The following is a 112,326-nucleotide window of genomic DNA, read 5'->3' as shown; positions in this document are numbered from 1 at the left end:
CGCAGCACCGGGTTGACGGCCGAGCCCAGGCACTTGTTGTAGCGGGCGCGGATCGACTTCTCCTCGTCGGTCTTGGGCTGCTCCGGGAAATCGGGCACGGCATAGCCCTTGGACTGCAGTTCCTTGATCGCCGTCACCAGCTGGGCCACCGAGGCGCTGATGTTGGGCAGCTTGATGATGTTGACATCGGGCTGCAGCGTCTTCTTGCCGAGATCGGCCAGGGTGTTGGGGACGCGCTGCTCCTCGCGCAGGAAGTCCGGGAACTCGCCCAGGATGCGGCTGGCCACGGAGATGTCTGCCTCAGCGACTTCGACGCCGGCAGGTTCTGCGAAGGTGCGGATGATGGGCAGGAACGCCGCCGTCGCCAGGCGCGGTGCCTCGTCGGTCAGGGTGTAGATGATCTTGGATTTGTCAGACATGTCGTCCTCTTTCAGATGCGAGCTCAGGGTTCAGAGCAGATGAAGGCAGGCCGGACCGGTAGGCCAGGCCAAGCCATGGGCTTCGAGGGGAAGTCAATTTCAAATTCTAGCGACAAATTCCACCTTGTGAATGTCTTGCATCTTATATAAGAGTGGCGGAGACCGATTTTCCCGGCCAGCCAGGCCCGTGCCGCCGGTCGGCAAGCAGGCGGCACGACGGTAAGATCGACCCACCATGAGCCAGTGCAACGACCTCCAGCCCTCCCCTGCCCGGCCCGCCGGGACCCGTCCCACCCAGCCGGCGCGCGTGCGCCTGGCACGCCGCTGCCTGCTCGGCATGACGCTGGCCTGGGGCGCAGCCGCGCTGCTGCCGGCGCAGGCCGAATCCCCGCAAGGCGGATTGCCTCAGACCGGCCTGCAACGCACCCGCCTGCAGGCCGGCATGCACCTGATCGACGCGCAGCTCGCGCTGACCAACCCGCAGCGCAGCCTGGGCCTGATGTGGCGCCAGCAGATGCCGGCCAACGAAGGCATGCTGTTCGTCTTCGAGCAGCCGGCGGTGCAATGCTTCTGGATGAAGAACACCCTGCTGCCGCTGACGGCTGCCTTCGTCGCCGATGACGGCACCATCATCAACCTGGCCGACATGCAGCCCAGGAGCGAGGCCAACCACTGCTCGACCCAGCCGGTGCGCTTCGTGCTCGAGATGCAGCAGGGCTGGTTCGCCAAGCGCGGCATCCAGGCCGGCTTCAAGCTCGGCGGTGCGCCGTTCAGGCCCGGCCAACCCTGATCGCGGCCCGGGGGCTGGGCATTCAGGTCACGCCCCGGCAGCAGGGCCGAAAAACAGGAAACCCGCAGGCCAGGCGGGCTGCGGGTTTCCTGTCGGCTGGACGTGCCCGAGGCGGGCACGCTGGCGCTCGGGCGCAATCAGGCGAAGTTGGCTTCGGCGAACGACCAGTTGACCAGCTTGTCGAGGAAGGTCTCGACGAACTTCGGACGCAGGTTGCGGTAGTCGATGTAGTAGGCGTGCTCCCAGACGTCGACCGTCAGCAGGGCCTTGTCTTCGGTGGTCAGCGGGGTGCCGGCGGCACCAGTGTTGACGATGTCGACCGAGCCGTCGGCCTTCTTGACCAGCCAGGTCCAGCCGGAACCGAAGTTGCCGACGGCCGACTTGACGAAGGCTTCCTTGAAGGCGGCATAGCTGCCCCACTTGGCGTTGATGGCATCGGCCAGCGCGCCGGTCGGCTCGCCGCCGCCGTTGGGCTTCATGCAGTTCCAGAAGAAGGTGTGGTTCCAGATCTGGGCCGCGTTGTTGTAGATGCCGCCGCTGGAGGCCTTGACGATGGACTCGAGGTCCATGTTCTCGAACTCGGTGCCCTTTTGCAGGTTGTTCAGGTTGACCACGTAGGCATTGTGGTGCTTGCCATGGTGGAACTCCAGGGTTTCCTGGCTGTAATGGGGGGCCAGGGCGTCGATCGCGTAGGGCAGTGCGGGCAGGGTGTGTTCCATAGAGGCGTCCTAGGTTGAAGGTTGCAAGAGATGATGATTGTAGGAAACAAACAAGGCCTTGCGCGTGCCGCGGGCAATCGGGAGCAGAACCGGTCACATCATCGCGACGGACCCGGCAGGTATGGCGTGCGCCTGTCACGATCGGCATCAAATTGCGGTTTATCATGCACAGCGCCTGGCGCCGGGTCTCGCCGCTGCGGGTTCGGTCCCGTCAGCGGACACCCAGCCGGCAAGACTTCGTTTCACCAGCCCATCCACGCCATGCAAGATCCTGACCGGCTGAACCCGTGACGGGATGGCGAATGCTTCAATCGGGCTTCAAAAGCCAGCCTTCATGACCTCGGTTCACATCGTCAATCACAGCCATCTGTCTCCAGACTGGCGCTGGCTGCAGCATCGATTCAACGCGCCGGACCTGAACTGGTCCCACCACAGCAACCAGCAATACCCTCGCCTCAGGCAGCTCCCCCTTGTCGGGGAATATGCCAGCCGGCTGCTGACCGCGCAACGGGCCATCGCCGACGCCGCCGGTCAGGCCCATCCGCTGCTGATCTCGCATGGTCCGCGTCCGGCCTACTATGCCGCCAGGCTGGCACAGCTGCGCAGGCGCAGCGACATCCCGCATCTGGTCTACTCGTTCAATTTCACCATCCTGCCCGGCAATGCCATGCGCAGGGAAATGCAGCGCGCCTACCGGTCCGTCGACCGTTTCACGGTGTTTTCCTCGATGGAAAAGACCCTCTACGCCGGGTATTTCGACATCGACCCGGACCGGATCGACATGCGGCACTGGGCGATCAAGCCGCAAGACCGGGCCAGCCTGCCCCCCCCTCCGATAGCGGGACCCTATGTCTGCGCCGTCGGCAGCCAGGGCCGGGACTACGCCACCTTGCTCGAAGCCGCCAAGCGCTTGCCGCTGATACCGCTGCACCTGGTCGTCCACCCGGAGAACATCCGCGGACTGGAACTGCCGCCCAACGTGACCGTGCACACCAGCATTCCGCACGCGATGGCCACCGGCATCATCGCCCATGCCGACATCATGGTGCTGCCGCTGCTGCACTCCCAGGTTCCCTGCGGCCATGTCACCGCGGTACTGGCCATGCATCTGGAGCGCGCGATCGTGGCGACCGACTCGGCGGGGTTGCATGACTACCTGAGGCAGGGCGAGACGGCCGAACTGGTGCCAGCGGCCAACCCGATAGCCATGGCCGAGACCATCGAGCGACTCTGGCAGGACCCGGCAGCCAGACAGGCGCTGGGGCAGCGTGCGCAGGGTTTTGCCCGACAGCATTGCCTCGAAACGCATGTCGTGGACTACTTCAGGGACTACCTGCACCAGCGCATGGGCCTGCCAGCCCCAGCCCCAGCCCCAGCCCCAGCCCCAGCCCCAGCCCCCAGAGCGTCGGTCTGAACCGGTCCATCCCACCCAGCCTTGCCCGTGTCACTTGCCTCCATCGCCTGGGATCCGCTGCATCCCCTGATCCCGGTCGCAGCTCTGCTGATGGCTTTTGCCACGCTGTCGCTGTTGCCGCGGCCCACCAAGCTGCCCACCCAGCCAGGACGCCACGACTCGATCGACGGATTACGCGGCTATCTGGCTTTCTTCGTCTACATCCATCACGCGGCCAGCTGGTTCTTCTACCTCAGAGAGGATCGGTGGATGCTGCCCGACTCCCGCCTCTACACCCACCTGGGACAGAGCAGCGTCGCGCTGTTCTTCATGATCACGGGCTTCCTGTTCTGCTCCAAGCTCATCGACAGTCGACGAACCCGTATCGACTGGCTCAAGCTGTTTGTCTCCAGGGTACTGCGGATCCTGCCGCTCTACCTGTTGCTGATCTTGCTGCTGCTCGGCTGCGTCGCCATTGTGTCGCGCGCCGAGCTCCGCGAGCCCCTGCCCGACCTGGTCAGGAACATCGCGGGCTGGATCTTCTTCACCATACCGGGAATGCTGGACATCAACGGCGTCAAGGGAACCTTCATCATCGTCTCGGGCGTCACCTGGTCGCTGGTCTACGAATGGTTTTTCTATTGCTCGCTGCCCTTGCTGGGACTGGCATTCGGTGTGATGCCATCCATGGCCGCCATCCTGGCAGGGGGCATCGGCATGGCGGCAATTGCCTGGGGCGCCGAAGCGATTCCGGTCTCGCTGACCTTCCTGGGAGGCATTGCCGCAGCGATCCTGGCTCGCAGCGAAGCGTTCCGTCAATTGGCGAAGTCAAGGCTTTCCACGCTGATGGCCATCGCCTGCCTGTGCGCACTCGTCCAGCTCTTTCCCACTTCACAGGGAAAGCCCCAGTTGCTGCTGCTCTCGCTCTTGTTTGCCATCATCGCCGGAGGCAACAGCCTGTTCGGGTTGATGACCCACAGGCTGGCTCGGGCGCTGGGGGAGTCGGCCTACAGCCTCTATCTGCTGCATGGCGTCCTGCTGTTCTGTGTCTTTACCTTCATCGTCGGAATGCCGACGGCCAGGACCTTGTCGCCCGCAGCACATTGGCTGATCGTGCTGGCCATGACGCCGGCGCTGGTGCTGTTCTGCCTGTTGACCTTCAAGTGGATCGAGCAACCCGCCATGCGACAAAGTTCCCGCACGACCCGCTGGATACGCTCGCTCTGGAGCGCCCGCGTCGATGCGGGCTTGAGCGATTCGACCGCGCCCAAGGCATGATCCGGTGACCCATGTCTGAACCAGAACCGCCAGCATCAACGCGAAGGCCTGCGCGCGCCTCGCGCTCCATCGTCTGGCTGATCGGCTGCATTGCCTTCATCAACGTCTATGCCATGCAGTCGGTGCTGCCGCTGCTGATGGCCGATTTCGACGCGACCCCGGTGCAGGCTGGCCTGACGGTCGGTGCCACGATCCTGGCGGTGGCGCTGCTGTCGCCTTTCATGGGCCTGCTGTCGGACGCCTGGGGCCGCAAGGGCCTGATCTGCGCCTCGCTGTTCGCGCTGGTGTTGCCGACGGCGCTGATACCGCTAGCCGGCAGCCTGAACCAGCTGATCGCGCTGAGGTTCCTGCAGGGGCTGGCCGTACCGGGCATCGTGGTGGTGCTGATGGCGTATCTGGCCGAGGAATTCCAGGCGACGGGCGGCGTGGCGCGCATGATCAGCACCTATGTCGCCGGCAGCGTCATGGGCGGCTTTTCCGGGCGCTTCATTGCCGGCCACGCCGCGCACTGGTGGGGCTGGCAGGGCGCCTTCCTGACCTTGGCGCTGCTGACCCTGGGCGGGGCCTTGCTGGTGCTGTGGCGGCTGCCGCGTTCGCGCCACTTCGTGCCGAGCCGCGACTGGCGCAGTGCGCGGATGAGCTTGCGCAGCCATCTGGTCAACCCGCGCCTGCTGGCGGCCTGCGCGGTGGGCTGTTGCGTGCTGTTCTCGCTCGTGGGTACCTTCACCTATGTCAACCTGCACCTGGCGGGCGCGCCGTTCAGGCTCTCGGCCGCCGGGCTGGCCAATGTGTTCACGGTCTATCTGCTCGGCGTACTGGTGACTCCGGTCGCGGGCCGGCTGATCCAGCGCTGGGGCTTCCTGCGTACCCTGCTCGGCGCGCTGCTGGTCTCGAGTGGCGGGCTGCTGCTGACACTGCTGCCGGCGCTGACGCCGGTCATCCTGGGATTGGCGGTCTGTTCCTCGGGCATCTTCGTCTGCCAGGCAGCCACCATCAGCTTCATTGCCGGCCATGTGAGCCAGGGTCGATCGCTGGCCACCGGGCTCTACAACATGAGCTACTACTCGGGCGGCGCGCTCGCCGCCTGGATCGCGGGCCTGGGCTACGAAAGCCAGGGCTGGGGCGGCGTGGTGGCGCTCATGATCCTGGCCCAGCTGCTGGCGGGATCGGTGGCGGCGTTGAGCTGGCAGCACGGCACTGGCCGCAGCGCATAGACTCGCGCCATGAAACCTTCTGCCCTGCCGGCGCGCGTTGCGGCTGGCGCGCCACGCGCCCTTGGCGGCCTGCTACCCTTCCTGCGGCCCTATCGCGGCCAGATGCTGCTGGCGGCGCTGTTCCTGTTGCTGGCGGCAGCGGCGACGCTGCTGTTTCCGGTCGCGCTGCGCGGCCTGATCGACGCGGTCCTGTCCTCGAGCGGCAGCGCGCGTAGCCAGCAGCTGGGCGAACGCTTCGGCCTGCTGTTCCTGGTCGCGGTCGGTCTCGGACTGTTCTCGGCCGCGCGCTTCTATCTGGTCAGCTGGCTGGGCGAGCGCGTCACGGCCGACCTGCGCCAGGCGGTCTACGCCCATGTGCTGGAGCAAAGCCCCGAGTTCTTCGAGACCACGCCGAGCGGCGAGGTGCTGTCGCGCCTGACGACCGACACCACCCTGGTGCAGACCGTGGTCGGCTCCTCGCTGTCGATGGGACTGCGCAACGCGGTCATGGGCATCGGGGCGCTGGTGATGCTGGTCTGGACCCATCCCCAGGTGATGCTCCAGGTCGGCCTGCTGATCCTGCTGGTGGTGCTGCCCGCGACGGGCTTTGGCCGGCGCGTGCGCCAGCTCTCGCGCGCCAGCCAGGACCGGATCGCCGACACCAGCGCGCTGGCGGCCGAGCGGCTCGACGCCATCGTCGTGGTGCAGAGCTTCACCGCACAGGCGCGCGAGGCGGCCCGCTTCGGGGAAGCGACCGAGCAGGCCTTCTTGGTCGCCGTGCGGCGTTCGCGCTGGCGTGCGCTGCTGGTGGCCTTCGTGATCATTGCCAGCTCGGCGCTGCTGCTGTGGGCGCTCTACCAGGGCAGCCAGGCGGTGCTGGCGGGCCGCATGAGCGCCGGCGAGCTCGGCCAGACGGTGTTCTACGCGCTGATCCTGGCTGGTGCGGTGGCCGTGCTGGGCGAGGTCTATGGCGACCTGTTGCGCGCGGCCGGCGCCACCGAGCGGCTGATGGAGCTGCTGTCGGCCCGCTCCCCGATCAGCTCGCCGACCGACCCGCTACCCGCGCAGTCGCCCGCCGGTGGCAGCCGGGTCGCGCTGCAGGCGCTGACCTTCCACTACCCGTCGCGCCCCGGCCAGGCGGCGCTGCAGCAGGTCACGCTCGAGGTCGAGCCCGGCGAGACCATCGCCCTGGTCGGCGCCAGCGGAGCGGGAAAAAGCACGCTGTTCCAGCTGCTGCTGCGCGGCTACGACCCCGACCAGGGCCGGATCCTGCTCGACGGCCAGCCTATCGACCGGCTGGCGCTCGACGAGTTGCGCCAGCGCATCGGCATCGTGCCGCAGGACGCGGTGCTGTTCTCGGGCACGGCGCTGGACAATATTCGCTACGGCAGGCCCGAGGCCAGCGATGCCGAGGTCAAGGCCGCCGCGCGGGCAGCGTTCGCGCATGACTTCATCGAGGCCCTGCCCCAGGGCTACGACAGCTTCCTGGGCGAACGCGGCGTACGGCTGTCGGGCGGACAGCGGCAGCGCATCGCGATCGCGCGCGCCCTGCTGAAAAACCCGCCGCTGCTGCTGCTCGACGAGGCGACCAGCGCGCTAGATGCCGAGAGCGAGCACATGGTGCAAGCCGCACTGGATGCGGCCAGGCGCAAGCGCACGACGCTGGTGATCGCGCACCGGCTCTCGACCGTGCAGCAGGCCGACCGCATCGTCGTGCTCGACCAGGGGCGCATCGTCGAACAGGGCCGCCATGCGGACCTGATGGCCGCCGGCGGGGTCTATGCCCGCATGGCCAGCCTGCAGCTCCTGCCCTGACTCCAGCAAGACACCGTTCCGCCTTCCAGCCTTGGCTTTTTGCCCTTTCTCATGAAGCTTCAATTGCTCCGCCACGCACCCGCAGCATGGGCCCATGCCCGATCGACCCAGACCGCCGGTCGCGCTGCAGGGAGGCAACAACCATGACGCTGTCGTCCCGACTGCTACAGGCCTGGCAACGCCGCGGGCCGCTGGCTGCCCTGCTCTGGCCGGTCTCGCAGCTCTATGGCGCGCTGCTCGGGCTGCGCCGGCTGGCCTACCAAACCGGACTCAAGCGCAGCGAAAGGCTGGCGGTGCCGGTGCTGGTGGTCGGCAACGTGGTGGTCGGCGGCGCCGGCAAGACGCCGACCGTGATCGCGCTGCTGCGCCACCTGCGCGAACAGGGCTGGAACCCGGGCGTGATCTCGCGCGGCTATGGCCGCGAGGGCGAGGGCTGCCTCGAGGTCAGTCCCGACAGCAGCAGCCGCGAGGTCGGCGACGAGCCGCTGCTGATCGCGCGCGCGAGCGGCGTGCCGCTGGCGGTCGGGCGGCAGCGCGCCGAAGCCGGCCGGCTGCTGCTGGCGCGCCATCCCGGGCTCGACATCCTGGTCTGCGACGACGGCATGCAGCACTGGGCGCTGGCGCGCGACCTGACCGTGGTGGTGTTCGACGAGCGCGGCTGCGGCAACGGCTGGCTGCTGCCGGCCGGCCTGCTGCGCGAGCCCTGGCCGGCGCGCGCCTGGGGCCAGGAACCCGCGGGGGAAATGCTGGTGCTGCGCACCGCACGGCCCGGCATCGAACTGTCGCCGCTGCCAGCGGCCCAGGCCGGCGGCCAGGTCCATCTGGCGCAGCGCGAGCTGGCGGCCGAGGCCGTCGATGCCCGGGGACGACGGCGCCCGCTGTCCGACTTCGCGCTGCCGAATGGTGGCCCGGTCGCGGCGCTGGCCGGCATCGCCCAGCCGCAGCGCTTCTTCGAGATGCTGGGCGCGCGTGGCCTGGAGCTGGCGCAGACGCTGGAGCTGCCCGACCATGCCGACGGCGCGCTCATGCTGGCGGCGCTGCAGGACTGCCAAGCCAGGATCGGCGCCAACGCCAGCCAATCAGAAGCCCGGTCGGCAACGCCGTCCAGTCTGTGCTGGCTCTGCACCGAAAAGGACGCCGTCAAGCTGTTTCCGCTGCTGGCGGGGCAGCCCGGGCTAGAGGTCTGGGCGGTGCCGCTCGAGCAGGAACCGTCGCCCGGGTTCTGGCATCAGCTCGACGGCGCGCTGAACCGGCTGCGGGAACGACTATCATTCCCGCATGGACGCCAAACTGCTTGAATTGCTGGTCTGCCCGGTCACCAAGGGCCCCCTGATCTACCTGCGCGAGTCGCAGGAACTCGCCTCGCGCAGCGCGCGCCTGGCCTATCCGGTGCGCGACGGGATCCCGATCCTGCTCGAGAACGAAGCGCGCGAAATCGGCGACGAGGAAGCCGAGCGCCTGGCCCGCAGCGTCAGCCCCGCCGCATGAGCACCCCGGCTGATGCTGGCGCACAGTTCCATGTGCTGATCCCGGCCCGGCTGGCCTCGAGCCGGCTGCGCAACAAGCCGCTGGCCGACATCTGCGGCCAGCCGATGATCGTGCGCGTGGCCGAGCGGGTGCGGCTGAGCCGCGCCGTCTCCTGCGTGGTCGCAACCGACGACGCGCAGATCCTGCAAGCCTGCCGCGCCGCTGGCGTCGATGCCCTGCTGACGCGCGCCGACCACCCGAGCGGCAGCGACCGCCTGGCCGAGGCCTGCACCCTGCTCGGCCTGCCGGACGACGCGATCGTGGTCAACGTGCAGGGCGACGAGCCGCTGATGGACCCGGCGCTGATCGAGGCGGTCGCGGCCGAACTGCAGCGCCGCCCCGACTGCGTGATGAGCACGGCCGCGCACGCGATCGAGCATGCGGCCGAATTCGCCAATCCGAACGCGGTCAAGGTGGTGCTCGACCGCGCCGGCCGGGCGCAGTATTTCAGCCGCGCGCCGATTCCCTGGTGGCGCGACGGCATGGCCGAGGCCTGGAGCGAGGGCATCGTGGAGCTGCCGCAGCAGCCGCGGCCGCTGCGCCATGTCGGCATCTACGGCTACCGGGTCGGCTTCCTCAAGGCCTTCCCCGGGCTGGAGCCGGCACCGACCGAGCAATGCGAATCACTTGAGCAGCTGCGCGTGCTCTGGCATGGCGAGCGCATCGCGGTCCATGTCTGCGCGCAGGCGCCGGGCCCGGGCGTCGACACCCAGGCCGACCTCGAGCGGGTGCGCGAGATCTTCGCGCGCCAGGCCTGACCGGCCGCAGCACGGCGGGCCGCCGGGCCCGCCGGCAGTAAGCTGGACGACAAGTCCCGCATGCTATCCTTGGTCGTTTGCCCGCTAGGGGCAGGCGGCGAGGAACCGCGAGACAACCGTTTGACACATTAAGACAAGGAAATCCATGCGACTGATCCTGTTGGGCGCCCCCGGCGCTGGCAAAGGCACCCAGGCCAACTTCATCTGCCAGAAGTACGGCATTCCCCAGATCTCGACCGGCGACATGCTGCGCGCCGCGGTCAAGGCCGGCACCCCGCTGGGCCTGGAAGCCAAGAAGGTCATGGACGCCGGCGGCCTGGTCAGCGACGAGCTGATCATCAACCTGGTCAAGGACCGCATCGCCCAGGCCGACTGTGCCCAGGGTTTCCTGTTCGACGGCTTCCCGCGCACGATTCCGCAGGCCGACGCGATGAAGGCCGCCGGCGTCAAGCTCGACTACGTGCTCGAGATCGACGTGCCCTTCGATGCCATCATCGAGCGCATGAGCGGCCGCCGCTCGCACCCGGCCTCGGGCCGTACCTACCATGTCAAGTTCAACCCGCCGAAGGTCGAGGGCGTGGACGACGTGACCGGCGAGCCGCTGGTGCAGCGTGCCGACGACCAGGAAGAAACGGTCAAGAAGCGCCTGGACGTCTACAGCGCCCAGACCCGCCCGCTGGTCGACTACTACGGCGACTGGGCCAAGGCCGAGCCGGCCGCGGCGCCCAAGTACCGCGCCATCAGCGGCACCGGCAGCGTCGAGGAAATCACCGCGCGCGCCTTCGCGGCACTCGAGAGCTGATCCGCTTGACTTGACAGGCCCTGATGCCTGTCGCGGACAGATCGACCCCCGCGCTAGCGGGGGTTTTTCATTGGTAGCTCACGCCCAGGCCGGCACGCGCATCCTGCTGGATGCCGTACTGCGGGACAGGATAGCGCAGGCCGTTGCGTGCCAGCGCCTGCATGCCGGCAATCGCCTGGGCGATCAGGGCCGGTGGCAACGCCATCAGCATCTCGTCGTCGAGCACGCCGCCATAGCGCCGCTCGGCGAAACAGGGAATCGACAGGCTGGGCTCGCCGGTCGCGAGCGCCCGGCCCCAGGAATCGGCGCAGGCCGACTCGCCGACCACGCTCCAGTCGAAGCGCTTGTAGCCCGACCACTGCAGGCCGTTGATGAAGTGCATCATGGCACCGGGCGTGGCATAGAACAGCGCGATGTCAGGCTCGACCAGCCGGCCCGAGGCCAGCGGCGAGACCGCCAGCGCCTGGTAGCGCCCGGCCGGCACGACTGACATCGCGGCCTGGTGCGCGGCGGCGTCCTCGACGCTCGCATACCAGACGCCCGCCATCGCGCGGCCCGAGCGCCATTCGGCATCCTGCGGCCCCAGTCCGACCACGGCACGGCATTGCTCGCCGACCAGGTCTGCGGCGGTGACGCCCACCGTCCAGCCCAGGCGCGCCGCCTGGGCCACGACCTGGTCCAGGGTATGGACGGCTTGCGGGCGCCGGATCTTCGGTACCTGCTCCATCGCCTCGGCCTGCTCGAACAGCTTCATGGCGATCGGAATGCTGCGCAGCTTGAGCCAGCCCTCGAGCTCCCGCGCCAAGGTGGCCAGATCGGTCGGATTGGGCTCCATGGTGAGACTCCCGGTTCAATGCCGCTGGCGGCTCAGCCGCGCCTGGCCAGCAAGGCGCGCGCCACGCGCGAACCGGTCGGCCGGCCCAGCGCATCGCTGATGAAGGTGCCCGCATCGACCAGCGCGTCGAGGTCGATGCCAGTGGCTATGCCCATGCCGTGCAGCAGGTAGACCAGGTCCTCGGTCGCGACGTTGCCGGTGGCCCCCTTGGCATAGGGACAGCCGCCCAGGCCCGCCACCGATGACTGGAAGTTCCAGACCCCCATTTGCAGAGCGGCCAGCGTGTTGCTCAGCGCCTGGCCGTAGGTGTCGTGGAAATGGCCGCTGACCCGGTCGATCTCGTAGTGCTTGCAAGTGGCCTCGATGGCGCGCTGCACCTTGAGTGGCGTGCCGACGCCGATGGTGTCGGCGACGTCGACCCGCTGCACGCCGATGGCCTTCATCAGGCCGGCCAGCATCTCGACCCGCTCAGGGGGAATTTCGCCCTCGTAGGGACAGCCAACGGTGCAGCTCATGGCGCCGCGCACCGCGATGCCGGCAGCCAGCGCGGCCTGCACCACGGGCGCGAAGCGCTCCATGCTCTCGGCGATACTGCAGTTGATGTTCTTCTGGCTGAAGGCCTCGCTGGCGGCGCCGAAGACGACGATCTCGTCGGGCCGGTCGGCCAGCGCAGCCTCGAAGCCCTTCAGGTTGGGCGTCAGCACCGAGTAGCGCACGCCGGTGCGGCGCTCGATGCCGGCCATGACCTGGTGGTTGTCGGCCATCTGCGGCACCCATTTCGGGCTCACGTAGCTCGTGACCTCGATCTCGCGCAGGCCGGCCGCCTGCAGCCGCTGCACCAGCTCGATCTTGACCGCGGCCGGCAGCGGCTGCTTCTCGTTCTGCAGGCCGTCGCGCGGGCCGACCTCGACCAGCCGGACCTGGGCAGGATAGTTCATGCTCATCGGGATTCCTCTGCGGTTTCAGGCCAGCTCGAGCTCGAGCTTGAGCAGTTCGGCCCCATCGCCGACCTGGTCGCCGACCGCGTACAGCAGCTCGGACACCACGCCGTCGGCGGGCGCGGCGATGGTGTGCTCCATCTTCATCGCCTCCATCACCGCCAGCGGCTGGCCCTGGGCGACGCGCTCGCCGGCCGCGACCAGGAAGGCGACCACCTTGCCCGGCATCGGCGCGGTCAGGCGGCCGCCTTCCGCGCCGCTGTCGCCAGCATGCGCCAGCAGGTCGACCTCGACCAGCTGCGCGGCGCCCTGCGGCGTGAAGACCTCGACCCGCTCGCCGTCCAGATAGACGGTGGCGCGGCTGCGCTGCGTGCCAAACGCGATGTCGAGCGCCCAGTCGCCTGGCTGGCGCGGCGTGAATTGCAGCGGGCCCGATACAGCTGTCGCGCCCTCGCCCACGGTCAGCTGGAGCGCGGCATCGCGGTGATAGGACAGCGTGGCGGACACGCGCTCGCCGAGGTAGTCGAAGGCAAAGCGGCGCGCGAAGATGCCATGGCTGCGCCAGCCATCGGTCTTGCTGAACGGATCGGGGCCTTGACAGGCGCGCTCGGCCAGCAGGGTCTGCGCGACGGCGGCGGCGACCGCCAGCGGCAGGCCGACCGGGTCCTGGCCGAACAGCGCGGCGCGCTCGCGCTCGATCAGCGCGGTGTCCAGCCTGGCGCCGGCAAACGATTCGCTGCGCACCACCTGGCGCAGGAACTGGACATTGGTCGCCAGGCCCACGATATGGGTCTGGGCCAGGGCCTCGTCGAGGCGGGCCAGCGCCTGCTCGCGCGTGTCGCCCTGCACGATCAGCTTGGCGACCATCGAGTCGTAGAAGGGGCTGATCGCATCGCCCTCGCGCACGCCGTCGTCGAAGCGCACCGAAGCGATCCGGAAGCTGTCGTGCGCGGGCTTGCGGTAGCGGTCGAGCCGGCCGGTCGCGGGCAGGAACTGGCGCTCCGGGTTCTCGGCGCAGATGCGGGCCTCGATCGCGTGGCCCTTGATCTGCAGCTGCTCCTGCGCCAGCGGCAGCGGCTCGCCGGCGGCCACGCGCAGCTGCCACTCGACCAGGTCGAGGCCGGTGATGGCCTCGGTCACCGGGTGCTCGACCTGCAGCCGGGTGTTCATCTCCATGAAGTAGAACTTCATCTGCTCGGGATGCTCGTAGCCGCCCGGCTGCTCGACGATGAATTCCACCGTGCCGGCGCCGACATAGTTCACGGCACGCGCCGCCGCCACCGCCGCCTCGCCCATGCGGGCGCGCAGCTCGGGCGTCATGCCGGGCGCGGGCGCTTCCTCGAGCACCTTCTGGTGCCGGCGCTGTACCGAGCAGTCGCGCTCGAACAGGTAGACGATGTTGCCGTGCTGGTCGCCGAAGACCTGGATCTCGATGTGGCGCGGGCGCTGGACATATTTCTCGATCAGCACCGCATCGTCGCCGAAGCTGTTGCTGGCCTCGCGCTGGCAGGAGGCGAGCGCGGCGGCAAAGTCCTCGCTGCGATCGACCGCGCGCATGCCCTTGCCGCCGCCGCCCGCGCTGGCCTTGATCAGCACGGGATAGCCGATGCGGTCCGCCTCGGCCTGCAGCAAGGCTGCATCCTGGTTGGCGCCGTGGTAGCCGGGCACCAGCGGCACCTGGGCCTGCTCCATCAGGCGCTTGGACTCGGCCTTCAGGCCCATGTCCTTGATGGCGGAAGCCGGCGGGCCGATGAAGACCAGGCCGGCAGCGGCGCAGGCCTGGGCGAACTCCTCGTTCTCGCTCAGGAAGCCGTAGCCGGGGTGGATGGCCTGGGCGCCGGTGGCCTGGGCGGCCTCGAGGATGGCCGGCCAGCGCAGGTAGCTGTCCTTGGGCGCGCTGCCGCCGATGTGGATGGCCTCGTCGCAGGCCGCGACATGCTTGGCGCCGGCATCGGCGTCCGAATGGACCGCGACGGTCTTGATGCCGAGGCGGCGCGCAGTGGCCGCGACGCGGCAGGCGATTTCGCCGCGGTTGGCGATCAGGATTTTCTTGAACATGTCTGTCTCCTCAAGCCAGCCAGGCCGGCTGACGTTTTTGCAGGAAGGACTGCACGCCCTCCCGGCCCTCGGTGCTGGCACGGATGTCGGCGATCGCCTCGACCGTCTGGGCGATCAGCGCAGCGTCGATCTCGCGCTGGACAACGTCCTGCAGCAGGCGCTTGCAGGCACGCACCGCCGCCGGGCTCGCGTTGACCAGCGCCTGGGCGACCGCGTCGACCCGCTCGTCGAGCCGGTCGGCCGCGACGACCTCGTGCACGAAGCCGATGCGCAGCGCCTCGGCGGCATCGAAGCGCTCGGCGCTCAGGCAGTAGCGCTGCGCGGCGCGCGGTCCCATGGCGCGGATCACATAGGGGCTGATGGTCGCGGGCAGCAGGCCGAGCCTTGTTTCGCTCAGGCAGTAATGCGCGCAATCGGCGCTGAGCGCGATGTCGCAGCAGGCCACCAGGCCCATGCCGCCGGCATAGACATCGCCCTGGACGCGGGCGATGACCGGCTGCGGGCAGTGGTGGATCACGCGCAGCATCTCGGCCAGCCGCGCCGCGTCGGCCAGGTTCTGCGCGCGGTCGTAGTCGGCCATGCGGCGCATCCAGTTGAGGTCGGCGCCGGCGCAGAAGGCCGGCCCCTCGGCCGCCAGCACGATGACGCGCACGTCCTCGCGGGCCCCCAGCTCGGTGAAGGCCTGGGTCAGCTCGGCGATCACCTCGTCGTTGAAGGCATTGCGCAGCTCGGGCCGGGTCAGCGTGAGGGTGGCGCGGCGCGCCTCGACCTTGAGGTTCAGGTTGCTCATCTCTGCCTCACATGCGGAAAATGCCGAACTTGGTGTCCGGGATCGGCGCGTTCAGGCTGGCCGACAGGCCCAGCGCCAGCACGCGCCGGGTGTCGGCCGGGTCGATCACGCCGTCGTCCCACAGCCGGGCGCTGGCGTAGTAGGGATGGCCCTGCTGCTCGTACTGCTGGCGGATCGGCGCCTTGAAGGCCTCCTCCTCGTCGGCGCTCCACTGGCCGCCCTTGGCCTCGATGCCATCGCGCCGCACGGTCGCCAGCACGCTGGCGGCCTGCTCGCCGCCCATCACGCTGATGCGCGCGTTCGGCCACATCCAGAGGAAGCGCGGCGAGTAGGCGCGGCCGCACATGCCGTAGTTGCCGGCGCCAAAGCTGCCGCCGATGATGACGGTGAACTTGGGCACCTGGGCGGTCGCGACCGCAGTCACCATCTTGGCGCCGTTGCGCGCGATGCCCTCGTTCTCGTACTTGCGCCCGACCATGAAGCCGGTGATGTTCTGCAGGAACACCAGCGGGATCTTGCGCTGGCAGCACAGCTCGATGAAATGCGCGCCCTTCAGGGCCGATTCCGAGAACAGGATGCCGTTGTTGGCGATGATGCCGACCGCCATGCCCTCGATATGCGCGAAGCCGCACACCAGGGTGGTGCCGAAGCGCGGCTTGAACTCGTGCAGCTCGGAGCCGTCGACCAGGCGCGCGATGATCTCGCGCACGTCGAAGGGCTTGCGCGTGTCGGTCGGGATCACGCCGTAGAGCTCCTCGGCCGGGAACAGCGGCGCGCGCGGCTCGCGCAGCGGGATCTCGGACTGCTTGGCGCGGTTCAGGTGGCCCACCGCCTCGCGCGCGAGTTTGAGCGCGTGCAGGTCGTTCTGCGCCAGGTGGTCGGCCACGCCCGAGAGCCGGGTGTGCACGTCGCCGCCGCCCAGGTCCTCGGCGCTGACCTCCTCGCCGGTGGCGGCCTTGACCAGCGGCGGGCCGCCCAGGAAGATCGTGCCCTGGTTCTTGACGATGATGGTCTCGTCGCTCATCGCCGGTACGTAGGCGCCGCCCGCGGTGCAGCTGCCCATGACGACCGCGATCTGCGCGATGCCCTGCGCGCTCATGTTGGCCTGGTTGTAGAAGATGCGGCCGAAGTGGTCGCGGTCCGGGAACACCTCGTCCTGGTTCGGCAGGTTGGCGCCGCCCGAGTCGACCAGGTAGATGCAGGGCAGCCGGTTCTGCTCGGCGATCTCCTGCGCGCGCAGGTGCTTCTTGACCGTGGCGGGATAGTAGGTGCCGCCCTTGACGGTGGCATCGTTGCAGACCACCATGCAGTCGATGCCGGCGACCCGGCCGATGCCCGCGATCAGGCCGGCGCCGGGCGCGTCATTGCCGTACATGTTCAGCGCGGCCAGCGGCGCGACCTCGAGGAAGGGCGTGCCGGGGTCGAGCAGCATCTGCACGCGCTCGCGCGGCAGCAGCTTGCCGCGCGCCAGGTGCTTGGCGCGCGCGGCATCGCCGCCGCCCTGCGCGATCTGCTCGATGCGCAAGCGCAGGTCGTCGACCAGCGCGCGCATCGCCGCCGCGTTGGCCTGGAAGTCCGCGCTGCGCGGATTGAGTTGGGTGCCGAGTATGCTCATCGGGGGCTTTCTTCTGGGATCTTGCGGGTAAGGGGCTTGCAGGCGCTTCAGGCCGTCCTGGCTTCTTGCAGGCCGAGCTGTTCCTTCATCGCCTCGCGGATCCTGAACTTCTGGATCTTGCCGGTCACCGTCATCGGGAAGCCCTCGACGAAGCGGATATGGCGCGGAATCTTGTAGTGGGCGATGCGGCCGCGGCAGTAGTCGCGCACCTCGTCCTCGGACAGGGCCTGGCCCGGCTTGACGACGATCCAGGCGCAGAGCTCCTCGCCGAAGCGCTGGTCGGGCACGCCGACCACCTGCACGTCCTGCACCTGCGGCAGGCGGTAGAGGAACTCCTCGATCTCGCGCGGGTAGATGTTCTCGCCGCCACGGATCACCATGTCCTTGATGCGGCCGACGATGTTGACATAGCCCTCCTCGTCCATGGTCGCGAGGTCGCCGGTGTGCATCCAGCCCTCGGGGTCGATCGCCTCGCGCGTCCTGGCCTCGTCGCCCCAATAGCCCTGCATGACCGAGTAGCCGCGCGTGCACAGTTCACCGGCCTGGCCGCGCGCGAGCGTGGCGCCGGTCTCGGGGTCGGCGATCCGGACCTCGAGGTGGGGCTGGACCTGGCCGACGGTCGAGACCCGCTTGTCCAGCGGGGTGTCGGTGCGGCTCTGGCAGCTGACCGGGCTGGTCTCGGTCATGCCGTAGGCAATCGTGATCTGGTCCAGGTGCATGTCGCTGACCACCCGCTTCATGACCTCGATCGGACAGGGCGAGCCGGCCATGATGCCGGTACGCAGGCTAGACAGATCGAACTCGGCAAAACGCGGGTGATCGAGCTCGGCGATGAACATGGTCGGCACGCCATGCAGGCCGGTGCAGCGCTCGTCCTGCACCGTCTGCAGCACGGCGAGCGGATCGAAGGCGTCGTTCGGATAGACGATGGTCGAGCCATGCGTCAGGCAGGCCAGGTTGCCCAGCACCATGCCGAAGCAGTGATAGAGCGGCACCGGGATGCAGAGCCGGTCGACCGGGCTCAGGCGCATCGCCTCGCCGATGAAATAGCCGTTGTTCAGGATGTTGCGGTGGGTGAGCGTCGCGCCCTTGGGGAAGCCGGTGGTGCCGCTGGTGAACTGGATGTTGATCGGATCAATGGGCTTGAGCGTGGCGGCGATGCGGTCGATGCGCGGATCGTCGGATCGGCCGCGCGCCATCAGCTCGGAAAAGCGCAGCAGGCCCGGCACTTCCTCGCCCTGGCCGGGCTGGTCGATCCAGACCACGCTGCGCAGGTGCGGCAAGGTGCCTGACTCGAGCGCGCCCGGCTGGCCGTGCGCCCATTCGGGCGCCAGCTGCTGCAGCATGGCCAGATAATCGCTGCTCTTGAACTGCCGCATCGTCACCAGCGCGCGGCAGCCGACCTTGTTGAGCGCGTACTCGACCTCGGCGGTGCGATAGGCCGGGTTGATGTTGACCAGCACCAGTCCGACCTGGGCCGTGGCCAGCTGCATCAGCACCCACTCGGCATTGTTGTGCGACCAGATGCCGATGCGGTCGCCCGGCTGCAGGCCCAGCCCGAGCAAGGCGCTCGCGAGCTGGCGCGCGGCCTGCTGCAGCTGCCGGTAGCTGTAGCGCAGGCCCTGGTGCACGCTGACCAGCGCCTCGTGCTCGGGCTGGCGCGCGACCATGGCGTCGAAGCACTCGCCTATGGTCTGCTCGATCAGCGGCTGCTCGGTGGCGCCGCGCGCCAGGGCCAGTGGGGCTTGATCCGGTGTCCTGTTGTCTTGTTGCATGCTTGTCTCCTGCTGTCGCTCGATGGTTCTTGTGCAGCCATGTTAGGCAGGCAAAACCCTTGGCGTGTGCCACAATGGTTGCAATTCATGCCATCCGATCCCTGCCTGCAAATGCCGCCCAGCATCGCGCCAAGCCCCCATCCGCAAGACAGCCAGCTGCCGGCTGCCAGCCCCAGGCAGCCCGGCAAGGCTGTGACGCCGATGGGCTTCGTCCAGGCCATCGCCTGGGCCTATGCCAGGCGCGGAATGGACCCGGCCGGGGCCTGGGCTGCGGCACAAATCCCGCCAGACCGCATCAGCGATCCGGACGCACGCATCAGCGCGCTGCAGATGGAGCGGCTGTCGGGCCACGCGATGCGCGAACTCGACGACGAGGCGCTGGGCTGGTTCGGTCGCCGCCTGCCCTGGGGCAGCTACGGCCTGCTGGCGCGCGGCTCGCTCGGCGCGCCCACGCTCAGGCTGGCGCTCAAGCGCTGGTGCCGGCATCACGGGCTGCTGGTCGACGACATCGCGCTCGCGCTGGGCGAGGCCGATGGCGTGGCGACCATCACCCTGGACGACCCGCGCGCGCCGCTGCCAACGCGCGAGTTCTGCCATGTCTCGGTGCTGCGCAACATCCACGGCCTGGCCTGCTGGTACAGCGACTCGCGCATCCCGCTGCTGGGCGCGAGCTTCAGCTTCGCGGCACCGCCGCACCGCGACAGCTACGCGGTGCTGTTCCCGGGCCCGGTGCAGTTCTCGGCCGCGCAGACCTGCATCCGCTTCGACGCGCGCTATCTGGAGTTGCCGCTGCGCCGCGACGAGGCCGCGATGAACCAGCTGCTCAAGAACGCGCTGCCGCTGATGGTCCAGTCCTACCGGCGCGACCGGCTGCTGCTCGAGCGGGTGCGCCAGCTGCTGCGCAGCCAGCCGCAGCAGGCGCACAACGCCGAGGGGCTGGCCTCGCTGCTGCATGTCTCGCCGCGCACGCTGCACCGCCAGCTGCAGGAGCTCGGCAGCTCGCTGCAGGCGCTGAAAGACGCGGTGCGGCGCGAGCGCGCGATCGAGCTGCTGCTGCGCACGCAAAAGCCCAACAAGCAGCTGGCCGAGGCGGTCGGCTTCACGAGCGAGAAGAGCTTCATCCGGGCCTTTCGCGGCTGGACCGGACAGACGCCAGCGGACTACCGCCAGCAGCAGCGCGAGCTCGCGGCAGGCGATAGTCGCCCGGGCGCGAACCGGTCCATTTCCTGAACGCCCGGTGGAAGGCGCTGGCCTCGGAGAATCCGAGCGCCGCCGCGATGTCGGCCAGGCTGGCCTCACGGTCGGCCAGCCGGTCGATCGCCATGTCGCGCCGCAGGTCGTCGAGTATCTGGCGGTAGGAGCTGCCCTCGGCGTCGAGGCGCCGGCGCAGCGTCGCCTCCGACAGGTTCAGCTGGCGCGCGAGCTCGGGCAAACCGGGCCAGTCGGCCACCGCCTGCCCGCGCAGGCGGCGCCTGATGCGCGCCGACAGCGCGGCGCTGTTCTTGTACTTGACCAGGAAGTTGGCCGGCGCCGAGCGCAGGAAGGCCTTCATCGCGGCTTCGTCGCGGCGGTTGCGCAGCGCCAGGTAGCCGGCGTCGAAGCTGATGCCTGAGCCGGCCTGGGCAAAGCCGAGCTCCTGCGCGAACAGCACCCGCCATTCCTGGCTGTAGGGCGGCTCGGCGCAGCGGAATTGCGCGCTCAGCAGCGGAATGCGGCGCCCGACCAGCCAGCAGGCCAATCCATGCAGCAAGAGCAGGTAGGTGCCGTAGGCGAAGGCGCGCCGCGGGGCGATCGGCTCGCCGGTGGCGGCATCGATGCGGTCGATGATGCGGATGCGCGCGACGGCACCATGGATCTCGAGCTCGCCATGGAAATCGTCGAGCAGCAGGCGCAGGAAGCGCAGTGCGCGGCGCAGCGCGCGCTCGAGCGTGTCGGCATGGATCAGCGCGTGGCACAGCAGGGTGAAGCTGCCCGACTTCATGCGCCGGCTGTCGAGCCCGAAGAACTCGTCGTCGATCTGCTGCGCGATGCCATGCCAGAGCAGGCCGTAGGCGGCCGACGACACGCGCGCCTGCGGCAGCGCGAGCAGCTCGGCCGAGATGCCGGCGCGCGCCAGCAGCGGGCGCTCGTCGATGCCGCGCTCGCGCAGGCAGGCCAGCGCCTCGTGCACGAAGGCGATCGCGATCGTGCCCTTCTCGACCTCGAGCGTCGACGGCTGCGAATGATTGACCGATTCGCTCATGGTACTTGCGCGCTTGCGGCATTGAACCCGGGGCGCCAGCCTCCTACAGTGACCGAAAGCGTCGCGCTGGCGCGCACAAGAAAGCAAAGGAGCATGCGATGGAAATCAAGGACAGGGTGTTCGTGGTGACGGGCGGCGGTTCCGGCCTCGGGGCCGCGACGGCGGCGATGCTGGTCGCGCGCGGCGGCAAGGTCTTGCTGGCCGACATCAACGCCGAGGCCGGGCGCCAGGTCGAGGCCGGGCTCGGCGAGCGGGCCCGCTTCGTGCCGACCGACGTCAGCAGCGACGAGAGCGCGCACGCCGCCTTCGAGGTCGCACAATCGATGGGCCCGCTGCGCGGCCTGGTCAACTGCGCCGGCATCGCGCCGGCCGAGAAGGTGGTCGGCAAGCGCGGCGCGCACCGGCTCGAGAGCTTCGCGCGCACGATCGGCATCAACCTGATCGGCAGCTTCAACATGATCCGGCTCGCCGCCGAGATCATGGGCCAGAGCGAGCCCGAGGACGGCGGCGAGCGCGGCGTCATCGTCAACACCGCCTCGGTCGCGGCCTACGACGGCCAGATCGGCCAGGCTGCCTACGCGGCATCCAAGGGCGGCATCGTCTCGATGACGCTGCCGATCGCGCGCGAGCTCGCGCACAGCGGCATCCGCGTCATGACGATAGCGCCCGGCATCATGGAGACGCCGATGCTGCTGGGCATGCCGGCCGAGGTGCAGCAGGCGCTCGGGGCCATGGTGCCCTTCCCTTCGCGGCTGGGCAAGCCAGCCGAATACGCGGCCTTGGTCGAACATATCCTGGGCAATCAGTACCTCAATGGCGAAGTCTTCCGCCTTGACGGCGCGATCCGCATGGCGGCCAAGTGACGGCAAGGAGAAAAACATGTCTCACGATCCGATTGTCATCGTTTCCGCCGCCCGCACCCCGATCGGCGGCCTGCTCGGCGAGCTGTCCGGCCTGGCCGGCTGGGAGCTCGGCGCCGTCGCGATCCGCGCCGCCATCGAGCGCGCCGGCCTGCCCGGTAGCGCCATCGACGAGGTGCTGCTGGGCTGCTGCCTGATGGCCGGCCAGGGCCAGGCGCCCGCGCGCCAGGCCGCGCTGGCCGCTGGCCTGCCACTCTCGGCCGGCGCCGTGACCTTGAGCAAGATGTGCGGCTCGGGCATGCGCAGCGCGATGTTCGCGCACGACATGCTGGCGGCCGGCAGCGCCGAGGTCGTCATCGCTGGCGGCATGGAGAGCATGAGCAACGCGCCGCACCTGATGTTCGCGCGCAAGGGCGTGAAGTACGGCGCGACCCAGATGTTCGACCACATGGCACTCGACGGCCTGGAGGACGCCTACGAGCGCGGCAAGGCCATGGGCGTCTTCGCCGAGGCCTGCGTCGAGAAGTTCGGCTTCACGCGCGAGCAGCAGGACGACTACGCGATCGCCTCGACCCTGCGCGCCAAGGCCGCCAACGAGGACGGCAGCTTCGACTGGGAGATCGCGCCGGTCACGCTCAAGGGCGCCAGGGGCGAAGTCGTGATCCGCCATGACGAGCAGCCGTTCAAGGCCAGACTGGACCGGCTGCGCAGCCTCAAGCCCGCCTTCAAGCAGGACGGCACCATCACCGCAGCCAACGCCAGCAGCATCTCGGACGGCGCCGCCGCACTCGTCTTGATGCGCGAATCGAGCGCCAGCCGGCTGGGCGTCGCGCCGATCGCCCGCATCGTCGCGCAGGCGGTACATGCGCAGGAGCCGGCCTGGTTCAGCACCGCACCGGCCGGCGCGATCCGCAAGGCGCTCTCGCGCGCGGGCTGGCAGGTGGCTGATGTCGAGCTGTGGGAGATCAACGAGGCCTTTGCCGCCGTCACCATGGCCGCGATGAGCGAGTTCGGCCTGCCGCACGAGATCGTCAACGTCCACGGCGGCGCCTGCGCGCTCGGACACCCGATCGGCGCCTCGGGCGCACGCATCATCGTCACCCTGCTCGGCGCGCTGAAAAAACGCGGCCTGCGCCGCGGCATGGCCTCGCTGTGCATCGGCGGCGGCGAGGCCACGGCGCTCGCGCTCGAACTGTACTGAAAGGACCCAAGATGATCCTCACCCCGGAACAGGAACAGATCCGCGACGCGATGCGCGCCTTCGCGCAGGAGCGGCTGGTACCGTTCGCGGCCGACTGGGACCGCAACAAGACCTTCCCGGCCCAGGCGCTGCAGGAACTCGGCGAGCTCGGCGCCATGGGCGTGTGCGTGCCCGAGCAATGGGGCGGTGCCGGCCTGGACTGCATGAGCCTGGTGCTGATGCTCGAGGAAATCGCCGCCGGCGACGGCGCGACCTCGACCATCGTGTCGGTGCAGAACTCGCTGGCCTGCGGCATCCCGGCGCGCTACGGCAGCGACGCGCAGAAGGAGCAATGGCTCAAGCCCCTGGCGCGCGGCGAGCAGATCGGCTGCTTCTGCCTGACCGAGCCGCACACCGGCTCGGATGCCGCGGCGATCCGCACCCGCGCCACGCGCGACGGCGACTCCTATGTGATCAACGGCGTCAAGCAGTACATCACGAGCGGCGCCAATGCGGCGGTCGCGATCGTGTTTGCCGTCACCGACCCGGCTGCCGGCAAGAAAGGGATATCGTGCTTCCTGGTGCCGACCGACACGCCGGGCTACCGGGTCGCGCGCATCGAGAACAAGATGGGCCAGCATGCCTCCGACACGGCGCAGATCCTGTTCGAGGACTGCCGCGTGCCGACCTCGGCCCTGCTCGGCAAGGAAGGCGAAGGCTATCGAATAGCGCTGTCCAACCTGGAGGCCGGGCGCATCGGCATCGCCGCGCAGTCGGTCGGCATGGCGCGCGCGGCCTACGAGGCCGCGGTCGGCTACGCCAGGCAGCGCGTCACCTTCGGCCAGCCCATCATCGAGCACCAGGCGGTCAACTTCAGATTGGCCGACATGGCGACCCAGCTCGACGCGGCGCGACTGATGGTCTGGCGCGCCGCGATGCTCAAGGACGCCGGCCGGCCCTGCCTGACCGAGGCCTCGATGGCCAAGCTGTTCGCCTCCGAGATGGCCGAGCGGGTCTGCTCGGCCGCGATCCAGATCCACGGCGGCTGCGGCTATACCGACGAGACCCCGGTCGAGCGCATCTACCGCGACGTGCGCATCACGCAGATCTACGAGGGCGCCAACGACATCCAGCGCCTGGTGATCGGGCGCAGCATCGCGGCGGCGTGAGCCCACTCCATGTCACAGGAAAAAGCCATGGGACCCTTGCAGGGCATCAAGATCATCGAGTTCGCCGCCCTCGGCCCGGCGCCGATGGGCAGCATGCTGCTGGCCGACCTCGGCGCCGAGGTGCTGCGCATCGAGCGCAAGGCCGGCGCCGGCTCGCGCCCGGGCGCCGGGCTGTTCGACCCGGCGCTCGACATCCTGAACCGCAACCGGCGCGTGGTCGCGCTCGACCTCAAGCAGCCGGAGGCGATCGAGACCGTGCTGCGCCTGACAGAGGGCGCCGACGCGCTGATCGAGGGTTTCCGCCCCGGCGTGATGGAGCGACTCGGGCTGGGCCCCGAGGTCTGCCTGGCGCGCAACCCGCGCCTGGTCTACGGCCGCATGACGGGCTGGGGCCAGAGCGGCACGCTGGCGCATGCCGCCGGCCACGACATCAACTACCTGTCGCTGTCGGGCGCGCTGCACGCGATCGGCGAAGCCGGGCGCAAGCCGGTGGTGCCGCTGAATCTGGTCGCCGACGGTGGTGGCGGCGCCATGCTGCTCGCGCTCGGCGTGCTGGCCGGGCTGCTGGAAGCGCGCGGCTCGGGCCGGGGCCAGGTGGTCGATGCCGCGATGACCGACGGCGCCGCGCTGCTGATGAGCATGATGTACACGCTCAAGGCGATGGGGCAATGGCAGGTAGAGCGCGGCAGCAACCTGCTCGACGGCGGCGCGCATTTCTACGACACCTACCCGTGCCGCGACGGCAGGTGGATCTCGGTCGGCGCGATCGAGCCGCAGTTCTACGCCCTGCTGCTGCAAAAGACCGGCATCAGCGACCCGGACTTCGACGCGCAATGGGACCGCAGCCGCTGGCCCAGGCTGAAGGCCAAGCTCGCACAAGTGATCGCGACGCGCACGCGCGACGAATGGTGCGCGATCTTCGACGGGACGGACGCCTGCGTCGCACCGGTGCTCGACATGGACGAGGCGCCGCGGCACCCGCACAACCGCTCGCGCCACACCTTCACCGAGGTCGGCGGCGTGGTGCAGCCGGCTGCCGCGCCGCGCTTCAGCCGCACGCCGCCCGCGCCGCCGACGCCGCCCCGGACCGCGAGCGATCCGCAGGTTCTGCTCGACTGGGGCTTCGGCACAGACGAACTCGCCGCACTCAGGCAACAGGGCGTGCTGTGACGCCCCGGGATCGATCCATCAGGCGCCGGGCCTGAAACCTGGCGCCGCGACTCGGACAATGAAAGTCCGCACCAGCCCTTGCGGGGCTGGCGGACTTTCACGGATTGCTGCGAAGCTTGCTCAGGCGGTCTCGGCGAACAGCTCGCGTCCGATCAGCATGCGGCGGATCTCGCTGGTACCGGCGCCGATCTCGTACAGCTTGGCGTCGCGCCACAGGCGACCCAGCGGGTACTCGTTGATGTAGCCGTTGCCGCCGAAGAGCTGGATGCCGTCGCCCGCCATCCTGGTGGCCTGCTCGGCGCACCACAGGATCACGCTGGCGCAGTCCTTGCGCACGCGGCGCGCGTGGCCATGGCCCAGGCTGTCGAGGTTCTTGCCGATCTGGTAGCAGAAGGCGCGGCCGGCCTGCAGCACGGTGTACATGTCGGCCACCTTGGCCTGCACCAGCTGGAACTCGCCGATGCTCTGGCCGAACTGCTTGCGGTCGTGGATGTAGGGCACGACATTGTCCAGCACCGCCTGCATGATGCCGATCGGGCCCGCCGCGAGCACGGCGCGCTCGTAGTCGAGTCCGCTCATCAGCACCTTCACGCCCTGGTTCAGGCCACCGATGATGTTCTCGGCCGGCACCTCGACGTTGTCGAACACCAGCTCGCCGGTGTGGCTGCCGCGCATGCCGAGCTTGTCGAGCTTCTGCGCCACCGAGAAGCCCTTCATGCCCTTCTCGATGATGAAGGCGGTGATGCCCTTGGCGCCGAGCTCGGGCTCGGTCTTGGCATAGACCACCAGCGTGTCGGCATCCGGGCCGTTGGTGATCCACATCTTGCTGCCATTGAACAGGTAGTAGCCGCCCCCCACCGCCTCTTTCCACTCGGCGCGCAGCTTCATGCTGACCACGTCCGAGCCCGCGCCGGGTTCGCTCATCGCGAGCGCGCCAACATGCTCGCCGCTGATCAGCTTGGGCAGGTACTGGCGCTTCTGCGCCTCGCTGCCGTTGCGCTTGATCTGGTTCACGCACAGGTTGGAATGCGCGCCATAACTCAGGCCGACGCTGGCCGAGGCGCGGCTGATCTCCTCCAGCGCGACCATGTGCGCCAGATAGCCCATGCCGGCGCCGCCATATTCCTCGCCCACCGTGATGCCGAGCAGGCCGAGGTCGCCCATCTTGCGCCAGAGGTCCATCGGAAACTGGTCAGTGCGGTCGATCTCGGCCGCGCGCGGCGCGATCTCGGCCTGCGCGAAGTCGCGCACCGCATCGCGCAGTGCGTCGATGTCCTCGCCGAGCATGAAGTCGAGTCCTGGAATCTGCAGCATCTTTGTCTCCTGGTCTTGTGGTGGTTGTCGATTGCCTGAAATATTAGGCAGGCCCGGCCCTGCCGATGCGCCAGTTTGGTTGCAATTCGCGCCAAGCGCTGCCAGCCGATCGCGCGGCGCCGGATGGCAGGAATTGTTACCTGAATGGCAGACATTTCCGGCCGACGCTGCCTACCATGCCCAGACCCGCAGGCCACCCAGCATCCAGTCCCGGCGGGTAGAAAAAAACCGATGCAGCCGCCACCACCTGGACAGCAGGCAGCGGATCACAGCACAACAGGAGACAAGAGACATGAAGCCATTCCAGCAGCAGCCATTGCGCCGCCGCCTCATCGGGGCCGCAGCGGCCGCCCTGTGCACCTTCGGCGCCCTCGGGCCCCTGCAGGCCCAGACGGCCGCCTGGCCCAGCGCCAAGCCGATCCGGCTGGTGGTCGGCTTCGCCGCGGGCGGCACCACCGACGTGATGGCGCGCATCGTCGCCAAGTCGCTCAGCGACTCGCTCGGCCAGAGCGTGGTGGTCGACAACAAGCCCGGCGCCAGCAGCAACGTGGCAGCCAGCGAGGTCATCCGCGCCCAGCCCGACGGCTACACCTTCCTGGTCGCACCGACCTCGACCGAGACGGCCAACCCCTACCTGTTCAAGCAGAACATCAATCCGGCCCGGGACCTGACCCCGATCGCCGGCATCGGCCGCAGCCAGATGTACCTGGTCGTCAAGCCGCAATCGACATTCAAGGACGCACGCGAACTGGTCGACTTCGCGCGCAAGAACCCGGGCAAGCTGTCCTATGCCTCGTCCGGCGCCGGCACGCCACCGCATCTGGCAGCCGAACTGTTCAAGCAGGCCGCGGGCATCTTCGCGGTGCACATTCCCTACCGTGGCGCGGCCCCCGCGCTGCAGGACGTGCTGGGCGGCCAGGCCGACTATGTGATGGATCCCGGCATCGCCTTCCCGCATGTGAGGTCGGGCAAGGCGCGCATGCTGGCCGTCGCCGGCTCCAAGCGCTCGCCCTTCTTCCCCGAAGTGCCGACCCTGAGCGAACTCGGCTTCAAGGCCGAACTCGATCTCTGGTTCGGCATCTGGTCGCCCAACGGCACCCCGGCCGAGATCAACGCCCGCATGGCGCGCGAGGTCGCCAAGGCGCTGACGCAGGCGCATAGCAAGGAGCGCTACGACGCGCTGGGCGCGGAGCCGGTCGGACTCGACACCGCCGACTTCAAGGCCCTGCTCGCCAGCGAGGCCAAGCAGCTCTCGACCCTGATCCGCGACAAGAACATCAGCGCCGACTAAAAAGCGCTTCAGCCAGCCCGGGCCGCCAGTTCCCGCGCCGCTGACAGCAGCTGGTCGATCTGCCCCCGGCAGACGCCCTGCGCTGAGCGACCGGGCTGGCACAGCTGGCCCACCGCCTGCTGGATCGCCTGGTTGAACGGCGTCGCGACCCCGTACAGGCGCCCGAGCCGCACGATCTCGCCGTTCAGGAAATCGACCTCGTGCGAGGCGCCGCGTGCGATGCTCTGCCAGGTCGACTGCTGGCCCGGCTCGATGCCGCAGCCGGGCGCAATGCCCCAGTGCGACACCGAGTGGCGACGCTCCTGCGCACGCGCCGGCGAGATCCCCATGGCGCCCAGCACCGCAATCGCCTCCTGCGCCAGGGCCGCGGCATAGGCCTGCAGCCGATCGGACGGCCCCTCGAACAGGTCCAGCGCATTGTTGCGGACGCTGCTGATCAGCTTGGCGGCCTTCCAGCGCAGGATGTCGGGCCGGGACTCGGCCAGGTAGCCGGCGCGGCACAGGTCGGCGGCGATGCCGGCCGCCAGCTCATCCTCGCCCTGCGGATAGCGCCCGACCACCACCAGCCCCGGCTCGGGGTAGCCCCCGACCACGATCTGGCCGAGCTCGGTGTAGCGCGCCGGGGTATTGATGCTGGCGCCATAGACCTGGCTGAACCAGCGCAACGCGATGCGCTCGGCGGCCAGCCCGTTCTGCGGCGTCAGCACCGGCAGCTCGGAAGCGGTGCGGGCCGGACCGCTGCCCGCCACCGGTAGCCAGGCCCAGTCCCTGCAGGCCAGCTCCAGGTCCTGGGTCTTGGTCGTGAAGACCAGGACATCGCCCTGGGTCAGCACCAGTTCGCTGCGGTCGGCACAGGCCTGCAGCCCGAGGCTGCGAGCCCCTTCGGGCCGGACATAGCGGATGCCATGGGCCTGGATATGGCGGATCTGCTCGCCACGGCCGCACAGCAGGTAGGGAATGCCGTTGAGCTCGAACTGCGCGGCCAGGCTGGCGCCGATCGCGCCCGCGCCAATGATGAGGTATCGCTTCATGGGATCTCGACGGGATGGAAGAAAAGGGAAGGTTTCGGCTCAGGCGCACAGCTCGAGCAGCAGCGCCAGCCGCGCCTGCGCCGGCGGCAAGGCGACGGCGGGTATCGGGTCCGTGCTGGCTGCCACCGACAGGACCCGGCCCGAGGCACAGCGGGTGCTGCGCCAGACCCGCAGCCCGGCGGCCTGCGCCTCGAGCAAGGCGGCCTGCAGGTCTTGATGCAAGGTACCGTTGCCGGTGCCGGCGACGACCAGGCCTTGCAGGCGGTCGGCCCGCTGCCGGCCCTGGGCCGCGTCCTGCGCCAGCAGCGCGCGCACCAGCCAGCCGTCGGCGCCGCCATGGCTGAACAGGCACTCGACGCGCGGCCAGGGCTGCTGGCCCAGCAGGCGCTCGAGCCTGGCCAGGCGCCGGCCGGGCTCCGGCTCATCGGCCGCGGGCCAGGGCTTGAAGCGGGTACAGGTGCCCTGCTCGACCAGCCCGAGCGGGCCGGCATCGCCCGAATCGAAGGCATCGAGCCGGTAATGATGCACCTTGCGCACCTCGAGCGCCGCATGGATGCGGCCGGCACAGACCGCGACCACGCCGAGCGCGCCCGGTTCGGCGGCCACGACCAGCGCATCGGCCAGGTTCTGCGGCCCGTCCGGGGCCAGCGCCGTGGCAGGGCGCATGGCACAGGTCAGCACCACCGGCTTGGCCGGCGCCAGCAGGCGCTGCAGCAGATAGGCGGTTTCCTCCAGCGTGTCGGTGCCATGGGTGATCACGATGCCGGCGACATCGGCCTGCTCCAGCAGCTCGCGCACGCGCGCCAGCAGCGGGCGCCAGACTCCGGGCCCCATGTCCTTGCTGTCGACCTGCGCCAGCTGCTCGGCCTGCACGCGCCAGCCCGCCGGCAGCGCGATGCCGGCCAGCAGGTCAGCCACCGCGACCTCGCCGGCGCGATAGCCGACATGGTCGCCACGCTGCTCGGCCCGGCCCGCGATGGTGCCGCCGGTGCCCAGCACCAGCAGCCGGTCGGGCCGGGCCTGGTCTGGTCGCTGCTCGATGTCCGGATTCATGTCGTGCCCCCCTGATGACTGGCTGCCTGGCCTGGCAAGGCCCGCCCCGGGATGGCCAGGCCAGCCGGCGCGGGGCTCCTGACCGGGCTCGGCCGCTGGATGCTGTTGATGACTGTTTATAGCGTAAAACTATCTGGCCTGTTGCGGCACTCGCACGGCTGGAAGAGCGGGCCAAGGGTGGGCCTGGCTGCCAGCCGGCACCTGGGTGATGGACACCGATGAACCCCATCCCCACCCGCATGAGGATGCGGACCGGCCCCTCCTTCTATATACTGGCACGGGTATATTGCAAAACCAGGAATGCTGCCCTGGCCGGCGCGGACCTGCAGCCCTCCGGGCAAGTCCGCGCGCCAGGACATCCAACCCTGTCGAATCACCAGAGGAATTCCCATGAGCACTTTCGACCACGCCGGACTGATGAAGGACATCAACGCCAACCTGGCACCGCTGCGCAAGTCGCAACCGGAAGCCATGGGCGGCTTTGCCAAGCTGGCACAGGCCTCGATGGCCGAAGGCGCGCTCAGCGCCAAGCACAAGGAGCTGATCGCACTGGCCATCGGCATCAGCCAGCATTGCTCGGGCTGCATCGGCTTCCATGTCAAGGCCTTGATCAAGCTGGGCTGCAGCCGGGCCGAGCTCGAGGAAATGCTCACCGTCTGCGTCTACATGGGCGGCGGCCCCTCGCTGATGTACGCGTCCGAAGCCCTGGCAGCCTGGGACAGGCTGCAGCCGGCTCAGGAGTAAGCGCACAGGCCTGGATCAGGCGCGCAGCCGCTGCAGCGACAGGTCCCAGACCTGCAGCAGCCAGGACTGGAGCTGGAGCGGCCAGCTCCAGCTGACCAGGCCGGCCCACTGCAGCGACCAGGCGCCCGCGGCCCAGCTGAACAGCACCATCGGCGCCACCATCTGGTCGCCGCGCCACCAGTTGAGCGTCACGCGCTGGCGAAACGGATGCAGGAAGCGGATGCCCGAGGGATTGGGCAGGTCCATCACCAGATGCAGCAGTCCGCCGACGGCAAACCCCAGCCAGGCCGAGGCCCAGGGCTGTTGCGGCAGCGACAGCAGGGCCCAGCTGTACAAGGCCCCCCAGAGCAGCAGCCAATGGGTCCAGGTGCGATGCGGGATCAGGCTGTGACGGATGCCATGCTTGAACCAGGCGATCTCGAGCCAGTCGGGGGCCGTGGCACCGGGGATGGCCAGCGCAGCCGCCAGCCAGGGCTGGCCGTGGTAGGCATGGGCAATCGAATAAGCAATGGCGGCGGCTCCCAGGCTGGAGGCGCGATGCCCGGTAAGAGTCATGAGGATGAAAAACTACTAGGGTATGGCAGCGAGGTCCGGCCCCGCTTGAGGCTCGCGAGTATGACACTCCTAGGACATCGGTCATGGCAGCCGGGTCCTGATTCCCTGCTTGACGAGGGTCAAACAAGCGCCTCGGGCCCGCGCCAGAACCGCCGATCTTTGGCATGATGGAAACTCAACCACCAGGAGGAAACCCATGAAGCGGCTCGAAGGAAAAGTCTGTCTGATCACCGGTGCCGGCCAGGGCATAGGCGAGGCCACGGCGCTCAAGTTCGCGCGCGAGGGTGCGGTCGTGGTCGCCTGCGACCTCAAGCCCGAGCAGGTCGAGGCGGTGGCACAGGCCTGCCGCGCCGCCGGAGCGCAGGCCGAGGGCCATGTGATGGACGTGACCGACCGGGCCCAGGTCGATGCCGTCGTGGCCGGGGTGCTGGCAGCGCATGGCCGCATCGACGTGCTGGTCAACAACGCCGGCATCACCCAGGATGCGCGGCTGCAGAAGATGACGCTCGAGCAGTTCGACCGCGTGATCGACGTCAACCTGCGCGGTGTGTTCCACTGCTCGCAGGCGGTCTCGAACCAGATGGTCAGCCAGGGCAGCGGCGTGATCCTCAACGCCTCGAGCGTTGTCGGCCTGTACGGCAACTTCGGCCAGACCAACTATGCCGCGACCAAGTTCGGCGTGATCGGCTTCACCAAGACCTGGGCGCGCGAGCTCAGCCCCAAGGGGGTGCGGGTCAATGCGGTGGCACCGGGCTTCATCAAGACCCCGATGATCGCCACGGTGCCGGACAAGGTGCTCGACGACCTGGCGCAGAAGGTGCCGCTCAAGCGCCTGGGCCAGGCCGAGGAGATCGCCAACGCCTATGCCTTCCTGGCCAGCGACGAGGCCAGCTACATCACCGGCGCGGTGCTCGAGGTCGATGGCGGCCTGACGCTCTGATCCTGCGCGAAAATCGGCGCTGATGAAAGCCCCAGCAGCGCCAGTCCGACCCGGCTCCCCTCCTTCCGCTCCAGCCACGCCCGGTGCCGATCCGGGCGCGCAGGTGGTGCCGCCGCGCTCGCGCGCCGACCTGTTCTGGTCGTTCAACTGGCTCGCGCTGCAGGGCTTTGGCGGCCTGCTCGCGGTCGTGCAGAGCGAGCTGGTCGAGAAGAAGCGCTGGATGACGCGCGAGCAGTTCCTCGAGGAATGGGCGGTCGCGCAGATCATGCCGGGACCCAATGTCGTCAACCTCGGCATGACCTTCGGCGCGCGGCATTTCGGCCTGTCGGGCGCGCTGGCCGTGCTGGCCGGGCTGCTGACCCTGCCACTGCTGCTCGTGCTCACGCTGGCGGTGCTCTACAGCGGCGTCGCCGAACAGGAACTGGTGCGCGGCGCGCTGCGCGGCATGGGCGCGGTATCGGCCGGGCTGGTGATCGCGACCGGCCTCAAGCTGGCACCGGCGTTGCGCAGCAGCCCGCTCGGGCTGGGCGCTGCCGCGCTGGTCGCCGCGCTGAGCTTCGTCGGCATCGCCTGGCTGCGGCTGCCGCTGGTCTGGGTGCTGCTGGTCGTCGGCGGACTGGCCTGCCTCTGGGCCGCGCGCTGCCTGCGCCAGGCCATGGAACGGGCCGCATCGCGCGCCGGAGAATCGACATGAGTTCGACATTGAGCGCTGCCGACTGGCTGCTGCTGTTCGGTCATTTCGCCAGCCTGTCGCTGCTCGGCGTCGGCGGCGCGCTGACCACATCGCCCGAGATGCAGCGCTTCCTGGTGCAGCAGCAGCACTGGCTCAGCCACGAGCAGTTCGCCTCCTCGATCGTGCTGGCGCAGTCGGCACCCGGACCCAACATCCTGTTCGTCGCGCTGATGGGCTGGCAGGTCGGGCTCAATGCCGGCGGCGGGCTCGCGGCAGGCCCGCAAGCCTGGTTGCTGGCGCTGCTCGGGCTGCTGCTCGCGATGCTGGGCTGCCTGCTGCCGTCCTGCACGCTGAACTACCTGACGACGCGCTGGGCCTGGCGCAACCGCGAGCTGCTGGCGGTGCGCGCCTTCAAGGCCGGCATGGCGCCGGTCGTGGTCGGCCTGCTGCTGGCGCTGGGCTGGCTGCTCGGCGCAGCAGCACCCGGCAGCAACTGGCCGCTGTGGGGGCTGACCGCGGCGACCACGCTGCTGATCTGGAAGACGCGCGTGCACCTGCTGTGGGCCATCGCCGCTGGCGGGCTGCTGGGTGCCTTCGGACTGGTCTGAATCTGCCGCCGGTCACCAGGCACGCCGGACCGATTGGGCGCGGTGGAACGCCGCGGATCAGTGCGGGTTGTCGAAGAACACCGCGTTGGTGTAGTCGCTGATCTCGAAATAGACCCGCTTCTCGCCCGGATCGGCGACCATGTTGAGGTTCTCGTCGAACACCCCGTAGCCGTAGCGGTAGGCGCGCGGCGTCTTGTCGTCGGTGCCCAGCGCGGTGCTCATCTTATCGACCTTGAGGAAGCGGCGCACCAGCTTGTCGCCGGCATAGATCTCGAGCACGCCGTCGGTGCCGGTCCAGTTCTGGATGCCGCGGCCGAGCTTGTTCTGCTGCTCCTGGGTGCAGCCCGCCAGCAGCGCGATCGCCGCCAGGGTCAGGGTGAGTCGCTTCATGGGGTGTTCCTTCAGCCGCGCTGGCGCAGCGCTTCGTAGAGGCAGACCGCGCTGGCGACCGAGACGTTGAGGCTCTCGACCGCGCCCTTCATCGGGATGCCGACCAGGTCGTCGCAGGTCTTGCGCGTGAGCTGGCGCATGCCCGGGCCCTCGGCACCGAGCACCAGCGCCACCGGCCCCTTGAGGTCGGCCTGGTAGATGGTCTTGTCGGCGTCGCCACTGGTGCCGATGATCCAGATATTGCGCTCCTTGAGCTCGTTGAGGGTGCGTGCCAGGTTGGTGACCATGAAATAGGGCATGGTCTCGGCAGCACCGCTGGCGACCTTGGCCACCGTCGCGTTGATGCCGGCCGCATGGTCCTTGGGCGCGATCACCGCATGCGCGCCGGCGCCGTCGGCCACGCGCAGGCAAGCGCCGAGGTTGTGCGGATCGGTCACGCCGTCGAGCACCAGCAGCAGCGGCGCGATGCCGTCGGCCTCGAGCTGCTCGAGCAGCTCGTCGAGCGATCTGACCTGCTCGACCTCGGTCACGCGCGCCGCGACACCCTGGTGGCCGTGGCTGCCGCAGAGCTTGGCGATGCGCAGGCTGTCGGCCTCGATCAGGCGCGCGCCCGCCTCCTTGGCGCGGTCGATGAACTGCCGCATGCGCGCGTCGCGCCGGGTCGCTTCGTAATAGATCTCGATGATGGACTGCGGCGCGGTCTTCAGGCGCACGCCGACGGCATGGAAGCCGAACAATACTTTGGGAGAGGACATGGCTCCGATTATCAGGCCTGCGCCGCCGCGCTGGTGCTGATGCCAGCGGCTTCAGCCAGCCTCGGCCGGCAGCTCGCGGGCGCGACCGGCCTCGATCACGATCCGGCGCTCGCAGCGCCGGGCGATCTCACGGTCATGGGTGACCAGCACCAGCGTCGTGCCCTGCTCGCGGTTGAGCTCGAACATCAGGGCCATGATGCGGTCGCCGGTGGCCGAGTCCAGGCTGCCGGTCGGCTCGTCGGCCAGCAGCACCGCGGGCTCGACCACGAAGGCGCGCGCCAGCGCGACGCGCTGCTGCTCGCCGCCCGACAACAGCCGCGGGTAGTGACCGAGCCGTTCGCCCAGGCCGACGCGCTGCAGCATGCGGGTGGCAGCGGCGCGCGCATCGCGCCGGCCCGCGAGCTCGAGCGGCAGCATCACGTTCTCGAGCGCGCTCAGGTGGGTCAGCAGCTGGAAGCTCTGGAACACGAAGCCGAGCTGGCGCGCACGCCACTCGGCGCGCTCGTCCTCGGCCAGCGCGAACAGGTCCTGGCCAGCCAGCAGCACGCGGCCGCGGCTGGGCGTGTCGAGCCCGGCCAGGATCGCCAGCAGGGTGCTCTTGCCCGAGCCCGAGGCGCCGACGATGGCCACTGTCTCGCCGCGCTGCAGCTCGAACTCGACATCGCGCAAAATGTCCAGCGTGCCGCCGGAATCGGTCACGGACTTGGACAGCTGCTGCACGGCAATAATCGCATCGGACATGGACAGAATTCCTCAATTGACTCGTCGTTACTTTAACTCGGGCCTGTGTCGCGCGCTGCTGGCGGGGGCATGGGCACCCGGCCTGCTCGCGGCGGCGACGGCGGCCGAGCCGCGCCGGCTGCTGATCGTCGGCGACTCGCTGAGCGCCGAATACGGCTTGCAGCGCGGCACCGGCTGGGCCGCGCTGCTGCAGCAAAGGCTGGACGCGCGCCAGCCGGGCTGGCAGGTGGTCAATGCCAGCATCAGCGGCGACACCAGTTCGGGCGGCCAGTCGCGCCTGCCGGCGCTGCTGGCCCAGCACCGCCCGGCGCTGGTCGTGATCGAGCTCGGCGGCAACGACGCGCTGCGCGGCCTGCCGCTCGAGATGACGCGCGACAACCTGCGCGCCATGGCGCGCGCCGCCCGGCAGGCCGGCGCGCGCGTGCTGCTGCTGGGCATGCAGGTGCCACCCAACTACGGCGCGCGCCACGCCGAGCAGTTCCGCCAGCTCTATGCCGAGGTGGCCAAGGCCGAGCAAGCCGCGCTGGTGCCCTTCTTCCTGGCGGGCGTGGCCGATGGCGCCAACCCGACCGCGCTGTTCCAGGCCGACCGCATCCACCCGAACGAGGCCGCCCAGCCGCGGATGCTCGACAACGTCTGGCCGGAGCTCAGGCGGCTGCTCAAGCCCTGAACCAGGCCGGACAGACCGCGAGAAGCGTCGATGCCATGGGCCAGGGCGCTTGATGGACGGCCTGCTTATAATGAAAGCACCATGGTACGCCGGCTGGCAGCGGTCTTTTCACTGATGTTCTTTCTCGGCGCAGGTCTGTCTGCGTTCGGACTGAGCATGGACCCGCGCAGCGTCAAGGCCGGCGACACCCATCTGCTGTTCGACCTTGCCGGACCGGAGCTGGCCGACGAGCTATTCGGCGCGGATGCCGACCCGGACTCGCCCGACGACAACCTGTTGAGCGCCGAACTGTCCGACTGGCCCGACCTGGCCGATCACCTGTCCCCCAGCCCGGCTTTCGGCCAGAGCCCGGCCGCGCCGCAATTCGGCTGCGCCAGCGCCCGCCTGCCCTGGCCTTTCCTGGCCGCGCTGCAGCGACCGCCCAGCACCCTCGCTTGATGCCCCCGGCCTGAGCCCTCCGGGCTCCGACCGGCCTGGCGTCAGCCCCTCCTACTTCCTGGCCACTGCGTGGCGAGCCTGTCATGGCGCCGCCGATCCGGAGCGCCGCCTGTTGTCCCATTTGCCGTTCTGCAATCCCTTGCGAGGTTTCTCATCATGAATACCCATCTCGATAGTCTTTCCCACTCCAGCCGCGACGCCTGGGGCGTTGGCGCTGAGCAACGCCATCGCGTGCTGCGCAACACCTACTGGCTGCTGGCGCTGTCCATGGTGCCCACCGTGCTGGGCGCCTGGATCGGCGTGGCCACCGGCCTTGCCGCCCTGATGTCGCCGGGCGTCGGCATGGTGGTGTTCCTGGCCGGTGCCTTCGGCTTCATGTTCGCGATCGAGAAGACCAAGGACTCGGCCGCCGGCGTGCCGGTGCTGCTGGCCTTCACCTTCTTCATGGGGCTGATGCTGTCGCGGCTGGTCGGATCGGTGCTGGGCCTGGCCAACGGTGCCAGCCTGATCATGACGGCGTTTGCCGGCACGGGCACGATCTTCCTGGGCATGGCGACCCTGTCGTCGGTCATCAAGCGCGACCTGGGCTCGATGGGCAAGTTCCTGTTCGTCGGCGTCATCATGCTGCTGGTGGCCGGCATCGCCAATGTCTTCCTGCAGTCCAGCGCGCTGATGATCACGCTGTCGGTGCTGGCGATCGGCATCTTCTCGGCCTTCATCCTGTACGACCTCAAGCGGGTGCAGGACGGCGAGGAGACCAACTACATCACGGCTACCCTTGGCGTCTACCTGAGCCTGTACAACGTGTTCCAGTCGCTGCTGGCCCTGCTGGGCATCTTCGGCGGTCGCGACGACTGACAACCGGCCCCGGAGCACCGATGCGGACCCGTCGACGACGGGTCTTCCTGCCTGTGGAGCAGGCCCTGACAAAAGATCTCAATGGAAATAGCCATACTCTTCGCGCTGATCGTCCTCAATGGCCTGTTCGCCATGTCGGAGATCGCGCTGGTCACCGCGCGCAAGGCGCGGCTGCAGAAGCTGATCGACGAAGGCGACAAGGCGGCCGCCGCCGCCGTCAAGCTGGGCGAAGACCCGACCCGCTTCCTGTCCACCATCCAGATCGGCATCACCTCGATCGGGGTGCTCAACGGCATCGTGGGCGAGGCGGCATTGGCGGCCCCGCTGGCCGTCTGGCTGGCTGGCATTGGCTTGTCTGAGCCCGTCAGTCAGGTCCTGGCCACCGGCCTGGTGGTGGTGCTGGTGACCTATTTCTCGATCGTGATCGGGGAGCTGGTGCCCAAGCGCATCGGGCAGTCCAATCCGGAAATGCTGGCCCGGCTGGTGGCGCGCCCGATCGACCTGCTCGCGGTCTCGACGAAGCCCTTCGTGCTGCTGCTGTCGGTCTCCACCCGCACCCTGCTCAGGCTGCTCGGGGTCAGGGAATCAACGGCCAACGCGGTCACCGAGGAGGAGATCCACGCCATGCTGGAGGAAGGCACGACGGCCGGGATCATCGAGTCGAACGAACACGCCATGGTGCGCAACGTATTCCGCCTCGATGACCGCCAGATCGCCTCGCTGATGGTGCCGCGCGGCGACGTGGTGGTGCTGGACCTGAACCTGCCGTTCGAGCAGAACATGGCCAAGGTCGAGGCGTCCGACCACCCGCGCTACCCAGTGGTCGATGGCGACCTGAACCATGTCGTCGGCGTGGTCCATGCCAGGAAATGGCTGTCGCAGGCGCTCAAGGGCGAGGACCGCGAGTTGCAGAGCCAGAAGCTGCAAGCCCCGCTGTACGTGCCCGAAACCATCACCGGCATGGAGCTGCTCGACAACTTCCGCTCGTCGGACGAGTACATGGCCTTCGTGATCGACGAGTACGGCGAGATCCAGGGCATCGTGACCCTGCACGACCTGATCGAGGCCATCACCGGGGAATTCCGCCCGCGCGACCCGCAGACCTCCTGGGCGGTGCAGCGCGAGGATGGCAGCTGGCTGCTCGACGGCCTGATTCCGGTGCCGGAGCTCAAGGACCGGCTCGAGCTGGACAAGGTGCCCGACGAGGAGCGTGGCCGCTACCACACGCTCAGCGGCATGATGATGCTGCTGACCGGGCGCCTGCCCAAGGTCGCCGACAAGGTGCAGTGGGAAGGCTGGCAGCTGGAAATCGTCGACATGGACGGCCGCACGATAGACAAGGTGCTGGCCGGCCGCCTGCCGGCACCGGAAGATGCGGCACTTGCCCCGGACAGGCCAGCGCCATGAAGGCTTTGCCGATCCAGGCTTGGCTGCTCAGGCCCTGAGCACCCGCAGCGCCTGCGCCAGATCCGCGCGCAGGTCCGCCACGGCCTCGAGTCCGACCGCGAGGCGCACCGGACCGTGGACATGCGGCCAGTCGCGCCCGCGCATCTCGGCGCGCTCGTAGGGCACGCACAGGCTGACCGGGCCGGCCCAGCTGTAGCCGAGCCGGAACAGCCGCAGCGCATCGCAGAACGCCACCACCTGCTCGGGCAGAACAGCATCATCGAACACGACAGTGAACAGGCAGGCCGCGCCGCGCGCATCGCGCAGCCAGGTTTCGTGACCGGGCGAGCCCGGCAGCGCCGGATGCAGCACCCGCTTGATGCCGGGCTGGGCCTGCATCCAGCCGGCCAGCTCGCGCGCGGCGGCATCCTGCGCCGCATAGCGCAGCGCGAGCGAGGGCAGGCCGCGCAGCACCAGCTCGGCGTCGTTACCGCTCACGCCCAGGCCCAGCCGCATGTGGGTCAGCAGCAGCTCGCGGTGCAGCGCCGGGTCGCGCGTGACGACCGAGCCCATCAGCACATCGCCGCCGCCGCTCGGGTACTTGGTGAGCGCCTGCATCACGACATCGGCGCCGAGCTCGAAGCCGCTGAAGGCCACGCCCGCGCCCCAGGTATTGTCGAGCACGCTCAGGATCGGACGCGCCCTGCCCTCGCTGGCCTGGCGGCAGATGGCCGTCAGCGCAGGCAGGTCGGGAAACTCAAGCGTGATCGAACCGGCCGCCTCGAACCAGACCAGGCGCGTCGCCGGCCCGATCTTCGCGGCCAGGTCGGCCGGGTCCATCGGGTCGTAGTAGCGCGTCTGTATGCCCCAGCCGGCCAGCTCGACCTGCGCCAGGGACTTGTTGGGGCCGTAGGCGTTGTGCGGGATCAGCAGTTCGTCGCCAGCGCGCAGCAAGGCCAGGTCGACCAGCGCGATCGCGGCCAGGCCGCTGGGCGCCAGCACGCAATGCGCGCCGCCCTCGAGGCTGGCGATGCGTTCCTCGAGCGTGAAGGTGGTCGGCGTACCGTGCAGGCCGTAGGTATAGGCCGACTTGTCCTTCCAATCACGCGAGCGCAGCGCCGCCACGCTGGGAAAGAACACGGTCGAGGCCTTGTGCACGCCGGGTGCCGGGGCGTCGAAATCGGCCGGCGGCCGGTAAGGGTGGTGGATCAGCGCGGTCGGCTGCAACAGCGCGGGGACCAGGATCGCGGTGGCTTGAAGATCAGACATGACCGGATGGTAGCGTCTCGACCTCGAAGCCCACCACGCTGCGCCGTGCCTTGCTGAACTCGACCCCGATCAGGTGGATAGGCTCGCCGCGCGCACGGTACTTGTCGGCATAGGCCCGGTCCCTGATCTGCTGCAGCGCCCGGCCGTCGGACACCAGCTCGACCACCTTGAACTCGAACAACCAGACCTGACCGTCGAACAGCACCGTCATGTCGATGCGGCCCCGGTTGGTCACGTCCTCCAGGCGGATGTCGAGCCCAAGCGCCGCGAAATGGCTGTAGAAGATGCTGGCGTAATAGCCCTCGAACTGCGCGACGGGCGAATTGCGGTACCAGTCGTGCGGAATGCTGGCGAAGAAGGCGGTGAACAGGCCTTGCAGGCCCGCGAAGTCCCGCGCCTGCAGCAGGCGGTAGAGCTGGCTGACCTGCGGACCCGGCACCGAGGGGTCGCCGCTCAGGCGCTGCAGCAGGCTGTCGTTGAGGCTGGCCTGCACTTCCAGGTTCGGATACTTGAGCGTGAACTCTGCCCGGCCCGGAATGCGCCAGACGCTGCCCACGGTCAGGTAGCCGGTCTGGAACAGCAGCGCCTCGGTGGTCATCTGCTCGACGTCGAAACTGCCCAGCAGATTCTCCTGCGCCACGAAGGCCTGCAGTTGCGGCGTGAAGACGCCTCGCTGCGTCAACACGTCGATCAGGAAGGTCGGGGTGCCGGTCTCGAACCAGTAGGGATGGAACTCGCGCTTGTCGAACAGCAACAACAGGTCAAACGGGTTATAGACGCTGGTTCCGGTCCAGTTGTAGCCGTTGTACCAGGTGCGGATCTGAGCCCGATCCAGGCCCGGCAACTCGGGAGCGAACACCGTATCGACATCCTCGTCGGTATAGCCGCAGATCTCCGAGTAACGGGCGTCTACGGTAATGTCCTTCAGGTTGTTCAGGCCGGAAAACAGCGACACCTTGCTGAACTTGCTGACCCCGGTCAGCATCGCGAACTGGATATGCGCGTCCTGGCCCTTGATGACCGAATAGAGATCGCGCAGCCCGTCGCGCATCTGGCGCGCGATCCCTGGCTCGGTGATGTTGTCGAGGATGGGCTTGTCGTACTCGTCGACCAGCACCACCGCTCGCTGACCATGGCTGGCCCTGGCCTGGCGGATCAGCTCGCCGAACTGGCCCGGCACGTCGAGGTCCGGCGGGAAGGTCACGCCCAGGCGTTCGGCGTTCTGGCGCAGGTTGTCGAGGATGCGTTGCTGCAGGCGTTCGGCGCTGTGCAGCACGCCATCGGCAAAGCTGATGCGGATCACGGGGTAGCTTTTCGACCAGTCCCAGTGCGATTCGGCGTGCAGGCCGTCGAACAGCGCCCGGTTGCACTCGAACAGCTCGGCCAGGGTGTCGATCAACAGGCTCTTGCCGAAACGGCGCGGCCGGCTCAGGAAATAGAACGAGCCCTCCCGCACCAGTCGCAGCAGCAACGGCGTCTTGTCGACGTAATAGCAGCCCTGCTCGCGCAGCTTGGCGAAGGTCTGGATGCCGATCGGGAGCTTGCGGCGCGTCATGATGCCGCTTCGACCTCAGCCCTGCTGCTGCCTGGCCAGCAGATCCTGCGGCCGCAGGCTGTCGTAGCTCTCGAAGGGCTGGTGGATCCAGGGATTGGTCGGCAGGAACTCGACCGAGTAGTCGGGCTGGAACACCGAGCAGGCCTTGGTCCAGATCACGGCGCTGCGCAGCTCGGTGATCGGCGCGTAGTTGTTGCGCAGCTGCTCGATCACGGCGCGCAGCGTGTGGCCCGAATCGGCCAGGTCATCGACCAGCAGCACGCGACCGGCGATCTGGCCCTTGGGCGTGGTGATGTAGTGCGCGATGTCGAGATGACCCTGCACCGTGCCGGCTTCGGCGCGGTAGGAGCTGGTCGACATGATGGCCAGCGGCTTGTCGAAGACGCGCGACAGGATGTCGCCCGGGCGCATGCCGCCGCGCGCGAGGCACAGGATGGTGTCGAATTCCCAGCCGGACTGGTAAACCTGGATCGCAAGCCGCTCGATCAGCGCGTGGTACTCGTCATCCGTGACGTGGAGGTGTTTGCCGTCTTCGCTCAGCATGTCGGCTCCGCTTGTGCTGGTTTCTTGTATGGGGTCGGTGCGGGATGGATGCGAAAAAGCGGCCCCAAGGGCCGCTTTTTCACGGCACATCAGGCTGCGTAGGGATGCTGCAGCAGGATGGTGTGGTCGCGGTCCGGACTGGTCGAGACGACATGGATCGGCACTCCGGTGACCTCCTCGATCCGCCTGAGGTAAGCCTGGGCGTTGGCCGGCAGGTCCTCGTAGCGGGTGGCGCCGACCGAGGAGTCGGTCCAGCCTGGCAGGGTCTCGTAGATAGGCTTGCAGCGCGCGATCTCGTCGGCACCCATCGGCAGCAGGTCGATCTGCTCGCCGTCGAGCTCGTAGCCGACGCAGAGCTTGAGCTCGGTCAGGCCGTCGAGCACGTCGAGCTTGGTGATGCACAGGCCCGACAGGCCGTTGACCTGGGCAGAGCGCTTGAGCAGCGCGGCGTCGAACCAGCCGCAGCGGCGCGAGCGGCCGGTGGTCACGCCCTTCTCGGCGCCGACGGTGCTCATGTGCCAGCCCGGCGTGCCTTCCTTTTCCCACTCGAGCTCGGTCGGGAACGGGCCGCCGCCAACGCGGGTGCAATAGGCCTTGGTGATGCCCAGCACATAGTGCAGCAGGCCCGGGCCGACGCCGGCGCCTGCTGCGGCATTGCCGGCCACGCAGTTGCTCGAGGTCACGAACGGGTAGGTGCCGTGGTCGACGTCGAGCAGCGTGCCCTGCGCGCCTTCGAACAGCAGGTTGATGCCTGCCTTGTGCGCCTCGTTGAGCTCGCGCGAGACATCGGCCATCATTGGGCGGATTTCCTCGGCCTGCTTCATGGCTTGTTCAAACACCGGCTCGAACTGGATCTTGCCATCAACGATGAAGGGCGACAGCGCAGCGTCCCAGGCCATCTCGGCGCTGCCGAGGTAACTGGTCAGCGCGTGGTTGTGCAGCTCGAGCAGCTCGCGCAGCTTGGCGGCGAAGCGATCGGGGTGCTTCAAGTCCTGCACGCGCAGCGCGCGGCGGGCGATCTTGTCCTCGTAGGCCGGGCCGATGCCGCGGCCGGTGGTGCCGATCTTCTCGCTGCCGGCCTTGACCTTGGCGGCCTCGCGCGCGATGTCGATCGCGGCATGGAAGGGCAGGATCAGCGGGCAGGCCTCGCTGATGCGCAGGCGCGAGCGGACCTCGACGCCAGCCTTCTCGAGGCCGGCGATTTCCTCCAGCAGCTTGGTGACCGACAGCACGACGCCGTTGCCGATGTAGCACTTGACCTCGGCGCGCATGATGCCGCTCGGGATCAGGTGCAGCGCGGTCTTGACGCCGTTGATCACCAGCGTGTGGCCGGCGTTGTGGCCGCCCTGGAAGCGCACCACGCCCTTGGCGGTCTCGGTCAGCCAGTCGACCAGCTTGCCCTTGCCCTCGTCGCCCCACTGGGTGCCGACGACCACGACGTTGCGCCCAGGCTGGGCCTTGAAATTGTTTTCGCTCATAGGGATACCGTTTACTTCTTGGCGGGATCAGGCTGCCAGGGGCTGCACCACCCACGCGCCGTCTTGCGCGACCAGCGCGCGGTTGCAGTGGAACTCGTCCACTTCATGTTCGTGGCCCGGCAGGACGCAGACCACGGTTTCGCCGGCTGCACGCAGACCGGCAATGGCGGCGCGCAGGCCCGGCTCCTGACCCCAGGGGGCCCGGATCGCGGCCTGCAGCGCCGGTGCGGCGGCTGCCGACACCAGTTCCTTCAAGTCCAGGCTGAAGCCGACGGCCGGACGCTTGCGCCCGAACACGCCACCGACCTCGTCGTAGCGACCGCCGCGCACCAGCTCCTGCAGCCGACCGGCCTGGCCAGCGAAGAGCGAGAAGCGCACCCCGGTGTAGTAGGCATAGCCGCGCAGGTCGGCCAGGTCGAAGGACAGGTTGGCGCCCGACAGCTGGTCGGCCAGCCAGCGCAGGTCGCCCAGCGCGCGCTCGAGCAGCGGGCTCGGGCGCAGGCGCCGCGCCGCCTCAGCCAGGATTTCCGGGCCGCCATAGAGTTCAGGCAAGGCCAGCAGGCTGCTGCGCACCTCGGCCGGCAGCTCGCGGCTGAGCGCATCGAGCTCGGCGCTGTTCTTGGCGGCCAGCGCGGCATGGATGCGGGCGACCGCGGCCGGTTCCAGCGCCAGGCCGGCCAGCAGCGAGTCGACGATGCGCACGTCGCCCAGGTCGATGGTCTGCTGCTGCAGGCCGGCGGCTGCCAGGCTGGCCTGCGCCAGCTCAATCACCTCCAGGTCGGCTTCGCGGCCGGCGTGGCCGTAGATCTCGGCGCCGAGCTGCAGCGGCTCGCGGGTGCCGAAGGGCCGGTCGACCCGGGCATGCAGCACCGGGCCGCAATAGCACAGACGGGTCAGGCCCTGGCGGTTGAGCAGATGGGCATCGATGCGCGCGACCTGGGGCGTGGTGTCGGCGCGCAGGCCCAGCGAGCGGCCCGACAGCTGGTCGACCAGCTTGAAGGTCTGCAGGTCGAGCGCTTCACCGGTGCCGGTCAGCAGGGAATCCAGGTGCTCGATCATCGGCGGGATGACGAGCTCGTAGCCGTAGGCGCGTGCGGTGTCGAGCAGCGCCCGGCGCAGGTCTTCGATATGCCTGGCCTCGGAGGGCAGGACGTCGGCGATTTGATCCGGCAGTAGCCAGGCAGACATGGGGGTATCGGGAGCTGTTAAAAAAGGGATTTTACCGGGTGCGGCGAGGCACCCGGCAAAAAGGACGCTCAGCGCGTCGCGGCGGCCGATCCGCTCGAGCGCATCGCCTTGAAGAATTCGCTCGACGGGTCGAGCACCAGCATGTCGGACCTGTTCGCGAAGCTGGCCTTGTAGGCCTCGAGGCTGCGGTAGAACTGGGCAAAGGCCGGGTCCTTGCCAAAGGCCTGGGCGTAGATGCGGGCCGCCTCGGCATCGCCTTCGCCCTTGACCTTCTGCGCATCGCGGAAGGCCTGCGCGACCAGCACCTCGCGCTGGCGATCGGCGTCGGCGCGGATCTTCTCGCCATCGGCCGAGCCGGTCGAACGCAGCTCGTTGGCGACCCGCTTGCGCTCGGCCTCCATGCGGTCGTAGACCGACTTGGTGATGGTCTCGGCATAGTCGACGCGCGTGATGCGCACGTCGACCACGTCCATGCCCCAGGGCTTGTCGGCGCCGCGCACGGCTGCCAGCACCTCGCGCTTGACATCGGCCATCAGCTGCTCGCGCTGGCTCGAGAGCAGCTCCTTGACGGTGCGCTTGTTGACTTCCTGCTGGAAGCTGTTGCGCACCACCCGCTTGAGCTGGTCGCTGCCGGCGCGCTCGTCGAGGCCGACGTTGCGGATATAGGCCTGCGGGTCGGAGATGCGCCAGCGCACATACCAGTCGATCACGACGCGCTGCTTCTCGGCGGTCAGCGTCGGCTCGGTGTCGCTGCTTTTGAGCGTGAGCAGGCGCTTGTCGACATAGGACACGTTCTGGAACGGCGGCGGCAGCTTGACATGCAACCCCGGCTCGGTGATCACGCTCTTGATCTGGCCCAGCGCATAGACCACGCCGAACTGGCGCTGGTCGACCACGAAGAGCATCGAGCTGGCCAGCGCGAGCGCCACCAGCAGGGAAGACAGGATGAATCCGATTCTGTTCATGTTCTGTTCCTCAGGGCCTTCAGCGGACATCGCGCTCGCGCGAGCGATCGCGCTCGCGCGAGCGATCGCTCTCGCGGCTGCGCGAGGCGGCGGCACCCGCATTGGCCGGCGAGCCGGTGGGGGCGGCAGCGGGTGCCGGAGCGGCCACCGTCGCGGCGGATTCGGCCTGGGCGCTCAGCTGCATGACCTTGTCGAGCGGCAGATACAGCATGCTCGAGCCCTGCTTGGTATCGACCAGCACCTTGCTGACGTTGCTGTAGACCTGCTGCATGGTGTCGAGGTACATGCGCTCGCGCGTGACCTGCGGCGCCTTGGCGTATTCGGCCTGCACCAGCTTGAAGCGCTGGGCATCGCCCTCGGCCTGCGCGACGATGCGCGCCTTGTAGCCCTCGGCCTCCTCGAACAGGCGCGAGGCCGTGCCCTTGGCGCGCGGCACCACCTCGTTGGCATAGGCCTCGGCCTCGTTCTTCGAGCGCTCGCGCTCCTGGCCGGCTTTCAGCACATCGTCGAAGGCGGCCTGCACTTCCAGCGGCGGACGCACGCCGCCTTGCTGCAGGTTGATGCCGACGACCTCGATGCCGATCTCGTAGCGGTCCAGGATGGACTGCATCAGGGTACGCACGCGCGGGCCGATCTGGTCGCGCTCCTCGGCCAGCGCGGCATCCATCTTCATCTTGCCCACCACCTCGCGGACCGCGGTCTCGGCGGCCTTGCGCACCGCGTCCTCGGGATCGCGGCTGTTGAACAGGAAGGCGCGTGCGTCGCTCAGGCGGTACTGGACCGCGAACTTGATCTCGACGATGTTCTCGTCCTCGGTCAGCATGGCCGACTCGCGCAGGCCGGTGGCGCGCATGACGGCATCGCCGCCGACATCGACCGAGCGGATCTGGGTCGCGTTGACGGTCTCGTGGCGCTGGACCGGATAAGGCAAGCGCCAGTTGAAGCCGGCGCCGACCGTGCCCTGGTAGCGGCCGAACTGGGTGATGACGGCCTGCTGGCCTTCCTGCACGATGAAGAAGCCGGTGCCCAGCCAGACCAGCACCAGGCCGCCAGCGATCACGCCCAGGCCGATGCCGGTGCCCTTGGGGCCGGGCTTGAAGCCCGGCAGCCCGCCGCCCGGCTTGCCACCACCTGCACCGCCACCGCCGAACAGTCCCGACAGCTTGCGGTTGAAGTCCTGCCAGAGCTCGTCGAGGTCGGGCGGGCCCTGGTTCGGGCCGGACGGACGCTTGGAACGCTGTTCGTCGCCGCTACCGCCGGCATCGGGCTTGCTCTCGTCACCACGGCCCCAGCGGGGATCGTTGAGGTTGAACATGCCCTTGAGCCGGTCCCAGCGGACCGCACGCAGGCTCAACAAATTGAAGTTCATGTAGGTTTTGGCTTGCGGTGGAAATAGACTATTGTGCCGAATCCTCGGTGCCGGCGCCGCTCTCGGGAGACTCGGCACCGTCGGTACCGAAACGGGCTCGCACCCGCTCGGCCAGCAGGCCGCGCAGATCGGACAGCCCGTCGCCGCTGTGCGCGCTCAGGAAGATGCGCGGCACCGTCTGGCCCTCGAGCTCGATCTGGTCGAGGCGCTGCAGCGGCTGGCGCTCGGGCGGAATGGCATCGAGCTTGTTGAAGACCAGGATCTGCGGCAGGTCGTCGGCGCCGATCTCGCGCAGCACCCGCATCACCTCGGCGATCTGCTCGGGGTGATCGGGGTTGGACGCATCGACCACATGCAGCAGCAAGTCGGCATCGCGCGCCTCCTGCAGCGTGGCGGCGAAGGCCTCGACCAGGCCATGCGGCAGGTCGCGGATGAAGCCCACCGTGTCGGACAGCGACACGGTGCGCTCGACCTCGCCGAGGTAGAGCTGGCGCGTCGTGGTGTCGAGCGTCGCGAACAGCTGGTCGGCCGCATAGGCGCGCGCCTTGACCAGGGCGTTGAAGATGGAGGACTTGCCGGCGTTGGTGTAGCCGACCAGCGAGATCGTGAAGGTCTCGCGCCGCTCGCGCTGGCGCCGCTGGGTGCTGCGCTGGCGCTTGACCTTCTCGAGCCGCTCCTTGGTGCGCTTGATCGCATCATTGATCATGCGCCGGTCGAGCTCGATCTGGGTCTCGCCCGGGCCGCCACGCATGCCGATGCCGCCGCTCTGGCGCTCGAGGTGGGACCAGCGCCGCACCAGGCGGGTGCTCAGGTATTGCAGCCGCGCCAGCTCGACTTGCAGCTTGCCCTCGTGGCTGCGCGCGCGCTGGGCGAAGATCTCGAGGATCAGCAGCGTGCGGTCATTGACCGGCAGCCCCATGTGCCGCTCGAGGTTGCGCTGCTGGGACGGGCTCAGCGCCTGGTCGAACAGGATCTCGCTCGCACCATGGCCGGCGGCCAGGGCGCGGATCTCGTCGGCCTTGCCGGAGCCGACGAACAGGGCTGGATCGGGGGCGCGCCGCTTGCAGGCCACGCGGTCGAGCACGCGGTAGCCCGCGGTCTGCGCGAGCTGGGCCAGTTCCTCGAGTTCGGCATCGAAATGCGGCAGGCCCAGGTCGACTCCGACGAGCACGACGCCGGGCAGCGCGGAAAGGGATTTCTGACTGTCGTTCAAGGAGGAATCAGGCAGCGGCAGGCTGCTCGGGCGCGGCAGCGCTGAACTGGACCGGACGGCCCGGAACGATGGTGGAGATCGCGTGCTTGTAGACCATCTGGGTCACGGTGTTGCGCAGCAGGACGACGTACTGGTCGAAGGACTCGATCTGGCCTTGCAGCTTGATACCGTTGACCAGGTAGATCGACACCGGCACATGCTCGCGGCGCAGCTGGTTCAGGAAAGGATCTTGCAAGAGTTGGCCTTTGTTATTGCTCACGATATGCTCCGTGTTCAAGAGAGTTGAGGGAAAGCGACCATACCACAGCCCGCCGCTCCAATCCGGGCGGGCGGCGGCGAGTTCATTCGTCGTAGGGGTTGGCCGAGGTCTTGAACTCGATGCGCAGCGGCGTGCCGACCAGGTCGAAGGCCTTGCGGAAGCGCCCCTCGAGGAAGCGCTTGTAGGCGTTGTCGACGTTGTCGAGCGAGTTGCCGTGGATCACGATCACCGGCGGGTTCATGCCGCCCTGGTGGGCGTAGCGCATCTTGGGCCGGTACATGCCGCCGCGCTTGGGCGCCTGCAGCACGATCGACTCCTGCAGCAGCCGGGTCAGCAGCGGGGTCGGCATCTTGACCATGGCCGAGGCGTAGGCCTTGGCGATCGAGGTCCACAGCGGGGCTATGCCCTGGCGCTTCTTGGCCGAGATCATGTGCAGCGGCGCGAACTTCAGGAAGCCGAGCCGGCTCTCGATCGAGCGCTGCAGGGTCTCGCGCTGGTAGCTGTCGATCGCGTCCCACTTGTTGATCGCCAGCACCACGGCGCGGCCGCTCTCGAGCGCGAAGCCCGCGATATGCGCGTCCTGGTCGGTCACGCCCTCGGTCGCGTCGAGCAGCAGCAGCACGACATGGGCGTTCTCGATCGCCTGCAGCGTCTTGACGACCGAGAACTTCTCGATCGCCTCGAAGACACGGCCCTTGCGGCGCAGGCCGGCGGTGTCGATCAGCTCGAACTTCTGGCCGTTGCGCTCGAACGGCACCGAGATCGCGTCGCGCGTCGTGCCCGGCATGTCGAAGGCGACCAGGCGCTCCTCGCCGAGCCAGGCATTGATCAGCGTCGACTTGCCGACGTTGGGCCGACCGGCGACGGCGAGCTTGATCACGCTCTCCTCGGGTTCGGGGGTTTCCAGCTCGTCGGGCCAGACCAGCTTGTCGAGCGCGGCCTCGATCATCGAGCGCACGCCCTGGCCATGCGCGGCCGAGACCGGCAGCACCTCGCCCAGGCCGAGCTCGTAGAACTCGACCAGCTGGCTGCCCTCCTTCATGCCTTCGGCCTTGTTGGCCACCAGCAGCGTGGGCTTGTTGAGGCGGCGCAGGTAGTTGGCGATGTCGTGGTCCTGCGCGCTCAGGCCGCCACGGGCATCGAGCACGAAGATGACAACATCGGACTCGGCGACCGCCTGCTGGGTCTGCTTGGCCATCTCCTTGAAGATGCCGCTGCCGGCGTCGGGCTCGAAGCCGCCGGTGTCGATGACGATGAACTCGCGCTTGCCCAGGCGCGCGTTGCCGTAGTGGCGGTCGCGCGTCAGGCCGGGAAAGTCGGCGACGATGGCGTCGCGCGTCTTGGTCAGGCGGTTGAAAAGGGTGGACTTGCCGACGTTGGGTCGGCCCACCAGGGCGATCACAGGTTTCATTCGGGGCGCCAGGCGTAGAGAACGCCCTTGCGTGTCAGGGCCAGCAGGTTTTGACCCGCCAGCAGGGGGGCGGAGACGATGGCCGAGCCATCGGTCTCCAGTCGATTCAGCAGCTTGCCATCCTCGCGTGCGAGCACATGGACGAAGCCCTGGGCGTCGCCGATCGCGATCGAGCGGCCAGCCACCAGCGGGGCGCTCAGGCCGCGATTGAGCAGCAGGTCGGATTGCCACTGCAGTTCGCCGCCGTCGAGCTTCCAGGCCAGCAGGCGGCCATTGCTCTCGGTGCCGTAGACCCGCTCGCCATCGGCGGCCAGGCCGACGGCACCGTTGGCCGGCTTGGTCCAGCGCAGCGCGCCGCGCTGGGCATCGATGCAGCCGACGGCAGCCTGGAAGGCGCGCACGCAGACCTGGCCTTGGACGCGGGCGGCCGGACCGACCAGGTCGATCAGGCGCTCGATCTCGTTGACGCCGCGGGTGGACGCGACCGGGACTTCCCAGCGCGGCGCCCCGTTGCCGGGATTGAGGCCGCTCAGGCGAGCGCCCATGCCGGCGACCAGGGTGTCGCCGACCGCCAGCAGCACGCCGGGCTGCTGCAGCACCAGCGGCTCGGTGCCGCGCGCGGCCTGGGTCCAGAGCTTGGCGCCGTTGCGCGCGTCATAGGCCGAGACGCTGCGGTCGCCGGCCAGCACGAAGACGCGACGGCCTGCGACCAGCGGTGCGCTGAAGGCACGCGCGGGCAGACGCACGCGCCACTGCACCTTGCCCTGCGCCAGCGCGACGAGCTCGTTGTCCTGGGTCACGACAGCCGCGGTCTCGCCGTCATAGCCGACGCCAGCCGACACCGCAGCCTTGAGCTCGGCGCGCCAGCGCTCGCTGCCGCTGTCGGCGTCGAGCACCAGCACCCGGCCGTCGGCGCTTGCCAGCGCCAGCTCGCGCCCGACCAGGACCGGCACCGATTGCGGTGCGGGCTCGCCGAGCTGGACCTTCCAGGCCTGGCGCGCCGGCAGGCTCGCACTGAAGGACTGCAGCGCCGCGGGCTTGGGCTTGCTCGGAGTGGAGGAACAGCCGGCCAGGGCCAGCAGGACCGCCGCGGCAGCGGCGGCAAGGCGCGGGGTGGCGCGACTGAGGAAGGTCACGGAACTTACTCCTTCGGGTTGGCAGCCGACTGGGGGTCGAAGCCCAGCGCATTGAGCTTGGCCTGGACGATGCGACGGTATTCGGGTGCTTCCGACAGCCCGTCCCAGGCGCTGCGGTATTCGGTGCGCGCGGCATCGGACTGGCCCTGGGCCTGCAGCACGTCGCCACGGCGATCGGCCAGCAGCGGAGCGAACTCGGGGCTGGCCTTGAAGTCCAGCGTCTTGAGGGCGCGCGCGTAGTCCTTGGCCTCGAGCTCGAGGCCGGCCAGGCGCAGGCGTGCGACCGCGATCAAGGCCGAGTCGGACGACTGGTCGATGACCCAGGCCAGCGCCTGGCGCGCCTCGTCGCTCTTGCCGGCGCCATGCAAGGAGCTGGCCGCCAGCAAGCCGGCCTGCTGACCCTGCTGGGCACGAGCGGCCTTGGCCTGCACGTCGGCCCAGACGCGCTGGACCTTGTCGGCCTCGCCCGCCTGGACCGCGCGCTCGAGCTCGTCGTAGAGCGCGGCGGCTTCCTGGGCCGACTTGCGCTGCCAGTACTGCCAGCCATTGAAGGCAGCCAGGCCCGCCAGGGCGGCGATCAGCAGCCAGCTGATCAGGTTGCCGTACTGGGACCAGAAATGTTTGAAGTTGGCGAGCTGTTCCTGCTCTTCCAGGTCGAGATGGGAGGCCATGGGCTCAATCGAAAGGGGTGGTATGGGAGGGCCCGCCAGGCGGACCCTCGACGGGCATTGTAGGCCGATGCAGCCGGACTGCGGCCGCGCTCAGGCCTGGCGCAGCTGCGCCGCCCATTGCGTGGCCTGCGCGAGCTCGAACAGGGTCTGCTCGGTGATGGCGCCAACGCCCTCGCGCAGCGGCTTGACCGCGACCTGGCCGGCGGCGAGTTCGCTCTCGCCGAAGATCAGCGCGTAGCGCGCGCCGCTGCCGTCGGCCTTCTTGAACTGCGACTTCATGCTGCCATGACCTTCCGAGCCGCCGGCATGCATCTGCACCGAGACCCCGGCCGCGCGCAGCGCGCGCAGCACCGGCATCACCTGCGGCATGGCCGCGACCTGCGGCACCACCGCGTAGCAGTCGGGCACCGGCACGGCCGGCAGCAGGCCCTGCTCCTTGAGCAGCTCGAGGATGCGCTCGACGCCCAGCGCCCAGCCGACCGCCGGTGCCGGCTTGCCGCCGACCTGGGCGATCAGGCCGTCGTAGCGGCCGCCGGCGCAGACCGTGCCCTGCGAGCCGAGCGCGGTCGTGACGAACTCGAACACGCTCAGGTTGTAGTAGTCCATGCCGCGCACCAGGCGCGGGTTGATGCGGTAGGCGATGCCCTGCGCATCGAGCAGCGCGCGCAGGCCGTCGAAATGCGCCAGCGACTGCTCGCCGAGGTAGTCCATCAGCTTCGGTGCGCCTTCGACCAGGGCCTGCATCGCCGGGTTCTTGGTGTCGAGGATGCGCAGCGGATTGCTGTAGAGGCGGCGCTTGGCGTCCTCGTCGAGCTGGTCCTGGTGCTGTTCCAGGTAGGCGATCAGCGCGGCGCGGTGCTGCTGGCGCTCGGCCGGCTGGCCCAGGCTGTTGATCTCGAGCGCGATGTCCTTCAAGCCCAGCTCCGCCCAGAGATCGCAGGCCATGGCGATCTGCTCGGCATCGACATCGGGGCCGGCAAAGCCCAGTGCCTCGGCGCCGACCTGGTGGAACTGGCGGTAGCGGCCGCGCTGCGGACGCTCGTGGCGGAACATCGGACCCATGTAGTAGAGCCGCTTCGGACCGTCGTAGATCAGGTTCTGCTCGACCACGGCGCGCACCACGCCGGCCGTGCCCTCGGGGCGCAGCGTGAGCTGCTCGCCGTTCAGGCGGTCCTCGAAGGAGTACATCTCCTTCTCGACGATGTCGGTCACCTCGCCCAGGCCGCGCACGAACAGCGCGGTCGGCTCGACGATCGGGGTGCGGATGTTGCGGTAGCCGTAGCGGCCCATCAGCGCGCGCACCTTGGCCTCCAGCCATTCCCAATGCGCCGATTCGGGCGCCGCGATGTCGTTCATGCCTTTGACGGCACTGAGTTTTTCTGCCATTTGCTCTTCTATGCTGCTTGCATCAGCTGCCTTGCATCAGCTGCTTGCGTTAGGCGCCGGATCAGGCCGGAACGCCGAATTTCTTCTGGATGTACTGCTCGACGACCTGCTGGAACTCGGCCGCGATGGCCTCGCCACGCAAGGTCATCGCCTTCTCGCCGTCGATGAAGACCGGCGCCGCCGGGGCCTCGCCGGTGCCGGGCAGGCTGATGCCGATGTCGGCATGCTTGCTCTCGCCCGGACCATTGACGATGCAGCCCATGACCGCGACCTTGAGGTTCTCGACCCCGGGATAGCGCTCGCGCCAGACCGGCATCGAGCCGCGCAGGTAGTCGTCGATCTGCTTGGCCAGTTCCTGGAAGGTGGTGCTGGTGGTGCGCCCGCACCCCGGGCAGGCCGTCACGCTGGGCACGAAGCTGCGCAGGCCAAGCGCCTGCAGGATCTCCATCGCGACCACCACTTCCTGCGTGCGGGCCTCGCCCGGCTGCGGGGTCAGCGAGACGCGGATCGTGTCGCCGATGCCCTGTTGCAGCAGCACCGACAACGCGGCCGCCGATGCGACCGTGCCCTTGGTGCCCATGCCGGCCTCGGTCAGCCCCAGGTGCAGCGGATAGTCGCAGCGCTGGTTCAGCTGCTGGTAGACCGCGATCAGGTCCTGCACGCCGCTGACCTTGCACGACAGCACGATGTTCTCGGGCGCCAGGCCGAGCTCCTCGGCGCGCCGGGCCGAGCCGAGCGCGGAGGCGATCAAGGCCTCGTACATCACCTGCTTGCCGTCCCAAGGGACAGCGCGACGCGCGTTCTCGTCCATCATGCCAGCCAGCAGGTCCTGGTCCAGGCTGCCCCAGTTGACGCCGATGCGCACCGGCTTGTTCCAGCGCACGGCGGCCTCGACCATCTGCGCGAACTGGCGGTCCTTCTTGTCGCCGCGCCCGACGTTGCCGGGGTTGATGCGGTACTTGGACAGGGCCTGCGCCATGTCCGGGAACTCGCTCAGCAGGGTGTGGCCGTTGTAGTGGAAGTCGCCGATCAGCGGCACATGGATGCCCATGCGGTCGAGCTGCTCGCGGATATGCGGCACGGCGCGCGCGGCATCCTCGTTGTTGACCGTGATCCGGACCAGCTCGGAGCCGGCCTGCGCCAGTTCCTTGACCTGGATCGCGGTGCCGATCACGTCGGCGGTGTCGGTGTTGGTCATCGACTGCACGCGCACCGGCGCGTCGCCACCGACCGTGACCCGGTTCTCGCCCCAGGCGACCACGCCCTGGCGCGACTTGCGCGGCGGGATGCCCGACAGGACCGGGGGCTGCGGCTCAGCCGCGGTATGGAATTCGCTCATGCTTCACTTGACCTCGAAACGCGCGACCTTGTTGGGAGCATAGGCCGAGGTATCGAAGACCTGGCCTCGCACGATCACATCGACTCCGCTGGCGCGACCCAGCACGACCTGCAGCGGCAGTTCGCCGTCATAGTCCAGGGTCTGGCCGGGCTGCAGCGTGCGCTGCTGCAATTCCTTGCCGGCGCCATCCTTGAGCTGGACCCAGGTGGTGGCGCGCGCGCGCAGCTGGAGCCGGGGCTGGGCTTGGGCAGACTGTGCGGTAGCCACGGGCGTGATGGACGCTGCAGGCGCAGACGAAACCGGCGCGGCAGGCGCAGCAGGCGCAGCAGGTGTGGCAGGGGCTGCAGGGACAAGGGGTGCAGCCGGGACCGGGGCAGCGACGGGCTCGACCACGACTGGCGGGGCAGCCAGCGGGCTGCCGGCTGCAGCAGGCACTGGTACCGGCTCCTCGGACACCAGCGTCGGGACCGGCGGCTCGCTGGCCGCGGCATCGGCCTCGCCCTCGGACGCCATCTCGGCGTCGCGCTGCGGCAACCACCACCAAAGCGCGACCGCGAGCACCAGCACCAGCAGGGACAACAGCAGCGGCGCGCCGAGCTGGAACGCCGCCGGCAGCCGGAACATGCCCTGGCGGCTCGGGACGATGGCGCTGGCCTGGACCGGCCGGTCGGAGCCGAGCTTGACCTCGCCGCCCTGCGGCAGACCCTGCAACACCGGCGCCGGATCGATCTTCAGCGCACGGCAGACGCTCGAGGCCAGCGCGCGTGCGAAGGTCAGGTTGGGCAGGTCCTGGTAGCGGCCCTCCTCGAGCGCCTGCAGGCGCTCGACCGGGACCTTGAGCGTGGCCGACAGCGAGGCCAGCTGCAGGCCGGCGGCCTCGCGCGCCTCGCGCAGCAACTGGGACGGCGGCGTGGTCTGCGGCCGCTCAGCCGCTGCGGTCTGGGAGGCGGACGATGGGGAGGAATCTTCAGTCATCGAAAGCGCCGCGCTCGTAGGCCGCGGCCTCCTGGGATTCGGGATAGCGGCTGCGCAATTGCTCGCCGATCTGGCGCGCCGTCTCGGACTGCTTGAGCTTGTGCTCGACCCGGGCGCCGAGCCAGAGCGACTCGGCATTGGCGAGCTCGGAATTGTTCAGGCGCCGGATGTAGAACTGGGCGCGCGCGTAGTCGCCGCGCTGCATCAGCAGGGACGCCAGGTTGTAGCTGACGATGGGATTGGCCGGATCGAGCTCGAAGGCGCGCAGCAGGCTGCGCTCGGCCTCCAGCGGCTGGCCGGCGCGGGCCTGGCAGATGCCCTGGCTCATCCAGGTGCGGGACGCCGCGGCATATTGCGGCGTCTGCAAGGCCTTGCCGAAGGCAGCGACCGCATCGGCATACTTGCCGGCCTCGCAATGCATCCAGCCCAGGTTGTGCCAGCTGTCGCCGTCGCGCGGCGCCAGCTTGATCGCCTGCAGGAAGCTGGCCTCGGCCAGCCTGGGCTCCTTGAGCCGCAGGTAGATCAGGCCGCGCAGATTGTGCGCCGGGGCATAGCTGGGATCGGCCGCCAGCGCCTGCTTGACCTCGTCGAGCGCGACCGTGACCTGGCCCTTCTCGAAGTAGCCCGAGGCGAGCTCGACCCGCAGGCGCGCGCGCCGCTGCGCCTCGGGCTCGTCCGACTCGGTGACCCATTCCTTGCCGCTGGCGGCCACTTCAGGCGCGCTCGGAGCGGAGGCACAGCCGAACAGACCGGCGGTGCCAGCCAGCAGCAGACAGCTCAACAGGGGCTTCATCAGGACTTCTCCCGGGGTTGCCAGACCACGGCCTGCTCGACCTGGCCACGGCGCTGCGCCATGCGCTCGGCCGCATTGGTGCGGTCGAGCACGTCGCCTGCGAGCTGACCGCAGGCGGCATCGATGTCGTCGCCACGGGTCTTGCGCACCGTGGTCACGATGCCGGCCGCGTTGAGCTGCTCGGCAAAGGCCTTGACCACCGCCTTGCCCGAGCACTTGAGGCCCGAGTCCGGGAAGGGGTTGAACGGGATCAGGTTGAACTTGCACGGCACGCCATGCTCGCGCACCAGCGCGATCAGCTGCTGGGCGTGCTCGGGCTGGTCGTTGACGCCCTCGAGCATGCAGTACTCGAAGGTGATGAAGTCGCGCGGTGCCGCCGGCAGGTAGCGCTTGCAGGCCGCCATCAGCTCGGCCAGCGGGTACTTGCGGTTCAGCGGCACCAGGTGGTCGCGCAGCGGGTCGTTGGGCGCGTGCAGCGAGACCGCGAGCGCAACCGGACAGTCCTGGCTCAGGCGGTCCATCATCGGCACCACGCCCGAGGTCGAGACCGTCAGGCGCCGGCGCGACAGGCCGTAGCCATGGTCGTCGAGCATGGTCTTGAGCGCGGGCACCAGGGCCGAATAGTTCTGCAGCGGCTCGCCCATGCCCATCATCACCACGTTCGAGATCACTCGCTCATTGGTGTTGAAGCGCTTGCGCAGGAAATGCTCGGCATACCAGAGCTGGGCGATGATCTCGCCCGATCCCAGGTTGCGGGAAAAACCCTGGTGGCCGGTGGAACAGAAGCGACAGCCGACGGCGCAGCCGGCCTGCGAGGACACGCACAGCGTGCCGCGGTCATCTTCTGGAATGAATACGGTTTCGACGGCATTGCCGCCACCGACATCGAACAGCCACTTGATCGTGCCGTCGGTCGAGATCTGTTGCGTCAGCACGGGCAGGCCGCGCACTTCGCACACCCCGGGGAGCTTTTCCCGCAGGCTGCGCGCCAGGTCAGTCATGTCCTCGAAGCGGGCCACGCCTTTCTGGTGGATCCAGCGGTAAAGCTGGACGGCTCGGAAACGTTTCTCTCCGAGCCGCTCACAGAAGGCGGCCAAGCCCTCGAGGTCGTAGTCGAGCAGATTGGCCGTCATGTGCCAATCAACGTGCGTAGACGTTCAGGGTCGGGAAGAAGTAGGCGATCTCGACGGCTGCGGTTTCCGGAGCGTCGGAGCCGTGCACGGCGTTGGCATCGATCGACTCGGCGAAATCGGCGCGGATGGTGCCGGCTTCAGCCTTCTTCGGGTCGGTGGCGCCCATCAGTTCGCGGTTCTTCAGGATCGCGCCTTCGCCTTCGAGCACTTGCACGAAGACCGGACCCGAGATCATGAAGTTGACCAGGTCGTTGAAGAAGGGACGTGCAGCGTGGACGGCGTAGAAGCCTTCGGCTTCGGCGCGCGACAGCTGGACCAGCTTGGCGGCGGCGATCTTCAGGCCGGCGTTCTCGAAGCGGCTGACGATTTGGCCGATCACGTTCTTGGCGACGGCGTCGGGCTTGATGATGGACAGGGTGCGTTCGATGGCCATTTTTTTACCTTGGAGGTTGGTTTGGAAAGTCGCTGATTCTAACTGCTAGTCATGACGGCGCCCGGCCGCGCGGGGCCAGGCATTCGGGCCGCGCCTGCTCAGCGGCGCGGGCCCTTGCGCGGGCCGCCCTGCCCGCCCGGCGAACCCGGACGGCCGCTCTTGCCGCCGGCGTAGAGGCCGGGGCCCTTGCGCTTCTGGCCGGCCTCGGCGCCGATGTAGCCATAGGCATTCTGCGTCGGGTCGGGCTGACCGGCCGCGCGGCCGCGCATGTCGCGCGGGGCACGCTGATCGCGCGGCTCAGCCTGGCGGCCGAACGGCGCCTGCTCGCCAAAGCCCGGCTCGTCGTGGCCGTAGCGCGGCTCGCGGATGGCGCGCCCGCTGCTGCGCGAGATCGCCGGACCTTCGACCAGCTTGGGTGCGCTCGGGCGCGGGCCCTGCCCCTTGTTGCGGCGCGGCGTCGGATTGCGGCTGGCGGCCTTGCGCGCCGAGTCCTGCGCCTGCTCGTCGGTGCGGCGCATGCCGGCGGCCAGGGTCAGGCGCTCGATGTCGCGGTAGTCGAGTTCGGTCCAGACGCCGCGGCGCAGGCCGCGCGGCAGCACGACGGCGCCATAGCGGATGCGGATCAGGCGGCTGACGGCGTGGCCGACCGCCTCGAACATGCGGCGCACCTCGCGGTTGCGGCCCTCGGCGATCGTCACGCGGTACCAGCAGTTGGCGCCGTCGCCGCCGCCGTCCTCGATGCTCTGGAACTGCGCCATGCCGTCATCGAGGCGCACGCCCTCGAGCAGGCGATCCTTCTCCTCGTTGCTCAGCGCGCCGAGCACGCGCACCGCATATTCGCGCTGCAGGCCGAAACGCGGGTGCATCAGCTTGTTGGCCAGTTCGCCCGAATCGGTGAACAGCAGCAGGCCCTCGGTGTTCAAGTCGAGCCGGCCCACCGACTGCCATTTGCCGTTGTAGAGGCGCGGCAGGCGGCGGAACACGGTCGGGCGGTTCTGCGGGTCGTCGTGGGTGACGACCTCGCCGGCGGGCTTGTGATAGGCCAGCACGCGCGGCGGCGGCGGCGCGATGCGCACGCGCACCGGCTTGCCGTTGATCTTGATCTGGTCGCCGTGCTGGATGCGCTGGCCGACATGGGCCGGCTCGTTGTTGACCGAGATCCGGCCCTCCTGGATCAGGCGCTCCATCTCGAGGCGCGAGCCCAGACCGGCCTGGGCCAGCACCTTGTGCAGCTTGGGCGCATCAGCCTGCGGCAGCAGCACCCGCTTGCCCTCGTCAGGCAGCTCGGCGTCCTGCGCGGCATCGAATTCGCCCGAGACCAGGTCGGCAAACAGCTGCTGCTCCTGCACGAGGTCGAACCGACCCTCGGCGGGCGCGGCGGCATGGGCAACCGAAGGTTCGGCGTCGGAGGGGGCTTGTGGCATCTGGTTCATGATTCTGATTCTGCAGGCCTTGGCAGGCCTTCGTTGGGCATGGGGGTAAGGGCCGGTGCCAGTGCGGCAGCGGCCTCGGCAGCAACCGGCTCGCTCAGCGCGGCCAGGGCATCGGCGGGCGCCTGCACCGCTTCCAGCGGCGGCAGGGCATCCAGCGAAGCCAGTCCCAGGTCGTCGAGGAAGGTCCGGGTGGTGGCAAACAGCGCCGGCCGGCCGACGGTCTCGCGGTAGCCGATGACCTCGATCCAGCCGCGGTCCTCGAGCTGCTTGATGATGGCCGAGTTGATCGTCACGCCCCGGATCTCCTCCATGTCGCCGCGGGTGACCGGCTGGCGATAGGCGATGATCGCCAGCGTCTCGAGCACGGCCCGGCTGTACTTCGGCGGTTTCTCGGGATGCAGCCGCTCGAGGAAAGGCCGCAGCTCGGGCCGGCTCTGGAAGCGCCAGCCGCTGGCCAGACAGACCAACTCCAGGCCGCGATTGTCCCAGGCGCGCTGCAGCTCGGCGAGTAGCCGGCGCAAGGTGTCATATGACAGCGCGCCCTCGAAAAGCGCAGCCATCTCGCGCAGGCTCAGAGGCTCCTGGGCGCAGATCAATGCGGTTTCGAGGATGCGACGCGCATCCGCGGTGTTCATGGTGCTGGGTCCGAAGGTCCGGAACTGGTAGGAAGGTCAACCGGGACGGGTCCGGGACTGCAGGCCGGCGAGGCGGCTTAGGAAGTATTGGGTCGGTCAGGTGGCGCTCACCTGCCATAGATGATCGAGATTATAGTGCAGTCCAGCATTTTCCACCGCCTGCGCCAGATCGGCGGGCAGCGCGCACTCGAAGCTCAGCGCCTGGCCCGTGACCGGATGCGGCAGCGCGAGCCGGTGCGCGTGCAGCGCCTGGCGCTGCAGCCCGAGCAGCGCACGGCCGCCATAGGTGACATCACCGACCAGGGCATGGTTCAGGCTGGCCATGTGGACCCGGATCTGGTGCGTGCGGCCGGTATGCAGCTTGCAGCCGACCCAGCAGTAGTCGCCGTTGGCATCGAGGCGGCGGATCGTGGTCCTGGCCTCCTTGGCGCCGCTGCTCTGGGGCGCCAGCACCGCCATGCGCAGCCGGTTGCGCGGGTCGCGGCCGATCCAACGCTCGACCTCGACCTCGTCGCCGCCGCGCCAGGCGCCATGCGCGAGCGCGACATAGATCCGGTGCACGCTGCGCTGCGCGATCAGGCGCACCAGCGCCTCGCAGGCCGGCAGCGTCTTGCCGACCAGCATCAAGCCGCTGGTGTCCTTGTCGAGCCGGTGCACGATGCCCGCACGCGGCAGCCGCGCGGCGGCCTCATGGTAGGCCAGCAGGCCGTTGAGCAGGGTGCCGGTCCAGTTGCCGGCGGCCGGGTGCACCACCAGTCCCGCGGGCTTGTCGATCACCAGCAGATGCTCGTCCTCGTAGACCACCTGCAACTCCATCGCCTCGGGCAGGAAGGCCATGGCCTGGGCCGTGGGCCTGAGCTCGACCTCGACCGGCTCGCCGGCCTTGACCTTGGCTGCGGCCTTGGACAGCACGCGCCCGGCCAGTTGCACCGCACCGTCCTGCAGCAGCTGCTGGAAATAGCCGCGCGAGAACTCCGGGCAGCGCAGGGCCAGCAGCTTGTCTATCCTGAGTCCATGCTCATGCGCCTCGACGCTGAAGCAGCGCCGCTCGGGCGCCTGCTCGAGCTCGTCGACCTCGTCGCTCGGGCTCCAGGCCGGCAAGCCCGGCTGCTGTGGGGGGGTCGATATAATTTCCTGAGTCAATCCGATTTTCCTGCTGCTGCAAAGGTGTACGCACGATGTTTCTGCCCCGATTATCCGCTGTGTCTCCGTTGCGCCCGGGCCTGGCGGTTCTGCTGGCTGCCGCGCTGCTGAGCGCCTGCGCCAGCCCGAAGCCGATCGACGAGACGGCGAACTGGAGCCCGGAGAAGATCTACGCCGAAGCGATGGACAACCGCAACAACGGTCTGTACGAGAAGGCGATCCAGCAGTTCGAGAAACTCGAAGGCCGGGCCGCCGGCACGCCGCTGGCCCAGCAGGCGCAGCTCGAGAAGGCCTACTCGCATTACCGCAACGGCGAGCAGGTGCAGGCGGTCGCGACGCTCGACCGCTTCATGAAGCTGCACCCGGTCAGCCCGGCGCTGGACTATGCGCTCTATCTCAAGGGCATCGTCAACTTCAACGACAACCTGGGCCTGTTCAGCAGCCTGTCTGAGCAGAACCTGTCCGAGCGCGACCAGAAGGCGGCCAAGGTCTCGTTCGAGTCCTTCCGCGAGCTGGTGCAGCGCTTCCCGGATTCCAAGTACGCGCCCGATGCCCGGCTGCGCATGACCTATGTGATCAACTCGCTGGCCGAGTCCGAGGTCAACGTGGCGCGCTACTACTACCAGCGCGGCGCCTATGTGGCGGCGGTCAACCGGGCCCAGCTCGCGCTGACCGAATACCAGGGCGTGCCCGCGGCGCAGGAAGCCCTGACCCTGCTGGTCAAGTCCTACGAGGCGATGGGCATGCCAGACCTGGCAGCCGATGCGCGCCGCGTGCTCGAGAAGAACTACCCGAGCAACGCGGCCGGAGCCGGCCAGCCGCGCAAGGCCCCTTGGTGGAAGCTGTTCTGAGGCGGGGCGGCTGAAACAGCCGCGCATCAGCATGGATTGGCGCGCGGCGCGCGCCAGCGGCCACAAGCTGGCCGGCTTCAGCTCAGCGAGGTATCGACCTCGCGGTATTCCATGTCCAGGTATTCCTTGGACTGCATCTCGTTGAGGCGCGAGACCGTGCGCGGGAACTCGTGCGACAGCGGGCCCTCGGTGTAGAGCGCTTCCGCCGCCACCGCCGCCGACAGCACGAACTTGACCCGGCGGTCGTACAGCACGTCGACCAGCCAGGTGAAGCGCCGCGCGGCCGAAGCCATGTTGACCGGCATGTAGGGCACGTTGCTCAGCAGCACGGTGTGGAACTGGCTCGCGATCTCGAGGTAGTCGCTCTGCGAGCGCGGCCCGCCGCACAGTTCCTTGAAGTCGAACCAGACCACGCCGCCGGCGCGGCGCAGCGCGCGGATCTCGCGCGCCTCGATGTGCAGCACCGGGCTCTCGTCATGCGCCTCGGCCAGCTCCTCGAAGGCCTGCTTCATCTCAGCGTCAGCCTCGACTCCGAGCGGGCAGTGGTAGAGCTTGACATGCTCGAGCGTGCGGCGCCGGTAGTCGGTGCCGTTATCGACGTTGATGACCTCGTGGTCGGCCTTGAGCAGCTCGATCGCGGGCAGGATGCGGTCGCGGTGCAGTCCGTTCGGGTATAGCCCGTCGGGATGGAAGTTGCTCGTCGTGACCATGCCGATGCCGTACTTGCGCATCGCTTCCAGCAGCCGATACAGGATCATCGCGTCGGTCACGTCGGCGACGTGGAACTCGTCGAAGCAGATCAGGCGGTAGCGCTTGGCCATGCGCTGGCCCAGCGCGTCGAGCGGATTGACCGTGCCCTGCAGGTCGGCCAGCTCGCGGTGCACCTCGCGCATGAACTCGTGGAAATGCAGCCGCGTCTTGCGCCGCAGCGGGACGGCGTTGTAGAAGCAGTCCATCAGGAAGCTCTTGCCCCGCCCGACCCCGCCGAACATGTAGACCCCCTTCGGGATCGACAGGCGGTTGATGAACTTCTTGAGCGCGTTCGAGCGGCGCTGCTTGAAGTGCGACCATTCGGCCGCGCAGCGCTCGAGCGCCTCGACCGCGCGCAGCTGGGCCGGATCGCTCTGGTAGCCGCGCGCCTGGAGTTCGGCCTCGTAGGCCAGTCGCACCGGGCCGAAGCCCGTCGAAGCGTTCTTGTCGTTCATCAACCCGCTACCCCGATCAGAAGTTCAGGGTGCGCTTGTCAACTGCCAGCGCGGCTTCCTTGGTCGCTTCCGACAGCGAGGGGTGGGCGTGGCAGATGCGCGCGATGTCCTCGGCGCTGGCGCGGAATTCCATCGCGACCACGGCCTCGGCGATCAGCTCGGAAGCCATCGGGCCGACGATGTGTACGCCCAGGATCTCGTCGGTCTGGGCGTCGGCCAGGAACTTGACCAGGCCGGTGGTGTCGCCCAGCGCACGTGCGCGGCCGTTGGCCAGGAAGGGGAAGCTGCCAGCCTTGTACTTGACGCCGTCGGCCTTGAGCTGCTGCTCGGTGCGGCCGACCCAGGCGATCTCGGGGCTGGTGTAGATGACCCAGGGGATGGTGTTGAAGTTGACATGGCCATGCTGGCCGGCGATGCGCTCGGCGACCGCCACGCCCTCTTCCTCGGCCTTGTGCGCCAGCATCGGGCCGCGCACCACATCGCCGACCGCCCACACGCCCGGCAGGTTGGTCTTGCAGTCGCCATCGACGACGATCGCGCCGCGCTCGTCGAGCTGCAGGCCGACGGCTTCGACGTTCAAGCCATTGGTGTTGGGCACGCGGCCGATCGAGACGATCAGCTTGTCGGCGTCGAGCTTGACTTCCTCGCCCTTGGCGTTGGTGTAGGCAATGCTGACTTCGGTGTTGCGGCCCTTCTTGACGGTCTTGATCTCGCCGACCTTGACGCCGAGCTCGATCTTCAGGCCCTGCTTGTCGAAGGCCTTCTTGGCTTCCTTGGCGATCTGCTCGTCAACCGCGCCCAGGAAGGTCGGCAGACCTTCGAGGATGGTGACTTCCGAGCCCAGGCGGCGCCAGACCGAGCCCATCTCCAGGCCGATCACGCCCGAACCGATCACGGCCAGCTTCTTGGGCACGGCGCCGACGCGCAGCGCGCCGTCGTTGGACAGCACATTGACCTCATCGAACGGCACGTTCGGCAGCGCGCGCGCGTTGGAGCCGGTGGCGACGATGACCTGCTTGCCCACCAGGGTCTCTTCGGCCTTGCCGGCGACCTTGATCTCGTAGCCGCCCTCGACCGCCTTGACGAAGGAGCCGCGGCCGTGGAAGAAGCTGACCTTGTTCTTCTTGAACAGGTACAGGATGCCGTCGTTGTTCTGCTTCACGACATTGTCCTTGCGCGCGATCATCTTGGCCACGTCCATCTTGACGTTGCCGGTGCTGATGCCGTGCTCGGCGAAATGGTGGTTGGCGTGGTCGAAATGCTCGGACGACTGCAGCAGGGCCTTGGACGGGATGCAGCCGACGTTGGTGCAGGTGCCGCCCGGAGCGGCGCCGCCAGCGGCATTGGTCCACTCGTCGATGCAGGCGACCTGGAAGCCGAGCTGGGCCGCGCGGATCGCTGCGATATAGCCGCCGGGGCCGGCGCCGATGACGATGACGTCGAATTGCTTGCTCATGATGTGCTCTTTCTATCGGGCAGCGCGCGCTGCTGCGGGCGACTGCCGTTAAATCTATTCGGACTGGCAAAAAGCCCACCAAGGGGCTGACCGGAGGACCGGGCCTGACAGGTGGGCTTTTGACGATTCAGTGAGGGACGGCGCAAGGCCGTCCCGCAGGTTCAGCTGGATCAGATGTTGAACAGCAGACGGGCCGGATCTTCCAGCGCTTCCTTCATGGCGACCAGGCCCAGCACGGCTTCGCGGCCGTCGATGATGCGGTGGTCGTAGGACATCGCCAGGTAGTTGATCGGACGGATCACGATCTGGCCGTTCTCCACCACGGCGCGGTCCTTGGTCGCGTGCACGCCCAGGATGGCCGACTGCGGCGGGTTGATGATCGGGGTCGACAGCATGGAGCCGAAGGTGCCGCCGTTGGAGATCGAGAAGGTACCGCCGGTCATCTCCTCGATGCCCAGCTTGCCTTCAGCGGCCTTCTTGCCGAACTCGGCGATCTTCTTCTCGATGTCGGCGAAGCTCATCTGGTCGGCGTTGCGCAGGATCGGCACCACCAGGCCGCGCGGCGAACCGACCGCGATGCCGATGTCGAAGTAGCCGTGGTAGACGATGTCGTTGCCGTCGACCGAGGCGTTGAGCACCGGGAACTTCTTCAGGGCGTGCACGGCAGCCTTGACGAAGAAGCTCATGAAGCCCAGCTTGCAGCCATGCTCCTTGGTGAACTGGTCCTGGAACTTAGAACGCATCGCCATCACCGGAGCCATGTTGACTTCGTTGAAGGTGGTCAGGATGGCGTTGGTCGACTGCGACTGCAGCAGGCGCTCGGCGACGCGGGCGCGCAGGCGGCTCATCGGCACGCGCTGCTCGGGACGATCGCCCAGCGCGATGGCCGGAGCGGCGACCTGGGCCAGCGGGGCCTTCGGAGCAGCGGCCGGGGCCGGAGCTGCCTTCGGTGCCGCGGCGGCAGCCAGCACGTCACCCTTGGTCACGCGGCCGTCCTTGCCGGTGCCGGCGACCGAGCCAGCAGCCATGCCGGCGTCAGCCATCAGCTTGGCAGCAGCCGGCATCGCGACGCCAGCCATCGAGGTGGAAGCCGGAGCGGCAGCAGCGGCGACCGGTGCGGCTGCGGGAGCGGCGGCCGGGGCGGCGGCAGCTGCCGGGGCAGCGGCGCCAGCCTTGCCTTCGGTGTCGATGCGGGCGATGACCTGGTCGGAGACCACGGTGCCGCCGTCGCCGACGACCAGCTCGGCCAGCACGCCAGCCGAAGGCGCCGGCACTTCGAGCACGACCTTGTCGGTCTCGATCTCGATCAGGATCTCGTCAGCCGCGACGGCCTCGCCCGGCTTCTTCTTCCACTGCAGCATGGTGGCTTCAGCCACGGACTCGGACAGTTGCGGGACTTTGACTTCTACGATAGCCATTTTGTATTCTTCCTCTTGTAGGTATGCGAAGGAGCGCCCGCCTGGGGCGCTCGCTGGATCACTTGGTCAGCACGAAGCCCTTGAGCTTGGCGAAGGCACCTTCGATCAGGGCCTTCTGCTGGTCCTGGTGCAGGTGCGAGTAGCCCACGGCCGGCGAAGCCGAGGCGGCACGGCCGGAGTAACCCAGCTTCTGGCCCGACAGCATGTTCTCGTGGATGTAGTGCTGCACGAAGAACCAGGCGCCCTGGTTCTGCGGCTCGTCCTGGCACCACACGAGGTCGGTCGCGTTCGGGTACTTCTTGAGCTCGGAGCCAAAGGCCTTGTGCGGGAAGGGATAGAGCTGCTCGACGCGGATGATGGCCACGTCGTCGGAACCCTTCTCGGCGCGCTTCTTGACCAGGTCGTAGTAGACCTTGCCCGAACAGGCAATCACGCGCTTGACCTTGGCGGCATTGGCCACCACGTCGGCGTTCTGCTCGCCGATCACGGTCTGGAAGCTGCCCTTGGTGAACTCGGACAGCGGCGAGGTCGCGTCCTTGTTGCGCAGCAGCGACTTCGGCGTGAACAGCACCAGCGGCTTGCGCAGGTTGCGCACCATCTGGCGACGCAGCACGTGGAAGATCTGGCTGGCCGTGGTCGGCTGCACAATCTGCATGTTGGTGTCGGCAGCCAGCTGCATGAAGCGCTCGAGGCGGGCCGAGCTGTGCTCGGGGCCCTGGCCTTCGTAGCCGTGCGGCAGCATCATGACCAGGCCGTTGGCACGGCCCCACTTGACCTCGCCGGAGGCGATGAACTGGTCGATCACGACCTGGGCGCCGTTGGCGAAGTCGCCGAACTGGGCTTCCCAGATCACCAGGCTGTTGGGCTCGGAGCCGGCGTAGCCGTATTCGAAGCCCAGCACCGCCTCTTCCGACAGGATCGAGTCGATGACGGTGAAGCTGGCCTGGTTGTCGGCGACGTTCTGCAGCGGGATGTAGGTGCCTTCGTCCCACTTCTCGCGCTTCTGGTCATGGATGACGGCGTGGCGGTGGGTGAAGGTGCCGCGGCCGCAGTCCTCGCCCGACAGGCGGACCGGATAGCCGGAAGCGACCAGCGAGGCGAAAGCCATATGCTCGCCCATGCCCCAGTCGACGTTGATCTCGCCGCGGCCCATGGCAGCGCGGTCGTCGTAGACCTTCTTGACCAGCTGGTGCGGGTTGACGCTGGCGGGAATCGTGGTGAGCTTCTCGGCCAGGCGCTTCCACTCGGTCAGCGGGATCGCGGTGTCGCCGGCATCGGTCCACTTCTTGCCCAGGAACGGGGTCCAGTCGACCGCGTACTTGCTCTTGAAGTTGCTGATGACCGGGTTGACGGTGTGGCGGCCTTCGTCCATCGCGGCGCGGTAGGCCTTGACCATGTCGTCGCCCAGCGTCTCGCCCAGGCCCTGGGCCGCCAGCTTGTCGGCGTACAGGCGACGCGTGCCGGGGTGGGCAGCGATCTTCTTGTACATCAGCGGCTGGGTCAGCGCCGGGGTGTCCTGCTCGTTGTGGCCGAGCTTGCGGAAGCAGATGATGTCGATCACGACATCCTTGCGGAATTCCAGGCGGTACTCGAGTGCCAGCTGGGTCGCCAGCACCACGGCTTCCGGATCATCGCCGTTGACGTGCAGCACCGGCGCCTCGATCATCTTGACGATGTCGGTGCAGTACAGGGTCGAGCGCAGGTCGCGCGGGTCCGAGGTCGTGAAGCCGATCTGGTTGTTGATGATGATGTGGACGGTGCCGCCCGTGGTGTAGCCACGGGTCTCGGACAGCGCCAGCGTCTCCTGGTTCACGCCCTGGCCACCGAAGGCGGAGTCGCCGTGCACCAGCACCGGCAGCACCTGGGCGCCGACCTTGTCGCCGCGACGGTCCATGCGCGCGCGCACCGAGCCCTCGACCACCGGGTTGACGATCTCGAGGTGGGATGGGTTGAAGGCCAGGCTCAGGTGGACCGGACCGCCGGGGGTGCTGATGTCCGAGCTGAAGCCCTGGTGGTACTTGACGTCACCGGCCGGCAGGTCTTCCGGTGCGGTGTGGTCGAATTCGGCGAACAGGTCCTTGGGCATCTTGCCCAGGGTGTTGACCAGCACGTTCAGGCGACCGCGGTGGGCCATGCCGATGACGATTTCCTGCACGCCCTTGGCGCCGGCTTGCTGGATCAGCTCGTCCATCGAGGCGATGAAGCTCTCGCCGCCTTCGAGCGAGAAGCGCTTCTGGCCGACATACTTGGTGTGCAGGTAGCGCTCGAGGCCTTCGGCCGCGGTCAGGCGGTCCAGGATATGGCGCTTCTTCTCGGCCGTGAAGGCCGGCTTGGCGCGCACGCTCTCGAGCTTCTGCTGCCACCAGCGCTTTTGCTCCTGGTTGGTGGTGTGCATGAACTCGATGCCGATCGAGCTGCAGTAGGTCTCGCGCAGCGCATTGAGCAGCTCGCGCAGCGACATCTTGTCCTTGCCGAAGAAGGTGTTGCTGACGTCGAAGACGGTTTCCTGGTCGGCGCTGTTGAAGCCGTAGAAAGCCGGGTCGAGCTCGGGGATGCTGGGGCGCTCGGTGCGCTTGAGCGGGTCGAGGTCGGCGAAGCGCTGGCCGACGTTGCGGTAGGCGGCGATCAGCTGCTGGGCGGAGGTGCGCTTGCGACCCATCTCGGCGTCGACGCTGGCGACCACGGTCTGGGTCACGCCGCTCTTGGCGCGCTCGGCGAAGGCATTGATGACCGGCAGGTGCGGCACGTCGCGGGCGTCGCTGCCATCGGCGGCGGGGACATGCTGCAGAGCGTCGAAATACTCGCGCCAGTTCTCGGGCACGCTGGTCGGGTCGGCCAGATAGTTTTCGTACATCTCCTCGACATAGGGCGCGTTGCCGCCGAAGAGATAGGTGTTTCCGCTATAGGCGGCGTAGACGTCGTTCGTCTGGCTCATGGATTCGCTGACCTCCGTTTCCCTCGGGGAAACATTAGCTGGTAAAAAAACCTTCCGCGACACGGCTGGACCGGTTGGCGGATGCGACAGTGACTGGAAGGAACTGAAGCAACCCCGGATTGTGCCACTGTTCGCCACTGGACGTACCTTGATCGGTACGTCCAGCCCTTGACAATAGCATGAAAGCCGGTCGCGAACCGGCCTCGGTCCTCGTGGTTTGTACGGGTGGACAGACCCGCGGGATCAGGCCAACTGGTCCCGGATCTGCTGCAGCGCAGCCGGATCGTCCATGGTGGTCAGGTCACCCGGATCGCGCCCTTCGCAGACCGCCTGGATCGCGCGGCGCAGCAGCTTGCCCGAGCGCGTCTTGGGCAGGGTGCCGACGAAGCGCACCATGGCCGGACGGGCGACCGCGCCGAGCTGCTCGTCGACCGTCTTCATGATGGCCTGCTCCTGCTCGCGTGCCGAGGCCGGATCGGCCGCGCGCGAGGCGTCCTTGAGCACCACGAAGGCCACCGCCACCTGGCCCTTGAGCTGGTCGGCCATGCCGACCACCGCGACCTCGGCCACGTTCGGGTGGCTGGAGATGCTCTCCTCGATCTCGCGCGTGCCCAGGCGGTGGCCGGCGACGTTGATCACGTCGTCGGTGCGGCCCAGGATGAAGAAATAGCCGTCGGCATCCTTCACGCCCCAGTCGAAGGTGCTGTACATGGTGCGGCCGTGGATGCTGCTCCAGTAGGTCTTGACGTAGCGCGCGTCATCGCCCCAGATCGTCTGCAGGCAGCCCGGCGGCAGCGGGCCCTCGGCTGCGATCACGCCCTTCCTGTTCGGCTCGGTGATTTCCTCGCCGGTCGTCTCGTCGATCAGTCGCACGTCGAAGCCGTAGACTGCCTTGCCGGGCGAACCGAACTTGGTCGGCGCCGGCTCGACGCCGTTGCAGATCGCCATGATCGGCCAGCCGGTCTCGGTCTGCCAGTAGTTGTCGATGATCGGCTTCTTGATCGCGTCGGCCATCCAGGTCGCGGTCGGCTCGTCGAGCGGCTCGCCGGCCAGGAACAGCGCCTTCAAGCTGGACAGGTCGTACTGGGTCAGGTAGGCCGGATCCTGTTTTTTGAGCACGCGGGCGGCGGTCGGGGCGCTGAACATGACCGAGACCTTGTACTTCTCGACCAGGCTCCACCAGATGCCGGCGTCGGGACGGGTCGGCAGGCCTTCGTACATGATGGTGGCCATGCCGTTGATCAGCGGGCCGTAGATGATGTAGCTGTGACCCACCACCCAGCCGATGTCCGAGGTCGAGAAGAAGGTCTCGCCCGGCTCGCCCTGGTAGATATGCTTCATCGAGGCGGCCAGCGCCACGCAATAGCCGCCGGTGTCGCGCTGCACGCCCTTGGGCTTGCCGGTGGTGCCCGAAGTGTAGAGGATGTAGCTCGGATGGGTCGAGTCGACCCATTCGCAGGGCACCTGGGCGTCGAGGAACTGCTCGCGCAGGGCCGCGTAGTCGACATCGCGGCCGGCCACCGGCGCCAGGTCGGCCAGGCCGCGGTTGACCATCACCACGCTGGCGGGCTTGTGTCCGGCCAGCTCGATCGCCTCGTCGAGCAGGTGCTTGTAGGGCACGACCTTGCCGCCGCGCATGCCGGCATCGGCGCTCACGATCACGGTCGGGGTGGCGTCGTCGATCCGGCTCGCCAGCGCATGGCTGGCGAAGCCGCCGAACACCACGGTGTGGACCGCGCCCAGGCGCACCGCCGCCAGCATCGCGAAGCAGGCCTCGGCGATCATCGGCATGTAGATCAGCACGCGGTCGCCCTTCTTGACGCCGAGCGACTGGTAGATGGCGGCGAAGCGCTGCACTTCCTGCTGCAGCTCCTTGAAGCTGTAGGCCTTCTCGGTGTTGGTCTCGGTCGAGACGAAGATCAGCGCGTTCTGCTCGGCGCGGCCCTTCAGGTGACGGTCGACCGCGTTGTGGCAAAGGTTGGTCAGGCCGCCCTCGAACCAGCGTGCGAACGGCGGACGGTCGTAGTTGCAGACCCGGTCGTAGGGCTGGTGCCAGTCGACGCCCTGCGCCTGCTCGGCCCAGAAGGCATCCCGATCATCGATCGAGCGGCGGAAGAACGCTTCATAGTTTTGGGAAGCAGGCATGTCAGTCTCCAGCAGTTTCCGCAGCGCGGAATGAAAAATAATAGATTCATAATTATGAATCCCCTGCTTGCAGCGGGCTGACAAGCCGGCTCCGGCCGATCAGTCCCGAGGCGACAGGGACCGGCTCGGCTGGCCCCGACCGAGCCAGGCAAGCTTACTTGACCAGTTGCAGGATGGAGCGGAAATCGGGGTGGTCGGCGTCGCCCAGCCATTCATAGATGACCATCTCGCTGGTGACGAGCTCGATGCCGTTGCCGGCCAGGCGGTCGAAGGCGGCATCGCGGTCGCGCTCACGGCGCGAGGCACAGGCATCGGTCACGACCCAGACATCGAACTCCTGCTCGAGCAGGCCGAGCGCAGTCTGCAGCAGGCAGATATGCGCCTCGCAGCCGGCCAGCACGATGGTGTTGCGGCCAGGAGCCTCCTGCTGCGGCTTTTGCAGATGCTTGGGCAGGCTGCGCGCATTGCCGCCGCTGCGCTGGGGCTTGGCCGGCGGACGCAGCGCCTGGACCAGGTCGGACTGGGTGGCATCGAAGGCCATCTTGGGAAAGCTGGCCTGCAGCAAGGGCTGCAGCTCGGGCGTCATGGCGCCCAGGCCCTCGGGGTTCTGCTCGGTGCCCCAGGCTGGCACGCCCAGCATCCGGGCGACCTTGGCCAGCAGCAAGGCGCGCGCCAGCGCCTCCTCGCCCTGGTGCAGGGCCTTGAGCATGCGCGGCTGGTAATCGACCAGCAGCAATTGACTGTCATCAGCGTCCAACAACATGTTTTTCTCCGGGTTATCACGGGTGGTTCAAGAGGCGTGATTTAACCATGCTGTCATGTCCACCAGTTAGAATCTAGAGATGCGTTCATTGATCATTGCCATCGCTCTCGCCTCGGTCTGCGGCTTCGCTGCTGCCGAGCCCGCCAGCCAGGCCGACCCGGTGGGCGAACTGGTCGCCAGCAAGGGGCTGATCTCGCGCCTCGAAGGCGTGCGCCAGAACATGAGCTCGGTCGCTTCCGAGCTGGTCGTCAATGCCATGGGTTTCCTGGGCGTGCGCTACAAGTACGGCGGCAACGACCTCGAAGATGGCGTGGACTGCAGCGGCTTCGTGCGCGCCATCTACGAGCAGACCCTGGGCATGGTGCTGCCGCGCCGCGCCGCCGAACAGGCGCGCGCGACCCAGACCATCAGCCAGGACGAGCTCAAGCCCGGCGACCTGGTGTTCTTCAACACCATGCGTTCGGCCTTCAGCCATGTCGGCATCTACATCGGCGACAACAAGTTCATCCATGCCCCGCGCAGCGGCGCGCAGGTGCGGGTCGAGGACATGCGCCAGAGCTACTGGGTCAAGCGCTTCAACGGCGCGCGCCGGGTCGAGGCTGGCGCCGGCAGCATCCCCCTGCCCTCGCCGCGCTGACGGCCCGACTCCTCGAGTCGGCAGCAGCCACCGAATCACCGCCTCCGGCCAGCCCGCAGGCGGTTTTTTCTTGCCTGCCAAGCCCGCCGGCACAGGGACGACCCGCGCGACCCTGAGTTTTTTCCGGAAGGTCCCTCAGCTTGCCACAGCCTGGCAGCAGGCTGACAATGCAGATTCCCAAGAGGGGAGTAGCAAGCCAGCCCGGCCGCCTGCAGCGGCTGTGCTGGCGACAGTTTCCGTCAAGACGCGGCCCGTCGATCAGGCGGACGCCGGAGCTGTCCCGCCAGGCTGATCGGCCGACGGTTGCAAGACCTTGCGGGTGTTGTCCAACACCTTTGCTGCAAGGAATTCATCATGGAAACCATCGCTCCCCTCTGGCTCTGGCTGGCATTCGCCGGCTTCGTGCTGGTGTCGCTGTTCGTCGATTTCATCGTCCTCAACAAGCAGGGCGCCCATGTGGTGGGCGTGCGCGAGGCGCTCAAGTGGTCGCTGATCTGGGTGGCCCTGAGCGTCCTGTTCAACGGCCTGCTCTGGTGGGCAGTGAAGGACAGCACCGGCTCGGTGGCGCTGGCCAACGAGAAGTCGCTCGAGTTCCTGACTGGCTACCTGATCGAGAAAAGCCTGGCGGTCGACAACATCTTCGTCTTCCTGCTGATCTTCAGCTACTTTGCAGTGCCACCGGCCTTCCAGAAGCGGGTGCTGATGATAGGCATCATCGGCGCCATCGTGCTGCGCACGATCATGATCCTGGTTGGCGGCTGGCTGCTGGCCCAGTTCCACTGGATCCTTTACCTGTTCGGCGCCTTCCTGGTCCTGACCGGCCTCAAGATGTGGTGGGCCGCCGGCAAGGAATCCGACCTGGAGGACAACCCGGCGCTCAAGCTGCTGCGCAAGCTGCTGCCAGTCAGCCAGCAGTATGACGGCGAGAAGTTCTGGACGGTCGAGAACGGCAAGAAGATCGCCACCCCGCTGCTGATGGTGGTGGCCCTGGTCGGCCTGACCGACGTGATCTTCGCGGTCGACTCGATCCCGGCCATCTTTGCCATCACCAAGGACCCGTTCATCGTGCTGACCAGCAATGTGTTCGCCATCCTGGGCCTGCGCGCCATGTTCTTCCTGCTGCAGGCCGCGGCCAGCCGCTTCCACCTGCTCAACTATGGCCTGGCCGTGATCCTGGTCTTCATCGGCGGCAAGATGCTGCTGATCGACATCTACAAGATCCCGGTGGCCGTGTCGCTGGGCGTGGTGCTCGGCATCCTGGCCATCACCATGGTCTGGAGCGCCAAGACCGCTCCCAACACCTGACGGCCTGGCCGATCCAGCCGCCCCCGTCCACCTTACCGGAGCACTGTCATGAAGATCCTGCTTGCCGTTGACGGCAGCCCGTTCACCCAGAAGATGCTGGCCTACCTGACGACCCACCCTGAGCTGTTCGGGCCGCACAACCAATTCACGGTCTTTACCGCAGTGGCCGCCCTGCCCCCGCGTGCCAGGGCTGCGGTCAGCCATGAGGTGGCCCATGGCTACTACGAGGAGGAAGCCGCCAAGGTCGATGGCCCGGTGCTGGCCTACCTGGCAGGCCATGGCATCAGGCCCGAAGTCATGCACCAGGTCGGACCGGCCGGCGAGCTGATCGCCAGGGCCGCCAGCGAGGGCGGGTTCGACCTGGTGCTGATGGGCTCGCACGGCCACGGCGCGTTGGCCAACCTGGTGCTGGGGTCGGTGGCGACCCAGGTGCTGGCACGCTGCCAGGTGCCGGTCTTGCTGGTGCGCTGATGCGCTGAGCCCGCAGGAAAAAAAGCCCGAACCGTTGCCGGTCCGGGCTTTTCTGCTTTGCAGGCGCTGGCGCGCTTACTTCTTGCTCGGCGGCAAGTCAGTGCAGGAACCGTGCGCGACCTCGGCCGCCATGCCGATCGACTCGCCCAGCGTCGGGTGCGGGTGGATGGTCTTGCCGATGTCGACCGCATCCGCGCCCATCTCGATCGCCAGCGCGATCTCGCCGATCATGTCGCCGGCATGGGTGCCGACGATGCCGCCGCCCAGGATCTTGCCGTGGCCATGCGCTTCCGGGCTGTCGTCGAACAGCAGCTTGGTGAAGCCCTCGTCGCGGCCGTTGGCGATCGCGCGGCCCGAGGCGGTCCAGGGGAACAGGCCCTTCTTGACCTTGATGCCCTGCGCCTTGGCCTGGTCTTCGGTCAGGCCGACCCAAGCCACTTCCGGATCGGTGTAAGCCACCGACGGGATCACGCGGGCGTTGAAGGCGGCCGATGCCAGCTCCGGCTTGCCCTGCAGTTCGCCGGCGATGACCTCGGCTGCCACATGCGCCTCGTGCACCGCCTTGTGCGCCAGCATCGGCTGGCCGACGATGTCGCCGATGGCGAAGATGTGCGGCACGTTGGTGCGCATCTGGATGTCGACATTGATGAAGCCGCGATCCGTCACCGCGACGCCCGCCTTGTCGGCGGCGATCTTCTTGCCGTTGGGCGTGCGGCCCACCGCCTGCAGCACCAGGTCGTAGGTGCCTTCGGACTTGCTGCCGTCCAGGCCCTCGAACTGCACCTTGATGCCTTCGGGAGTCGCTTCGGCGCCGACCGTCTTGGTCTTCAACATGATGTTGTCGAAGCGGTGCGCGTTCATCTTCTGCCAGACCTTGACCAGGTCGCGGTCGGCGCCCTGCATCAGGCCGTCCATCATCTCGACCACGTCCAGGCGCGCGCCCAGGGTCGAGTAGACGGTGCCCATCTCGAGGCCGATGATGCCGCCGCCGACGATCAGCATCTTCTTCGGCACGCCTTGCAGCGCCAGCGCGCCGGTCGAGTCGACCACGCGCGGGTCCTGCGGCATGAAGGGCAGGCGCACGGCTTGCGAGCCGGCCGCGATGATGCAGCGCTTGAAGGCGACGACCTTCTTGGCTCCGGTCTTGTCCTGGCCGCTGCCGCTGGTCTCCTCGACCTCGACATGGTTGGCGCCGACGAAGGCACCGTAGCCGCGCACGATGGTGACCTTGCGCATCTTGGCCATGGCAGCGAGGCCGCCGGTCAGCTTGGCGATGACCTTTTCCTTGTGGCCGCGCAGCATGTCGACGTTGACGGTCGGGGCGCCGAAATCGACACCCAGGGCGCCGAGGTGCGAGACCTCGTCCATCACGGCCGCCACATGCAGCAGCGCCTTGGACGGGATGCAGCCGACGTTGAGGCAGACGCCGCCGAGCGTCGCGTAGCGCTCGACGATCACGACCTTCAGGCCCAGGTCGGCGGCGCGGAAGGCGGCCGAGTAGCCGCCGGGGCCGGCGCCGAGCACGAGCACGTCGCACTCGATGTCGGCGCTGCCGCCAAAGCTGGACGCCACGGGAGCCGGTGCGGCAGCCACGGGGGCTGCGACCGGAGCAGCTGCGGGAGCCGCGGCAACAGCGGGGGCAGCGGCCGGAGCAGCTGCAGCGCCTTCGGCCTCGAGCACCAGCACGACCGTGCCTTCGCTGACCTTGTCGCCCAGCGCGACCTTGAGTTCCTTGACCACGCCGGCGTGGCTGGAAGGAATCTCCATCGAGGCCTTGTCGCTCTCGACGGTGATCAGGCTTTGCTCGGCCTTGATGCTGTCGCCGGGCTTGACCAGCAGCTCGATCACCGCCACCTGGTCGAAGTCGCCGATGTCCGGGACCTTGATATCAATCAGTGCCATTTCTTGTTCCTATTTCTTGCCGGGCAGGACGGATTGAGCCGCCCTGCCCTGTGACACATCAGAGCAGCACGCGGCGGAAATCCGCCAGGATCTGGCCCAGGAAGGCGTTGAAGCGGGCGGCGGCGGCGCCGTCGATCACGCGGTGGTCCCAGGTCAGGGACAGCGGGAGCATCAGGCGCGGCTGGAAGGCCTTGCCGTCCCACTTGGGCTCCATCTGGCTCTTGCAAACGCCCAGGATCGCGACTTCAGGCGCGTTGATGATGGGCGTGAAGTAGCGGCCACCGATGCCGCCCAGGCTCGAGATGGTGAAGGTGGCGCCCGACATGTCGGCCGGACCCAGCTTGCCGTCGCGTGCCTTCTTGGCCAGCTCGCCCATTTCCTGGCTGATCTGCAGCACGCCCTTCTTGTCGGCGTCCTTGATGACCGGAACCACCAGGCCGTTCGGGGTGTCGGCGGCAAAGCCGATGTGGTAGTACTGCTTGTAGACCAGCGCGTCGCCGTCCAGGCTCGAGTTGAACTCGGGGAACTTCTTGAGTGCGGCCACGCAGGCCTTGATCAGGAAGGCCAGCATCGTGACCTTGACGCCCGACTTCTCGTTTTCCTTGTTGGTCGAGACGCGGAAGGCTTCGAGGTCGGTGATGTCGGCGTCGTCATGGTTGGTGACGGCCGGGATCATGACGGCGTTGCGCAGCAGGTTGGCACCGCTGATCTTCTTGATGCGGCCCAGTTCCTTGCGCTCGATCGGACCAAACTTGGCGAAGTCGACCTTGGGCCAGGGGATCAGGCCGAGCTCGGAGCCGCCGCCGGCCGCAGCTGCCTTGGGCGCTGCCGCCGCGATGGCCTTGGTCTGCGCGCTGCCGGCCATCACGGCCTTGGTGAAGGCCTGGACGTCTTCCTGGGTGATGCGGCCCTTGGCGCCGCTGCCCTTGACCTCGTCGAGCGGCACGCCGAGCTCGCGCGCGAACTTGCGCACCGAGGGACTGGCATGCGGCAGACCGAGCGCCGGGGTGGCGGTGGGATTGTGCGCCGGAGCGGCGGCCACGGCTGCGGCAGCGGCGACCGGAGTCACTGCGGGAGCAGCGGCCGGGGCCGGTGCAGCCGCCGGAGCGGCAGCAGCGGGAGCGGCGACCGGGGCAGCTGCGCCTTCCAGGATCGCCAGCAGGTCGCCGATGTTGACGGTGTCGCCGACCTTGACCTTGAGCTCCTTGAGTACGCCAGCGTGGCTCGACGGGATCTCCATCGAGGCCTTGTCGGACTCGACCGTGATCAGGCTCTGCTCGACCTTGATGGCGTCGCCGGGCTTGACGAAGACCTCGATCACCGCGACATCCTTGAAGTCGCCGATGTCGGGCACGCGCACCTCGACCGGGCCGGCGACCGCAGCCGTGGCCGCCACGGGCGCGGCAGCCACCGGAGCGGCCGCTGCGGCGGCGGGAGCCGGAGCGGCAGCGGGGGCAGCGGCAGTGGCCGGAGCGGCGACGGCGGCTGCGCCAGCGACTTCGAGCAGCAGCACCAGCGAGCCTTCCTTGACCTTGTCGCCCAGCGCGACCTTGAGCTCCTTGACCACGCCAGCGGCCGAGGACGGGATCTCCATCGAGGCCTTGTCGCTCTCGACCGTGATCAGGCTCTGCTCGGCCTGCACGCTGTCGCCCGGCTTGACCAGCAGCTCGATCACCGCCACTTCGTCGAAGTCGCCGATGTCCGGGACCTTGATTTCAATGATTGCCATTTTGTGTCTCTCTGATATCAGTTGGGGACAGGGCAGCTGCCCCGTCCCGTCAGGTCACGGATTTAAGCGTAGAGCGGGTTGGCCTTGTCGGCGTCGATGCCGTACTTCGCGATCGCCTCGGCGACCTTGGCCAGCGGCAGCTTGCCTTCGTCGGCCAGCGACTTGAGCGCGGCAATGACGATGAAGTGACGGTTGATCTCGAAGTGCTCGCGCAGCTTGCTGCGGAAGTCGCTGCGGCCGAAACCGTCGGTGCCCAGCACCTTGAAGCTGCGACCCTGGGGCAGGAAGGGGCGGATCTGCTCGGCGTAGTTCTTCATGTAGTCGGTCGAGGCGATCACCGGACCGGCGTGGGCCGCCAGCTGTTGCGCCACGAACGGGACCTTCGGGGTCTCGAGCGGGTGCAGCAGGTTGAAGCGCTCGGCGTCCTGGCCGTCGCGCGCCAGTTCGTTGAACGACGGGCAGCTCCAGACATCGGCCTGCACGCCCCAGTCGGCGGCCAGCAGTTCCTGCGCCGCGATCGACTCGCGCAGGATGGTGCCCGAGCCCAGCAGCTGGACGCGGGTTTCGCCTGCCGCGCCCGGCTTGCACAGGTACATGCCCTTGATGATCTGCTCTTCGGTGCCGGCGGTCAGGCCCGGCATCGCGTAGTTCTCGTTGAGCAGGGTCAGGTAGAAGAACACGTTCTCCTGGCGCTCGACCATGCGCTTCAAGCCGTGGTGCAGGATCACGCCGACTTCGTGCGCGAAGGTCGGGTCGTAGGACACGCAGTTCGGGATCGTGCCGGCCAGGATATGGCTGTGGCCGTCCTCGTGCTGCAGGCCTTCGCCGTTGAGCGTGGTGCGACCCGAGGTGCCGCCGAGCAGGAAGCCGCGCGCCTGCATGTCGCCGGCCGCCCAGGCCAGGTCACCGATGCGCTGGAAGCCGAACATCGAGTAGTAGACGTAGAACGGGATCATGATCCGGTTCGACGTGCTGTAGCTGGTCGCCGCGGCGATCCAGCTGCTCATGCCGCCGGCCTCGTTGATGCCTTCCTGCAGGATCTGGCCGGCCTTGTCTTCCTTGTAGTACATGACCTGGTCGCGATCGACCGGAGTGTACTGCTGGCCCGCCGGGTTGTAGATGCCGATCTGGCGGAACAGGCCTTCCATGCCGAAGGTGCGCGCCTCGTCGACCAGGATCGGCACCACGCGCGGGCCGATGGCCTGGTCGCGCAGCAGCTGGGTCAGGAAACGGACATAGGCCTGGGTGGTCGAGATCTCGCGGCCTTCGGCGGTCGGCTCGAGCACGGCCTTGAAGTTCTCCAGCGCCGGCACGGTGAAGCTCTCGTCGGCCTTGGTGCGGCGGTGCGGCAAATAGCCGCCGAGTGCCTTGCGGCGCTCGTGCAGGTACTGCATCTCGGGGGTGTCGTCGGCCGGCTTGTAGAACGGAATGTTGGCCAGCTCGCTGTCCGGGACCGGGATGTTGAAGCGATCGCGCATGTAGCGGATGTCGTCGTCGGTCAGCTTCTTGGTCTGGTGGACGGTGTTCTTGGCCTCGCCGGCCTTGCCCATGCCGTAGCCCTTGACGGTCTTGACCAGCAGCACGGTCGGCTGGCCCTTGTGCTTGACGGCGCGGTCGAAGGCAGCAAACACCTTCTGCGGATCATGGCCGCCGCGGCGCAGGTTCCAGATGTCGTCGTCGGTCATGTGCGACACCAGCTCGAGCGTGCGCGGGTCGCGGCCGAAGAAGTTCTTGCGCACATAGGCGCCATCGAAGGCCTTGAAGCTCTGGTAGTCACCGTCGAGGGTGTCCATCATCAGCTTGCGCAGCGCGCCGTCCTTGTCGCGCGCCAGCAGCGAATCCCACTCGCTGCCCCACAGCAGCTTGATGACGTTCCAGCCGGAGCCGCGGAACTCGCTCTCGAGCTCCTGGATGATCTTGCCGTTGCCGCGCACCGGGCCGTCGAGGCGCTGCAGGTTGCAGTTGATCACGAAGATCAGGTTGTCCAGGCCTTCGCGTGCGGCCAGGCCGATCGCGCCCAGCGATTCCGGCTCGTCCATCTCGCCGTCGCCGCAGAACACCCAGACCTTGCGGTTCTCGGTGTTGGCGATGCCGCGCGCGTGCAGGTACTTCAGGAAGCGGGCCTGGTAGATCGCCATCAGCGGGCCCAGGCCCATCGAGACGGTCGGGAACTGCCAGAACTCGGGCATCAGCTTGGGGTGCGGGTAGCTCGACAGACCCTTGCCGTCGACTTCCTGGCGGAAGTTGAGCAGCTGCTCCTCGGTCAGGCGGCCTTCGAGGTAGGCGCGCGCGTAGACACCGGGCGAGACATGGCCCTGGATGTAGAGGCAGTCGCCGCCGTGGTTCTCGCTCTCGGCATGCCAGAAATGGTTGAAGCCGGCACCGAACATGCTGGCCAGCGAGGCGAAGGAGCCGATGTGGCCGCCCAGGTCGCCGCCGTCTTCCGGGTTGTGGCGGTTGGCCTTGACCACCATCGCCATCGCGTTCCAGCGCATGTAGGAGCGCAGGCGCTCCTCGATCTCGATGTTGCCGGGGCAGCGGGCTTCCTGCTCGGGCGGAATGGTGTTGACATAGGCCGTGTTGGCCGAGAACGGCAGGTCGATGCCGCTGGCACGCGCCTCTTCAAGCAGTTGCTCGATCAGGAAATGGGCCCGGTCGGCGCCTTCCTGGCCGATGACGGCCTTGAGCGCGTCCATCCATTCGCGCGTTTCCTGGCTATCGATATCCTGGCGGGCGCCGCCCAGGGGCAGCTGCTGGCTGTCAGACATGGTGTCTCCTTGGTTGAGAAAGGGGGTTTGAATTTTGATTGTTTCAGATTCTCACATTCTTTCCCCGATTTTTCAAGTAATGCATAACGATTTTGCATCATGAAAAACAGGGAGGCGTGACCGCCCTCCTGCTGCCAGCCTCGCTTAGACTCGGGATCGATGTCAATTGCCAACAACCCCACCCCTGCAGCGCCCGGCCTGCTGGCCCGCTGGCGGCGCTGGTGGCGCAGCCTGCCGCCGCTGCGCCAGGACCGCATCGCCACCTTCGGGCCCGCCGTCTCGGTGATCGTCTTCCTGGCGGCGATCGCGGCCGCCATGGTCTATTTCCAGCTCGAGGAATACGAGCGCGAGCGCGAAGCCGTGATGCGCGATGTCGAGTACGCGCAGCTGCAGCTGCGCCAGCGGCTGCAGGACCGCCGGCAGCAGTTGCTGGCGATCACCCAGGACCTGTCGCAGCGCAAGAGCGGCGCCTTCGAGTTCGAGTTCCAGAGCGAGATCCTGATCAGCCAGTATCCCGAGCTGACCGCGCTGAGCTGGATCGGTCCGCAAGGCGAAGTGATCGCCTCCCGGCTGGCACCGGACGCTACCGAGACGGCCGACCACGAGCTGCGCAACCACCTGAGCCACCCGGCCCGGCTGGCAGCTTTCGAGCAGGCCAGGCGGCAACTGGCGCCGGTCTTCCTGCACCGCGAATTCGGCCTCCAGGAAGATCCGGCGCTGCTGCTGGCGCTGCCGCTGGCGCGGCGCAACCTGTTCCTGGGCATGGTGCTGGCCGAGTTCTCCTACGAGGAACTGCTGCGCCAGGCCGTGCCGAAAGCGACGCTGGCGCGCTATGCGGTGGCCCTGATCGACGAGCGCGGCGAACTGCTGGCTGGCGTCAAGCAAGACAGCCGGCGCGCCATGCTGCACCGCCTGCCCTGGGCGATGGACCCGCCGGCCTACCGCGTGACGCTGGCCCCGCAGGACGGCCGGCTGACGCTGCAGGCCCAGGTCTACCGCACCTCGCAGGACGGTCCGGGACGGGCGCTGTTCTGGACCCTGGGCGCGCTGAGCCTGCTGACGGTCTGGATGCTGCTGGCCAACTGGCGCCACTCGCGGCGCCGCATCCAGGCCCAGCAGGCGCTGCTGACCGAGACCAATTTCCGGCGCGCGATGGAGAACTCGATGCTGACCGGCATGCGCGCGCTCGACCTCGAGGGCCGCATCACCTACGTCAACCCGGCGTTCTGCCGCATGACGGGCTGGACCGAGGAGGACCTGGTCAACAGCGGGCCGCCCTACTGCTACTGGCCGGAAGAGGACCACGAGGCGCTGTGGAAGATCCTGTACGAGGAGCTGCACGGGCGCTATTCACCGAGCGGCTTCGAGATGCGCCTGCTGCGCAAGGACGGCAGCCTGTTCAATGCGCGCATGTACATCTCGCCGCTGATCGCGCCCGACGGCCATCAGACCGGCTGGATGACCTCGATCACCGACATCACCGAGCCCAAGCGGGTGCGCGAGGAACTCAGTGCCTCCTACGAGCGCTTCGCCACCGTGCTCGACAGCCTGGACACGGCGATCTCGGTCGCCCCGCTCGGCAGCGTCGAGCTGCTGTTCGCCAACAAGATGTACCGCAACTGGCTCGGCCAGCGCGGCGACGGCCACCGCCAGCTGCTCGACCTGGCCTGCATCGCTCCCCGGCCGGCGCAGGCGCAGCGCAAGGCCGCGGTGGCCGAAGCCGAGGCCGAGGCGGGCGACGAGGCCCTGGCTGCCGGCAGCAATGGCGGCAGCGCCGAGATCTGGCTGCCCGAGCTGGAGAAATGGCTGGAAGTGCGCACCCGCTACCTGACCTGGGTCGACGGCCGCATGGCGCAGATGGTGATCGCGAGCGACATCACGGCGCGCCGCCATGCCGAGGAGCTCGGCGCGCAGCAGGCCGAGCGCGCCCAGACCGCCAGCCGCCTGATCACGATGGGCGAGATGGCCTCGAGCGTCGCGCATGAGCTCAACCAGCCGCTGACCGCGATCAACAACTACTGCAGCGGCATGATCTCGCGCGTCAAGCGCCAGCAGATCAACGAGGAGGAGTTGCTCGGCGCGCTCGAGAAGACCATGAAGCAGGCCCAGCGGGCTGGCCAGATCATCCAGCGCATCCGTGCCTTCGTCAAGCGCAGCGAACCGAATGTGACGCTGTCCGATGTCGCGCAGATGGTGAGCAACGCGACCGAGCTGGCCGAGATCGAGCTGCGCCGGCACCAGATCCGGCTCAACAGCTACCTGGCCGCCAGGCTGCCGCCGCTGATGGTCGATCCGATCCTGATCGAGCAGGTGCTGATCAACCTGATCAAGAACGGCGGCGAGTCGATCCAGCAGGCACAGCGCCCGCCGGTCCAGCGCCAGGTCGAGCTGCGCGTGAGCCAGCGCCTGATCGAGCAGCACCCGGTGGTCGAGTTCTGCGTGCAGGACACCGGCCAGGGCGTGCCGCCCGAGATCCTCGAGCGCATCTACGAGGCCTTCTACAGCACCAAGGCCGAGGGCATGGGCATCGGGCTCAAGCTGTGCCGCTCGATCGTCGAGGCCCATCACGGCCGGCTGCAGGCGCGAAACCTCTACAATCCCGACGGTATCGTGGGCTGCGAGTTCAGCTTCTGGATCCCGGTCACCGAACCCCCTCGGAGCGATGCTGAAACGACAACGCCGGTCTCCCTCAATGCCGGCCCGATAGCGAAAGAATAAGATGAGTTTGATCCCGAAAAAGGGCACGGTCTATGTCGTGGACGACGACGAGGCCGTGCGCGATTCGCTGCAATGGCTGCTCGAAGGCAAGGATTACCGAGTGCGCTGCTTCGAGTCGGCCGAGTCCTTCCTGAGCCGCTTCGACCCGCGCGAGGTCGCCTGCCTGATCGCCGACATCCGCATGGACGGCATGAGCGGCATGGAGCTGCAGGACCGCCTGATCGAGCGCCAGTCCCCGCTGCCGATCGTCTTCATCACCGGCCACGGCGACGTGCCGATGGCAGTCGAGACGATGAAGAAGGGCGCGCTGGACTTCATCCAGAAGCCCTTCAACGAGGAGCACCTGCTGCCGCTGGTCGAGCGCATGCTGGAGCGGGCGCGCGAGTCCTTCGCGGCGCAGCAGGTGGTGGCCAACCGCGAGGCGCTGATCGCCAAGCTGACCTCGCGCGAGGCCCAGGTGCTCGAGCGCATCGTGGCCGGACGGCTCAACAAGCAGATCGCCGACGACCTCGGCATCAGCATCAAGACGGTCGAGGCGCATCGCGCCAACATCATGGAAAAGCTCAACGCCGCCACCGTGGCCGATCTGCTCAAGATCGCGCTCGGCCAGGCTCCCGCCAAGAACTGAAAGTCCCCCAAGAAATGACGGCACAACTGATAGACGGCAACGCCCTTTCGCGCCAGCTGCGCACCGAGGTTTCCGAGCGCGTGAGCGCCCTCAAGGCCAAGGGCCTGACCCCCGGCCTGGCCGTGATCCTGGTCGGCGAGAACCCGGCCAGCCAGGTCTATGTCCGCAACAAGGTCAAGGCCTGCGAGGACACCGGCATGCATTCGGTGCTCGAGAAGTACGACGCCAGCATGAGCGAGGCAGAGCTGCTCGCGCGCGTCGAGGCGCTCAACAGCGACCCGACCATCCACGGCATCCTGGTCCAGTTGCCGCTGCCGGCCCACATGGACGCGCAGAAGGTGATCGAGGCGATCAGCCCGGCCAAGGATGTCGACGGCTTCCACATCGCCAGCGCCGGCGCGCTGATGACCGGCATGGCCGGCTTCTGGCCCTGCACGCCCTACGGCTGCATGAAGATGCTCGAAAGCATCGGCTATGACCTCAAGGGCAAGCATGCGGTCGTGATCGGCCGCAGCAACATCGTCGGCAAGCCGATGGCGCTGATGCTGCTGCAGCAGAATGCCACCGTGACGATCTGCCACAGCGCGACGCCCGACCTCAAGGCGATGACGCTGCAGGCCGACGTGATCGTCGCCGCGGTCGGCAAGCGCAATGTGCTGACCGCCGACATGGTCAAGCCCGGCGCCGTCGTGCTCGACGTCGGCATGAACCGCAACGAGGCAGGCAAGCTCTGCGGCGACGTCGATTTCGACGGCGTCAAGGAGGTGGCGAGCTGGATCACCCCGGTGCCGGGCGGCGTCGGCCCGATGACCATCACCATGCTGATGGTCAACACGCTCGAATCCGCCGAGCGCGCGCTGGCGGTCTGATCCACTCCTGTCCAGGCCCGGCTTGGGCCAGCCGACTGACGGCACCCGATCGCAGGATCGGGTGCCGTTTTTGCATGGCCGGTGCGCGGCTGGCGGACCTGGCCCCGGGTAAACCCCGATCCGGACGGTCGCGTAGGCCCGGAAATTGCATGTAAGGTAAGGACCTGGCCTGGAGCTATCCAGTGCCGCCCTTAGCTGCAACAGGAGTCGCGATGCAAATGAAGATGAAACTCACCGTTCTCGCTGCCATGGCCGCCGCCTTCGGCGCGGTCAGCGCCCAGGAAGTCGTCAGGATCGGCCATGTCGGCCCGTCCAGTGGTGCCATTGCCCACCTGGGCAAGGACAACGAGAATGGTGCCCGACTGGCGATCGAGGAGCTCAACGCCAAGGGTGTCAAGATCGGCGGCAAGGCTGTCAAGTTCGAGCTGATCGCCGAGGACGATGGCGCCGACCCCAAGCAGGCCACCGCGGCGGCGCAGAAGCTGGTCGACTCCAAGGTCAATGGCGTGATCGGCCATCTGAACTCGGGCACCACGATCCCGGCCTCCAAGATCTACAGCGACGCCGGCATCCCGCAGATCTCGCCCTCCTCGACCAACCCGAAATACACCCGCCAGGGCTACAAGACCGCCTTCCGCGTCGTGGCCGACGACGTCCACCTGGGCGGCACGCTGGGCCGCTACGCGGTCAACCAGCTCAAGGGCAAGACCGTCGCCGTGATCGACGACCGCACGGCCTATGGCCAGGGCGTGGCCAACGAGTTCGAGAAGGCGGTCAAGGCTGCCGGTGCCACCATCGTCGGACGCGAGTTCACCTCCGACAAGGCGACCGACTTCATGGCCATCCTGACCACCCTCAAGAGCAAGAAGCCCGATGTCGTGTTCTTCGGCGGCATGGACTCGGTCGGCGGCCCGATGCTCAAGCAGATGAAGTCGCTCGGCATCAATGCCAAGTTCATGGGCGGCGACGGCATCTGCACCGCCGAGCTGCCCAAGCTCGCGGGCGACGCCATGGCCGACGGCCAGGTGGTCTGCGCCGAAGCCGGCGGCGTCGAAGGCGCACAGAAGAAATCGGCCGACGACTTCAACGCCCGCTTCCAGAAGCGCTTCAACGACGACGTCAAGCTGTACGCGCCCTATGTCTACGACTCCGTCAACGTGATGGTCGACGCCATGGTGCGTGCCGGCTCGGCCCAGCCGGCCAAGTACCTGCCCGAGCTGGCCAAGACCCAGGGCTTTGCCGGCGTGATGGGCCCAATCAGCTTCGACGAGAAGGGTGACATCAAGAACGGCGCGCTGACCCTCTACACCTACAAGGGTGGCAAGCGCGACGCGATCGCCGTGATCCGCTGAGCCGCTCGACCAGCACCGGCAATTGAAAAGGCCGCCCGCTCGCCAGAGTGGGCGGCCTTTGTCGATTCGGCCTTGCGGTGAAGAGTGCGGTTCAGGCCCGCCTCAAGGGCGGCTTGCCAGCCGCGTGAACACGCGCAGGGCACCAATCCATTGCAACAGCACCAGCATGGTGCCTGCACCATGCCAGAACCTGAGGTCGCCGCCACTGCTGCGCGCGTTCACGATGCGCTGGGCGACGCCGAACTCCTGCAGCAGCGCGGCCAGCGCCGCCAGCAGCAGCCATGGCAGCAGCAGCAACGCCAGCCTGCCAGCAGCTGGCGCCTGCCGGTCCTGCGCGCGCGCCCAGAGCAGCAGCCCCAAGGCCGCGAACAGGCTGAACCAGGACTGGAGCTGGAACAACCGCGCCGCATAGGGTCCGGCCAGGGCCGGACTGCCGAAATGCGCGAAGGCCAGCGGCACCGCCACGAAGCTCAAGGCAGTCAAGCCGCCCCACCACAGGGCGGCCAGCAGCTGGGGCCATTGCCGGAGCATGGGGCCAGACTCAGAGGTAGCGGACCGCGACGATCTCGAAGCGCTTGACGCCACCCGGCGCCTGGACCTGGGCCGTGTCGCCCTCCTCCTTGCCGATCAGCGCGCGCGCGATCGGGCTCGAGATGTTGACCAGGCCGAGCTTGATGTCGGCCTCGTCCTCGCCGACGATCTGGTAGGTCACGGCATCACCGCTGTCCTCGTCCTCGAGCTCGACCGTGGCGCCGAACACCACGCGGCCGCCCGCATCGACCTCGGACGGATCGATGATCTGGGCCGCCGACAGCTTGCCCTCGATCTCGGCGATGCGGCCCTCGATGAAGCCCTGGCGCTCCTTGGCGGCATCGTAGTCGGCGTTCTCGCTCAGGTCGCCCTGGGCCCGCGCCTCGGCAATCGCGGTGATGACGGCAGGACGCTCGACGCTCTTGAGGCGCTGCAGCTCCGCCTTGAGCTTCTCTGCGCCGCGCTTGGTGACGGGATAGGTGGCCATATTGTTATTGCTCCAGACAAAGAGAAACCGCCGAACGTTGCCGGTCGGCGGTGTGATGCAGCAATTATGCCTCAATCCCGCGGGACCGAGGCTGCCGGACGACGCGGAAAACCGCTCAGGCCGCGAGCTGCGCGTGCAGTTCCTGCACCGAGTAGACCGCCAGGTTGTCGAGGTACTTCATGCCCTCGACCGCCGCTTCGGCACCGGCAATCGTCGTGAAGGTGGTGACGCGATTGAGCAGCGCGGTGGTGCGGATGTAGCGCGAGTCCACGATCGCGTTGCGGCGCTCCTCGACCGTGTTGATGACCATGGCGATCTCGCCATTCTTGATCATGTCGACGATGTTGGGACGGCCCTCGGCCACCTTGTTGACCACGCCGCAGGCGATGCCTTCGGCATTGATCGAGGCCGCCGTGCCACGGGTCGCGACGACCTCGAAGCCGAGCTCGACCAGGCCGCGGGCGATGCCGACCGCGCGCACCTTGTCGTTCTGCTTGACCGACAGGAAGACCTTCTTGACGCCGTCGCTGGCGCGCGGCAGCTTGGTGCCGGCGCCGAGCTGGCTCTTGACGAAGGCTTCGCCGAAGGTCTTGCCCACGCCCATGACCTCGCCGGTCGACTTCATCTCGGGGCCGAGGATGGTGTCGACGCCCGGGAACTTCACGAACGGGAACACGGCTTCCTTGACGCTGAAGTAAGGCGGAGTCACTTCCTTCGTGATGCCCTGAGCGGCCAGGGTCTGGCCGGCCATGCAGCGCGCCGCGACCTTGGCCAGCTGGATGCCGGTGGCCTTGGAGACGAAGGGCACGGTGCGCGAGGCACGCGGGTTGACTTCCAGCACGTAGATCACGTCCTGGCCGTTCTGCTTCTGCACTGCGAACTGCACGTTCATCAGGCCGACCACGTTGAGCGAGGCGGCCATCGCGGCGCTCTGGCGCTTGATCTCGGCCACGGTCTCGGCGCACAGGCTGTAGGGCGGCAGCGAGCAGGCGGAGTCGCCCGAGTGCACGCCGGCTTGCTCGATGTGCTCCATCACGCCGCCGATCAGGGTCTGGCCCTCATGGTCGCGCAGGCAGTCGACATCGCACTCGATCGCGTCGTTCAGGTAGCGGTCGAGCAGCACCGGGCTGTCGTTGCTGACCTTGACCGCCTCGCGCATGTAGCGCTCGAGGTCGCGCTGCTCGTGCACGATTTCCATCGCGCGGCCACCCAGCACATAGCTCGGGCGCACCACCAGCGGGTAACCCAGCGCAGCGGCCTTCTCCAGCGCCTCGGTCTCGGTGCGAGCGGTGGCGTTGGGCGGCTGGCGCAGGCCGAGCTCGTGCAGCAGCTTCTGGAAGCGCTCGCGGTCCTCGGCCGCGTCGATCATGTCGGGGCTGGTGCCGATGATCGGCACGCCTTCGGCTTCCAGGCCGAGCGCGAGCTTCAACGGGGTCTGGCCGCCGTACTGGACGATCACGCCGGCCGGCTTTTCCTTGTCGACGATCTCGAGCACGTCTTCCAGCGTCAGCGGCTCGAAGTACAGGCGGTCCGAGGTGTCGTAGTCGGTCGAGACGGTCTCGGGGTTGCAGTTGACCATGATGGTCTCGTAGCCGTCCTCGCGCATGGCGAGCGCGGCGTGGACGCAGCAGTAGTCGAACTCGATGCCCTGGCCGATGCGGTTCGGACCGCCGCCCAGCACCATGATCTTCTTCTTGTCGGTGGGCGCAGCCTCGCACTCCTGTTCGTAGCTCGAGTACATGTAGGCGGTGTTGGTCGCGAACTCGGCGGCGCAGGTGTCGACCCGCTTGTAGACCGGGCGCACGTTGAGGGCGCGGCGCTGGTCGCGCACGGCCTTCTCGCTGGTTTTCAGCAGCTTGGCCAGGCGGCGGTCGCTGAAACCCTTCTTCTTCAGGATGCGCAGCGTGTCGGCGTCGATCGAGGCCAGCGCGCCCTCGCCCTTGTCGGCGGCGATCTGGTCGAGCTGCAGCTCGATCTTGACGATCTCCTCGATCTGGACCAGGAACCAGCGGTCGATCTTGGTCAGGTTGAACACCTCATCGAGCGACCAGCCGGCCGCGAAGGCGTCGCCCACGTACCAGATGCGGTCCGGACCCGGGGTGCCGAGCTCGCGCTCGAGCGTCTCGCGGTCCTGGGTCTTCTCGTTCATGCCGTCGACGCCGACTTCCAGGCCGCGCAGCGCCTTCTGGAACGATTCCTGGAAGGTGCGGCCCATCGCCATCACCTCGCCGACCGACTTCATCTGGGTGGTCAGGCGGTTGTCGGCGGTCGGGAACTTCTCGAACGCGAAGCGCGGGATCTTGGTCACGACATAGTCGATCGAGGGCTCGAACGAGGCCGGGGTCGCGCCGCCGGTGATGTCGTTCTTGAGCTCGTCGAGCGTGTAGCCGACCGCCAGCTTGGCCGCGACCTTGGCGATCGGGAAGCCGGTCGCCTTCGATGCCAGTGCCGACGAACGCGAGACGCGCGGGTTCATCTCGATCACGATCATGCGGCCGTCGGCCGGGTTGACCGAGAACTGCACGTTGGAGCCGCCGGTGTCGACACCGATCTCGCGCAGCACCGCCAGCGAGGCGTTGCGCATGATCTGGTACTCCTTGTCGGTCAGGGTCTGCGCCGGCGCGACGGTGATCGAGTCGCCGGTGTGCACGCCCATCGGGTCCAGGTTCTCGATCGAGCAGACGATGATGCAGTTGTCCGCCTTGTCGCGCACCACTTCCATCTCGTACTCTTTCCAGCCCACCAGCGACTCCTCGATCAGCAGCTCGGTGGTCGGAGAAGCCTCCAGGCCGCGCTTGCAGATGATCTCGAACTCTTCCGGGTTGTAGGCGATGCCGCCGCCGGTGCCGCCGAGCGTGAAGCTCGGGCGGATCACGGTCGGGAAGCCGACGCTGCGCTGGACTTCCCAGGCCTCTTCCATGCTGTGCGCGATGCCCGAGCGCGCCGAGCCCAGGCCGATCTTGGTCATCGCGTCCTTGAACTTCAGGCGGTCCTCGGCCTTGTCGATCGCCTCGGGGGTGGCGCCGATCAGCTCGACCTGGTACTTGTCGAGCACGCCGTGGTGCCACAGGTCGAGCGCGCAGTTGAGCGCGGTCTGGCCACCCATGGTCGGCAGGATCGCGTCCGGACGCTCCTTGGCGATGATCTTCTCGACCGTCTGCCAGGTGATCGGCTCGATGTAGGTGACGTCGGCGGTGGCCGGGTCGGTCATGATCGTCGCGGGGTTGCTGTTGATCAGGATGACCTTGTAGCCCTCCTCGCGCAACGCCTTGCAGGCCTGCACGCCCGAATAGTCGAACTCGCAGGCCTGGCCGATCACGATGGGACCGGCGCCGATGATGAGGATGCTCTTGATGTCTGTGCGCTTAGGCATTTTTGTTCTTCTCCATCAGTGCCGTGAAGCGGTCGAACAGGTAGGCGATGTCGTGCGGGCCGGGCGAGGCTTCCGGGTGGCCCTGGAAGCAGAAGGCCGGCTTGTCGGTGCGCTCGAGGCCCTGCAGCGTGCCGTCGAACAGGCTGATGTGGGTCGGGCGCAGGTTGGCCGGCAGCGAGTCGAGCTCGACCGCGAAGCCGTGGTTCTGGCTCGTGATGCTGACCCGGCCGGTATCGAGATCCTTGACCGGATGGTTGGCGCCATGGTGGCTGTTGACCATCTTGAAGGTCTTGGCGCCCGAGGCCAAGGCCATGATCTGGTGGCCCAGGCAGATGCCGAACAGCGGGATGCCGGTCTCGATCAGCTCTTGCGTGGCGGCGATCGCGTAGTCGCAGGGCTGCGGGTCGCCAGGGCCGTTGGACAGGAAGATGCCGTCGGGCTTGTGCTTGAGCACCTCGGCCGCCGGCGTCTTGGCCGGCACCACGGTGACCTTGCAGCCGCGCGAGGCCAGCATGCGCAGGATGTTGAGCTTGACGCCGAAGTCATAGGCCACGACATGGAACTTAGGCGCGGTCTGCTCGCCGTAGCCCGGGGTGCCGTCTGCCCGCGCCAGCTGCCACTCGGTCTGGGTCCAGACATAGGGCTGCTGCGTGGTCACGACCTGGGCCAGGTCCTGACCCTTCATGTCGGGGGCGGCCTGGGCGGCGGCCACGGCCTGGGCCTTGATCGCCTCGGTCACCTCGACACCGGCTTCCAGGCCGATGATGGCGCCGTTCTGGGCGCCCTTCTCGCGCAGGATGCGGGTCAGCTGGCGCGTGTCGATGTCGGCAATCGCCACCGTGCCTTCGCGCTTGAGGTAGTCGCCCAGGGTCAGGGTCTGACGGAAGTTGGACGAGAGCAGGGGCAGGTCTTTGATGATCAGGCCGGCAGCGTGGACGGCCTTGGCCTCCACGTCTTCCTCGTTGACGCCATAGTTGCCGATATGCGGATACGTGAGGGTCACGATCTGCTGGCGGTAGCTGGGGTCGGTGAGGATTTCCTGATAGCCGGTGATCGAGGTGTTGAACACCACTTCACCGACGGTCTGGCCGGTGGCGCCGATGGAGGCGCCTATAAAGACCGTGCCGTCTGCGAGCGCGAGGATGGCTTTTGCTGGGACGGTAAACACGGGATTCTCCAGTTTGGACGCACCTATGCCCGGGGAGTGCAACGACGTCTTTTCCAGGGAGGCTGGCAAGGGTTTGCCGACAGGTGCGCGAGGTTAGGGTAAACCTGATGATTATACCTCGGGGCCATGGCCTGGGCAGCGCAAAAATTTTCCTAGCAGATCTACATGACAGCAGGCTGTCTGCAGTCCGCGCTGCGCGCCTCGCTCAGGCGATGCGGGCGGCGCTGGCGTGCAGGCAGACCGCTGCCGCCGCCGCGGCATTGAGCGACTCCTCGCCACCGGGCTGAACGATGCGCAAGGTCATGGCGGCGCGCGCGAGCAACGCATCGCTGACGCCCTGCCCTTCATGGCCGAGCAGCCAGGCGCAGGGCCAGGGCAGCTCGGCGCGATGCAGGAATTCGCCCCGGTGCGGGCTGGTCGCCAGCAGCGGCACCTGCAAGGCCTCGAGGTCGAGCTCGGACAGGCCCTCGCGCAACTGCAGCGCGAAATGCGCGCCCATGCCGGCGCGCAGCACCTTGGGCGACCACAGCGCTGCCGTGCCCTTGAGCGCAAGCACCTGCCTGAAGCCCATCGCCGCCGCGCTGCGCAGGATGGAGCCGACATTGCCCGGGTCCTGCAGCCGGTCGAGCACGACGCTGGGCAGCCCGGGCTCGAGCGGCGTGGCCGCCGGCAAGGCGTAGACGAAGCCCATCGCGGCCGGCGACTCGAGCGAGCTGATCTGCGCCATCAGACCGTCGGCCAGCACCACGCGCCGCACCGAGGGGTCGAGCTCCCATTGCGCCACCTGGGCCTGCGCCGACTGCGCCAGCACCACCGCCTGCGGCTGCAGGCCGCGCGCGAGCAGGGCACGGCACAGATGGTCGCCCTCGAGCCAGACCTGGCCCAGCTTGCGGTAGGCCGCGCCGTCCTGCGCCAAGGCGCGCAACTTCTTGACCCACGCGTTGTCGCGCGAGCTGATGATCTCGGGGTTCATGTGAGCAGGGTGGCGATCGCCACGGCGTGAAAGGGATTGATGCCCAGCGGGCTGCGCTCGGCCTGGGCCACGGGGGCAAAGCTGCGCCGATGCTCGGGACAGGGGCCGTGCACGCGCAGCGCCTGCAGATGCTCGGCCGTGCCATAGCCCTTGTGGCGGGCGAAGCCGTACTGCGGATAGCGCTGGTCGAGCAGTTCCAGCCCGCGGTCGCGCGTGACCTTGGCCAGGATCGAGGCGGCCGAGATCGACGCCACCTTGGCGTCGCCCTTGACGATGGCCTCGGCCCGCATCTCGAGCAGCGGCAGCCGGTTGCCGTCGACCAGCACCAGGCCGGGCTTGAGGCGCAGCCCGGCGACCGCGCGCTGCATCGCAAGCAGGGTCGCCTGCAGGATGTTGAGGCGGTCGATCTCCTCGACGCTGGCCTGGGCCACGCAGCAGCACAGCGCCTTGGCCCGGATCTCGTCGTAGAGCTGGTCGCGCCGCGCGGCACTGAGCTTCTTGGAGTCGGCCAGGCCGGCGATCGGCTGGCGCTCGTCCAGGATCACGGCAGCCGCCACCACCGGACCGGCGAGCGGGCCGCGGCCGGCCTCGTCCACGCCGGCGACCAGCGCGGGCTGCTCCCAGTCGAAGGCGGCCTGTTCAAGCGGCAAGGACTTGCTCGATCGCATCGCAGGCCAGCCGGACCGTGTCGCGGCTCAGTTCACCGTGCAGGCGGACGAAGCGCTGGCGCAGCGCCTCGCGCCGGGCCTGCGTCGCCTGGTCATCGGCGAGCCAGGCCAGGGTTTCGCGTGCCAGCGCGGCCGGCGTGGCCGCTTCTTGCAGCAGCTCGGGCACCAGGAACTCGCCGGCCAGGATATTGGGCAGGCCGACCCAGGGCTGCAGCATCTTGCGCTGGTGCAGCTTCCAGGACAGCCAGTTCATGTGATACGCGATCACCATCGGGCGCTTGAACAGCGCGGCCTCCAGCGTCGCGGTGCCGCTGGCAATCAGCGTGGCGTCGCAGGCAGCCAGCGCCGCGTGCGAGCCGCCGCGCGTGAGCTGCAGCGCTTCGCCCAGGCCGGCGCGCGTGACCAGCTGCTCGATGCGCGCGAACTGCGCCGGCACCGCCGGCAACACGAAGCGCAGCCCGGGCTGCTCGCGCAGCATCAGGCGCGCGGCCTGCAGGAAGCGCGGCAACAGATGCTCGATCTCGGCGCTGCGGCTGCCCGGCAGCAGCGCGACCACGCGCGCGTCCGGCGCCAGGCCAAGCCCGGCACGCGCCGTGGCTTGGTCCGGCTCGAGCGGGATCAGCGGCGCCAGCGGATGGCCGACATAGGTGGCGGCAATGCCGTGGCGCGCCAGCAGCTCGGGCTCGAACGGGAAGATGCACAGCACATGGTCGGTGCAGCGGCGGATCTGCTCGACCCGCTCGGGCCGCCAGGCCCAGACCGCGGGGGCAACGAAATGCACCGTCCTGATGCCGGCCGCGCGCAGGTCGCCTTCCAGGTCGAGATTGAAGTCGGGCGCATCGACGCCGATGAACAGCCCCGGCTGGTCGGCCAGCAGGCGGGCTTTCAGCTGGCGCCGGATGCCGACGATCTCGCGGTAGTGGCGCAGCACCTCGACATAGCCGCGCACGGCCAGCTTCTCGCTCGGCCACCAGCACTGGAAGCCGGTCGCCTCTAGCTTGGGCCCGCCGATGCCGCCGGCCTGCAGGCCCGGCCAGCGCGCCTGCAGCCCGCGCAGCAGCTCGGCCGCGAGCAGGTCGCCGGACGCCTCGCCGGCTACCAGGGCGACGGCCTTCAGGGCAGCGGCCATCAGCGCACGATGCCCCGGTGCTCGGACAGACCGGCCAGGAATTGCTGCATCAGCGCGACATCGGGCGCACTGCCCTCGAAGCGCTGCGGCAGCTCGGCGATGCGCGCCTTGGCCTGCTCGATCGTCAGGTTGTCGCGGTACAGCGCCTTGTGCATGGCCTTGACGGCCGCGAGGCGCTCGGGACCGAAGCCGCGCCGGCGCAGGCCTTCATAGTTCATCGAGCGCGCGCCAGCGGGCTGGCCCTGGCACATCACGAATGGCGGCAGGTCGCCGAACAGCAGCGAGCACATCGCGGTCATCGCATGGGCACCGATGCGCACGAACTGGTGCACCACCGTGAAGCCGCCCAGGATCACCCAGTCGCCGATCTGCACATGGCCGGCGAGCTGCGAATTGTTGGCGAAGATGGTGTGGTTGCCGACCTGCACGTCATGCGCCAGATGGACATAGGCCATGATCCAGTTGTCGTCGCCGACGCGGGTGACTCCGGCATCGCCGGGCGAGCCGATGTTGAAGGTGCAGAACTCGCGGATCGTGTTGCGGTCGCCGATCACGAGCTCGCAGGGCTCGCCCGCGTACTTCTTGTCCTGCGGGATCGCGCCGAGCGAGTTGAACTGGAAGATGCGGTTGTCGCGGCCGATGGTGGTGTGACCCTCGATCACGCAATGCGGGCCGATCGTGGTGCCGGCGCCGACCTTCACATGCGGACCGATCACCGTGTAGGGGCCGACCGTGACCGAGCTGTCGAGCTCGGCCGCGGGATCGACCACGGCGCTGGGGTGGATGTTGCTCACGCCCGCCAGCCTCAGGCGATCTTGCGCATGGCGCACATCAGCTCGGCCTCGCAGGCGACTTCGCCATCGACCCGGCTCACGCCCTTGAACTTGAACATGCCGGCCTTCATGCGTTCGAGCGAGACCTCGAGGATGAGCTGGTCGCCCGGCTCGACCGGACGCTTGAAGCGCGCGCCATCGATGCCGGCGAAGTAGTAGACCGTGTTGTCGTCGGGCGAGGTGCCCAGGGTGTCGAAGGCCAGCAGCGCGGCGGCCTGCGCCAGCGCTTCGAGCTGCAGCACGCCCGGGAACACCGGACGGTGCGGGAAATGGCCGGTGAACTGCGGCTCGTTGACGCTGACGTTCTTGAGCGCCTTGATGGACTTGCCCTTTTCCACCTCGAGCACGCGGTCGACGAGCAGGAAGGGGTAGCGGTGCGGGAGTTGCTTGAGGATCTTGTGGATGTCCATCGTCATGATTGTTTTTCCAATGCTTTGATGCGGTCGCGCAGGCGATGCAGTTGCCTGAGCGTGGCCGCGTTCTTTTCCCAGGAGCGGTTGTCGTCGAGCGGGAACACGCCGCTGTACTGGCCCGGCTGGTGGATCGAGCGCATCACGACCGAGGCGGCCGAGATGTGCACGCCATCGGCCAGCGTCAGGTGACCCAGCACGACGGCGCCGCCGCCGACCGTGCAGTTGGCGCCGATCTTCGCGCTGCCGGCGACGCCGACGCAGCCGGCCATCGCGGTGTTGCGGCCGACCTGCACGTTGTGGCCGATCTGGATCAGGTTGTCGAGCTTGACGCCGTCCTCGAGCACGGTGTCCTCGAGCGCGCCGCGGTCGATGCAGCTGTTGGCGCCGATCTCGACCCGGTCGCCGATGCGCACCGCGCCGAGCTGCTCGATCTTGATCCACTCGCCCTGGTGCTGCGCGAAGCCGAAGCCGTCGGCGCCGATCACGACACCGCCATGCAGGATGCAGTCCGAGCCGACGCTGCAGTCATGGCCCAGCGTCACGCGCGCGGCCAGGCGGGTGCGGGCCCCGACATGGGCACGCCGCTCGAGCACGCAGTGCGCTCCGATGGACGCGCTCGGCTCCACCACCACGCCGGCCTCGATCACGGCAAAAGCCCCGACCGTAACGCCTTCGCCCAGCTGCGCCTTGGGATGGATCACGGCGCTCGGGTGGATCGCCTCGCCTTCGGCCTGCTCGGCCGCCGCGCGCCTGGCCTGCCACCACTGCGTCAGTCGCGCGAAATAGAGGTAGGCATCCGGCGTCTCGATGCAGGCACCGCGGGCAGCGGCCTGATCCAGCAGCGCAGGCGGCACGATCAGCGCACCGGCTCGGGTGCTCGCGATCTGCGACGCATAGCGCGCCTGCGCGACGAAGGACAGCGAGTCCGCCTCTGCGGCCTCGAGCGAGGCCAGGCGGGTGATCGACAAGCCCGGCTCACCATGTAAAACGCCGCCCAGGGCGGCGCAGATCTCGGCCAGCGTGGCGCTCACGGCCTGGCCATCACTTGGCGTTGTTGAGCCCGCTCAGCACCTTGTCGGTGATGTCGAGCTTGGGATTGACGTAGACCGCTTCCTGCATGATCAGGTCGTACTTCTCGGTCTCGGCAACCTGCTTGATGACGCGGTTGGCGCGCTCGAGCACCAGCTGCAGCTCCTCGTTCTTGCGCTGCGCCAGGTCTTCCTGGAACTCGCGGCGCTTGCGCTGGAAGTCGCGGTCGAGCTCGACCAGCTGGCGCTGGCGTGCCGCGCGCTGGCTGTCGGACAGGGTCGGAGCGTCCTTCTCGAGCTTCTCGGAGGCGCTCTTGAGCTGGGCGCCCAGGCCCTCGACCTCGCGCTCGCGGCGCGAGAATTCCTGCTCGAGCTTGGACTGCGCGGCCTTGGCCGTCGCCGCTTCCTTGAAGATGCGATCGGTGTTGACGAAGCCTATGCGCAGCTCGGCCGCCGAGGCCAGAGTGGTACAGCCGAGCGCCAGCGCCGCAATGGCGTGATGCGAAAAAACGCGCTTGAACGATTTCATCAGAAAGAAGTCCCGATCTGGAATTGGATGCTCTGGGTCTTGTCGCCGTCCTGCTTGCGCACCGGACGGGCATAGGCGATTCTAAGCGGGCCGATGGGCGAAATCCAGCTGATGCCGACGCCGGTCGAGGCGCGCAAGTTGGTGAAGTCGACGCTCTCGTCCTCGCCATAGACGTTGCCGATGTCGAAGAAGCCGTACATGCGCAGCGTGCGGTCGTTGCCGGCGCCCGGGAACGGCGCGACCACCTCGGTGTTGAGCACCATCTTCTTGGCGCCGCCGATGTTGGCGAAGGTGCCGTTGCACTTGCCAGTGGCATCCAGGATGCAGGACTTGCCGCCCAGCGTGCCCTGCTCGAAGCCGCGCACCGAACCCAGGCCGCCGCCGTAGAAGTTCTTGAACATCGGGAACGGCTTGCCGCTCAGGCCCTCGCCCCAGCCGGCCTCGGCATTGAAGGCCAGCGTGAACTTCTTGTTCAGCGGAATGTACTGCTGGAACTGGTAGTTGGCCTTGGCATAGCGGGTATCGCCAGCGACGCCCAGCTCGCCGTTGACGCGCTGCAGGCGGCCCATGGTCGGCACCAGTGCGCTGTCGCGCGTGTCGCGGCCCCAGCCCACGGTCAGCGGCACCGAGGTCGGCGAATCGCCGAAATTGCGGATGTACTCGTTGTAGGCGCTCGGCATGCCGGTGCCCGGATCGATCTTGGTCTGCTCGATGCCGGCGCCGAAGTAGACCGTGTCGGTCTCGGAGAACGGCACGCCGAAGCGCATCGCGATGCCCGGCGTGGTCAGCTTGTAGTTGCCCTCCTGGGTGTCGAGCGGCTGGCTGGTCCGGTAGTAGAGATCGAAGGTGCGCGAGATGCCCTCGGGCGTGAAGTACGGGTCGGTCGTGCTCAGCGAGAGCTGGCGGTTGTACTTGCTGGTGTTGATGTTCAGGCCCAGGTAGTTGCCCGAACCGAACAGGTTTTCCTGCTGGATGCCCGCGATCAGCGACAGCTTCTCGGCCTGCGAGAAACCGGCACCCAGCGTCAGGTTGCCGGTCGGCTTCTCCATCACGCTGACCACCAGATCGACCTGGTCCGGCGCGTCCGGCACCTCGACCGTGTCGACCGCGACCTGGGTGAAGAAGCCCAGGCGGTCGACGCGGTCGCGCGAAAGCTTGATGCGGTCGCTGTCGTACCAGGCCGACTCGAGCTGGCGGAACTCGCGCCGGATCACCTCGTCGCGGGTGCGGTTGTTGCCCTCGACGCTGATGCGGCGCACATAGGCGCGGCGCGACGGCTGGGCGCTGAGCACCAGCGTGACCCGGTTGCTGGCGCGATCGATCTGCGGCTTGGCCTCGACACGGGCAAAGGCGTAGCCGAAGCCGCCGAAATACTCGGTGAAGGCCTTGGTGGTCTGCGCCACGTCCTCGGCGTTGTAGGGCTGGCCGGCCTTGATCGCGACCAGGGACTTGAACTCGTCCTGCTTGCCGAGGTAGTCGCCCTCGAGCTCGACGCTCGAGACCACGTAGCGCTGGCCCTCGGTCAGGTTGATCGTGATCGACATCGCGTCCTTGTCGGGCGCGATCGCAACCTGGGTCGAGTCGATGCGGAACTCGAGGTAGCCGCGCGACAGGTAGTAGCTGCGCAGGGTCTCGAGGTCGGCATTGAGCTTGCTGCGCGAGTAACGGTCGCTCTTGGTGTACCAGCTCAGCCAGCCGCCGGTATCGAGGTCGAACAGGCCGCGCAGGGTGCTCTCGCTGAAGGCCTTGTTGCCGACGATGCGGATTTCCTTGATCTTGGCGACATCGCCCTCGACCACGTTGAAGTTGACGTTGACGCGGTTGCGCTCGATCGGCGTGGCGGTCGCCGTGACCTGGGCGCCATAGAGGCTGCGCGTCAGGTACTGGCGCTTGAGCTCCTGCTCGGCGCGGTCGGCCAGCGCGCGGTCGAAGGGACGGCCATCGGCCAGGCCGATGTCGCGCAGCGCCTTCTTGAGCACCTCGGCATCGAACTCCTTGACGCCGGTGAAGCCGACCTCGGCCACGGTCGGGCGCTCCTCGACGATCACCACCAGCTCGTCGCCGTTGACCTGCAGCCGCACGTCGGAGAACAGGCCCAGGCCGAACAGGGCGCGGATCGCGGCCGTGCCCTTGTCGTCGCTGTACTGGTCACCGACGCGGAACGGCAGCGAAGCGAACACGGTGCCGGGCTCGACCCGCTGCAGGCCCTCGAGGCGGATGTCGCGCAGCTGGAACGGGGCGACGGCCCAGGCCGGCAAGGCGGCCAGCAGGGTGGAGGCGAGCGCGCCCATGGCAACCGAGCGCATGCGGAAAAGGGAGTTCTTCATGGAAACAGGATTTCAGCCCAACAGTCGGGCGATGTCATTGAAAACGGCCACGCTCATGAGCGCCAGCAGTATGGCCATTCCGGCGCGTTGCAGCCGTTCCAGCCATGGATCAGGAATGGGACGGCCGGTCACGCCCTCGATCAGATAATACAACAGGTGACCACCGTCAAGGACCGGCAGCGGCAGCAGGTTGAGCACGCCCAGGCTGACGCTGACCAGGGCCAGGAAGGACAGGTAGGCCACCCCGCCCAGGCTGGCCGACTTGCCGGCATATTCGGCGATCGAGAGCGGGCCGCTGAGGTTGTCGAGCGAGGCCTGGCCCAGCACCATGCGCCCCATCATGCCCAGGCTCAGGCCGGCGACCTCGCCGGTGCGGCGCAGGCCCTGCAGCAGGCCGCCGAGGAAATCCTCCTGCAAGGTCACCATCTCGGGCGGCGCACCGACGAAGGCGCCGATGCGCCCGACCCGCTGCTCGCCCTCGCCTTGCGGTTCTGGGCGCACCGTCAGTTCCAGCCGGTTGCCCTGGCGCTCGAGCACCCAGGCCTGCACCAGGCCATTGCCTTGGCGGTCCAGGCCGGTCCTGATGAGCTGGCGCAGCTGCTGCGCATCGTGCACGACCTGGCCATCGACGCTCAGCACCAGGTCGCCGGCCCGCAGGCCTGCACGGGCCGCAGCACCCTGCTCGAGCAGTTCGCCCAGCACCGGCGCCGACCAGGGTGCGACGATGCCGATGCGGGCCAACAGCTCGGCATCGGCATCGGCCGGCCTCAGCACAGACAGGGGCAGGCGGTATTCGTCCGTTGCCGACTGCGGCGCCGAACCGGCCCAGAGCGTCAGGTCCTGGCCTGACAGCGCAGCTTCGGTCAGCGCCCAGCGCAACTGCTCGAAGGATTCGACCTCCTGCTCCGGCTCGCCATCGAGGCTCAGGCGCTGCACCCACTGGCCGCTGCGCAGGCCGGCCTGGGCCGCCAGCGTGCCGGCCGCCGGCTCGGACAGCACGGCGCGGGCCTGGGGCAGTCCGATCCAGGACACCGCGGCATAGAGCAGCACGGCCAAGCCCAGATTGGCCAGCGGACCGGCCGCGACGATGGCTGCGCGCGCGCGCAGCGGCTGGTTGTTGAAGGCCAGGTGGCGCTCCGGGGCCTTTACCTCGGCCTCGCGCTCGTCGAGCATGCGCACATAGCCGCCCAGCGGCAGCAGGCAGAGCGTGAACTCGGTGCCGCTGCGCCCCTGCCGGCGCAGCACGACCGGCCCGAAGCCGATCGAGAAGCGCAGCACCTTGACGCCGCAAGCCAGTGCCATCCGGTAGTGGCCCCATTCATGGACGGCGATCAGCAGCGCCAGGGCCGCGACAAAGGCGAGCAGGGTCAGCATCGCCGCCGCTCAGTGGCAACGGGCCACGCGCTCGGCCGCCAGGGCGCGGGCCCGGGCGTCGATCGCAAGCAGGTCGTCGAGGCCATGCGGCGCAGCCGGCTGGTAATGCTCGAGCGTGGCGCGATTGACCTGGTGGATCTGGTCGAAGCGCAGCCGGCCATCCAGGAAGGCCGCCACCGCGATCTCGTTGGCGGCATTGAGCACCGCCGTCGTGCCCGGCACGGCCTTGAGCGCCTCCCAGGCCAGGAACAGGCCGGGAAAGCGGGCCGGATCGGCCGGCTCGAAGGTCAGCGCGCTCAGGCGCGCGAAGTCCAGCGCCTCGGCGCCCGACTCGATGCGCTGCGGCCAGCTCAGGCCATAGGCGATCGGCACCCGCATGTCGGGCGTGCCGAGCTGGGCCACGACCGAGCGGTCGCGGTACTGCACCATCGAATGCAGCACGCTCTGCGGGTGGATCACGACCTCGATGCGCTCGGGCGGCAGGCCGAACAGGTAGCGCGCCTCGATCACCTCGAGCGCCTTGTTCATCATGGTCGCCGAGTCGACCGAGATCTTGCGCCCCATGACCCAGTTCGGGTGGGCGCAGGCCTCGTCCGGCGTGACCTTGGCCAGCGTCAGCGGGTCGCGGCTGCGGAACGGTCCGCCCGAGGCGGTCAGGATGATCTTCTCGACCCGCAAGTCCCAGGTCGAGGCATCCTCGGGCAGTGACTGGAAGATGGCCGAGTGCTCGCTGTCGATCGGCAGCAGCGTGGCGCCACCCTGGCGCACCGCCTGCATGAACAGCTCGCCGCCGACGACCAGCGCCTCCTTGTTGGCCAGCAGCAGCTTCTTGCCGGCACGCGCGGCGGCCAGGCAGGGCTCGAGGCCGGCCGCGCCGACGATGGCCGCCATCACCGCATCGACCTCGGGCAGCGAGCTGACCTCGGACAGCGCGGCCGGGCCCGACAGCACCTCGGTCGCCAGCCCCTCGGCCGCCATGCGCTGGCGCAGCTGCGCGGCATGGGCGGGCGAAGCCATGACGGCATAGCGCGGCTTGAACTGCGCGCATTGCGCCAGCAGCAGCTCGACCTGGGTCGAGGCGCTGAGCGCATAGACCTCGAAGCGTTCCGGATGGCGCGCCGCCACGTCCAGGGTGTTCTTGCCAATGGAGCCGGTCGAGCCGAGCACGGTCAGGCGCTGGCGCAGCGGCGGTTGAGTCAGTTGCATGGACGGATTCCGGAAGGATTAGAGGGTGGCCAGCATCATGCCCAGCGGCAGCACCGGCAGCAACGCATCGACCCGGTCGAGCACGCCGCCATGGCCCGGCAGCAGCTGGCTGGAATCCTTGGCGCCCGCGCTGCGCTTGACCAGCGACTCGATCAGGTCGCCGCAGACGCTCATCGCGGTCAGCAACAGCAGGCCGCCGAGCATGGCCAGCGGCCCGATGGCCCAGAGCCGGCCGTAGAGGCTGGCACCCGGGATGCCGTAGTGCAGCTCGAACCAGGTCCAGCCGGCCGCCAGCAGCAGCACGCCGGCCGCGCCGCTGTAGACGCCAGCCCAGCTCTTGCCCGGACTGATGGTCGGCGCGAGCTTGCGCCGGCCAAAGGCCTTGCCGCCGAAATAGGCCGCGATGTCGGCGGTCCAGACCAGGGCCATGATGGAGAGCAGCAGCGCGACGCCCTGGACGCGCGCCTGCGCCATCGCCCACCAGGCCAGCCCGATCAGGAGCAGTCCGGTGCCCAGGCGCAAGGCCTGCGGAATGCGCGGCCAGCCAGCGACACCGGCGCGCAGCAGCAGCGGCGTGGCCAGCAGCCAGGAAACGCCCGTGAGCTGCCACAGCCAAGGCTGCTGGCGCTCCAGGCCGAACTGCCACCAGGCCAGGCCGAGCAAGCCGCCCAGGCCCAGGCCGCAGGCCAGCGCCTTGCCAAAGGCCAGGCCATTGAGCCGACCCCATTCCCAGCCGCCGGCGACGATCAGCAGCAGCGTGAGCAGGCAGAACGGCCGCGGGTCGGAATGAAACAGCGCCGGCAGCAGGACCGCCAGCAACAGCAAGGCGGTGATGATTCTTTGCTTGAGCATGGGATCAGGCCGCGTCGGATGAAGCAGCGAGCTGCTCCGAGATCAGGCCGAAGCGGCGCTCGCGGCCGGCATAGCAGGCCAGCGCGCGGTCGAACTCGGCCGCATCGAAGTCGGGCCAGAGCTTGTCGGAAAAGAAGAATTCGGAATAGGCCGACTGCCAGAGCAGGAAGTTGCTGATGCGCTGCTCGCCGCCGGTGCGGATCACGAGATCGGGGTCCGGCACATGGGCCAGCGACAGCGCACCCGACAACGAGTCTTCGGTGATGGCCTCGCCGCGCAGGGCCAGCTGCTGCGCGGCCTGCACGATGTCCCAGCGTCCGCCGTAGTTGAAGCAGATGTTGAGCACCAGCTTGTCATTATGCGCAGTCTGCGCGCGCGCCTGCTCGAGGCTGGAGCGTACCAGCTCGGACAAGCCCTGGCGCTCGCCCGGGAACTCCATGCGCACGCCCTGCTCGCCGAGCTTGGGCACTTCGCGCATCAGGCCCTTGACCAGCAGGTCCATCAGGCCCGAGACCTCCTCGACCGGACGCTTCCAGTTCTCGGACGAGAAGGCGAACACCGTCAGCACCGCGATGCCGCGCTGCAGGCACAGCTCGACCATGCGGCGCAGCGACTCGTAGCCCTGCCTGTGACCTGCCAGCCTGGGCAGGAAGCGCTTCTTGGCCCAACGGCCGTTGCCGTCCATGACGATGGCGACATGCCGGGGCATGGCGGCGGGAGACTTGACGGCTTTTGGCTTGAACATGCAGCGGGGTCTGGTCGGGGGCTGGCCGGAAACGGCCTCAGAAGGCCATCAGGTCCTGTTCCTTGGCCGCGACGACCTTGTCGATCTCGGCGATCATGCGGTCGGTCAGCTTCTGGATCTCGTCGGTGCTGCGGCGCTCGTCATCCTCGGAGGCCAGCTTGTCCTTGACCAGCTTCTTGACCGCCTCGTTGGCATCGCGGCGCAGGTTGCGCACGGCCACCTTGGCATGCTCGCCCTCGGCGCGCACGACCTTGGTCAGCTCCTTGCGGCGCTCCTCGGTCATGGCGGGAATCGGCACCCGGATCAGGTCGCCCTGCGAGGACGGGTTCAGCCCCAGGTCGGACTCGCGGATCGCCTTCTCGATCTTGGCGCCCATGCCCTTTTCCCAGGGCGCGACGCCGATGGTGCGCGCGTCGAGCAGGGTCAGGTTGGCGACCTGCGACATCGGCACCATCGAGCCCCAGTACTCGACCTGGATGGTGTCGAGCAACTGCGGATTGGCGCGGCCGGTACGGACCTTGGCCAGGTTGTGCTTGAGCGCCTCGAGCGAAGCGTTCATCTTGTGTTCGGCGTTCTTCTTGATTTCAGACAATGCCATCTTGCACCTCTTGCTACTGTGTTGCTGGATCAGACGTGGACCAGCGTGCCTTCGTCGGCGCCCATCACGACCCGACGCAGCGCGCCCGGCTTGAAGATGCTGAAGACCTTGATCGGCAGCTTCTGGTCGCGGCAGAGCGCAAATGCGGTCGCGTCCATGACCTCGAGCTGGCGCGTGATCGCCTCGTCGAAGCTGATGCTCGAGTACAGCGTGGCAGCCGGGTCCTTCTTCGGGTCGGCGGTATAGATGCCGTCGACCTTGGTCGCCTTCAGCACGATGGCGGCACCGATCTCGGCACCGCGCAGCGCGGCGGCGGTATCGGTGGTGAAGAAGGGGTTGCCGGTGCCGGCCGCGAAGACCACCACCTTGCCCTCCTCGAGGTACTGCAGCGCCTTCGGACGCACATAGGGCTCGACCACCTGGTCGATCGCGATCGCGGACATCACGCGCGCCTTGACGCCGACCTTCTCGAACGCATCGCCGAGCGCGAGCGAGTTCATCACGGTGGCCAGCATGCCCATGTAGTCGGCCGTGGCACGGTCCATGCCAACCGAGCCGCCCGCCACGCCGCGGAAGATGTTGCCGCCGCCAATGACCACCGCCACCTCCACGCCGAGCCGGGTGACCTCGGCCACCTCCTCGACGATGCGCACGATGGTCGAGCGGTTGATGCCGAAGGCGTCATCGCCCATCAGGGCTTCGCCGGAGAGTTTCAGGAGGATGCGCTTGTAGGCTGGCATAGGCTTGGGATCTGGTTGATATCCGGTGGATTTTAGGGCTTCAGCGCGACAACGGCCGACCCCGCGAAGGGCCGGCCGTGCATTTTCCCGGTCTGGCCGGCCGGCATTGCGCCGGCAGCTGCCATGGAACCGGGCAGGAGGGGATCAGGCGCCCTGGGTGGCAGCAGCGACCTGGGCCGCGACTTCAGCCGCGAAGTCGTCGACCTTCTTCTCGATGCCCTCGCCGACCACGAACATGGTGAAGCCCTTGACGGTGGTGTTGGCGGACTTCAGGTAGGCAGCCACGGTCTGCTTGCCATCGGCGGCCTTGACGAAGACCTGGTCCAGCAGCGAGACTTCCTTCAGGTACTTCTGGATCGAACCTTCGATCATCTTGGCGACGATCTCGGCCGGCTTGCCGGACTCGGCAGCCTTGGCTTCGGCGACCGAACGCTCCTTGGCGACCAGCTCGGCCGGCACGTCGGCGGAGGACAGCGAGACCGGCTTCATGGCGGCGATGTGCATCGCGGTGTCCTTGGCGGCGGTGGCGTCGCCGTCGAACTCGACCATCACGCCGATGCGCACGCCGTGCAGGTAGGCAGCCAGCTGTCCACCGTCGGCGTAGCGCTTGAAGCGGCGGATCGACATGTTCTCGCCGATCTTGCCGATCAGGCCCTTGCGGACTTCTTCCACGGTCGGGCCGAAGCTCTCCAGGGTCAGCGGCAGCTCGGCGATGGCAGCGACGTCAGCCGGGTTGTGCTTGACGACCAGCTCGGCGACCTGGTTGCAGAAGGCCAGGAACAGGTCGTTCTTGGAGACGAAGTCGGTTTCGCAGTTGATCTCGACCAGGGCACCGGTGTTGCCGTCGATGAAGCTGGCGATGACGCCTTCGGCGGTCACGCGGCTGGCAGCCTTGCCGGCCTTGTTGCCGAGCTTGACGCGCAGGATCTCTTCGGCCTTGTCCATGTTGCCTTCGGCTTCGGTCAGGGCCTTCTTGCACTCCATCATCGGGGCGTCGGTCTTGGCGCGCAGTTCGGCGACCATGCTAGCGGTGATTGCAGCCATCTTGTTTCTCCGTTCGGGTCCGTGATGGAACCCAGTGTTGCACTGTCAGATGAAAATTTGCTTGCAAAAAAGGGGCTCGCGAGCCCCTTTTCTGAGTGGGTGCCCGTGATCAGGCAGCGTCTTGCACTTCGACGAACTCGTCGCCAGCCGGTGCGGCCTTGACGACTTCAGCGCCGGCAGCATTGCGGCCTTCGATGATCGCGTCGGCGATGCCACGAGCGTACAGGGCGACGGCCTTGGCCGAGTCGTCGTTGCCCGGGATCACGTAGTCGATGCCTTCGGGGTTATGGTTGGTGTCAACCACGCCGATCAGCGGGATGCCCAGCTTCTTGGCTTCGGACACGGCGATCTTGTGATAGCCGACGTCGACGATGAAGATGGCGTCCGGCAGGGCAGCCATGTCCTGGATGCCGCCGATGTCCTTCTCGAGCTTCTCGATCTCGCGGGTGAAGGTCAGCTGTTCCTTCTTGGACATGCTTTCCAGACCGGCTTCCTTCTGGGCTTGCATGTCCTTCAGGCGCTTGATCGAGGTCTTGACGGTCTTGAAGTTGGTCAGCATGCCGCCGAGCCAGCGCTGCTCGACGTAGGGCACGCCAGCGCGGTCTGCTTCGAGGGACACGATGTCGCGCGAGGTGCGCTTGGTACCGACCATCAGCACGGTGCCGCCGTTGGCGGTCAGCTGGCGCACGAACTTGGCAGCCTCCTCGAACAGCGGGAGGGTCTTTTCCAGGTTGATGATGTGGATCTTGTTGCGGTGACCGAAGATGAACGGAGCCATCTTGGGGTTCCAGAAGCGGGTTTGGTGACCGAAATGGACACCGGCTTCCAGCATTTCGCGCATGGAGATAGACATGGTTTAATTTCCTGAGGTTGGGGCTTAAATCAGGCCCATCATCGCGGCTGGATGCCGGCGACACCTGGTCGGGCCTGTTTGCGGTTGAGTCCTGCTTCATGCGACGCCGGATGCGCCACAATTTGCAAAACCCGACGATTGTAACACCTCCAGAGCCACCGATGCTGCGTCTAGATCCCGCCTGCTGCCTGCCCCCACTCCCGCTGCACGGCAGCGCCGCGAGCCGGACGATAGAACAGGCCGCGCTCGCCGGCCTGCCGCCGCACCACTTGATGCAGCGCGCCGCCCATTCGGTCGCCGCCCTGGCCCGGGCGCTGCAGCCCCATGCGCGCCGGGTCTGGGTCGCCTGCGGGCCGGGCAACAATGGCGGCGACGGCCTGCTGGCAGCGGCCCTGCTGCGGACGCAACTGCCGCAGACACAGGTGACGGTCAGCTGGCAGGGCGACGCGGCCCGACTGCCCGACGACGCCCGCCATGCGCTGCAGCAGGCGCGCGCCGCCGGGCTGGAATTCTGCGCCCAGCCGCCCGAGGACTTCGACCTCGGCATCGACGCGCTGCTGGGGCTGGGCGGGCGTGGCCTGGGAGCAGGCCCGATGGCCGACTGGATGCGGGTGCTGCAACGGACCCGCGCCACCGTGCTGTGCGTGGACCTGCCCAGCGGGCTGGACTGCGACAGCGGCGCCTGGCTCAACCCCTTCGAGGCCAGGCCGATGGGGCCGCGCCATACCCTGTCGCTGCTCACGCTCAAGCCCGGCCTGTTCACCGCCGACGGCCGGGACGCGGCCGGACAGGTCTGGCTCGACCGGCTCGGCGTCGCTTGCGACCTGGCACTACCCGACGCCTGGCTGAACACGGGCACCGAGCCTGGACCGACGCGCCAGCAGCGCCATGGCGCGCACAAGGGCAGCCATGGCGACCTGCTCGTGCTCGGCGGCCAGGATGTCTCGGTCGACGGCAACGGCATGAGCGGCGCGGCGCTGCTGGCCGCCCGCGCCGGCCTGCAGGCCGGCGCGGGCCGGGTCTATCTGGGCCTGCTTGGAGCCGGACCGGCCACGCCGGCGCTCGATCCGCTCTGGCCGGAACTGATGTTCCGCCCGGCGCAAGCCAGCGCCGAGGGCGAGCTGGCGCGCCAGGCGACGACCGTCTGCGGCTGCGGCGGCGGCCAATCGGTGCGCGCGGTGCTGCCGGCCCTGCTCGAGCAGTCGCCACGCCTGGTGCTAGATGCCGACGCGCTGAACGCGCTGGCGCAACAAGCCGACTGGCGCGCGCAGCTGAGCCAACGGCTGGCGCGCGGCCAGTACAGCATCCTGACGCCTCATCCGCTCGAGGCAGCGAGGCTGCTGGGCTACAGCAGCACCCAGGTCCAGGCCAACCGGCTGCAGGCGGCACGTCAGCTGGCGCAGCAGTTCCAGTGCGTGGTCGTGCTCAAGGGCTCGGGCAGCGTGATCGCGGTACCGGGACAGAGCCCCTTCATCAACCCGACCGGCAACGCCCTGCTCGCGACCGCCGGCACCGGCGATGTGCTCGCCGGCATGGTGGGCGCCTACTGGGCCCAGAACGCACAGGCCCAGCGACCGGACAGGACGGTGGCTGTCATGCCATTTCATGGCCTGGACAGCAATCAGGACAGCGGCCTGCTGCTGGCGCTGCAGGCCGCCTGCCAGGCGGCCTGGCAGCATGGCACGCTGGCCGACCGCTGGCCGCAAGGACGCGGCCTGCGCGCTGGCGACCTGCTCGCCGACCTCACACCCTGGCCGGGCTGACGCATCACGCAAGGATGGGCCAAGGCCATCAAGATCGGCCAGCGCCCAGAAGCGCCAGCGAACTCAGCCCAGCGCCAGCAACAGCACCTGGAGCAGCACGACCAGCACCAAGGCCGACAGGTCCACGCCGCCGACCAGGGGCAGGCGGCGGCGCAGCGGCTGCAGCAAGGGCGCGAGCAGGCGACCCAGCACGCCGCCGATCGGCGAGAAGGGCTGGACCCAGCTCATCAGCGCATAGACCAGCGTCATCACCAGCAAGCCCTGCAGCACGGTGCGCAGCAGGAACAGCAGGGCCTGCGCCGGCAGGGTCCAGACCCAGGACAGCAGATCGACATCCGGCAGCAGGAGCAGCGCCAGCAGATGCAGCAACAGGGCATGGCCCAGCGCCAGCAACGCAGCCGCCGCCAGGCTGGCCCAGTCCAGGCGAGCCTGGCGCAAGCCATTGGGCAGGGCGCGGCGCAGCGGCTTGACCAGCCAGTCGCTGACCGCCATCACGAAGCGGCCGGGCTGCTCGGTCATGCGCAGCCGGCACTGGTTCATCCAGGCGCGCAGCAGTGCCGCGCCGACCAGCAGGAAGAACAGGTTGTCGATCAGAAAGACGAGTATCTGCATCTCAACGCTTGCCCTTGCGCGACTTGCCCGCCGGCGAAGATGCACCGCGACCCGCCGACTTGCCTGCGAACTTGCCACCCGACCAGCTGCCCGACGGGGCCGCTTGACCGGCTTCACCCGCCCTGGGCTTGCGCTTGCGCGCCACCCGGGTCGATCCGCCCTCGCCCTCAGGCGCAGCGCTGCCCTTCTTGTCGCGCAGCGCACGCGCCACCAACTCCTCGCCCTCGCGCACCAGGCGGAAGTCGATGCGTCGGCCATCGAGGTCGACCCGGCTGACCTGCACCCGCACCGGGGTGCCGAGCGCGTAGCGGATGCCGGTGCGCTCGCCGCGCAGCTCCTGGCGCGCCTCGTCGAAGCGGTAGTACTCGCCGCCGAGCTCGGTGATATGCACCAGGCCCTCGACATACAGGCTGTCGAGCGTGACGAACAGGCCGAAGCTGGTCGCCGCGCTGACCTTGCCGCTGAACTCCTCGCCCAGGTGCTCGCGCATGTACTTGCACTTGAGCCAGGCCTCGACATCGCGGCTGGCCTCGTCGGCCCGGCGCTCGTTGGCGCTGCAATGCAGGCCGGCGGCCTGCCAGGCCAGCAGCTCGGCATTGGGCTTCCTGGCCCGCACCGGCTTGTCACCCGGAGCCGGCGGCTTGACCCGGTCGGCCAGCCGCTTGGCCAGCTTGAGCTGGGCCTCGCCCGGCGTCGGCAGGTTGGGCAGCGAATACTTGCGCTCGCCCAGGATGCACTTGATCACGCGGTGCACCAGCAAGTCGGGATAGCGCCGGATCGGACTGGTGAAATGGGTATAGGCCTCGAAGGCCAGGCCGAAATGGCCCTCGTTGTTGGGCGAGTAGATCGCCTGCGACATCGAGCGCAGCAGCATCTGGTGGATCTGCGGCGCATCGGGTCGCTCGCTGGTGGCGGCGGCGATCTGCTGGAACTCGAGCGGCGACGGCTCGTCGCTGACCTGGTAGGGCACGGCCAGCGCCTTGAGGTACTGGCGCAGCACGTCGATCTTGAGCGGGGTCGGCCCCTCGTGGACGCGGAACAGGCCCGGGTGCTTGCCATGCTGGATGAACTCGGCCGAGCAGACGTTGGCCGCCAGCATCGCCTCCTCGATCAGCCGGTGCGCGTCGTTGCGCGTGCGCGGGATGATCTTCTCGATCTGGCCGACCTCGTTGCAAACGATCTGGGTCTCGGTGGTCTCGAAATCGACCGCACCACGGCGCTGGCGCGCCGACAGCAGGGCCCGGTAGACATCGTGCAGATTGAGCAGGTGCGGCACCAGGGCCTCACGCTGCTGCGCCTCATGACCGCGCGTGTTCTGCAGGATGGCCGCGACCTCGGTATAGGTCAGGCGGCCATGGCTGAACATCACCGCCGGGTAGAACTGGTAGGCGTGGATGTCGCCCTGGGCGTTGATCAGCATGTCGCAGACCATGCACAGGCGCTCGACCTCCGGATTGAGCGAACACAGGCCGTTCGAGAGCTTCTCGGGCAGCATCGGGATCACGCGGCGCGGGAAGTAGACGCTGGTCGCACGGTCGTAGGCATCGATGTCGATGGCGGCACCGGTCTCGACATAGTGGCTGACGTCGGCGATCGCGACCAGCAGCCGCCAGCCCTTGCCGCGCCCGACCTTGGCCGGCTCGCAGTAGACCGCGTCGTCGAAGTCGCGCGCGTCCTCGCCGTCTATCGTCACCAGCGGCACGTCGGTCAGGTCGATGCGGTGCTTCTTGTCGGCTGACCTGACCTTGTCGGGCAGCGCCCTGGCCTGCGCCAGCGCGGCATCGGAGAACTCGTGCGGCACGCCGTACTTGCGCACTGCGATCTCGATCTCCATGCCCGGGTCGTCGATCTCGCCGAGCACCTCCTTGATGCGGCCGACCGGCTGGCCATAGAGCGCGGGCGGCTCGGTCAGCTCGACCACCACCACCTGGCCCGGCTGGGCCTTGCCCATGCCGCCCTTGGGGATCAGCACGTCCTGGCCATAGCGCTTGTCCTCGGGCGCGACCAGCCAGACGCCGGACTCCTGCAGCAGGCGCCCGATGATCGGGGCGCTCGATCGTCCGATGATCTCGGTCACCCGGCCCTCGGGTCGGCCGCGGCGGTCCTGCCGCACCACCTGGGCCCGGACCCGGTCGCGGTGCAGCACGGCACGCATCTCGTTGGGCGGCAGGTAGACATCGGGCTGGCCGTCGTCACGCACCACGAAACCGTGGCCGTCGCGGTGGCCATTGACCTGGCCCTCGAATTCAGTCAGTAAGATAGGTTTTTCTTTCACTCGGCTTTTGTACTCGCAATATTCCGCGCTATACTAGCGGCTTCCTGAGATGCCCAGGTGGCGGAATTGGTAGACGCACTAGTTTCAGGTACTAGCGGGTAACTCCGTGGAGGTTCGAGTCCTCTCCTGGGCACCAAAGACTGTAGCACTCATTTGCTGCGCTTTGGGCATATCTCAAGAAACAAACCCTGAAAGCCCAGGTGGCGGAATTGGTAGACGCACTAGTTTCAGGTACTAGCGGGTAACTCCGTGGAGGTTCGAGTCCTCTCCTGGGCACCATACATGAAACCCTGCAGATCTCACGGTCTGCAGGGTTTTTCGTTTTCGCCACACTTTCATTCCTACTCACCGCCGGCACACCAGCCCAGGGCAGCAACTGCCCGGCAGCCAGACGCCGCACCGCACCGCACCGCACCGCACCGCACCGCACCGCACCGCACCGCACCGCACCGCACCGCAAGAAATTTTCAAACTTTTTTCGGTGCTGTCAAAAATCCGAAAAATCCGGGATAGAATAGTGGCTTCCTGAGATGCCCAGGTGGCGGAATTGGTA

Annotated in this window: 100 protein-coding genes, 2 tRNA genes and 2 pseudogenes (1 of these 104 only partly in view); 35 read left to right on the top strand and 69 right to left on the bottom strand. The window is 68.0% G+C overall.

All coding sequences use genetic code 11. The annotated features are described in order from the left end of the window. Positions 1–419, bottom strand: partial view of an NADP-dependent isocitrate dehydrogenase gene (locus tag C6P64_RS14420; RefSeq protein WP_105749251.1) — the beginning only. It extends 1,816 nt beyond the left edge of the window; only the first 419 of its 2,235 coding nucleotides appear in the window; it begins with the start codon at positions 417–419; its stop codon lies off the left edge, out of view. Positions 420–654: 235 nt separating this feature from the next. Between C6P64_RS14420 and C6P64_RS14415 the strand changes: the two genes are divergently transcribed. After that, positions 655–1,209, top strand: a complete 555-nt coding sequence (locus tag C6P64_RS14415; RefSeq protein ID WP_425436763.1) for a DUF192 domain-containing protein — start codon at positions 655–657, stop codon at positions 1,207–1,209. 137 nt (positions 1,210–1,346) lie between these two features. Here C6P64_RS14415 and C6P64_RS14410 read toward each other — a convergent pair whose 3' ends face one another. Beyond that, complete coding sequence (locus C6P64_RS14410; protein ID WP_105749250.1) at positions 1,347–1,928, bottom strand: superoxide dismutase; 582 nt, start codon at positions 1,926–1,928, stop codon at positions 1,347–1,349. Positions 1,929–2,262: 334 nt separating this feature from the next. Here C6P64_RS14410 and C6P64_RS14405 point away from each other — a divergent pair, with 334 nt between their 5' ends. The 8 genes from C6P64_RS14405 (at position 2,263) to adk (ending at position 10,694) form a co-directional block, all read left to right on the top strand. Then, positions 2,263–3,342 carry a glycosyltransferase family 4 protein gene (locus C6P64_RS14405; RefSeq protein ID WP_170073115.1) on the top strand — a complete coding sequence of 360 codons (1,080 nt, stop codon included), beginning with the start codon at positions 2,263–2,265 and terminating at the stop codon, positions 3,340–3,342. Positions 3,343–3,369: 27 nt separating this feature from the next. After that, entirely contained in the window at positions 3,370–4,599 is a 1,230-nt protein-coding gene (locus C6P64_RS14400; RefSeq protein WP_105749248.1) for an acyltransferase family protein, read from the top strand. A gap of 11 nt (positions 4,600–4,610) precedes the next feature. After that, positions 4,611–5,813, top strand: a complete 1,203-nt coding sequence (locus tag C6P64_RS14395; RefSeq protein ID WP_105749247.1) for an MFS transporter — start codon at positions 4,611–4,613, stop codon at positions 5,811–5,813. A 9-nt stretch (positions 5,814–5,822) separates the two neighbouring features. After that, the gene (locus C6P64_RS14390; protein WP_105749246.1) at positions 5,823–7,607 is read left to right on the top strand and encodes an ABC transporter transmembrane domain-containing protein; all 1,785 of its coding nucleotides are present in this window, start codon (positions 5,823–5,825) and stop codon (positions 7,605–7,607) included. Positions 7,608–7,750: 143 nt separating this feature from the next. Then, positions 7,751–8,905, top strand: a complete 1,155-nt coding sequence (lpxK, locus tag C6P64_RS14385) for a tetraacyldisaccharide 4'-kinase (protein ID WP_105749245.1) — start codon at positions 7,751–7,753, stop codon at positions 8,903–8,905. Next, positions 8,886–9,095, top strand: coding sequence for a Trm112 family protein (locus C6P64_RS14380; protein ID WP_105749244.1), 210 nt, complete (start codon positions 8,886–8,888; stop codon positions 9,093–9,095). The genes lpxK and C6P64_RS14380 overlap by 20 nt, the downstream gene beginning before the upstream one ends. Beyond that, complete coding sequence (gene kdsB / locus C6P64_RS14375) at positions 9,092–9,892, top strand: 3-deoxy-manno-octulosonate cytidylyltransferase (RefSeq protein ID WP_105749243.1); 801 nt, start codon at positions 9,092–9,094, stop codon at positions 9,890–9,892. The genes C6P64_RS14380 and kdsB overlap by 4 nt, the downstream gene beginning before the upstream one ends. A 145-nt stretch (positions 9,893–10,037) precedes the next feature. Continuing rightward, positions 10,038–10,694: an adenylate kinase gene (adk, locus tag C6P64_RS14370; protein WP_105749242.1), complete on the top strand. Its 657-nt coding sequence runs from the start codon at positions 10,038–10,040 to the stop codon at positions 10,692–10,694. A 67-nt stretch (positions 10,695–10,761) separates the two neighbouring features. Here the strand turns inward: adk and C6P64_RS14365 are convergent, their stop codons facing one another. From C6P64_RS14365 to C6P64_RS14340, 6 genes are read right to left on the bottom strand one after another with little or no spacing between them, the layout of a single operon-like run. Beyond that, positions 10,762–11,529, bottom strand: coding sequence for a DUF169 domain-containing protein (locus tag C6P64_RS14365; protein ID WP_105749241.1), 768 nt, complete (start codon positions 11,527–11,529; stop codon positions 10,762–10,764). A 32-nt stretch (positions 11,530–11,561) separates the two neighbouring features. Continuing rightward, the gene (locus C6P64_RS14360) at positions 11,562–12,467 is read right to left on the bottom strand and encodes a hydroxymethylglutaryl-CoA lyase (protein WP_105749265.1); all 906 of its coding nucleotides are present in this window, start codon (positions 12,465–12,467) and stop codon (positions 11,562–11,564) included. Between the two features lie 24 nt (positions 12,468–12,491). Next, positions 12,492–14,525, bottom strand: coding sequence for an acetyl/propionyl/methylcrotonyl-CoA carboxylase subunit alpha (locus tag C6P64_RS14355; protein WP_105749240.1), 2,034 nt, complete (start codon positions 14,523–14,525; stop codon positions 12,492–12,494). 10 nt (positions 14,526–14,535) lie between these two features. Next, positions 14,536–15,315 (bottom strand): enoyl-CoA hydratase/isomerase family protein, encoded by a 780-nt coding sequence (locus C6P64_RS14350; protein WP_105749239.1) that lies wholly within the window; start codon positions 15,313–15,315, stop codon positions 14,536–14,538. Between the two features lie 7 nt (positions 15,316–15,322). After that, positions 15,323–16,930, bottom strand: a complete 1,608-nt coding sequence (locus C6P64_RS14345; RefSeq protein WP_105749238.1) for a carboxyl transferase domain-containing protein — start codon at positions 16,928–16,930, stop codon at positions 15,323–15,325. A gap of 47 nt (positions 16,931–16,977) precedes the next feature. Beyond that, positions 16,978–18,705: an AMP-binding protein gene (locus C6P64_RS14340; RefSeq protein WP_105749237.1), complete on the bottom strand. Its 1,728-nt coding sequence runs from the start codon at positions 18,703–18,705 to the stop codon at positions 16,978–16,980. 111 nt (positions 18,706–18,816) lie between these two features. Between C6P64_RS14340 and C6P64_RS14335 the strand changes: the two genes are divergently transcribed. Beyond that, on the top strand, positions 18,817–19,935 hold the full coding sequence (locus C6P64_RS14335; RefSeq protein ID WP_105749236.1) for an AraC family transcriptional regulator: 1,119 nt from the start codon (positions 18,817–18,819) through the stop codon (positions 19,933–19,935). Here C6P64_RS14335 and C6P64_RS14330 read toward each other — a convergent pair. After that, positions 19,823–20,947: an AraC family transcriptional regulator gene (locus tag C6P64_RS14330; protein WP_105749235.1), complete on the bottom strand. Its 1,125-nt coding sequence runs from the start codon at positions 20,945–20,947 to the stop codon at positions 19,823–19,825. The genes C6P64_RS14335 and C6P64_RS14330 overlap by 113 nt on opposite strands. Before the next feature lie 98 nt (positions 20,948–21,045). Here C6P64_RS14330 and C6P64_RS14325 point away from each other — a divergent pair, with 98 nt between their 5' ends. Genes C6P64_RS14325 through C6P64_RS14310 form a run of 4 tightly spaced genes read left to right on the top strand, consistent with a single transcriptional unit; the run spans position 21,046 to position 25,326 of the window. Next, on the top strand, positions 21,046–21,810 hold the full coding sequence (locus C6P64_RS14325) for a 3-hydroxyacyl-CoA dehydrogenase (RefSeq protein WP_105749234.1): 765 nt from the start codon (positions 21,046–21,048) through the stop codon (positions 21,808–21,810). Between the two features lie 16 nt (positions 21,811–21,826). Further along, on the top strand, positions 21,827–23,008 hold the full coding sequence (locus tag C6P64_RS14320; protein ID WP_105749233.1) for an acetyl-CoA C-acyltransferase: 1,182 nt from the start codon (positions 21,827–21,829) through the stop codon (positions 23,006–23,008). An 11-nt stretch (positions 23,009–23,019) separates the two neighbouring features. After that, positions 23,020–24,156, top strand: a complete 1,137-nt coding sequence (locus C6P64_RS14315; RefSeq protein ID WP_105749232.1) for an acyl-CoA dehydrogenase family protein — start codon at positions 23,020–23,022, stop codon at positions 24,154–24,156. A 27-nt stretch (positions 24,157–24,183) separates the two neighbouring features. Next, positions 24,184–25,326 carry a CaiB/BaiF CoA transferase family protein gene (locus C6P64_RS14310; protein WP_105749231.1) on the top strand — a complete coding sequence of 381 codons (1,143 nt, stop codon included), beginning with the start codon at positions 24,184–24,186 and terminating at the stop codon, positions 25,324–25,326. 120 nt (positions 25,327–25,446) lie between these two features. Here C6P64_RS14310 and C6P64_RS14305 read toward each other — a convergent pair whose 3' ends face one another. Then, positions 25,447–26,640 (bottom strand): isovaleryl-CoA dehydrogenase, encoded by a 1,194-nt coding sequence (locus C6P64_RS14305; protein ID WP_105749230.1) that lies wholly within the window; start codon positions 26,638–26,640, stop codon positions 25,447–25,449. Between the two features lie 292 nt (positions 26,641–26,932). Between C6P64_RS14305 and C6P64_RS14300 the strand changes: the two genes are divergently transcribed. Next, a complete protein-coding gene (locus tag C6P64_RS14300) occupies positions 26,933–27,931 on the top strand; it encodes a Bug family tripartite tricarboxylate transporter substrate binding protein (RefSeq protein WP_105749229.1) in 999 nt (332 codons plus the stop codon). Positions 27,932–27,939: 8 nt separating this feature from the next. Here the strand turns inward: C6P64_RS14300 and C6P64_RS14295 are convergent, their stop codons facing one another. Further along, positions 27,940–28,962, bottom strand: a complete 1,023-nt coding sequence (locus C6P64_RS14295; protein ID WP_105749228.1) for a ketopantoate reductase family protein — start codon at positions 28,960–28,962, stop codon at positions 27,940–27,942. A gap of 39 nt (positions 28,963–29,001) precedes the next feature. After that, positions 29,002–30,015 carry an asparaginase gene (locus C6P64_RS14290; RefSeq protein WP_105749227.1) on the bottom strand — a complete coding sequence of 338 codons (1,014 nt, stop codon included), beginning with the start codon at positions 30,013–30,015 and terminating at the stop codon, positions 29,002–29,004. A 390-nt stretch (positions 30,016–30,405) separates the two neighbouring features. Here C6P64_RS14290 and C6P64_RS14285 point away from each other — a divergent pair, with 390 nt between their 5' ends. Then, on the top strand, positions 30,406–30,759 hold the full coding sequence (locus tag C6P64_RS14285) for a carboxymuconolactone decarboxylase family protein (protein WP_105749226.1): 354 nt from the start codon (positions 30,406–30,408) through the stop codon (positions 30,757–30,759). A gap of 15 nt (positions 30,760–30,774) precedes the next feature. Here the strand turns inward: C6P64_RS14285 and C6P64_RS14280 are convergent, their stop codons facing one another. Then, positions 30,775–31,314, bottom strand: a complete 540-nt coding sequence (locus tag C6P64_RS14280; RefSeq protein WP_105749225.1) for a metal-dependent hydrolase — start codon at positions 31,312–31,314, stop codon at positions 30,775–30,777. A gap of 196 nt (positions 31,315–31,510) precedes the next feature. On the opposite strand from C6P64_RS14280, the gene fabG reads away from it, so the two are divergent. Genes fabG through C6P64_RS14265 form a run of 3 tightly spaced genes read left to right on the top strand, consistent with a single transcriptional unit; the run spans position 31,511 to position 33,535 of the window. Continuing rightward, complete coding sequence (gene fabG / locus C6P64_RS14275; RefSeq protein WP_105749224.1) at positions 31,511–32,254, top strand: 3-oxoacyl-[acyl-carrier-protein] reductase; 744 nt, start codon at positions 31,511–31,513, stop codon at positions 32,252–32,254. Between the two features lie 22 nt (positions 32,255–32,276). Further along, positions 32,277–32,948, top strand: coding sequence for a chromate transporter (locus tag C6P64_RS14270; protein WP_105749223.1), 672 nt, complete (start codon positions 32,277–32,279; stop codon positions 32,946–32,948). Next, positions 32,945–33,535, top strand: coding sequence for a chromate transporter (locus C6P64_RS14265; RefSeq protein WP_105749222.1), 591 nt, complete (start codon positions 32,945–32,947; stop codon positions 33,533–33,535). The genes C6P64_RS14270 and C6P64_RS14265 overlap by 4 nt, the downstream gene beginning before the upstream one ends. Positions 33,536–33,592: 57 nt before the next feature. On the opposite strand, the gene C6P64_RS14260 is transcribed toward C6P64_RS14265, so the two are convergent. The 3 genes from C6P64_RS14260 to C6P64_RS14250 are packed head-to-tail and all read right to left on the bottom strand — an operon-like array spanning position 33,593 to position 35,421. After that, a complete protein-coding gene (locus tag C6P64_RS14260; protein WP_105749221.1) occupies positions 33,593–33,925 on the bottom strand; it encodes a hypothetical protein in 333 nt (110 codons plus the stop codon). A gap of 11 nt (positions 33,926–33,936) precedes the next feature. Then, complete coding sequence (gene rlmB / locus C6P64_RS14255; protein ID WP_105749220.1) at positions 33,937–34,680, bottom strand: 23S rRNA (guanosine(2251)-2'-O)-methyltransferase RlmB; 744 nt, start codon at positions 34,678–34,680, stop codon at positions 33,937–33,939. Between the two features lie 51 nt (positions 34,681–34,731). After that, complete coding sequence (locus C6P64_RS14250) at positions 34,732–35,421, bottom strand: ABC transporter ATP-binding protein (RefSeq protein WP_105749219.1); 690 nt, start codon at positions 35,419–35,421, stop codon at positions 34,732–34,734. Here C6P64_RS14250 and C6P64_RS14245 point away from each other — a divergent pair. From C6P64_RS14245 to C6P64_RS14230, 4 genes are all read left to right on the top strand, one after another. Then, positions 35,420–36,091, top strand: coding sequence for an arylesterase (locus tag C6P64_RS14245; protein WP_105749218.1), 672 nt, complete (start codon positions 35,420–35,422; stop codon positions 36,089–36,091). The two genes, C6P64_RS14250 and C6P64_RS14245, sit on opposite strands and share 2 nt — an antisense overlap. A 156-nt stretch (positions 36,092–36,247) precedes the next feature. Further along, positions 36,248–36,529: a hypothetical protein gene (locus C6P64_RS14240; RefSeq protein WP_146115936.1), complete on the top strand. Its 282-nt coding sequence runs from the start codon at positions 36,248–36,250 to the stop codon at positions 36,527–36,529. A gap of 156 nt (positions 36,530–36,685) precedes the next feature. After that, positions 36,686–37,387, top strand: coding sequence for a Bax inhibitor-1/YccA family protein (locus tag C6P64_RS14235; protein WP_105749216.1), 702 nt, complete (start codon positions 36,686–36,688; stop codon positions 37,385–37,387). Between the two features lie 81 nt (positions 37,388–37,468). Further along, positions 37,469–38,794 (top strand): hemolysin family protein, encoded by a 1,326-nt coding sequence (locus C6P64_RS14230; RefSeq protein ID WP_105749215.1) that lies wholly within the window; start codon positions 37,469–37,471, stop codon positions 38,792–38,794. Between the two features lie 27 nt (positions 38,795–38,821). Here the strand turns inward: C6P64_RS14230 and C6P64_RS14225 are convergent, their stop codons facing one another. The 21 genes and pseudogenes from C6P64_RS14225 to C6P64_RS14125 all read right to left on the bottom strand — a co-directional run bounded on the left by C6P64_RS14225 (position 38,822) and on the right by C6P64_RS14125 (position 61,058). Further along, positions 38,822–40,042, bottom strand: coding sequence for a PLP-dependent transferase (locus tag C6P64_RS14225; RefSeq protein WP_105749214.1), 1,221 nt, complete (start codon positions 40,040–40,042; stop codon positions 38,822–38,824). Then, the gene (locus tag C6P64_RS14220) at positions 40,035–41,597 is read right to left on the bottom strand and encodes an ATP-binding protein (RefSeq protein ID WP_105749213.1); all 1,563 of its coding nucleotides are present in this window, start codon (positions 41,595–41,597) and stop codon (positions 40,035–40,037) included. The genes C6P64_RS14225 and C6P64_RS14220 overlap by 8 nt, the downstream gene beginning before the upstream one ends. A 15-nt stretch (positions 41,598–41,612) precedes the next feature. Next, positions 41,613–42,140, bottom strand: a complete 528-nt coding sequence (locus C6P64_RS14215) for a phosphoribosyltransferase (protein ID WP_105749212.1) — start codon at positions 42,138–42,140, stop codon at positions 41,613–41,615. Positions 42,141–42,229: 89 nt separating this feature from the next. After that, the gene (locus C6P64_RS14210) at positions 42,230–43,618 is read right to left on the bottom strand and encodes an adenylosuccinate synthase (RefSeq protein ID WP_105749211.1); all 1,389 of its coding nucleotides are present in this window, start codon (positions 43,616–43,618) and stop codon (positions 42,230–42,232) included. Between the two features lie 27 nt (positions 43,619–43,645). After that, on the bottom strand, positions 43,646–44,806 hold the full coding sequence (locus C6P64_RS14205) for an ATP phosphoribosyltransferase regulatory subunit (protein WP_105749210.1): 1,161 nt from the start codon (positions 44,804–44,806) through the stop codon (positions 43,646–43,648). Between the two features lie 68 nt (positions 44,807–44,874). Next, entirely contained in the window at positions 44,875–45,771 is an 897-nt protein-coding gene (hflC, locus tag C6P64_RS14200; RefSeq protein ID WP_105749209.1) for a protease modulator HflC, read from the bottom strand. A gap of 19 nt (positions 45,772–45,790) precedes the next feature. Further along, positions 45,791–47,140, bottom strand: a complete 1,350-nt coding sequence (hflK, locus tag C6P64_RS14195; protein WP_105749208.1) for an FtsH protease activity modulator HflK — start codon at positions 47,138–47,140, stop codon at positions 45,791–45,793. A 28-nt stretch (positions 47,141–47,168) separates the two neighbouring features. Then, a complete protein-coding gene (hflX, locus tag C6P64_RS14190) occupies positions 47,169–48,353 on the bottom strand; it encodes a GTPase HflX (protein ID WP_245911743.1) in 1,185 nt (394 codons plus the stop codon). A 7-nt stretch (positions 48,354–48,360) separates the two neighbouring features. Further along, a complete protein-coding gene (hfq, locus tag C6P64_RS14185) occupies positions 48,361–48,630 on the bottom strand; it encodes an RNA chaperone Hfq (RefSeq protein WP_105749207.1) in 270 nt (89 codons plus the stop codon). A gap of 64 nt (positions 48,631–48,694) precedes the next feature. Beyond that, positions 48,695–50,023 (bottom strand): ribosome biogenesis GTPase Der, encoded by a 1,329-nt coding sequence (gene der / locus C6P64_RS14180; RefSeq protein WP_105749206.1) that lies wholly within the window; start codon positions 50,021–50,023, stop codon positions 48,695–48,697. Further along, positions 50,020–51,159: an outer membrane protein assembly factor BamB gene (gene bamB / locus C6P64_RS14175; protein ID WP_105749205.1), complete on the bottom strand. Its 1,140-nt coding sequence runs from the start codon at positions 51,157–51,159 to the stop codon at positions 50,020–50,022. Before bamB ends, der begins: the two co-directional genes overlap by 4 nt. A 5-nt stretch (positions 51,160–51,164) precedes the next feature. Then, the gene (locus C6P64_RS14170) at positions 51,165–51,830 is read right to left on the bottom strand and encodes a YfgM family protein (RefSeq protein ID WP_105749204.1); all 666 of its coding nucleotides are present in this window, start codon (positions 51,828–51,830) and stop codon (positions 51,165–51,167) included. A gap of 90 nt (positions 51,831–51,920) precedes the next feature. After that, positions 51,921–53,216 (bottom strand): histidine--tRNA ligase, encoded by a 1,296-nt coding sequence (gene hisS / locus C6P64_RS14165; RefSeq protein WP_105749203.1) that lies wholly within the window; start codon positions 53,214–53,216, stop codon positions 51,921–51,923. Between the two features lie 61 nt (positions 53,217–53,277). Further along, positions 53,278–54,555 (bottom strand): flavodoxin-dependent (E)-4-hydroxy-3-methylbut-2-enyl-diphosphate synthase, encoded by a 1,278-nt coding sequence (ispG, locus tag C6P64_RS14160; RefSeq protein ID WP_105749202.1) that lies wholly within the window; start codon positions 54,553–54,555, stop codon positions 53,278–53,280. 3 nt (positions 54,556–54,558) lie between these two features. Continuing rightward, positions 54,559–55,530: a helix-turn-helix domain-containing protein gene (locus C6P64_RS14155; protein ID WP_105749201.1), complete on the bottom strand. Its 972-nt coding sequence runs from the start codon at positions 55,528–55,530 to the stop codon at positions 54,559–54,561. After that, entirely contained in the window at positions 55,523–56,323 is an 801-nt protein-coding gene (gene pilW, locus C6P64_RS14150; RefSeq protein WP_105749200.1) for a type IV pilus biogenesis/stability protein PilW, read from the bottom strand. The genes C6P64_RS14155 and pilW overlap by 8 nt, the downstream gene beginning before the upstream one ends. Then, entirely contained in the window at positions 56,323–57,456 is a 1,134-nt protein-coding gene (gene rlmN, locus C6P64_RS14145) for a dual-specificity RNA methyltransferase RlmN (RefSeq protein WP_105749199.1), read from the bottom strand. The genes pilW and rlmN overlap by 1 nt, the downstream gene beginning before the upstream one ends. 7 nt (positions 57,457–57,463) lie before the next feature. After that, entirely contained in the window at positions 57,464–57,889 is a 426-nt protein-coding gene (gene ndk / locus C6P64_RS14140; RefSeq protein WP_105749198.1) for a nucleoside-diphosphate kinase, read from the bottom strand. A 98-nt stretch (positions 57,890–57,987) separates the two neighbouring features. Next, positions 57,988–59,571 (bottom strand): pseudouridine synthase, encoded by a 1,584-nt coding sequence (locus C6P64_RS14135; protein ID WP_425436764.1) that lies wholly within the window; start codon positions 59,569–59,571, stop codon positions 57,988–57,990. After that, positions 59,511–59,882: pseudogene (scpB, locus tag C6P64_RS14130) on the bottom strand (SMC-Scp complex subunit ScpB); the annotation flags it as partial. The pseudogene scpB and the gene C6P64_RS14135, both read right to left, overlap by 61 nt. Positions 59,883–60,053: 171 nt before the next feature. Further along, on the bottom strand, positions 60,054–61,058 hold the full coding sequence (locus C6P64_RS14125; protein WP_245911742.1) for an RluA family pseudouridine synthase: 1,005 nt from the start codon (positions 61,056–61,058) through the stop codon (positions 60,054–60,056). A gap of 77 nt (positions 61,059–61,135) precedes the next feature. On the opposite strand from C6P64_RS14125, the gene C6P64_RS14120 reads away from it, so the two are divergent. After that, positions 61,136–61,951, top strand: coding sequence for an outer membrane protein assembly factor BamD (locus C6P64_RS14120; protein ID WP_105749194.1), 816 nt, complete (start codon positions 61,136–61,138; stop codon positions 61,949–61,951). A 77-nt stretch (positions 61,952–62,028) separates the two neighbouring features. On the opposite strand, the gene zapE is transcribed toward C6P64_RS14120, so the two are convergent. The 4 genes from zapE to C6P64_RS14100 form a co-directional block, all read right to left on the bottom strand. Beyond that, positions 62,029–63,156, bottom strand: coding sequence for a cell division protein ZapE (gene zapE / locus C6P64_RS14115; RefSeq protein WP_105749193.1), 1,128 nt, complete (start codon positions 63,154–63,156; stop codon positions 62,029–62,031). A 16-nt stretch (positions 63,157–63,172) separates the two neighbouring features. Continuing rightward, on the bottom strand, positions 63,173–64,612 hold the full coding sequence (gene lpdA, locus C6P64_RS14110; RefSeq protein WP_105749192.1) for a dihydrolipoyl dehydrogenase: 1,440 nt from the start codon (positions 64,610–64,612) through the stop codon (positions 63,173–63,175). A gap of 170 nt (positions 64,613–64,782) precedes the next feature. Beyond that, positions 64,783–66,030 (bottom strand): 2-oxoglutarate dehydrogenase complex dihydrolipoyllysine-residue succinyltransferase, encoded by a 1,248-nt coding sequence (odhB, locus tag C6P64_RS14105; RefSeq protein WP_105749191.1) that lies wholly within the window; start codon positions 66,028–66,030, stop codon positions 64,783–64,785. A 58-nt stretch (positions 66,031–66,088) separates the two neighbouring features. Then, positions 66,089–68,965 carry a 2-oxoglutarate dehydrogenase E1 component gene (locus C6P64_RS14100; protein WP_105749190.1) on the bottom strand — a complete coding sequence of 959 codons (2,877 nt, stop codon included), beginning with the start codon at positions 68,963–68,965 and terminating at the stop codon, positions 66,089–66,091. Here C6P64_RS14100 and C6P64_RS18235 point away from each other — a divergent pair. Next, entirely contained in the window at positions 68,964–69,137 is a 174-nt protein-coding gene (locus C6P64_RS18235) for a hypothetical protein (protein ID WP_170073114.1), read from the top strand. The genes C6P64_RS14100 and C6P64_RS18235 overlap by 2 nt on opposite strands. 71 nt (positions 69,138–69,208) lie before the next feature. Here C6P64_RS18235 and C6P64_RS14095 read toward each other — a convergent pair whose 3' ends face one another. Then, entirely contained in the window at positions 69,209–71,110 is a 1,902-nt protein-coding gene (locus tag C6P64_RS14095; RefSeq protein ID WP_105749189.1) for a propionate--CoA ligase, read from the bottom strand. A gap of 154 nt (positions 71,111–71,264) precedes the next feature. Then, complete coding sequence (locus tag C6P64_RS14090) at positions 71,265–71,873, bottom strand: isochorismatase family protein (RefSeq protein WP_105749188.1); 609 nt, start codon at positions 71,871–71,873, stop codon at positions 71,265–71,267. 79 nt (positions 71,874–71,952) lie between these two features. Between C6P64_RS14090 and C6P64_RS14085 the strand changes: the two genes are divergently transcribed. From C6P64_RS14085 to C6P64_RS14075, 3 genes are all read left to right on the top strand, one after another. Next, positions 71,953–72,510, top strand: a complete 558-nt coding sequence (locus C6P64_RS14085; RefSeq protein WP_105749187.1) for a C40 family peptidase — start codon at positions 71,953–71,955, stop codon at positions 72,508–72,510. 354 nt (positions 72,511–72,864) lie between these two features. Beyond that, positions 72,865–73,815, top strand: a complete 951-nt coding sequence (locus C6P64_RS14080) for a TerC family protein (protein WP_105749186.1) — start codon at positions 72,865–72,867, stop codon at positions 73,813–73,815. A gap of 48 nt (positions 73,816–73,863) precedes the next feature. After that, complete coding sequence (locus C6P64_RS14075) at positions 73,864–74,286, top strand: universal stress protein (RefSeq protein ID WP_105749185.1); 423 nt, start codon at positions 73,864–73,866, stop codon at positions 74,284–74,286. A gap of 75 nt (positions 74,287–74,361) precedes the next feature. On the opposite strand, the gene lpdA (C6P64_RS14070) is transcribed toward C6P64_RS14075, so the two are convergent. From lpdA (C6P64_RS14070) to aceE, 3 genes are all read right to left on the bottom strand, one after another. Beyond that, positions 74,362–76,188, bottom strand: a complete 1,827-nt coding sequence (gene lpdA / locus C6P64_RS14070; protein WP_105749184.1) for a dihydrolipoyl dehydrogenase — start codon at positions 76,186–76,188, stop codon at positions 74,362–74,364. A 58-nt stretch (positions 76,189–76,246) separates the two neighbouring features. Then, positions 76,247–77,917 (bottom strand): dihydrolipoyllysine-residue acetyltransferase, encoded by a 1,671-nt coding sequence (gene aceF, locus C6P64_RS14065; protein WP_105749183.1) that lies wholly within the window; start codon positions 77,915–77,917, stop codon positions 76,247–76,249. Between the two features lie 62 nt (positions 77,918–77,979). Further along, positions 77,980–80,685, bottom strand: a complete 2,706-nt coding sequence (gene aceE / locus C6P64_RS14060; RefSeq protein ID WP_105749182.1) for a pyruvate dehydrogenase (acetyl-transferring), homodimeric type — start codon at positions 80,683–80,685, stop codon at positions 77,980–77,982. Between the two features lie 159 nt (positions 80,686–80,844). On the opposite strand from aceE, the gene C6P64_RS14055 reads away from it, so the two are divergent. The 4 genes from C6P64_RS14055 (at position 80,845) to C6P64_RS14040 (ending at position 86,252) form a co-directional block, all read left to right on the top strand. Further along, positions 80,845–83,403, top strand: a complete 2,559-nt coding sequence (locus C6P64_RS14055; RefSeq protein WP_105749181.1) for a PAS domain-containing sensor histidine kinase — start codon at positions 80,845–80,847, stop codon at positions 83,401–83,403. 1 nt (position 83,404) lies between these two features. Continuing rightward, a complete protein-coding gene (locus C6P64_RS14050) occupies positions 83,405–84,031 on the top strand; it encodes a response regulator transcription factor (protein WP_105749180.1) in 627 nt (208 codons plus the stop codon). Positions 84,032–84,045: 14 nt separating this feature from the next. Further along, positions 84,046–84,900, top strand: a complete 855-nt coding sequence (gene folD, locus C6P64_RS14045) for a bifunctional methylenetetrahydrofolate dehydrogenase/methenyltetrahydrofolate cyclohydrolase FolD (protein WP_105749179.1) — start codon at positions 84,046–84,048, stop codon at positions 84,898–84,900. Between the two features lie 224 nt (positions 84,901–85,124). After that, a complete protein-coding gene (locus C6P64_RS14040; protein ID WP_245911741.1) occupies positions 85,125–86,252 on the top strand; it encodes a branched-chain amino acid ABC transporter substrate-binding protein in 1,128 nt (375 codons plus the stop codon). A gap of 102 nt (positions 86,253–86,354) precedes the next feature. Here C6P64_RS14040 and C6P64_RS14035 read toward each other — a convergent pair whose 3' ends face one another. From C6P64_RS14035 to rpsB, 20 genes are all read right to left on the bottom strand, one after another. Next, the gene (locus C6P64_RS14035; RefSeq protein ID WP_105749177.1) at positions 86,355–86,783 is read right to left on the bottom strand and encodes a DUF4149 domain-containing protein; all 429 of its coding nucleotides are present in this window, start codon (positions 86,781–86,783) and stop codon (positions 86,355–86,357) included. Positions 86,784–86,793: 10 nt separating this feature from the next. Then, positions 86,794–87,270: a transcription elongation factor GreA gene (gene greA / locus C6P64_RS14030; RefSeq protein ID WP_105749176.1), complete on the bottom strand. Its 477-nt coding sequence runs from the start codon at positions 87,268–87,270 to the stop codon at positions 86,794–86,796. A 115-nt stretch (positions 87,271–87,385) separates the two neighbouring features. After that, positions 87,386–90,643, bottom strand: a complete 3,258-nt coding sequence (carB, locus tag C6P64_RS14025) for a carbamoyl-phosphate synthase large subunit (RefSeq protein ID WP_105749175.1) — start codon at positions 90,641–90,643, stop codon at positions 87,386–87,388. Then, on the bottom strand, positions 90,636–91,811 hold the full coding sequence (gene carA / locus C6P64_RS14020; RefSeq protein WP_105749174.1) for a glutamine-hydrolyzing carbamoyl-phosphate synthase small subunit: 1,176 nt from the start codon (positions 91,809–91,811) through the stop codon (positions 90,636–90,638). Before carA ends, carB begins: the two co-directional genes overlap by 8 nt. A 205-nt stretch (positions 91,812–92,016) precedes the next feature. After that, positions 92,017–92,784, bottom strand: coding sequence for a TrmH family RNA methyltransferase (locus C6P64_RS14015; protein ID WP_105749173.1), 768 nt, complete (start codon positions 92,782–92,784; stop codon positions 92,017–92,019). Beyond that, positions 92,781–93,452: a ribonuclease HII gene (gene rnhB / locus C6P64_RS14010; protein ID WP_105749172.1), complete on the bottom strand. Its 672-nt coding sequence runs from the start codon at positions 93,450–93,452 to the stop codon at positions 92,781–92,783. The genes C6P64_RS14015 and rnhB overlap by 4 nt, the downstream gene beginning before the upstream one ends. Beyond that, on the bottom strand, positions 93,424–94,581 hold the full coding sequence (gene lpxB / locus C6P64_RS14005) for a lipid-A-disaccharide synthase (RefSeq protein WP_105749171.1): 1,158 nt from the start codon (positions 94,579–94,581) through the stop codon (positions 93,424–93,426). The genes rnhB and lpxB overlap by 29 nt, the downstream gene beginning before the upstream one ends. Continuing rightward, the gene (lpxA, locus tag C6P64_RS14000) at positions 94,581–95,375 is read right to left on the bottom strand and encodes an acyl-ACP--UDP-N-acetylglucosamine O-acyltransferase (protein ID WP_105749263.1); all 795 of its coding nucleotides are present in this window, start codon (positions 95,373–95,375) and stop codon (positions 94,581–94,583) included. Before lpxA ends, lpxB begins: the two co-directional genes overlap by 1 nt. Positions 95,376–95,386: 11 nt before the next feature. Then, positions 95,387–95,824: a 3-hydroxyacyl-ACP dehydratase FabZ gene (gene fabZ / locus C6P64_RS13995; protein WP_105749170.1), complete on the bottom strand. Its 438-nt coding sequence runs from the start codon at positions 95,822–95,824 to the stop codon at positions 95,387–95,389. A gap of 2 nt (positions 95,825–95,826) precedes the next feature. Beyond that, positions 95,827–96,858, bottom strand: coding sequence for a UDP-3-O-(3-hydroxymyristoyl)glucosamine N-acyltransferase (gene lpxD, locus C6P64_RS13990; protein ID WP_105749169.1), 1,032 nt, complete (start codon positions 96,856–96,858; stop codon positions 95,827–95,829). A gap of 10 nt (positions 96,859–96,868) precedes the next feature. Beyond that, positions 96,869–97,384 carry an OmpH/Skp family outer membrane protein gene (locus C6P64_RS13985; RefSeq protein ID WP_105749168.1) on the bottom strand — a complete coding sequence of 172 codons (516 nt, stop codon included), beginning with the start codon at positions 97,382–97,384 and terminating at the stop codon, positions 96,869–96,871. Then, complete coding sequence (bamA, locus tag C6P64_RS13980; RefSeq protein WP_105749167.1) at positions 97,384–99,711, bottom strand: outer membrane protein assembly factor BamA; 2,328 nt, start codon at positions 99,709–99,711, stop codon at positions 97,384–97,386. Before bamA ends, C6P64_RS13985 begins: the two co-directional genes overlap by 1 nt. A 12-nt stretch (positions 99,712–99,723) precedes the next feature. Next, the gene (gene rseP / locus C6P64_RS13975; protein ID WP_105749166.1) at positions 99,724–101,085 is read right to left on the bottom strand and encodes an RIP metalloprotease RseP; all 1,362 of its coding nucleotides are present in this window, start codon (positions 101,083–101,085) and stop codon (positions 99,724–99,726) included. A 9-nt stretch (positions 101,086–101,094) separates the two neighbouring features. After that, positions 101,095–102,270: a 1-deoxy-D-xylulose-5-phosphate reductoisomerase gene (ispC, locus tag C6P64_RS13970; protein WP_105749262.1), complete on the bottom strand. Its 1,176-nt coding sequence runs from the start codon at positions 102,268–102,270 to the stop codon at positions 101,095–101,097. A gap of 39 nt (positions 102,271–102,309) precedes the next feature. Then, positions 102,310–103,143: a phosphatidate cytidylyltransferase gene (locus C6P64_RS13965; protein WP_105749165.1), complete on the bottom strand. Its 834-nt coding sequence runs from the start codon at positions 103,141–103,143 to the stop codon at positions 102,310–102,312. A 4-nt stretch (positions 103,144–103,147) separates the two neighbouring features. Beyond that, positions 103,148–103,888, bottom strand: coding sequence for a polyprenyl diphosphate synthase (gene uppS, locus C6P64_RS13960; RefSeq protein WP_105749164.1), 741 nt, complete (start codon positions 103,886–103,888; stop codon positions 103,148–103,150). 37 nt (positions 103,889–103,925) lie between these two features. Then, on the bottom strand, positions 103,926–104,486 hold the full coding sequence (gene frr, locus C6P64_RS13955; RefSeq protein ID WP_105749163.1) for a ribosome recycling factor: 561 nt from the start codon (positions 104,484–104,486) through the stop codon (positions 103,926–103,928). Positions 104,487–104,515: 29 nt separating this feature from the next. Next, the gene (gene pyrH / locus C6P64_RS13950) at positions 104,516–105,226 is read right to left on the bottom strand and encodes a UMP kinase (protein WP_105749162.1); all 711 of its coding nucleotides are present in this window, start codon (positions 105,224–105,226) and stop codon (positions 104,516–104,518) included. Positions 105,227–105,370: 144 nt separating this feature from the next. Continuing rightward, on the bottom strand, positions 105,371–106,270 hold the full coding sequence (gene tsf / locus C6P64_RS13945; RefSeq protein ID WP_105749161.1) for a translation elongation factor Ts: 900 nt from the start codon (positions 106,268–106,270) through the stop codon (positions 105,371–105,373). 109 nt (positions 106,271–106,379) lie between these two features. Continuing rightward, a complete protein-coding gene (gene rpsB / locus C6P64_RS13940; protein ID WP_105749160.1) occupies positions 106,380–107,123 on the bottom strand; it encodes a 30S ribosomal protein S2 in 744 nt (247 codons plus the stop codon). A gap of 161 nt (positions 107,124–107,284) precedes the next feature. Here rpsB and C6P64_RS13935 point away from each other — a divergent pair, with 161 nt between their 5' ends. Beyond that, complete coding sequence (locus tag C6P64_RS13935; RefSeq protein ID WP_105749159.1) at positions 107,285–108,886, top strand: NAD(P)H-hydrate dehydratase; 1,602 nt, start codon at positions 107,285–107,287, stop codon at positions 108,884–108,886. Between the two features lie 63 nt (positions 108,887–108,949). Here C6P64_RS13935 and C6P64_RS13930 read toward each other — a convergent pair whose 3' ends face one another. Further along, positions 108,950–109,498 (bottom strand): YggT family protein, encoded by a 549-nt coding sequence (locus tag C6P64_RS13930; RefSeq protein ID WP_105749158.1) that lies wholly within the window; start codon positions 109,496–109,498, stop codon positions 108,950–108,952. Between the two features lies 1 nt (position 109,499). Next, complete coding sequence (gene rnr / locus C6P64_RS13925; protein ID WP_105749157.1) at positions 109,500–111,773, bottom strand: ribonuclease R; 2,274 nt, start codon at positions 111,771–111,773, stop codon at positions 109,500–109,502. A 51-nt stretch (positions 111,774–111,824) separates the two neighbouring features. Here rnr and C6P64_RS13920 point away from each other — a divergent pair. Both C6P64_RS13920 and C6P64_RS13915 read left to right on the top strand, forming a co-directional pair. Beyond that, positions 111,825–111,909: transfer RNA gene (locus C6P64_RS13920), tRNA-Leu, on the top strand. A 58-nt stretch (positions 111,910–111,967) separates the two neighbouring features. Continuing rightward, positions 111,968–112,052, top strand: a tRNA-Leu gene (locus C6P64_RS13915). A gap of 66 nt (positions 112,053–112,118) precedes the next feature. Here the strand turns inward: C6P64_RS13915 and C6P64_RS18355 are convergent. Further along, positions 112,119–112,326: pseudogene (locus tag C6P64_RS18355) on the bottom strand (hypothetical protein); the annotation flags it as partial.

This window comes from Malikia granosa, from assembly GCF_002980595.1.
GTDB lineage: Bacteria > Pseudomonadota > Gammaproteobacteria > Burkholderiales > Burkholderiaceae_C > Malikia > Malikia granosa.
The sequence above is the reverse complement of the archived record's forward strand: the minus strand, read 5'-3'. Positions and strand labels throughout refer to the sequence as shown.

What these genes read in the sequence shown, in the direction of transcription:
- C6P64_RS14415 (WP_425436763.1), top strand. Translation starts at nt 655, where the DNA reads ATGAGCCAGTGCAACGACCTCCAGCCCTCCCCTGCCCGGCCCGCCGGG.
- C6P64_RS14410 (WP_105749250.1), bottom strand. Translation starts at nt 1,928, where the DNA reads ATGGAACACACCCTGCCCGCACTGCCCTACGCGATCGACGCCCTGGCC.
- C6P64_RS14405 (WP_170073115.1), top strand. Translation starts at nt 2,263, where the DNA reads ATGACCTCGGTTCACATCGTCAATCACAGCCATCTGTCTCCAGACTGG.
- C6P64_RS14395 (WP_105749247.1), top strand. Translation starts at nt 4,611, where the DNA reads ATGTCTGAACCAGAACCGCCAGCATCAACGCGAAGGCCTGCGCGCGCC.
- C6P64_RS14390 (WP_105749246.1), top strand. Translation starts at nt 5,823, where the DNA reads ATGAAACCTTCTGCCCTGCCGGCGCGCGTTGCGGCTGGCGCGCCACGC.
- lpxK (WP_105749245.1), top strand. Translation starts at nt 7,751, where the DNA reads ATGACGCTGTCGTCCCGACTGCTACAGGCCTGGCAACGCCGCGGGCCG.
- C6P64_RS14380 (WP_105749244.1), top strand. Translation starts at nt 8,886, where the DNA reads ATGGACGCCAAACTGCTTGAATTGCTGGTCTGCCCGGTCACCAAGGGC.
- kdsB (WP_105749243.1), top strand. Translation starts at nt 9,092, where the DNA reads ATGAGCACCCCGGCTGATGCTGGCGCACAGTTCCATGTGCTGATCCCG.
- adk (WP_105749242.1), top strand. Translation starts at nt 10,038, where the DNA reads ATGCGACTGATCCTGTTGGGCGCCCCCGGCGCTGGCAAAGGCACCCAG.
- C6P64_RS14365 (WP_105749241.1), bottom strand. Translation starts at nt 11,529, where the DNA reads ATGGAGCCCAATCCGACCGATCTGGCCACCTTGGCGCGGGAGCTCGAG.
- C6P64_RS14360 (WP_105749265.1), bottom strand. Translation starts at nt 12,467, where the DNA reads ATGAACTATCCTGCCCAGGTCCGGCTGGTCGAGGTCGGCCCGCGCGAC.
- C6P64_RS14355 (WP_105749240.1), bottom strand. Translation starts at nt 14,525, where the DNA reads ATGTTCAAGAAAATCCTGATCGCCAACCGCGGCGAAATCGCCTGCCGC.
- C6P64_RS14350 (WP_105749239.1), bottom strand. Translation starts at nt 15,315, where the DNA reads ATGAGCAACCTGAACCTCAAGGTCGAGGCGCGCCGCGCCACCCTCACG.
- C6P64_RS14345 (WP_105749238.1), bottom strand. Translation starts at nt 16,930, where the DNA reads ATGAGCATACTCGGCACCCAACTCAATCCGCGCAGCGCGGACTTCCAG.
- C6P64_RS14340 (WP_105749237.1), bottom strand. Translation starts at nt 18,705, where the DNA reads ATGCAACAAGACAACAGGACACCGGATCAAGCCCCACTGGCCCTGGCG.
- C6P64_RS14335 (WP_105749236.1), top strand. Translation starts at nt 18,817, where the DNA reads ATGCCGCCCAGCATCGCGCCAAGCCCCCATCCGCAAGACAGCCAGCTG.
- C6P64_RS14330 (WP_105749235.1), bottom strand. Translation starts at nt 20,947, where the DNA reads ATGAGCGAATCGGTCAATCATTCGCAGCCGTCGACGCTCGAGGTCGAG.
- C6P64_RS14325 (WP_105749234.1), top strand. Translation starts at nt 21,046, where the DNA reads ATGGAAATCAAGGACAGGGTGTTCGTGGTGACGGGCGGCGGTTCCGGC.
- C6P64_RS14320 (WP_105749233.1), top strand. Translation starts at nt 21,827, where the DNA reads ATGTCTCACGATCCGATTGTCATCGTTTCCGCCGCCCGCACCCCGATC.
- C6P64_RS14315 (WP_105749232.1), top strand. Translation starts at nt 23,020, where the DNA reads ATGATCCTCACCCCGGAACAGGAACAGATCCGCGACGCGATGCGCGCC.
- C6P64_RS14310 (WP_105749231.1), top strand. Translation starts at nt 24,184, where the DNA reads ATGGGACCCTTGCAGGGCATCAAGATCATCGAGTTCGCCGCCCTCGGC.
- C6P64_RS14305 (WP_105749230.1), bottom strand. Translation starts at nt 26,640, where the DNA reads ATGCTGCAGATTCCAGGACTCGACTTCATGCTCGGCGAGGACATCGAC.
- C6P64_RS14300 (WP_105749229.1), top strand. Translation starts at nt 26,933, where the DNA reads ATGAAGCCATTCCAGCAGCAGCCATTGCGCCGCCGCCTCATCGGGGCC.
- C6P64_RS14295 (WP_105749228.1), bottom strand. Translation starts at nt 28,962, where the DNA reads ATGAAGCGATACCTCATCATTGGCGCGGGCGCGATCGGCGCCAGCCTG.
- C6P64_RS14290 (WP_105749227.1), bottom strand. Translation starts at nt 30,015, where the DNA reads ATGAATCCGGACATCGAGCAGCGACCAGACCAGGCCCGGCCCGACCGG.
- C6P64_RS14285 (WP_105749226.1), top strand. Translation starts at nt 30,406, where the DNA reads ATGAGCACTTTCGACCACGCCGGACTGATGAAGGACATCAACGCCAAC.
- C6P64_RS14280 (WP_105749225.1), bottom strand. Translation starts at nt 31,314, where the DNA reads ATGACTCTTACCGGGCATCGCGCCTCCAGCCTGGGAGCCGCCGCCATT.
- fabG (WP_105749224.1), top strand. Translation starts at nt 31,511, where the DNA reads ATGAAGCGGCTCGAAGGAAAAGTCTGTCTGATCACCGGTGCCGGCCAG.
- C6P64_RS14270 (WP_105749223.1), top strand. Translation starts at nt 32,277, where the DNA reads ATGAAAGCCCCAGCAGCGCCAGTCCGACCCGGCTCCCCTCCTTCCGCT.
- C6P64_RS14265 (WP_105749222.1), top strand. Translation starts at nt 32,945, where the DNA reads ATGAGTTCGACATTGAGCGCTGCCGACTGGCTGCTGCTGTTCGGTCAT.
- C6P64_RS14260 (WP_105749221.1), bottom strand. Translation starts at nt 33,925, where the DNA reads ATGAAGCGACTCACCCTGACCCTGGCGGCGATCGCGCTGCTGGCGGGC.
- rlmB (WP_105749220.1), bottom strand. Translation starts at nt 34,680, where the DNA reads ATGTCCTCTCCCAAAGTATTGTTCGGCTTCCATGCCGTCGGCGTGCGC.
- C6P64_RS14245 (WP_105749218.1), top strand. Translation starts at nt 35,420, where the DNA reads ATGGACAGAATTCCTCAATTGACTCGTCGTTACTTTAACTCGGGCCTG.
- C6P64_RS14250 (WP_105749219.1), bottom strand. Translation starts at nt 35,421, where the DNA reads ATGTCCGATGCGATTATTGCCGTGCAGCAGCTGTCCAAGTCCGTGACC.
- C6P64_RS14240 (WP_146115936.1), top strand. Translation starts at nt 36,248, where the DNA reads ATGGACCCGCGCAGCGTCAAGGCCGGCGACACCCATCTGCTGTTCGAC.
- C6P64_RS14235 (WP_105749216.1), top strand. Translation starts at nt 36,686, where the DNA reads ATGAATACCCATCTCGATAGTCTTTCCCACTCCAGCCGCGACGCCTGG.
- C6P64_RS14230 (WP_105749215.1), top strand. Translation starts at nt 37,469, where the DNA reads ATGGAAATAGCCATACTCTTCGCGCTGATCGTCCTCAATGGCCTGTTC.
- C6P64_RS14225 (WP_105749214.1), bottom strand. Translation starts at nt 40,042, where the DNA reads ATGTCTGATCTTCAAGCCACCGCGATCCTGGTCCCCGCGCTGTTGCAG.
- C6P64_RS14220 (WP_105749213.1), bottom strand. Translation starts at nt 41,597, where the DNA reads ATGACGCGCCGCAAGCTCCCGATCGGCATCCAGACCTTCGCCAAGCTG.
- C6P64_RS14215 (WP_105749212.1), bottom strand. Translation starts at nt 42,140, where the DNA reads ATGCTGAGCGAAGACGGCAAACACCTCCACGTCACGGATGACGAGTAC.
- C6P64_RS14210 (WP_105749211.1), bottom strand. Translation starts at nt 43,618, where the DNA reads ATGAGCGAAAACAATTTCAAGGCCCAGCCTGGGCGCAACGTCGTGGTC.
- C6P64_RS14205 (WP_105749210.1), bottom strand. Translation starts at nt 44,806, where the DNA reads ATGTCTGCCTGGCTACTGCCGGATCAAATCGCCGACGTCCTGCCCTCC.
- hflC (WP_105749209.1), bottom strand. Translation starts at nt 45,771, where the DNA reads ATGAACAGAATCGGATTCATCCTGTCTTCCCTGCTGGTGGCGCTCGCG.
- hflK (WP_105749208.1), bottom strand. Translation starts at nt 47,140, where the DNA reads ATGAACTTCAATTTGTTGAGCCTGCGTGCGGTCCGCTGGGACCGGCTC.
- der (WP_105749206.1), bottom strand. Translation starts at nt 50,023, where the DNA reads ATGAAACCTGTGATCGCCCTGGTGGGCCGACCCAACGTCGGCAAGTCC.
- C6P64_RS14170 (WP_105749204.1), bottom strand. Translation starts at nt 51,830, where the DNA reads ATGGCCTCCCATCTCGACCTGGAAGAGCAGGAACAGCTCGCCAACTTC.
- hisS (WP_105749203.1), bottom strand. Translation starts at nt 53,216, where the DNA reads ATGGCAGAAAAACTCAGTGCCGTCAAAGGCATGAACGACATCGCGGCG.
- ispG (WP_105749202.1), bottom strand. Translation starts at nt 54,555, where the DNA reads ATGAGCGAATTCCATACCGCGGCTGAGCCGCAGCCCCCGGTCCTGTCG.
- C6P64_RS14155 (WP_105749201.1), bottom strand. Translation starts at nt 55,530, where the DNA reads ATGACTGAAGATTCCTCCCCATCGTCCGCCTCCCAGACCGCAGCGGCT.
- pilW (WP_105749200.1), bottom strand. Translation starts at nt 56,323, where the DNA reads ATGAAGCCCCTGTTGAGCTGTCTGCTGCTGGCTGGCACCGCCGGTCTG.
- rlmN (WP_105749199.1), bottom strand. Translation starts at nt 57,456, where the DNA reads ATGACGGCCAATCTGCTCGACTACGACCTCGAGGGCTTGGCCGCCTTC.
- ndk (WP_105749198.1), bottom strand. Translation starts at nt 57,889, where the DNA reads ATGGCCATCGAACGCACCCTGTCCATCATCAAGCCCGACGCCGTCGCC.
- C6P64_RS14120 (WP_105749194.1), top strand. Translation starts at nt 61,136, where the DNA reads ATGTTTCTGCCCCGATTATCCGCTGTGTCTCCGTTGCGCCCGGGCCTG.
- zapE (WP_105749193.1), bottom strand. Translation starts at nt 63,156, where the DNA reads ATGAACGACAAGAACGCTTCGACGGGCTTCGGCCCGGTGCGACTGGCC.
- lpdA (WP_105749192.1), bottom strand. Translation starts at nt 64,612, where the DNA reads ATGAGCAAGCAATTCGACGTCATCGTCATCGGCGCCGGCCCCGGCGGC.
- odhB (WP_105749191.1), bottom strand. Translation starts at nt 66,030, where the DNA reads ATGGCTATCGTAGAAGTCAAAGTCCCGCAACTGTCCGAGTCCGTGGCT.
- C6P64_RS18235 (WP_170073114.1), top strand. Translation starts at nt 68,964, where the DNA reads ATGGATTCGCTGACCTCCGTTTCCCTCGGGGAAACATTAGCTGGTAAA.
- C6P64_RS14100 (WP_105749190.1), bottom strand. Translation starts at nt 68,965, where the DNA reads ATGAGCCAGACGAACGACGTCTACGCCGCCTATAGCGGAAACACCTAT.
- C6P64_RS14095 (WP_105749189.1), bottom strand. Translation starts at nt 71,110, where the DNA reads ATGCCTGCTTCCCAAAACTATGAAGCGTTCTTCCGCCGCTCGATCGAT.
- C6P64_RS14090 (WP_105749188.1), bottom strand. Translation starts at nt 71,873, where the DNA reads ATGTTGTTGGACGCTGATGACAGTCAATTGCTGCTGGTCGATTACCAG.
- C6P64_RS14085 (WP_105749187.1), top strand. Translation starts at nt 71,953, where the DNA reads ATGCGTTCATTGATCATTGCCATCGCTCTCGCCTCGGTCTGCGGCTTC.
- C6P64_RS14080 (WP_105749186.1), top strand. Translation starts at nt 72,865, where the DNA reads ATGGAAACCATCGCTCCCCTCTGGCTCTGGCTGGCATTCGCCGGCTTC.
- C6P64_RS14075 (WP_105749185.1), top strand. Translation starts at nt 73,864, where the DNA reads ATGAAGATCCTGCTTGCCGTTGACGGCAGCCCGTTCACCCAGAAGATG.
- lpdA (WP_105749184.1), bottom strand. Translation starts at nt 76,188, where the DNA reads ATGGCACTGATTGATATCAAGGTCCCGGACATCGGCGACTTCGACCAG.
- aceF (WP_105749183.1), bottom strand. Translation starts at nt 77,917, where the DNA reads ATGGCAATCATTGAAATCAAGGTCCCGGACATCGGCGACTTCGACGAA.
- aceE (WP_105749182.1), bottom strand. Translation starts at nt 80,685, where the DNA reads ATGTCTGACAGCCAGCAGCTGCCCCTGGGCGGCGCCCGCCAGGATATC.
- C6P64_RS14055 (WP_105749181.1), top strand. Translation starts at nt 80,845, where the DNA reads ATGTCAATTGCCAACAACCCCACCCCTGCAGCGCCCGGCCTGCTGGCC.
- C6P64_RS14050 (WP_105749180.1), top strand. Translation starts at nt 83,405, where the DNA reads ATGAGTTTGATCCCGAAAAAGGGCACGGTCTATGTCGTGGACGACGAC.
- folD (WP_105749179.1), top strand. Translation starts at nt 84,046, where the DNA reads ATGACGGCACAACTGATAGACGGCAACGCCCTTTCGCGCCAGCTGCGC.
- C6P64_RS14040 (WP_245911741.1), top strand. Translation starts at nt 85,125, where the DNA reads ATGAAACTCACCGTTCTCGCTGCCATGGCCGCCGCCTTCGGCGCGGTC.
- C6P64_RS14035 (WP_105749177.1), bottom strand. Translation starts at nt 86,783, where the DNA reads ATGCTCCGGCAATGGCCCCAGCTGCTGGCCGCCCTGTGGTGGGGCGGC.
- greA (WP_105749176.1), bottom strand. Translation starts at nt 87,270, where the DNA reads ATGGCCACCTATCCCGTCACCAAGCGCGGCGCAGAGAAGCTCAAGGCG.
- carB (WP_105749175.1), bottom strand. Translation starts at nt 90,643, where the DNA reads ATGCCTAAGCGCACAGACATCAAGAGCATCCTCATCATCGGCGCCGGT.
- C6P64_RS14015 (WP_105749173.1), bottom strand. Translation starts at nt 92,784, where the DNA reads ATGAACCCCGAGATCATCAGCTCGCGCGACAACGCGTGGGTCAAGAAG.
- rnhB (WP_105749172.1), bottom strand. Translation starts at nt 93,452, where the DNA reads ATGCGATCGAGCAAGTCCTTGCCGCTTGAACAGGCCGCCTTCGACTGG.
- lpxB (WP_105749171.1), bottom strand. Translation starts at nt 94,581, where the DNA reads ATGGCCGCTGCCCTGAAGGCCGTCGCCCTGGTAGCCGGCGAGGCGTCC.
- fabZ (WP_105749170.1), bottom strand. Translation starts at nt 95,824, where the DNA reads ATGGACATCCACAAGATCCTCAAGCAACTCCCGCACCGCTACCCCTTC.
- C6P64_RS13985 (WP_105749168.1), bottom strand. Translation starts at nt 97,384, where the DNA reads ATGAAATCGTTCAAGCGCGTTTTTTCGCATCACGCCATTGCGGCGCTG.
- bamA (WP_105749167.1), bottom strand. Translation starts at nt 99,711, where the DNA reads ATGAAGAACTCCCTTTTCCGCATGCGCTCGGTTGCCATGGGCGCGCTC.
- rseP (WP_105749166.1), bottom strand. Translation starts at nt 101,085, where the DNA reads ATGCTGACCCTGCTCGCCTTTGTCGCGGCCCTGGCGCTGCTGATCGCC.
- C6P64_RS13965 (WP_105749165.1), bottom strand. Translation starts at nt 103,143, where the DNA reads ATGCTCAAGCAAAGAATCATCACCGCCTTGCTGTTGCTGGCGGTCCTG.
- uppS (WP_105749164.1), bottom strand. Translation starts at nt 103,888, where the DNA reads ATGTTCAAGCCAAAAGCCGTCAAGTCTCCCGCCGCCATGCCCCGGCAT.
- frr (WP_105749163.1), bottom strand. Translation starts at nt 104,486, where the DNA reads ATGGCATTGTCTGAAATCAAGAAGAACGCCGAACACAAGATGAACGCT.
- pyrH (WP_105749162.1), bottom strand. Translation starts at nt 105,226, where the DNA reads ATGCCAGCCTACAAGCGCATCCTCCTGAAACTCTCCGGCGAAGCCCTG.
- tsf (WP_105749161.1), bottom strand. Translation starts at nt 106,270, where the DNA reads ATGGCTGCAATCACCGCTAGCATGGTCGCCGAACTGCGCGCCAAGACC.
- rpsB (WP_105749160.1), bottom strand. Translation starts at nt 107,123, where the DNA reads ATGTCTATCTCCATGCGCGAAATGCTGGAAGCCGGTGTCCATTTCGGT.
- C6P64_RS13935 (WP_105749159.1), top strand. Translation starts at nt 107,285, where the DNA reads ATGCTGCGTCTAGATCCCGCCTGCTGCCTGCCCCCACTCCCGCTGCAC.
- C6P64_RS13930 (WP_105749158.1), bottom strand. Translation starts at nt 109,498, where the DNA reads ATGCAGATACTCGTCTTTCTGATCGACAACCTGTTCTTCCTGCTGGTC.